This window comes from Anabaena sp. CCY 9910 (assembly GCF_963920875.1).
Taxonomy (GTDB): Bacteria; Cyanobacteriota; Cyanobacteriia; order Cyanobacteriales; family Nostocaceae; genus Trichormus; species Trichormus variabilis.
Genome location: NZ_CAWUDJ010000005.1, coordinates 1 through 115,343, shown reverse-complemented (window position 1 = coordinate 115,343; position 115,343 = coordinate 1). Strand labels below are relative to the sequence as shown.

The 115,343-nt window shown below is 40.9% G+C and carries 103 protein-coding genes, 1 tRNA gene, 1 pseudogene and 1 CRISPR repeat array (1 of these 106 running past the window's edge); of the genes and pseudogenes, 59 read left to right on the top strand and 46 right to left on the bottom strand.

The window, feature by feature from the left end:
* The 4 genes from ACM5QX_RS06470 to ACM5QX_RS06455 all read left to right on the top strand — a co-directional run.
* Nucleotides 1-412: the 3' portion of a hypothetical protein gene (locus ACM5QX_RS06470; protein ID WP_414752871.1), read on the top strand. The gene continues 245 nt to the left of window position 1, outside the view; only the last 412 of its 657 coding nucleotides appear in the window; its start codon lies off the left edge, out of view; its stop codon occupies nucleotides 410-412.
* Between the two features lie 145 nt (nucleotides 413-557).
* Complete coding sequence (locus tag ACM5QX_RS06465) at nucleotides 558-2,696, top strand: cation:proton antiporter (protein ID WP_414752870.1); 2,139 nt, start codon at nucleotides 558-560, stop codon at nucleotides 2,694-2,696.
* A 357-nt stretch (nucleotides 2,697-3,053) separates the two neighbouring features.
* Nucleotides 3,054-3,989, top strand: coding sequence for a UDP-glucuronic acid decarboxylase family protein (locus tag ACM5QX_RS06460; RefSeq protein ID WP_011321254.1), 936 nt, complete (start codon nucleotides 3,054-3,056; stop codon nucleotides 3,987-3,989).
* Between the two features lie 156 nt (nucleotides 3,990-4,145).
* Nucleotides 4,146-5,534: a UDP-glucose dehydrogenase family protein gene (locus tag ACM5QX_RS06455; RefSeq protein WP_011321255.1), complete on the top strand. Its 1,389-nt coding sequence runs from the start codon at nucleotides 4,146-4,148 to the stop codon at nucleotides 5,532-5,534.
* Between the two features lie 101 nt (nucleotides 5,535-5,635).
* Here the strand turns inward: ACM5QX_RS06455 and ybaK are convergent, their stop codons facing one another.
* A complete protein-coding gene (ybaK, locus tag ACM5QX_RS06450) occupies nucleotides 5,636-6,106 on the bottom strand; it encodes a Cys-tRNA(Pro) deacylase (protein ID WP_414752869.1) in 471 nt (156 codons plus the stop codon).
* A 249-nt stretch (nucleotides 6,107-6,355) separates the two neighbouring features.
* Here ybaK and ACM5QX_RS06445 point away from each other — a divergent pair, with 249 nt between their 5' ends.
* The 3 genes from ACM5QX_RS06445 (at nucleotide 6,356) to ACM5QX_RS06435 (ending at nucleotide 8,102) form a co-directional block, all read left to right on the top strand.
* The gene (locus tag ACM5QX_RS06445) at nucleotides 6,356-6,577 is read left to right on the top strand and encodes an addiction module protein (RefSeq protein WP_414752868.1); all 222 of its coding nucleotides are present in this window, start codon (nucleotides 6,356-6,358) and stop codon (nucleotides 6,575-6,577) included.
* The gene (locus ACM5QX_RS06440; protein ID WP_414752867.1) at nucleotides 6,577-6,873 is read left to right on the top strand and encodes a type II toxin-antitoxin system RelE/ParE family toxin; all 297 of its coding nucleotides are present in this window, start codon (nucleotides 6,577-6,579) and stop codon (nucleotides 6,871-6,873) included. Before ACM5QX_RS06445 ends, ACM5QX_RS06440 begins: the two co-directional genes overlap by 1 nt.
* A 227-nt stretch (nucleotides 6,874-7,100) precedes the next feature.
* Complete coding sequence (locus ACM5QX_RS06435) at nucleotides 7,101-8,102, top strand: hypothetical protein (protein WP_414752866.1); 1,002 nt, start codon at nucleotides 7,101-7,103, stop codon at nucleotides 8,100-8,102.
* Between the two features lie 61 nt (nucleotides 8,103-8,163).
* On the opposite strand, the gene ACM5QX_RS06430 is transcribed toward ACM5QX_RS06435, so the two are convergent.
* Both ACM5QX_RS06430 and ACM5QX_RS06425 read right to left on the bottom strand, forming a co-directional pair.
* The gene (locus ACM5QX_RS06430) at nucleotides 8,164-9,759 is read right to left on the bottom strand and encodes a nickel-dependent hydrogenase large subunit (RefSeq protein ID WP_414752865.1); all 1,596 of its coding nucleotides are present in this window, start codon (nucleotides 9,757-9,759) and stop codon (nucleotides 8,164-8,166) included.
* Nucleotides 9,760-9,848: 89 nt separating this feature from the next.
* Nucleotides 9,849-10,811, bottom strand: coding sequence for a hydrogenase (locus tag ACM5QX_RS06425; protein WP_414752864.1), 963 nt, complete (start codon nucleotides 10,809-10,811; stop codon nucleotides 9,849-9,851).
* 469 nt (nucleotides 10,812-11,280) lie between these two features.
* Between ACM5QX_RS06425 and ACM5QX_RS06420 the strand changes: the two genes are divergently transcribed.
* The 12 genes from ACM5QX_RS06420 (at nucleotide 11,281) to hypB (ending at nucleotide 21,726) form a co-directional block, all read left to right on the top strand.
* Entirely contained in the window at nucleotides 11,281-11,547 is a 267-nt protein-coding gene (locus tag ACM5QX_RS06420) for a hypothetical protein (RefSeq protein WP_414752863.1), read from the top strand.
* Between the two features lie 8 nt (nucleotides 11,548-11,555).
* Complete coding sequence (locus ACM5QX_RS06415) at nucleotides 11,556-11,780, top strand: hypothetical protein (RefSeq protein WP_414752862.1); 225 nt, start codon at nucleotides 11,556-11,558, stop codon at nucleotides 11,778-11,780.
* Between the two features lie 212 nt (nucleotides 11,781-11,992).
* Nucleotides 11,993-12,970: a hypothetical protein gene (locus tag ACM5QX_RS06410; protein WP_414752861.1), complete on the top strand. Its 978-nt coding sequence runs from the start codon at nucleotides 11,993-11,995 to the stop codon at nucleotides 12,968-12,970.
* 56 nt (nucleotides 12,971-13,026) lie between these two features.
* Entirely contained in the window at nucleotides 13,027-13,503 is a 477-nt protein-coding gene (locus ACM5QX_RS06405; protein ID WP_414752860.1) for a NifU family protein, read from the top strand.
* Between the two features lie 102 nt (nucleotides 13,504-13,605).
* Nucleotides 13,606-14,793 (top strand): hypothetical protein, encoded by a 1,188-nt coding sequence (locus ACM5QX_RS06400; RefSeq protein ID WP_414752952.1) that lies wholly within the window; start codon nucleotides 13,606-13,608, stop codon nucleotides 14,791-14,793.
* A gap of 29 nt (nucleotides 14,794-14,822) precedes the next feature.
* Nucleotides 14,823-17,183 (top strand): carbamoyltransferase HypF, encoded by a 2,361-nt coding sequence (gene hypF / locus ACM5QX_RS06395; RefSeq protein ID WP_414752859.1) that lies wholly within the window; start codon nucleotides 14,823-14,825, stop codon nucleotides 17,181-17,183.
* A gap of 87 nt (nucleotides 17,184-17,270) precedes the next feature.
* Nucleotides 17,271-17,531 carry a HypC/HybG/HupF family hydrogenase formation chaperone gene (locus ACM5QX_RS06390; protein ID WP_190569340.1) on the top strand — a complete coding sequence of 87 codons (261 nt, stop codon included), beginning with the start codon at nucleotides 17,271-17,273 and terminating at the stop codon, nucleotides 17,529-17,531.
* 189 nt (nucleotides 17,532-17,720) lie between these two features.
* Nucleotides 17,721-18,872, top strand: coding sequence for a hydrogenase formation protein HypD (gene hypD, locus ACM5QX_RS06385; protein ID WP_414752951.1), 1,152 nt, complete (start codon nucleotides 17,721-17,723; stop codon nucleotides 18,870-18,872).
* Between the two features lie 53 nt (nucleotides 18,873-18,925).
* Complete coding sequence (locus ACM5QX_RS06380) at nucleotides 18,926-19,141, top strand: tautomerase family protein (protein ID WP_011321271.1); 216 nt, start codon at nucleotides 18,926-18,928, stop codon at nucleotides 19,139-19,141.
* 285 nt (nucleotides 19,142-19,426) lie between these two features.
* The gene (hypE, locus tag ACM5QX_RS06375; RefSeq protein ID WP_414752858.1) at nucleotides 19,427-20,530 is read left to right on the top strand and encodes a hydrogenase expression/formation protein HypE; all 1,104 of its coding nucleotides are present in this window, start codon (nucleotides 19,427-19,429) and stop codon (nucleotides 20,528-20,530) included.
* 18 nt (nucleotides 20,531-20,548) lie between these two features.
* On the top strand, nucleotides 20,549-20,890 hold the full coding sequence (gene hypA / locus ACM5QX_RS06370; RefSeq protein WP_414752857.1) for a hydrogenase maturation nickel metallochaperone HypA: 342 nt from the start codon (nucleotides 20,549-20,551) through the stop codon (nucleotides 20,888-20,890).
* Nucleotides 20,881-21,726, top strand: coding sequence for a hydrogenase nickel incorporation protein HypB (gene hypB / locus ACM5QX_RS06365; RefSeq protein ID WP_414752856.1), 846 nt, complete (start codon nucleotides 20,881-20,883; stop codon nucleotides 21,724-21,726). Before hypA ends, hypB begins: the two co-directional genes overlap by 10 nt.
* A gap of 33 nt (nucleotides 21,727-21,759) precedes the next feature.
* Here hypB and ACM5QX_RS06360 read toward each other — a convergent pair whose 3' ends face one another.
* The gene (locus tag ACM5QX_RS06360) at nucleotides 21,760-21,966 is read right to left on the bottom strand and encodes a hypothetical protein (RefSeq protein ID WP_414752855.1); all 207 of its coding nucleotides are present in this window, start codon (nucleotides 21,964-21,966) and stop codon (nucleotides 21,760-21,762) included.
* Between the two features lie 21 nt (nucleotides 21,967-21,987).
* A CRISPR array of direct repeats spans nucleotides 21,988-23,251; the repeat unit is 37 nt; unit sequence ATTGCAATTAACTAAAATCCCTATTAGGGATTGAAAC.
* A gap of 264 nt (nucleotides 23,252-23,515) precedes the next feature.
* Between ACM5QX_RS06360 and ACM5QX_RS06355 the strand changes: the two genes are divergently transcribed.
* Nucleotides 23,516-24,757: an HhoA/HhoB/HtrA family serine endopeptidase gene (locus ACM5QX_RS06355; RefSeq protein WP_414752854.1), complete on the top strand. Its 1,242-nt coding sequence runs from the start codon at nucleotides 23,516-23,518 to the stop codon at nucleotides 24,755-24,757.
* Between the two features lie 89 nt (nucleotides 24,758-24,846).
* On the opposite strand, the gene ACM5QX_RS06350 is transcribed toward ACM5QX_RS06355, so the two are convergent.
* Nucleotides 24,847-25,218, bottom strand: a complete 372-nt coding sequence (locus tag ACM5QX_RS06350) for a TSUP family transporter (RefSeq protein WP_414752853.1) — start codon at nucleotides 25,216-25,218, stop codon at nucleotides 24,847-24,849.
* A gap of 301 nt (nucleotides 25,219-25,519) precedes the next feature.
* On the opposite strand from ACM5QX_RS06350, the gene ACM5QX_RS06345 reads away from it, so the two are divergent.
* The gene (locus ACM5QX_RS06345) at nucleotides 25,520-27,550 is read left to right on the top strand and encodes a pentapeptide repeat-containing protein (RefSeq protein WP_414752852.1); all 2,031 of its coding nucleotides are present in this window, start codon (nucleotides 25,520-25,522) and stop codon (nucleotides 27,548-27,550) included.
* Here ACM5QX_RS06345 and ACM5QX_RS06340 read toward each other — a convergent pair.
* From ACM5QX_RS06340 to ACM5QX_RS06315, 6 genes are all read right to left on the bottom strand, one after another.
* Entirely contained in the window at nucleotides 27,477-28,520 is a 1,044-nt protein-coding gene (locus tag ACM5QX_RS06340) for an acetamidase/formamidase family protein (protein WP_414752851.1), read from the bottom strand. The genes ACM5QX_RS06345 and ACM5QX_RS06340 overlap by 74 nt on opposite strands.
* Before the next feature lie 282 nt (nucleotides 28,521-28,802).
* Nucleotides 28,803-30,725, bottom strand: a complete 1,923-nt coding sequence (locus tag ACM5QX_RS06335; RefSeq protein WP_414752850.1) for an Hsp70 family protein — start codon at nucleotides 30,723-30,725, stop codon at nucleotides 28,803-28,805.
* Nucleotides 30,726-30,737: 12 nt separating this feature from the next.
* Nucleotides 30,738-31,637 carry a hypothetical protein gene (locus tag ACM5QX_RS06330; protein WP_414752849.1) on the bottom strand — a complete coding sequence of 300 codons (900 nt, stop codon included), beginning with the start codon at nucleotides 31,635-31,637 and terminating at the stop codon, nucleotides 30,738-30,740.
* 147 nt (nucleotides 31,638-31,784) lie between these two features.
* Nucleotides 31,785-34,073, bottom strand: a complete 2,289-nt coding sequence (gene glgB / locus ACM5QX_RS06325) for a 1,4-alpha-glucan branching enzyme (RefSeq protein ID WP_414752950.1) — start codon at nucleotides 34,071-34,073, stop codon at nucleotides 31,785-31,787.
* A gap of 361 nt (nucleotides 34,074-34,434) precedes the next feature.
* Nucleotides 34,435-34,773: a hypothetical protein gene (locus ACM5QX_RS06320; protein WP_011321282.1), complete on the bottom strand. Its 339-nt coding sequence runs from the start codon at nucleotides 34,771-34,773 to the stop codon at nucleotides 34,435-34,437.
* A gap of 632 nt (nucleotides 34,774-35,405) precedes the next feature.
* The gene (locus tag ACM5QX_RS06315; protein ID WP_011321283.1) at nucleotides 35,406-35,594 is read right to left on the bottom strand and encodes a hypothetical protein; all 189 of its coding nucleotides are present in this window, start codon (nucleotides 35,592-35,594) and stop codon (nucleotides 35,406-35,408) included.
* Between the two features lie 479 nt (nucleotides 35,595-36,073).
* Here ACM5QX_RS06315 and ACM5QX_RS06310 point away from each other — a divergent pair, with 479 nt between their 5' ends.
* The 4 genes from ACM5QX_RS06310 to ACM5QX_RS06295 all read left to right on the top strand — a co-directional run bounded on the left by ACM5QX_RS06310 (nucleotide 36,074) and on the right by ACM5QX_RS06295 (nucleotide 40,865).
* Entirely contained in the window at nucleotides 36,074-36,751 is a 678-nt protein-coding gene (locus ACM5QX_RS06310) for a hypothetical protein (protein WP_414752848.1), read from the top strand.
* A gap of 169 nt (nucleotides 36,752-36,920) precedes the next feature.
* Complete coding sequence (locus ACM5QX_RS06305; protein WP_414752847.1) at nucleotides 36,921-38,750, top strand: peptidoglycan D,D-transpeptidase FtsI family protein; 1,830 nt, start codon at nucleotides 36,921-36,923, stop codon at nucleotides 38,748-38,750.
* Nucleotides 38,751-38,944: 194 nt separating this feature from the next.
* Entirely contained in the window at nucleotides 38,945-40,051 is a 1,107-nt protein-coding gene (locus ACM5QX_RS06300) for an iron-containing redox enzyme family protein (protein ID WP_414752846.1), read from the top strand.
* A 121-nt stretch (nucleotides 40,052-40,172) separates the two neighbouring features.
* Nucleotides 40,173-40,865: an SAM-dependent methyltransferase gene (locus ACM5QX_RS06295; RefSeq protein WP_414752844.1), complete on the top strand. Its 693-nt coding sequence runs from the start codon at nucleotides 40,173-40,175 to the stop codon at nucleotides 40,863-40,865.
* Nucleotides 40,866-40,994: 129 nt separating this feature from the next.
* Here the strand turns inward: ACM5QX_RS06295 and ACM5QX_RS06290 are convergent, their stop codons facing one another.
* The gene (locus ACM5QX_RS06290) at nucleotides 40,995-42,098 is read right to left on the bottom strand and encodes a glutamate--cysteine ligase (protein WP_414752843.1); all 1,104 of its coding nucleotides are present in this window, start codon (nucleotides 42,096-42,098) and stop codon (nucleotides 40,995-40,997) included.
* Nucleotides 42,099-42,266: 168 nt separating this feature from the next.
* On the opposite strand from ACM5QX_RS06290, the gene ACM5QX_RS06285 reads away from it, so the two are divergent.
* Entirely contained in the window at nucleotides 42,267-43,187 is a 921-nt protein-coding gene (locus ACM5QX_RS06285) for a hypothetical protein (protein WP_414752842.1), read from the top strand.
* 26 nt (nucleotides 43,188-43,213) lie between these two features.
* Here ACM5QX_RS06285 and ychF read toward each other — a convergent pair whose 3' ends face one another.
* Entirely contained in the window at nucleotides 43,214-44,305 is a 1,092-nt protein-coding gene (ychF, locus tag ACM5QX_RS06280) for a redox-regulated ATPase YchF (RefSeq protein ID WP_414752841.1), read from the bottom strand.
* Nucleotides 44,306-44,326: 21 nt separating this feature from the next.
* A complete protein-coding gene (locus ACM5QX_RS06275; RefSeq protein ID WP_011321291.1) occupies nucleotides 44,327-44,536 on the bottom strand; it encodes a hypothetical protein in 210 nt (69 codons plus the stop codon).
* A 190-nt stretch (nucleotides 44,537-44,726) separates the two neighbouring features.
* Between ACM5QX_RS06275 and ACM5QX_RS06270 the strand changes: the two genes are divergently transcribed.
* Nucleotides 44,727-45,176 (top strand): hypothetical protein, encoded by a 450-nt coding sequence (locus ACM5QX_RS06270; protein ID WP_414752839.1) that lies wholly within the window; start codon nucleotides 44,727-44,729, stop codon nucleotides 45,174-45,176.
* Between the two features lie 64 nt (nucleotides 45,177-45,240).
* Here ACM5QX_RS06270 and ACM5QX_RS06265 read toward each other — a convergent pair whose 3' ends face one another.
* Both ACM5QX_RS06265 and ACM5QX_RS06260 read right to left on the bottom strand, forming a co-directional pair.
* A complete protein-coding gene (locus tag ACM5QX_RS06265; RefSeq protein ID WP_414752838.1) occupies nucleotides 45,241-46,776 on the bottom strand; it encodes a hypothetical protein in 1,536 nt (511 codons plus the stop codon).
* 382 nt (nucleotides 46,777-47,158) lie between these two features.
* Nucleotides 47,159-47,935 carry a glucosamine-6-phosphate deaminase gene (locus ACM5QX_RS06260; RefSeq protein ID WP_414752837.1) on the bottom strand — a complete coding sequence of 259 codons (777 nt, stop codon included), beginning with the start codon at nucleotides 47,933-47,935 and terminating at the stop codon, nucleotides 47,159-47,161.
* A gap of 135 nt (nucleotides 47,936-48,070) precedes the next feature.
* On the opposite strand from ACM5QX_RS06260, the gene ACM5QX_RS06255 reads away from it, so the two are divergent.
* The gene (locus ACM5QX_RS06255; protein WP_414752836.1) at nucleotides 48,071-48,748 is read left to right on the top strand and encodes an HAD family hydrolase; all 678 of its coding nucleotides are present in this window, start codon (nucleotides 48,071-48,073) and stop codon (nucleotides 48,746-48,748) included.
* A 300-nt stretch (nucleotides 48,749-49,048) separates the two neighbouring features.
* On the opposite strand, the gene ACM5QX_RS06250 is transcribed toward ACM5QX_RS06255, so the two are convergent.
* Complete coding sequence (locus tag ACM5QX_RS06250; RefSeq protein ID WP_414752835.1) at nucleotides 49,049-53,992, bottom strand: GAF domain-containing protein; 4,944 nt, start codon at nucleotides 53,990-53,992, stop codon at nucleotides 49,049-49,051.
* 321 nt (nucleotides 53,993-54,313) lie between these two features.
* Between ACM5QX_RS06250 and ACM5QX_RS06245 the strand changes: the two genes are divergently transcribed.
* The 7 genes from ACM5QX_RS06245 (at nucleotide 54,314) to ureG (ending at nucleotide 58,715) form a co-directional block, all read left to right on the top strand.
* Nucleotides 54,314-55,126, top strand: a complete 813-nt coding sequence (locus ACM5QX_RS06245) for a radical SAM protein (RefSeq protein WP_414752834.1) — start codon at nucleotides 54,314-54,316, stop codon at nucleotides 55,124-55,126.
* Nucleotides 55,127-55,231: 105 nt separating this feature from the next.
* Nucleotides 55,232-55,855: a 4Fe-4S single cluster domain-containing protein gene (locus ACM5QX_RS06240; RefSeq protein WP_414752833.1), complete on the top strand. Its 624-nt coding sequence runs from the start codon at nucleotides 55,232-55,234 to the stop codon at nucleotides 55,853-55,855.
* A gap of 380 nt (nucleotides 55,856-56,235) precedes the next feature.
* Nucleotides 56,236-56,679, top strand: coding sequence for an urease accessory protein UreE (gene ureE, locus ACM5QX_RS06235; RefSeq protein ID WP_414752832.1), 444 nt, complete (start codon nucleotides 56,236-56,238; stop codon nucleotides 56,677-56,679).
* Nucleotides 56,657-57,346, top strand: coding sequence for an urease accessory protein UreF (locus ACM5QX_RS06230; RefSeq protein ID WP_414752831.1), 690 nt, complete (start codon nucleotides 56,657-56,659; stop codon nucleotides 57,344-57,346). Before ureE ends, ACM5QX_RS06230 begins: the two co-directional genes overlap by 23 nt.
* A gap of 63 nt (nucleotides 57,347-57,409) precedes the next feature.
* Nucleotides 57,410-57,832, top strand: a complete 423-nt coding sequence (locus tag ACM5QX_RS06225) for a putative toxin-antitoxin system toxin component, PIN family (RefSeq protein WP_414752829.1) — start codon at nucleotides 57,410-57,412, stop codon at nucleotides 57,830-57,832.
* A gap of 6 nt (nucleotides 57,833-57,838) precedes the next feature.
* Nucleotides 57,839-58,057 carry a toxin-antitoxin system HicB family antitoxin gene (locus tag ACM5QX_RS06220; RefSeq protein ID WP_414752828.1) on the top strand — a complete coding sequence of 73 codons (219 nt, stop codon included), beginning with the start codon at nucleotides 57,839-57,841 and terminating at the stop codon, nucleotides 58,055-58,057.
* Nucleotides 58,058-58,112: 55 nt separating this feature from the next.
* Nucleotides 58,113-58,715, top strand: coding sequence for an urease accessory protein UreG (gene ureG, locus ACM5QX_RS06215; RefSeq protein ID WP_011321301.1), 603 nt, complete (start codon nucleotides 58,113-58,115; stop codon nucleotides 58,713-58,715).
* A 168-nt stretch (nucleotides 58,716-58,883) separates the two neighbouring features.
* On the opposite strand, the gene trxB is transcribed toward ureG, so the two are convergent.
* A complete protein-coding gene (gene trxB, locus ACM5QX_RS06210; RefSeq protein ID WP_414752827.1) occupies nucleotides 58,884-60,254 on the bottom strand; it encodes a thioredoxin-disulfide reductase in 1,371 nt (456 codons plus the stop codon).
* Between the two features lie 201 nt (nucleotides 60,255-60,455).
* On the opposite strand from trxB, the gene ACM5QX_RS06205 reads away from it, so the two are divergent.
* The 6 genes from ACM5QX_RS06205 to rpsU all read left to right on the top strand — a co-directional run bounded on the left by ACM5QX_RS06205 (nucleotide 60,456) and on the right by rpsU (nucleotide 65,050).
* Nucleotides 60,456-61,382: a carbohydrate ABC transporter permease gene (locus tag ACM5QX_RS06205; RefSeq protein WP_414752826.1), complete on the top strand. Its 927-nt coding sequence runs from the start codon at nucleotides 60,456-60,458 to the stop codon at nucleotides 61,380-61,382.
* A gap of 208 nt (nucleotides 61,383-61,590) precedes the next feature.
* A tRNA-Asn gene (locus ACM5QX_RS06200) sits at nucleotides 61,591-61,662 on the top strand.
* A gap of 397 nt (nucleotides 61,663-62,059) precedes the next feature.
* Nucleotides 62,060-62,641 carry a YdeI/OmpD-associated family protein gene (locus tag ACM5QX_RS06195; RefSeq protein ID WP_414752825.1) on the top strand — a complete coding sequence of 194 codons (582 nt, stop codon included), beginning with the start codon at nucleotides 62,060-62,062 and terminating at the stop codon, nucleotides 62,639-62,641.
* A 48-nt stretch (nucleotides 62,642-62,689) separates the two neighbouring features.
* Nucleotides 62,690-64,216: a slipin family protein gene (locus ACM5QX_RS06190; RefSeq protein ID WP_414752949.1), complete on the top strand. Its 1,527-nt coding sequence runs from the start codon at nucleotides 62,690-62,692 to the stop codon at nucleotides 64,214-64,216.
* Nucleotides 64,217-64,422: 206 nt separating this feature from the next.
* Nucleotides 64,423-64,731, top strand: coding sequence for an RNA recognition motif domain-containing protein (locus ACM5QX_RS06185; protein WP_010994915.1), 309 nt, complete (start codon nucleotides 64,423-64,425; stop codon nucleotides 64,729-64,731).
* A gap of 130 nt (nucleotides 64,732-64,861) precedes the next feature.
* Nucleotides 64,862-65,050: a 30S ribosomal protein S21 gene (rpsU, locus tag ACM5QX_RS06180; protein WP_010994916.1), complete on the top strand. Its 189-nt coding sequence runs from the start codon at nucleotides 64,862-64,864 to the stop codon at nucleotides 65,048-65,050.
* Between the two features lie 108 nt (nucleotides 65,051-65,158).
* Here rpsU and ACM5QX_RS06175 read toward each other — a convergent pair whose 3' ends face one another.
* Complete coding sequence (locus tag ACM5QX_RS06175) at nucleotides 65,159-66,799, bottom strand: adenylate/guanylate cyclase domain-containing protein (RefSeq protein WP_011321308.1); 1,641 nt, start codon at nucleotides 66,797-66,799, stop codon at nucleotides 65,159-65,161.
* 448 nt (nucleotides 66,800-67,247) lie between these two features.
* On the opposite strand from ACM5QX_RS06175, the gene ACM5QX_RS06170 reads away from it, so the two are divergent.
* Entirely contained in the window at nucleotides 67,248-68,732 is a 1,485-nt protein-coding gene (locus ACM5QX_RS06170) for a VanZ family protein (protein WP_414752824.1), read from the top strand.
* A 62-nt stretch (nucleotides 68,733-68,794) separates the two neighbouring features.
* Here ACM5QX_RS06170 and ylqF read toward each other — a convergent pair whose 3' ends face one another.
* The 5 genes from ylqF to rpsO all read right to left on the bottom strand — a co-directional run bounded on the left by ylqF (nucleotide 68,795) and on the right by rpsO (nucleotide 72,338).
* Nucleotides 68,795-69,676 carry a ribosome biogenesis GTPase YlqF gene (gene ylqF, locus ACM5QX_RS06165; RefSeq protein WP_414752823.1) on the bottom strand — a complete coding sequence of 294 codons (882 nt, stop codon included), beginning with the start codon at nucleotides 69,674-69,676 and terminating at the stop codon, nucleotides 68,795-68,797.
* Nucleotides 69,677-69,763: 87 nt separating this feature from the next.
* Nucleotides 69,764-70,147: a VOC family protein gene (locus ACM5QX_RS06160; RefSeq protein WP_414752948.1), complete on the bottom strand. Its 384-nt coding sequence runs from the start codon at nucleotides 70,145-70,147 to the stop codon at nucleotides 69,764-69,766.
* Nucleotides 70,148-70,263: 116 nt separating this feature from the next.
* On the bottom strand, nucleotides 70,264-71,322 hold the full coding sequence (gene aroF / locus ACM5QX_RS06155) for a 3-deoxy-7-phosphoheptulonate synthase (RefSeq protein WP_414752822.1): 1,059 nt from the start codon (nucleotides 71,320-71,322) through the stop codon (nucleotides 70,264-70,266).
* Between the two features lie 263 nt (nucleotides 71,323-71,585).
* Nucleotides 71,586-72,056 carry a PAM68 family protein gene (locus ACM5QX_RS06150; RefSeq protein WP_011321313.1) on the bottom strand — a complete coding sequence of 157 codons (471 nt, stop codon included), beginning with the start codon at nucleotides 72,054-72,056 and terminating at the stop codon, nucleotides 71,586-71,588.
* 12 nt (nucleotides 72,057-72,068) lie between these two features.
* On the bottom strand, nucleotides 72,069-72,338 hold the full coding sequence (gene rpsO / locus ACM5QX_RS06145) for a 30S ribosomal protein S15 (RefSeq protein ID WP_011321314.1): 270 nt from the start codon (nucleotides 72,336-72,338) through the stop codon (nucleotides 72,069-72,071).
* A gap of 299 nt (nucleotides 72,339-72,637) precedes the next feature.
* Here rpsO and ACM5QX_RS06140 point away from each other — a divergent pair, with 299 nt between their 5' ends.
* The 3 genes from ACM5QX_RS06140 (at nucleotide 72,638) to ACM5QX_RS06130 (ending at nucleotide 75,612) form a co-directional block, all read left to right on the top strand.
* Nucleotides 72,638-73,180 (top strand): universal stress protein, encoded by a 543-nt coding sequence (locus ACM5QX_RS06140; RefSeq protein ID WP_414752947.1) that lies wholly within the window; start codon nucleotides 72,638-72,640, stop codon nucleotides 73,178-73,180.
* Between the two features lie 98 nt (nucleotides 73,181-73,278).
* Nucleotides 73,279-73,773 (top strand): bidirectional hydrogenase complex protein HoxE, encoded by a 495-nt coding sequence (gene hoxE / locus ACM5QX_RS06135; protein WP_011321316.1) that lies wholly within the window; start codon nucleotides 73,279-73,281, stop codon nucleotides 73,771-73,773.
* 231 nt (nucleotides 73,774-74,004) lie between these two features.
* Complete coding sequence (locus tag ACM5QX_RS06130) at nucleotides 74,005-75,612, top strand: NuoF family protein (RefSeq protein WP_414752821.1); 1,608 nt, start codon at nucleotides 74,005-74,007, stop codon at nucleotides 75,610-75,612.
* Nucleotides 75,613-75,692: 80 nt separating this feature from the next.
* Here ACM5QX_RS06130 and ACM5QX_RS06125 read toward each other — a convergent pair whose 3' ends face one another.
* The gene (locus tag ACM5QX_RS06125; RefSeq protein WP_414752820.1) at nucleotides 75,693-75,974 is read right to left on the bottom strand and encodes a type II toxin-antitoxin system RelE family toxin; all 282 of its coding nucleotides are present in this window, start codon (nucleotides 75,972-75,974) and stop codon (nucleotides 75,693-75,695) included.
* 8 nt (nucleotides 75,975-75,982) lie between these two features.
* The gene (locus ACM5QX_RS06120; protein WP_414752819.1) at nucleotides 75,983-76,252 is read right to left on the bottom strand and encodes a type II toxin-antitoxin system prevent-host-death family antitoxin; all 270 of its coding nucleotides are present in this window, start codon (nucleotides 76,250-76,252) and stop codon (nucleotides 75,983-75,985) included.
* A 206-nt stretch (nucleotides 76,253-76,458) separates the two neighbouring features.
* On the opposite strand from ACM5QX_RS06120, the gene ACM5QX_RS06115 reads away from it, so the two are divergent.
* Nucleotides 76,459-76,656 carry a hypothetical protein gene (locus tag ACM5QX_RS06115; RefSeq protein ID WP_414752818.1) on the top strand — a complete coding sequence of 66 codons (198 nt, stop codon included), beginning with the start codon at nucleotides 76,459-76,461 and terminating at the stop codon, nucleotides 76,654-76,656.
* 130 nt (nucleotides 76,657-76,786) lie between these two features.
* On the opposite strand, the gene ACM5QX_RS06110 is transcribed toward ACM5QX_RS06115, so the two are convergent.
* The 3 genes from ACM5QX_RS06110 to ACM5QX_RS06100 all read right to left on the bottom strand — a co-directional run bounded on the left by ACM5QX_RS06110 (nucleotide 76,787) and on the right by ACM5QX_RS06100 (nucleotide 80,559).
* Nucleotides 76,787-77,038, bottom strand: coding sequence for a type II toxin-antitoxin system HicA family toxin (locus tag ACM5QX_RS06110; RefSeq protein ID WP_190674376.1), 252 nt, complete (start codon nucleotides 77,036-77,038; stop codon nucleotides 76,787-76,789).
* A 53-nt stretch (nucleotides 77,039-77,091) separates the two neighbouring features.
* Nucleotides 77,092-77,322 carry a hypothetical protein gene (locus tag ACM5QX_RS06105; protein ID WP_414752817.1) on the bottom strand — a complete coding sequence of 77 codons (231 nt, stop codon included), beginning with the start codon at nucleotides 77,320-77,322 and terminating at the stop codon, nucleotides 77,092-77,094.
* A gap of 132 nt (nucleotides 77,323-77,454) precedes the next feature.
* Complete coding sequence (locus tag ACM5QX_RS06100) at nucleotides 77,455-80,559, bottom strand: tetratricopeptide repeat protein (RefSeq protein WP_414752816.1); 3,105 nt, start codon at nucleotides 80,557-80,559, stop codon at nucleotides 77,455-77,457.
* Between the two features lie 375 nt (nucleotides 80,560-80,934).
* Here ACM5QX_RS06100 and ACM5QX_RS06095 point away from each other — a divergent pair, with 375 nt between their 5' ends.
* The 7 genes from ACM5QX_RS06095 (at nucleotide 80,935) to ACM5QX_RS06065 (ending at nucleotide 87,693) form a co-directional block, all read left to right on the top strand.
* Nucleotides 80,935-82,266 (top strand): AAA-like domain-containing protein, encoded by a 1,332-nt coding sequence (locus tag ACM5QX_RS06095; protein ID WP_414752814.1) that lies wholly within the window; start codon nucleotides 80,935-80,937, stop codon nucleotides 82,264-82,266.
* A gap of 150 nt (nucleotides 82,267-82,416) precedes the next feature.
* The gene (locus ACM5QX_RS06090) at nucleotides 82,417-82,884 is read left to right on the top strand and encodes a hypothetical protein (protein ID WP_414752813.1); all 468 of its coding nucleotides are present in this window, start codon (nucleotides 82,417-82,419) and stop codon (nucleotides 82,882-82,884) included.
* A gap of 170 nt (nucleotides 82,885-83,054) precedes the next feature.
* On the top strand, nucleotides 83,055-83,771 hold the full coding sequence (gene hoxU, locus ACM5QX_RS06085) for a bidirectional hydrogenase complex protein HoxU (protein ID WP_414752812.1): 717 nt from the start codon (nucleotides 83,055-83,057) through the stop codon (nucleotides 83,769-83,771).
* 102 nt (nucleotides 83,772-83,873) lie between these two features.
* Nucleotides 83,874-84,470 carry a DUF3122 domain-containing protein gene (locus ACM5QX_RS06080; RefSeq protein WP_414752811.1) on the top strand — a complete coding sequence of 199 codons (597 nt, stop codon included), beginning with the start codon at nucleotides 83,874-83,876 and terminating at the stop codon, nucleotides 84,468-84,470.
* 65 nt (nucleotides 84,471-84,535) lie between these two features.
* Nucleotides 84,536-85,081 (top strand): oxidoreductase, encoded by a 546-nt coding sequence (locus ACM5QX_RS06075; RefSeq protein WP_414752810.1) that lies wholly within the window; start codon nucleotides 84,536-84,538, stop codon nucleotides 85,079-85,081.
* Nucleotides 85,082-85,399: 318 nt separating this feature from the next.
* Nucleotides 85,400-85,987 carry a CBS domain-containing protein gene (locus tag ACM5QX_RS06070; protein WP_414752809.1) on the top strand — a complete coding sequence of 196 codons (588 nt, stop codon included), beginning with the start codon at nucleotides 85,400-85,402 and terminating at the stop codon, nucleotides 85,985-85,987.
* 242 nt (nucleotides 85,988-86,229) lie between these two features.
* Nucleotides 86,230-87,693 (top strand): Ni/Fe hydrogenase subunit alpha, encoded by a 1,464-nt coding sequence (locus tag ACM5QX_RS06065; RefSeq protein ID WP_414752808.1) that lies wholly within the window; start codon nucleotides 86,230-86,232, stop codon nucleotides 87,691-87,693.
* An 86-nt stretch (nucleotides 87,694-87,779) separates the two neighbouring features.
* Here the strand turns inward: ACM5QX_RS06065 and ACM5QX_RS06060 are convergent, their stop codons facing one another.
* From ACM5QX_RS06060 to ACM5QX_RS06030, 7 genes are all read right to left on the bottom strand, one after another.
* Nucleotides 87,780-88,337, bottom strand: a complete 558-nt coding sequence (locus ACM5QX_RS06060) for a RidA family protein (protein WP_011321325.1) — start codon at nucleotides 88,335-88,337, stop codon at nucleotides 87,780-87,782.
* Nucleotides 88,338-88,458: 121 nt separating this feature from the next.
* Entirely contained in the window at nucleotides 88,459-89,334 is an 876-nt protein-coding gene (locus tag ACM5QX_RS06055) for a GNAT family N-acetyltransferase (protein WP_414752807.1), read from the bottom strand.
* 112 nt (nucleotides 89,335-89,446) lie between these two features.
* On the bottom strand, nucleotides 89,447-92,203 hold the full coding sequence (locus ACM5QX_RS06050; protein WP_414752806.1) for a bifunctional acetate--CoA ligase family protein/GNAT family N-acetyltransferase: 2,757 nt from the start codon (nucleotides 92,201-92,203) through the stop codon (nucleotides 89,447-89,449).
* Nucleotides 92,204-92,776: 573 nt separating this feature from the next.
* Nucleotides 92,777-93,253, bottom strand: coding sequence for a hydrogenase maturation protease (locus ACM5QX_RS06045; protein ID WP_414752805.1), 477 nt, complete (start codon nucleotides 93,251-93,253; stop codon nucleotides 92,777-92,779).
* A 162-nt stretch (nucleotides 93,254-93,415) separates the two neighbouring features.
* Complete coding sequence (gene hppD, locus ACM5QX_RS06040) at nucleotides 93,416-94,450, bottom strand: 4-hydroxyphenylpyruvate dioxygenase (protein ID WP_414752804.1); 1,035 nt, start codon at nucleotides 94,448-94,450, stop codon at nucleotides 93,416-93,418.
* Between the two features lie 115 nt (nucleotides 94,451-94,565).
* The gene (locus ACM5QX_RS06035; RefSeq protein ID WP_414752803.1) at nucleotides 94,566-95,270 is read right to left on the bottom strand and encodes an SDR family oxidoreductase; all 705 of its coding nucleotides are present in this window, start codon (nucleotides 95,268-95,270) and stop codon (nucleotides 94,566-94,568) included.
* Nucleotides 95,271-96,052: 782 nt separating this feature from the next.
* On the bottom strand, nucleotides 96,053-96,667 hold the full coding sequence (locus ACM5QX_RS06030; protein WP_414752946.1) for a class I SAM-dependent methyltransferase: 615 nt from the start codon (nucleotides 96,665-96,667) through the stop codon (nucleotides 96,053-96,055).
* A gap of 524 nt (nucleotides 96,668-97,191) precedes the next feature.
* On the opposite strand from ACM5QX_RS06030, the gene ACM5QX_RS06025 reads away from it, so the two are divergent.
* Together ACM5QX_RS06025 and ACM5QX_RS06020 are read left to right on the top strand one after the other, a co-directional pair.
* Nucleotides 97,192-97,479 (top strand): Mo-dependent nitrogenase C-terminal domain-containing protein, encoded by a 288-nt coding sequence (locus ACM5QX_RS06025; protein WP_011321332.1) that lies wholly within the window; start codon nucleotides 97,192-97,194, stop codon nucleotides 97,477-97,479.
* Between the two features lie 297 nt (nucleotides 97,480-97,776).
* Nucleotides 97,777-98,157, top strand: a pseudogene (locus ACM5QX_RS06020) (response regulator transcription factor); the annotation flags it as partial.
* Nucleotides 98,158-98,171: 14 nt separating this feature from the next.
* Here the strand turns inward: ACM5QX_RS06020 and shc are convergent.
* A complete protein-coding gene (shc, locus tag ACM5QX_RS06015; protein ID WP_414752802.1) occupies nucleotides 98,172-100,085 on the bottom strand; it encodes a squalene--hopene cyclase in 1,914 nt (637 codons plus the stop codon).
* 115 nt (nucleotides 100,086-100,200) lie between these two features.
* Here shc and ACM5QX_RS06010 point away from each other — a divergent pair, with 115 nt between their 5' ends.
* Entirely contained in the window at nucleotides 100,201-101,400 is a 1,200-nt protein-coding gene (locus tag ACM5QX_RS06010) for a glycosyltransferase (protein WP_414752801.1), read from the top strand.
* Between the two features lie 66 nt (nucleotides 101,401-101,466).
* On the opposite strand, the gene ACM5QX_RS06005 is transcribed toward ACM5QX_RS06010, so the two are convergent.
* Nucleotides 101,467-102,795: a serpin family protein gene (locus ACM5QX_RS06005; RefSeq protein WP_414752800.1), complete on the bottom strand. Its 1,329-nt coding sequence runs from the start codon at nucleotides 102,793-102,795 to the stop codon at nucleotides 101,467-101,469.
* Nucleotides 102,796-103,297: 502 nt separating this feature from the next.
* Nucleotides 103,298-104,887 (bottom strand): S8 family serine peptidase, encoded by a 1,590-nt coding sequence (locus ACM5QX_RS06000; protein ID WP_414752799.1) that lies wholly within the window; start codon nucleotides 104,885-104,887, stop codon nucleotides 103,298-103,300.
* Between the two features lie 201 nt (nucleotides 104,888-105,088).
* On the opposite strand from ACM5QX_RS06000, the gene rpe reads away from it, so the two are divergent.
* Nucleotides 105,089-105,796 carry a ribulose-phosphate 3-epimerase gene (gene rpe, locus ACM5QX_RS05995; protein WP_011321338.1) on the top strand — a complete coding sequence of 236 codons (708 nt, stop codon included), beginning with the start codon at nucleotides 105,089-105,091 and terminating at the stop codon, nucleotides 105,794-105,796.
* Between the two features lie 82 nt (nucleotides 105,797-105,878).
* Here the strand turns inward: rpe and ACM5QX_RS05990 are convergent, their stop codons facing one another.
* The 4 genes from ACM5QX_RS05990 to ACM5QX_RS05975 all read right to left on the bottom strand — a co-directional run bounded on the left by ACM5QX_RS05990 (nucleotide 105,879) and on the right by ACM5QX_RS05975 (nucleotide 108,018).
* Entirely contained in the window at nucleotides 105,879-106,400 is a 522-nt protein-coding gene (locus ACM5QX_RS05990) for a hypothetical protein (RefSeq protein ID WP_414752798.1), read from the bottom strand.
* Between the two features lie 34 nt (nucleotides 106,401-106,434).
* Nucleotides 106,435-106,875 carry a hypothetical protein gene (locus ACM5QX_RS05985; RefSeq protein WP_414752797.1) on the bottom strand — a complete coding sequence of 147 codons (441 nt, stop codon included), beginning with the start codon at nucleotides 106,873-106,875 and terminating at the stop codon, nucleotides 106,435-106,437.
* 241 nt (nucleotides 106,876-107,116) lie between these two features.
* On the bottom strand, nucleotides 107,117-107,299 hold the full coding sequence (locus ACM5QX_RS05980; RefSeq protein WP_011321341.1) for a CsbD family protein: 183 nt from the start codon (nucleotides 107,297-107,299) through the stop codon (nucleotides 107,117-107,119).
* A 236-nt stretch (nucleotides 107,300-107,535) separates the two neighbouring features.
* The gene (locus tag ACM5QX_RS05975; protein WP_414752796.1) at nucleotides 107,536-108,018 is read right to left on the bottom strand and encodes a hypothetical protein; all 483 of its coding nucleotides are present in this window, start codon (nucleotides 108,016-108,018) and stop codon (nucleotides 107,536-107,538) included.
* Between the two features lie 316 nt (nucleotides 108,019-108,334).
* Between ACM5QX_RS05975 and uvrB the strand changes: the two genes are divergently transcribed.
* Nucleotides 108,335-110,332, top strand: a complete 1,998-nt coding sequence (gene uvrB / locus ACM5QX_RS05970; RefSeq protein WP_414752795.1) for an excinuclease ABC subunit UvrB — start codon at nucleotides 108,335-108,337, stop codon at nucleotides 110,330-110,332.
* Between the two features lie 114 nt (nucleotides 110,333-110,446).
* On the opposite strand, the gene ACM5QX_RS05965 is transcribed toward uvrB, so the two are convergent.
* Nucleotides 110,447-113,326, bottom strand: coding sequence for a pentapeptide repeat-containing protein (locus ACM5QX_RS05965; RefSeq protein WP_414752794.1), 2,880 nt, complete (start codon nucleotides 113,324-113,326; stop codon nucleotides 110,447-110,449).
* 88 nt (nucleotides 113,327-113,414) lie between these two features.
* Between ACM5QX_RS05965 and ACM5QX_RS05960 the strand changes: the two genes are divergently transcribed.
* The gene (locus tag ACM5QX_RS05960; protein WP_414752793.1) at nucleotides 113,415-113,657 is read left to right on the top strand and encodes a hypothetical protein; all 243 of its coding nucleotides are present in this window, start codon (nucleotides 113,415-113,417) and stop codon (nucleotides 113,655-113,657) included.
* A gap of 300 nt (nucleotides 113,658-113,957) precedes the next feature.
* Here ACM5QX_RS05960 and ACM5QX_RS05955 read toward each other — a convergent pair whose 3' ends face one another.
* Nucleotides 113,958-114,431, bottom strand: coding sequence for a hypothetical protein (locus ACM5QX_RS05955; RefSeq protein WP_011321348.1), 474 nt, complete (start codon nucleotides 114,429-114,431; stop codon nucleotides 113,958-113,960).
* A 379-nt stretch (nucleotides 114,432-114,810) separates the two neighbouring features.
* Nucleotides 114,811-115,044 carry an EF-hand domain-containing protein gene (locus tag ACM5QX_RS05950; protein ID WP_414752792.1) on the bottom strand — a complete coding sequence of 78 codons (234 nt, stop codon included), beginning with the start codon at nucleotides 115,042-115,044 and terminating at the stop codon, nucleotides 114,811-114,813.
* Between the last annotated feature and the right edge of the window lie 299 nt (nucleotides 115,045-115,343).

Sequence of the window (115,343 nt, the reverse complement as noted above, 5' to 3'; positions counted from 1 at the left end):
AATGGGGATGTCACTCCAAGACTTACGGGAGGAACAACCCCAGATATTTGCTATGCTGAAGACTGAATTTAAAGCGGCGATCGTGGGATTTGCCCAGTCATCGACGGCAGCCAACGGCAATAGAAGAATGTATCAGTATTTACCGCCACGTCCTCCGCAAATTCATCAGGCTGTACATCGGTGCGATCCAGAAGTTATAGTGAGATTTACCGAAGAACTAGAATTTTTGCGGACTTTGCTATCTATCAACGGCGCACCAGTGGAATCATTAACCGCCGCCGTTATTCGGGACATCTACCAATTACGCAAAGCTGATCGAGACTGGCTCATCAAAGCTGGGCGGAATTTAAGCATATTGCTAAAAGACGACTACGATCGCCTACGGTTCATTCTCAGCCAAATACACCCATAGGTAGTTAGTTTAAACATATTACCTAAGTAGTTTAGATTAAGGCTTTTTTATTTTTTACAGGGTAGCTTTCATAGTTATGTATGATTGATCGGACGATTACCTCAGGGTAATCCCCGCCTTACCGTCGCCCTTTCACATTCCACTTATGGAACCCTCATCACTAGTTCTTGCTCTAGAACAAACTTCTGAAGTTCTTGGCAAAGAACCACTTGTTCCCTTCGCAATTTTACTGGTAATCCTTTTAGTTGTACCCATCCTCTTTGAAAGGCTAAGATTACCGGGAATAGTGGGTTTAGTCCTATCTGGATTAGTATTAGGGCCATCGGGGTGGAACCTATTCCACACAAAATCACCGATGATTAGCCTGCTATCGGATATTGGTTTAGTTTATTTGATGTTTGTCGCAGGTTTAGAGGTAGACCTAGAATTGTGGCGGCGGCGGCAAAGACGTGCTTTAGGGTTTGGCTGCGTTAGTTTTACTGTACCATTGTTGATTGGCACTTTGGTAGGAAGATTTTTTCACTTTGGTTGGAATACTTCCGTATTAATCGGTTCACTTTTAACTTCTTATAGCCTGTTAGCTTATCCTATCGTCAACCGTTTAGGTGTCATCAGTAACCAAGCAGTCACAATTACAATTGGAGCTACACTTTTTACAGATATCAGCGCACTTATAGTATTAGCTATTTGCATTCCAGCTTTTCAAATGGGAATGTCAAATATTTACCAGATCCTCTCAGTCTTAGTCTGGTTAATTGTTTACTCCATAGTGATTTTAGTGGGATTTGATTGGGCTGGGAGAGAATTTTTTCGGCGATCGGGTGATGATGAAGGTAACAAATTTTTATTTGTCTTACTCACCGTATTTCTAGCGGCTGTAGTAGCTCAAATGATTGGGATAGAAAAAATTTTGGGAGCTTTTTTAGCAGGTTTAGCCGTCAATGAGGCTGTTGGTGAGGGACCTGTTAAAGAAAAAATAGTTTTTGTTGGTAGTGTCTTATTTATTCCGATCTTTTTCATCAACCTCGGTTTGCTGATTGACTTACCTGGTTTAGTTAATAGTTTGTTTACTCTCCGGTTAACCTGTTTGATTGTCATCGGCTTGGTTGCTAGCAAATTTGTCGCCGCTTGGTTAGCCAAGGTTTTCTATGGCTACAGTTGGCAAGAAATGTTGACTATGTGGTCACTATCTATGCCCCAGGTTGGTACAACATTAGCTGCTACTTTCGTAGGGTATCACACAGGTTTACTCTCATCGGCAGTTTTAACGAGTGTTGTTATCTTAATGCTAGTGACTGCAACCTTGGGGCCATTGATTACTAGTCGCACAGCCAGAGCTTTAACTACCGTATCCATTACCGAATCAGTGGATGCAAATCTGCCTGAGCCACAGGTAATAGAAACCCAAAATGGTAACTTTACTATCGTTGTACCCATTTATAATCCCCATACTCAACAATATTTGGTGGAAATGGCAGCATTGCTAGCACGTCAAGCTCAAGGGCGAATCATACCATTAACGATCGCCACAGCTGCGGCTCAGATGGATGCACCCCAACTAGAATCAACGTTGCAAAGAAGTGAGAGATTATTGGCTAAAGCCACCAGCCAAAGTCAAGCCTTAGGTGTAGAAGCATCGCCATTACTCCGCATTGACGATGCTTCTGCGCCAGGAATTAGTAGAGCAGCTCGCGAGCAAAAAGCGAACTTAATTGTCATGGGTTGGGGTAAGCGGACTGGTTTAAGAGCGCGGTTATTCGGCAATGTCATTGATAATGTCCTGTGGTCGTCCCATTGTCCAGTGGCGGTAACGCGTCTTGTAGAATCACCCAAGAAAATTCAACGCATCCTCGTACCAGTGGAAAACTTAATCACACCAACATTGCAACCGGTGCAATTTGCCCAGATGTTAGCAGAAGCCAATCAAGCCCAGGTGACAGTGTTGAATGTGTGCGATCGCCGCACAAGTTCTAGTAAAATTGCTTGGAGGCGATCGCAACTTGCTTTATTAGTATCTAAATTAGCTTTGCCCAATTCACCAGAAGTTCAAATTATTGCTCATGAAAATGCTGCTCAAGCCATTTTGCAAGCAGCACGATTATATGACCTAGTAGTCTTACCCTTTATCCGTAACCGCACAAGTCCTGGGGGATTAGCTCTCAGTGATGTCACCACCCAGCTAGCCAGTCAACTCACCTGCTCCATCGTCATGTTAGGAGAACCGCAACGGCTGCAAACAGGTAATATTACGTCTGTAGCTCCTAATACTACGACACCAGTATGAATCAATATTTATTGGGTGCAACTTCATAGACAATAGGTATTATTTGTTAGTCCATAGTTATTCCTCCTGCATCCCTTATATATACCCCTACACCCCCACACCCCTAATTCCTAATAACCTGCTCTAACAAGACTTTATTTTGTTGAAGATTTGATGAATTCTTGAGCAAAAGACACAAATACTTCATGATGTTTGTTATTTTGCTAAGTGAATTAACAAAAATCTAAAAAAAATGTAAACACCCCAAGCAAAAATCTGGAATGAGTCTTGTTCCTGCTGTATTGTCATATTTGGGCTAAATGGTTTAGAACCAATATCAAAACCTACTAACAATAATCTATAAATAACTGGGAAAATATGAGAATTTTGGTGACTGGCGGTGCAGGATTTATTGGTTCTCATCTTATTGATCGGCTGATACCTCAAGGCCATGAAGTTATTTGTTTAGATAACTTCTACACAGGGGACAAACGTAATATCCATAAATGGGCGAACCACCCCAATTTTGAACTCATCCGCCATGATATAACCGAACCAATTAGGTTAGAAGTCGATCAGATTTATCATTTAGCTTGTCCAGCTTCCCCAGTACACTATCAGTACAACCCAGTCAAAACCGTTAAAACTAACGTGATGGGTACACTAAATATGTTAGGGCTAGCCAAACGTGTCAAGGCGAGATTTTTCCTAGCTTCCACTAGCGAAGTATACGGTGATCCTGAAATCCATCCCCAAACCGAAGAGTACCGGGGTAACGTAAATCCTATTGGTATCCGTTCTTGCTACGACGAAGGTAAAAGAATTGCGGAAACCCTAGCATTTGATTATTACAGACAAAATAAAGTTGATATTCGAGTTGTCCGTATATTCAACACCTACGGTCCCAGAATGTTAGAAAACGATGGACGGGTGGTGAGTAATTTTATAGTTCAAGCTTTACGAGGCACACCTTTAACAGTGTATGGTGATGGCTCACAAACCCGTAGTTTTTGCTATGTTTCTGACTTGGTGGAAGGCTTTATCCGCTTAATGAATAGCGATTATGTCGGGCCAGTTAATTTAGGAAATCCTGGTGAATACACCATTCTAGAATTAGCGCAAGCTGTGCAAAATTTGATCAATCCAGATGCACAGATCAAGTTTGAACCATTGCCTGCTGATGATCCACGTCGTCGCCAACCAGATATTACAAAAGCCAGAACCTTACTCAATTGGGAACCAACCATTCCTCTGCAAGAAGGGTTAAAGCTGACGATAGAAGATTTCCGCGATCGCATCAAGAGTGCCGTCTAGGATACAGGCTACTTAGGAGCCTGGGGTACTGTTCTCAAGTGCTGGCTAACTTTATTTGAGCAGGTATTTCAGCAACAGTACAACATGAAAAAGTGTAAATGTCATCTTGACAAATCTTTGTTTTAAAAGTAACCCCCTAGTGAGGAGTTCAACAAAATGCGTGTTTGTGTAATTGGTACTGGTTATGTTGGCTTGGTAACAGGAGCTTGCTTGGCTCACATCGGACATGATGTGATTTGCATAGATAACAACGAAGAAAAAGTCAAGATCATGAAGGCCGGGCAATCACCAATTTTTGAGCCTGGACTTTCAGAAATTATGCAGTCGGCTATCCAATCCGGCAAGATTCAATTTTCCACTGATTTGGCAGCAGGTGTAGCCCACGGAGAAATTTTATTTATTGCGGTTGGTACACCACCACTACCCACCGGTGAAAGCGATACCCGTTATGTAGAAGCTGTAGCCCGTGGTATCGGTGCTAATCTCAACGGTGGTTATAAAGTAATTGTTAACAAATCTACAGTACCCATCGGCTCAGGTGACTGGGTAAGAATGATTGTTTTGGATGGGATTGCAGAACGGCAAAAAACCCTCGTAACCGCAGGTGGCGGTAGTGTTGAGGATAAATTACCAGAATTACCCCAGTTTGATGTAGTTAGTAACCCTGAGTTCTTGCGTGAAGGTTCAGCTGTATACGACACATTTAACCCTGACCGCATTGTTTTGGGAGGTAATAGCCCCAGAGCGATCGCTTTAATGCAGGAATTATACGCCCCCATTGTCGAGCGCAAATTTGCAGAAAACCAATCTTTACCACCAGTACCCATCCTGGCTACAGACCTCAGTTCCGCAGAAATGATCAAATATGCGGCAAACGCTTTCTTAGCCACCAAGATTAGTTTTATTAACGAAGTAGCTAATATTTGTGATCGTGTTGGTGCAGACGTTACCCAAGTCGCCAAAGGTATCGGTTTAGATTCCCGTATCGGTAACAAATTCTTACAAGCTGGTATTGGTTGGGGCGGTTCCTGCTTCCCCAAAGACGTAGCTGCACTCATTCACACCGCCGACGATTACGGTTATGAAGCCCAGCTATTAAAATCTGCTGTCAGCGTCAACGAACGTCAACGCTTAATTGCTTTAGAAAAACTACAACAAGTCCTAAAAATCCTCAAAGGTAAAACTGTTGGTTTACTCGGTCTTACCTTTAAGCCCGACACCGACGACTTACGTGATGCACCAGCATTGAACTTAATCGAGCAACTAAACCGTTTAGGTGCTAAAGTCAAAGCCTACGACCCCATCGTTTCCCAAACTGGTATGCGCCACGGTCTTTCTGGCGTATTAGTAGAAACCGATGCAGAACGTTTGGCTGATGGTTGTGATGCGTTAGTACTTGTAACCGAATGGCAGCAATTTAGCGGTCTTGACTACGCCAAAATGGCCAAACTAATGAATAACCCCGTCGTCATTGACGGTCGTAACTTCCTCGATCCTGAAACTCTAGTACGGGCTGGATTCCAGTACGTAGGTGTTGGCAGATAGGTCAGTGTCTATTTGCAAAAGAAGAGTGATTAAATAACTCTCAATACCGCTTAGTATTTCTAGGCGGTATTTCATTTTTTGACTCACAAAAATCCCCAGCATTAATCTTGTGCAATAGCCCCCATCATCCCATTAACCGCAGATAAATAATCAGATGGGTTCAGCAAAATTAGCATTCCTCGCATCCCCCCAGAAACCGTAATTTTATCAAACAAGGTTGCTGTCTCGTCAACATAAGTGGGATAGCTTTTTTTACTAGCTAAAGCTGTGACACCACCACGGATATAACCTGTTAGCGGCTGTACTTCTTTTAGTGGAACCGTTTCAATTTTGCGATTTCCAGAAATCCGAGCCAGGGCTTTTAAATCTAAATGAGCATTTCCAGGTATAACAGCAAAACAGATACCTGTTTGGTCACCTCTGACTACTAAGGTTTTAAAAACTTGTTCTGGAGGAAGTCCAACTTTGTGGGCTGTACTTTCAGCCGCCAAATCGTCAGGATCTACCTCATAGTTAAGAATTTCATAGGCAATGCCTAGTTTATCCAGTAGTCGAGCCGCATTAGTTTTCATTCTATTAATAGTCGCTATCAGCCACACAAATACCTTTACATTTAATACCGTTCGTAGCAGTGCGCTGACAATGAGGACAGAGAACTTTTTCGTCCTCTGTTTCTTGATTGGTACTTATATTAGTACTTCCCTGTAATTTATCTTTTTCCATCTGAAATTTTACACCTACGCAGAATTTTGATAGATAAAATCCTATCCGCTATATTTAAAGTATATTAATATCCCGTTTTTCCCTTTGGTTTGGTGAACATGGATTTTACAGCCACTCTCAATGAGATTAAATCTCTCAGCATTGAAGAACGCATTCGCTTTGTACAAGCCATTTGGGACAGTATCGCCGCAGAACAGACTTACCTCGATCTCACACCAGAGCAAAAACAAGAACTGGATCGGCGGATTAATGATTATGAAGCTAATCCAGACAACGTGATGACATGGGAAGAAATTAAAGCTTCTATTAAAAGACAATAATGGATTATGTATTGGTGTTTCGTCCAGAAGTTCGTGAAGAACTCGATGAGGCGTATATTTGGTACGAAAATCAGCAAGCAGGGCTTGGCGATGAATTTTTAGATTGTGTAGACGAGATTCTTAATAGAATCTGTCAAATGCCAGAATCTTATGCTGTTGTATATAAAGATGTTCACCGGGCTGTTTTACAACGCTTCCCTTATGCTGTTTACTATCGGATTATATCAAGTCGGATTATTGTCATAGGAATTTTTCACGGGCGAAGAGATCCCAAAATTTGGCAAATAAGAAACTAGCAAATTAGTTGGTTGTGGTGGGGAAGGCGATCGCCTGTTGTGGGTATTTTGTGCGATCGCTCTTAGTAAGACTATCAAATTATGCTAATAGCTGATTGTGGTGGATCAGAGAGCGCATGGAGTAAATAAATATACTGCTCAAACTTCTCAACTATTTTTGTTATATCTATGAACTTGGTAGCTATGTTATCATTCTCTTCGCCAGTATTGCTTTAGTGTCAAATCCTATGAGACTGTCTTCTAGAACCATTAGTGATTTAGCAGAATTAATCTGCGGAGGTAATGGAGCAAGTGGGGGATTTAACTGGACTAACTTTCCATATCGCTCAAGCTCACAATTAACTCAGTTTTTTTCTGCTTGTGATTTATCTTACCAACATGATGGCAGTACTAGGAAAATTTGGGTAGAAAATACACTTAAAGAAATAAATGAGGATTCGGTAATACTTCAGCATCTACCTTCCAATTCGATGATTAGAGTTATCCAAGAGTTAATGGATGCAGTTAACTATCAGAAATTAGGTCTTAACCGCAATGCTGCCTTAACTGATTTAAATTCTGTTTTAGCGAGAGAGGGTATTGAAGCATATCTAGATGCTACGGGGCTTTGTCATATAAAAAATACTCAGACCAGCACTACTTCAGCTACTTCCAAAATCCAAGCACGTCCACTTTCGCCTGCTGAGATTCAACGACGAAACGAAATTACAACTTTTTTAAATACAGCCTCAGAAGATAAATTTATTGAAGAACTCCTTGTTCCACTGTTTCGTCAGTTAGGATTCTTGCGGGTAACAGCGACTGGTCATTATGACAAGGCACTTGAGTATGGCAAAGATTTATGGATGAAATATCAACTTCCCACAGGTCATTTCATTTACTTTAGCGCACAAGTAAAAAAAGAGAAAATAGATGCGGCGGGTCGAAATTTAAATAGTAACATTAGCGGCATATTGGCTCAAGTCCGTATGTCTTTAGATCATCCAATATTCGACCCAGAAACGAATCGTAAACATTTATTAGATCATGTTTATATCATTTCTGCTAGTAATATCACTAAGCAAGCTAGAGCTTTGTTAATCGAACATTTAGATTGCGCAGCCCGTCGCCAAATCATTTTTATGGATAGAGAGGAGTTGTTGGATTTAGGCGCAATTACAGGTGTGATTTTAGCAAAGGATAATAAGCAAAACGATTTTTCACTGAATGAAGATGAAACACTATTTTAGATAATGTATAATTAGGTACCAGTTATCAGTTTCATCATTAACCTGATAACTGATAACTAATTTAAGCCGTCCGAAAACGCGCCAACTCCTCACCAGTCTTCGCATCATGGGCGTGGACAGTACACACCAGACAAGAGTCAAACGATCGCGCGACGTGTCCCACTTCCACAGGATCTCTAGAATCTTCAATAGGAGTCCCGATCAAAGCTTCCTCAATGGGGCCGCGTACCCCTTCACTATCACGGGGGCCGACGTTCCAAGTAGTCGCAGCAATCACCTGGTAATTCTTAATTTTGCCACCTTCGATATCTATCCAGTGACACAAAGAACCCCGTGATGCTTCCGTTGCACCCCAACCGCGACCGTCTTTTTCTTTGGGTTTGATATACCAAGGGTCATTTAAGACGAACTCACGCAGACATCTTTCTGCTTGGCGATATAACTTGACAATTTCGTGAACTCGTGCGATTTGACGCAAGTGAATACTAGCACCACCCATTTTTTGGAAAGCATCGAGGATAAACCCGTCGTAGTGTTGCCAAGATTCACCATGCTGACCACCTGCAACTAACTGACGGGCTAGGGGGCCGACTTCCAAGCGTCCGAAGTCTTGGTGTAATACCGCCGTTGACCAAGAGTAGGCATTTTTGAAGTCTTTAGTATTTTTCTGGGTGGGTTTGGTGGTACGGTCAAAGGGGTGAACGTCTGCGTTACCTTCGTCATACCAGGAGTGGGTGGTATTTTCACGGGTGAAGGTGTGATCCATCAAAGTATGGGTATCGCTGAAGCTATCGTACACACCACTTTTCATAATCATAGCCGCGTTGCGTCCTTCGATGGTCGGCTTTTGGTATTTATCTTCATGGGGTAGGTATCCCCAGGAGACGTATTTACCCACACCAGCGCCATATCTATCTAAACCAATATCTAGACCCATGCGCCAATAGAAACCCAAATCTGACTCACGATGTTTGATGTCTGCTTCTAACCAGTCCATGAAGTCATCATAAGTTTGAATTTCTTCGTAGCGTTCCAAAGAACAACCCAACCATACTGGTTCTAACCAGTTTGTACGGAAGAATTCGAGAATTGCCCAAGCGCGGGTGATATCGGTTAAGGTGGGGGCGCACATCACACCACCAGGCACCATATAACTGCTGTGCGGCCATTGTCCACCAAACAGGGCGTAAATTTCTACGGGTTTGCTGGAAATGGTTACGCCGAGTTCATAGGATTTCCCTGTAAAGGCGGCGAAGCGGCGGACGGCTTCATCGTAGAAGCGGCTACTACGGTATTTTTTGTTTGTTAAGTCAATGGCGAACAATCCATAGAAATAACGGGGGATGCTTTGGATGGTTTCGACGATTTGACCAAGGTTTCTGGCTAAGATGGCGTTGCGGGGAACGGTTGTACCCCAGGCTGTATCTAATGCCCAGGATGCAGATGTCAAGTGAGAAGCACCGCAGATACCGCAGATACGGGGCGTAACAATTAGTCCAGCTTGGGGGTCTTTGCCACGAAGAATGATTTCAAAACCGCGAAATAGTTCGGCGTGTGTCCAGGCGTTAACTACCTGTCCGTCTTCTATTTCCACACGGACATCTAAATCACCCTCGACTCTACCGACGGGTGATATATCTAATGTTTTGATTGTCATATTTGTTAGTTGTCAGTCGTTAGTTGTCAGTTGTCGGTTGTTAGTTGTCGGTTGTCAGTAGCAACTGACCATTGACTACTGACCACTGACTAAACTGTAAAAAAGTCTTCTTCTGCCCATTTGGGGGCTGTGTCTTTAGCAACCATTGTGAGGACAGCATAGTTTTTATTGCTTACCCCTGGTGGTAGTTCTTTGGGTACTCCCATGATGGTTTGGGTTTTAAATACGGTTCCGGGTTTGAGGTCGAAGAAGGGGAACTCTGCTTCTGTGCAACCTAAACAGGGCATTCCGGCGCGGGTTTTGGAGGAGACGCGGTTCCAGAGGATGCGGTTGCAGGAAGAATGAGTCATGGGGCCGCGACAGCCTAAGTCGTAGAATAAGCAGCCTTTGCGTTGTCCAAATTCGGCAGTGGTGGCTTTGTAGGCAAAGTGGACGTTACGGGTGCAGCCGGTTTGGGTGAAGGTGTTAAAGAAGGTTTGGGGGCGATTGAGTTCATCGAGGGCGATGTCTCCGATGCGTCCGGTAGCGATCGCCACTAATATCTGCGTAATCCAATCGGGGTGAGATGGACAACCAGGGATATTGATTACTGGTAGCCCTGATTTGGCACGGAAATCTTTACCTAAAAAGCCGCCTTCCTTGCGTTTGAGGAATTGCAAGCCTTGGGATTCGCTGGGGTTTGGTTCCATTGCGGGGATTCCTCCCCAAGTGGCGCAGTCTCCCACGGCGACGACAAAACTAGCAGCTTGGGCGAGGTCGGTTAGCCAATCTTTCATGGGGCGATCGGCAAAACGATTCCATTCGCCTGTACCGTTGGGGGCATTAACTACAGTACCTTCAAAGACCAAAATGTCTAGAGGTATTTTGCCTAAGATGCAATCCCACAATAAGGTTTGTACGTTGTCGCCTAGTTCCAGTCCTAAGGAAGGATGCCAAAGTACCTTGATACCAAAATCAGCAATTAAATCGCATACTGTCGGTTCTTCGGCATTAAGAAAAGACATGGTGTTGCCTGAACAAGCACCACCTTGCAGCCAGAGTACGTTAGTCATTGGCTATTAGTTCGTATATTGTTTATCGCACTGGGTGTGTCAGTTGTCAGTTGTCAGTTGTTAGTTGTTAGTTGTTTTGCCACTGACTATTGACAAAACTCTATCCTCTTGTGAGTGGAGTTTTATCAGGCGTGACGCAGGTGTTGACGCTTGTAGAGGTTCACCTGTTTATTAAGGTTTACTTTTCAGAATACAGTATTTTTCATCTGATTGTATATCATTAAATAAATTTATTTTTTAGCAATAGTTAAATCAAAATGATATTTGTTTTAATAGTAGTTTTTTAGACAGATTTTAATTGGTGAATTTACAATTTTTATAGCTCAATTTTTAGGCATAAATACTGGGTTGTTAGATGAGATTTTTTTGATTGATGATCACCCTCTAGAATTTATATATATGGTGTTTTATATTTAAAAGTTAATAAGGTTTTTCGATACTGCCAATCCAGAGAGGAGCGTAATAGCTAATGAATGAATTTTTTAGTAACTCTCATCTTCGTGAATTTCTGACCAATATGGTAACAAGTGATGTCACTTTGATTACGGGATTATTTTGGTTGGTTGTAGCCACCTTGATATCGATGATTGGCGGTGCTATTGGCGGAATGGTGTTGGCTGGGAAAGATATTGGCTATGGTTTTTCAGCAACAATTGGGGCATTATTTGCACCTGCGGGGGTAATTCCTGCCATTATTTTGGGTCTGGGTTTACTAAATTTCTTGAGTAATTATTAGGAGGTAATATGTTGGAATTAGGATGGTTGTCGGCGAGGTTGTTTTTGAAAGGTAAGCTACTACGAGACCCCATATATTTTATGAGGCAAACTCTGATAGGTAGTACTATCGGTTTGTTATTGCTAGTATTACTCGCTCAGGCGGAAATTCCTTTTTGTTTACCAGTAACTATCTCTAGTTTAACTACAGGTATAATCATGCCATTTCTTCTCAAAGATTTCAAAATGAAGTGATTTGTTGTTTACTTGTCAAAGTAGGGTTGATTGTCAGATTAGTATTGATTAATCACCAAACTGAAAAATAGAAACTGTTGCCTAGAGATTAGGGGCTGAAAAATATTGATTTTTCATCCCTTTTTGTCTGTAAACAAGCTGTATATTTACCTAGAAAATGGTGATGGTTCCTGAAAAACTACTAGTTTCTCCTACCTCATAATTCACTTTAAATGACACCCAGCATTACAGATTCAACAGTAAAAGCCGCATTGGCAGCCATTGCATCGGAGTCAGCGACAACTGAAGAGAAAATTCAGATGTTGATTGAATTGGCACAAGGTTTGCAGAAAAAACCTAAAACGCCTGGGGATTTATGGAATGCTGTTGAGTTATATCAGCAAGCCATTAAAATGTGCAGTGAGGATTATTCTTTATGGAAAGCCCGTTCTCAGGCGGGAATGGCTGGGGCGTTGAAGTCGATTCCTGATGTGGGGGCGGAATTGCTGCTACAAGCTAAAGCTGGTTATGAGGAGGCGTTACCAGTTCTGCGACAGTTGGCTGGGGCGGTGGAAGTTGCAGAAGCCCAGATGAATTTCGGGTTGGTGTTGCAGTCTTTAGTGCCTTTTAATTTGGCGAGGATAACCGATAGTATCGCTGCTTATCAGGAGGCGATGGGGGTATTTACGAGTCAGGATTATCCTCAAGAATACGCGATTTTGGCGAATAATATTGCGATCGCCTATCTTTCCATGTCGGGGGGTGCAGAACAGCAAAATCTCTATGCAGGTTTGGCTGTACAGACTTTTGAGTCAGCACTCAAGCAAATTAACTTGATTGACCACCCCAGGGAATATGCGATGTTGCAAAATAACTTGGGTAATGCTTTGCAATATTTACCCAGTTCCCATCCTGTGGAAAATAATTTACGGGCGATCGCCGCTTATAATGAAGCATTAAAGGTGCGTACTTGTCAAGGTACACCTGTGGAATATGCCAACACAATTGCCAATAAGGCTAATGCTTTATTCAATTTACCTGATGACCCCGAAAAGCCAGAGTTAGGTAATTCCCAAAATCTTTTACAAGCCCGTGCTTATTATCAAGAGGCTTGGGAGATATTTAGTCAATGTCAGCAAATGGAACAGGCGGAAGCGGTAGCCCAGGCGTTACATGAGGTAGGGGCAGAAATCCGGGTAAGCCACTTGTAGAGACGCGATTAATCGCGTCTTCTTCAGCCAATGATATGTTGATATGTTGCTAACAAATGACAAATTTAGAAGATTTAGTGACAGAAATTAGCCGCTATGAAGCGATTATCTCACAGTGGGATGAAACTCAACGTGGGGTGGTAGTTGGCTTGAAAAGGGCGATTGAGGATTTACATCAGGAAGCTTTGAGGCGGTTAATTAAAAGTGTCAAGCAGGAATGTTTGCCAGCTTTACAAAATGCGGTGCAGGATGAGGTGGTTTATGGGGTTCTACTTTATCATGGGTTGGTGAAACAGCCCCAACCACCGCTTTTACAACGTGTGCAAGCTGCGTTGGCAGAGGTACGTCCAGGGTTGAAAGACCATCATGGGGATGTGGAGTTAGTCGCAATTAAACCACCAGATACGGTAGAGGTGCGGTTTATCGGGACTTGTAGTAACTGTGCGGCTTCTACTTTGACCTTATCTCAAGGGGTGGAACAGGCGATTAAGGCACTGTGTCCAGAAATTATGACGGTGATTGCGGTGAAGTAATACCAATTCAAAATTCAAAAAAGAAATTGAAGCAATTCGCTTTTTCCTTATTGTGACGGGGATTTAAACCCCTAGATTTTGTCAACAAATTACTATAAGACTTTGCAACCAGAATTAGCAAAAAATCCAGCAAATCTCCCCCTTTCATCTCTAGGGGCGGTGGTGATTTTAGGTGATATTCCTAACCCAGAATTACTAGCTGTTCCCCTAGCGCCTACTCCTAGCACCATGTTCGGCCCCCGTGGTGCTTGTTTGGTGGCGGAAACAGGGGCGTTATGGGTGTCAGATACGGGACATCATCGATTGTTGGGTTGGCGACACGTACCTACAACGGATAGTCAACCGGCTGACTGGGTGATTGGACAGCCAGATTTTTATCATGAGGGACAAAATGCTAAGGGTACGCCAGGTAGGGCTACTGTGAGTGTACCGACGGGGATTTGTGTCTGTGGTGGAGGTTTGGCAATTGCTGATGCTTGGAATCACCGGGTTTTGATTTGGCACAAAATACCGGAAGATAGCAATGTGCCGGCGGATTTGGTATTGGGACAAGGGAATTTTTCTGAGAATGAACCAAATCGGGGTAAGCAATCACCAGATGCGAATACTATGCACTGGCCTTATGGGGTTGCATATCATCAGGGAAAATTATTTGTGGCTGACACTGGTAATCGTCGGTTGTTGATTTGGCAGGAGTTACCAACAGAAAATGGGCAACCGGCTGATATAGTTTTGGGACAGCCAGATATGATATCTCGCAATGAGAATGGTGGCCGTTCCCCCACGGCTGGGAGTATGCGCTGGTGTCATGATATTGCTTTTTGGGATGATAATTTAGTTGTTACCGATGCGGGTAATAATCGGGTGATGATTTGGCAGGGGATACCTACCGAAAATAATGTCCCCTGTGCGGTGGTGTTGGGGCAGAAAAGTTTTGATTTGGTGGAGATGAACCAAGGGGTTTATTTTCCTAGTGCTGGTAGTTTGAGTATGCCCTATGGGGTGGCGGCGACTGCGGATTGGTTGCTGGTGGCGGATACGGCTAATTCTCGGTTGCTAGGATGGAGAAAGCCAGAGTCAATATTATTATTGCAGGGGGCGATCGCTGATGGCATCATCGGCCAAAATTCTTTTCAAAGTAAAAGTGAAAATCGGCATTTTGGGTTGCCTACAAGGGATAGTTTGAATTGGTGTTATGGGGTGAAGGTTTGCGGTAGTACGGCGGTGATTTCTGATTCTGGGAATAATCGGGTTTTGTTGTGGCGCTTTTTTAACGCCGAGGGACGCTGAGGTAGGCGCAGAGGGGGGAGGAGAGTTTTATGGCGACTGAGGAAATTCGAGTGCGAGGAACTGTCCAGGGGGTGGGTTTTCGTCCTACGGTGTACCGTCTGGCTAAGGCTTGTGGGTTGCGGGGGGATGTTTGTAATGATGGGGAAGGGGTGTTAATTCGGGTATGTGGTGACGAAGGGGCTGTGACGGACTTTGTTGTTAGATTGCAGGAAGAATGTCCACCACTGGCGAAAATTAATGAACTCATCAGGACACCATATCAAGGTGAGTTGAACTTCCATGATTTTGTCATTTCTCATAGTGTTAGTGGCGTGGTGAGAACGGAAATTACTCCTGATGCGGCTACTTGTGTTGAATGTCAGCGAGAAATTTTTGACCCCTTTAGCCGTTTTTACCGTTATCCCTTTACTAACTGTACTCATTGCGGCCCTCGGTTGAGTATTATTCGCGCCATTCCCTATGACAGATGTAATACCAGTATGTCTGCGTTTGTCATGTGTTCTGAATGTGAAAAAGAATATCATGATATTGAAAATCGCCGCTTCCACGCCCAACCTGTAGCCTGTCACACCTGCGGCCCTAAAGCTTGGCTAGAACGGGCTGATGGTAAACCTGTGACGGCTTCTATGTTTTCTATGTTGGATGATGTGGATGCTGTTTGTACTTTGTTACAGAAGGGTGAAATTGTCGCTATTAAGGGAATTGGTGGTTTTCATTTAGCTTGTGATGCAACCCAAGAAGCGGCTGTGGAGAAATTGCGTCAGCGTAAGCGAAGATATGATAAGCCTTTTGCTTTGATGGCACGGGATATTACTGTTATTGAAAAATATTGCATTGTTAATGATGAGGAACGGGAGTTATTAGTTAGTCCTGCTGCACCGATTGTTTTGTTAGGAAAAAAGACACAAGAAACAATTTCTTTCCCTATTGCTTCCACTGTCGCACCGGGACAAAATAGTCTTGGTTTCATGCTACCTTATACGCCGTTGCATCATTTGATTCTCAAGCGGATGAATCGCCCAATTGTTTTGACAAGTGGCAATATTGCTGATGAACCGCAATGTATTGATAATGATGAAGCGAAAGCAAAATTAAGTCACATAGCTGATTATTTTCTTTTACATAATCGGGAGATTGTGAATCGAGTTGATGATTCAGTTGTGCGGGTAACTGATCATAAAATCCAAATCATGCGTCGTGCTAGGGGTTATGCGCCAGCACCAATAAAATTACCACCAGGATTTGATCATGTACCGCCGATTTTAGCGATGGGTAGTGAGTTAAAAAATACCTTTTGTTTACTGAGAGATAATGAAGCAATTCCATCTCAACATTTAGGAGATTTAGAAAATGCTTTGGCGTTTAATTGTTATCAAGATACATTGAATTTATACTTAAATTTATTGCAGCACAAACCAGAGGCGATCGCCTTTGATTCACACCCTGAATATCTCTCAACAAAACTTGGTAAAGAATTAGCGGCAGCCAACCAGATTCAACTGCAATTTATTCAACATCATCACGCCCACATTGCTGCTTGTATGGCAGAAAATCTTATTCCTTTAGATTCGTCACCAGTCTTAGGTATTGCTTGTGACGGACTAGGTTACGGTGCAGATGGTAAACTTTGGGGGGGAGAGTTTCTTTTAGCTGATTATACTCAATTTCAACGTCTGGCTACATTTAAACCAGTGGCAATGATTGGTGGTGAGCAAGCAATTTATCAGCCTTGGCGTAATACCTATGCTCATTTATTAAGTGCCAATCTTTGGGATGATTGTCAATTAAATTACTATGAATTAGAAATTATTAAATTTTTGCAAAAACAGCCGATAAATCTCATCAATCAACTTATAGAACAAAGTATTAATACTCCTTTAGCTTCTTCTGTAGGACGACTCTTTGATGCTGTAGCTGGGGCTATTGGCATTTGTCCAGAAAAATGTAGCTACGAAGGACAAGCAGCGATCGCCCTAGAAGCTATAGCTGATATCCACACCTTAAATAATCCTAAAGAAACAGCAGTTTATCCCTTTCAGTTTACCTTTTCCGATAATATTTATTGTATAGACTCATGTTCCATGTGGCAATTATTGCTTGATGACTTACAGCAGCAAACTCCTCAACAAGTTATTGCTGCCAAATTTCATTTAAGTTTGGCTAATGTCATTGTGGAAACAGTCAAACATCTTCGTCAACAAAACTTATTTAAGCAAGTCGCCCTAACAGGAGGAGTGTTTCAAAACAGTATCTTATTGCAACTAGTAACTCAGCAGCTACAAAACTTAGGAATCAACATACTTACTCATAGCTTAGTTCCTACAAACGACGGCGGGTTATCACTAGGTCAAGCAATCATCACAGCCGCCAGATTAATGAAAAAATATTAATATTAAACATCCTTAAATACTCATAAAAACTCTCTGCGCCTCTGCGTGAAAAAATCTTGCTTCACTCTCCACCAAAGAACCAAAAAAATGTGTTTAGGAATCCCCGGACAAATCACTGAAATCACCGACATCAACCACAAACTAGCCATCGTCGATGTTGGTGGAGTAAAACGCCAAGTCAATATCGCCTGTATAGTAGACGAACAACATCCACCCGAAGCTTGTTTAGGAGATTGGGTATTAGTTCATGTAGGCTTTGCTATGAATAGAATCAACGAACAAGAAGCAGCCGAAACTTTAAAGTTATTACAAGAAATCGCCACATTTCAGGCAGAAGTTAGTAATTAATTTTTTGGCGTTGTTGATTTAGTGGGATGGTTTTTGTATCACGCATACCGCTAACGCGGAATCCGCAGGGTAGGCGCAAAGATTTAAAAACCAACCCATTGTAGCTGTCTTTAAATTTTAAATTTTAAATTTTGAATTTTGAATTTTGAATTGATTCATCTCCCAGTCCCCTATCCCCAGTCCCCATATATGAAATACGTCGATGAATTTCGGGAACCAGACAAAGCTGAAGCCTTACGCCGTGAGATAGAAAAACTTAGCCAGCAATTAGATAAACATATCAAGATTATGGAAGTATGCGGCGGGCATACTCACTCTATTTTTAAATATGGTATTGAAGAAATCTTACCAGCCAACATAGAACTGATTCACGGGCCTGGCTGTCCAGTCTGTGTTATGCCTAAAGGGAGATTAGATGATGCGATCGCTATTGCTCAAAATCCTAACGTCATTTTAGCAACCTTTGGCGACACCATGCGCGTCCCCGGTTCCAAAACCAGCCTCCTGCAAGCCAAAGCCACGGGCGCAGATATCCGCATGGTTTACTCTCCCCTAGATAGCCTGCAAATTGCGAGAAATCACCCTGATAAAGAAGTTGTATTCTTCGCTTTAGGCTTTGAAACCACAGCCCCCAGCACCGCTTTTACCATCCTCCAAGCTGCTTCAGAAAATATTACTAACTTTAGTATGTTTTCTAATCACGTCCTCGTCATTCCCGCCCTGCAAGCTTTATTAAATAACCCTGATTTGCAGCTAGATGGCTTTATTGGCCCTGGTCATGTGAGTATGGTAATTGGTACTGAACCTTATGAATTTATTGCCCAGAAATATCATAAACCAATTGTTGTTTCCGGCTTTGAACCATTAGATATTCTCCAATCAATTTGGATGTTGTTACAGCAACTAAGAGAAAATCGCTGTGCAGTAGAAAATCAATATAATAGATTAGTCCAAAAAGACGGAAATCAAATAGCACTAGAAGCCATGCACAAAGTGTTTGCAGTTCGGGAAACATTTGCATGGCGTGGCTTAGACGAAATCCCGGATTCTGGGTTAAAAATTCGCCCAGAATATGCCCAATTTGATGCTGAATTAAAGTTTACTATTCCTAACCTAAAAGTTGCCGACCATAAAGCCTGTCAGTGTGGCGAAATTCTTCAAGGAGTCCTCAAACCTTGGCAGTGTAAGGTATTTGGTACAGCCTGCACACCAGAATCACCAATAGGTACCTGCATGGTGTCCTCAGAAGGAGCTTGTGCCGCATACTATAAATATGGCAGATTTTCGACAACGTTACAAAAACAAGCAGCCGAAAAGCCAAAAGTGACTATCTCGTCATAACCTCCAAAAAAGCAGCGACACACTCCACACAACAACACTGCGAGGACATTAGTATGCCATTTGTCACCGTTAAAATTGCTAGAGGACACTCCATCGAAAAAAAACGGCATTTAGTAGAAGCCATTACTAATGCTTTAGTAACTGCTTTAGATACTAAACCGGAATGGATAACCGTTCACATTGATGAATTTGAACGCGAAAATTGGGCTGTGAATGGTATCTTGCATTGTGATAGGCATCGTGGAAGACACGATGAAACAGGTAGATAAAAACTCCACCCACAAGGGGATAGAGTTTTGTCAGTGGTCAGTGGTCAGTAGTCAGTGGCAAAGATATGGGAATCCGATTTGATTATTGAAAATATCTAAGTATCTGTAGGGTGGGCAATGCCCACCCTACGTATGTTTCAAAAATCAAATACTAGTCCTATATGTAAAAACCACGCCACAAGGGGTTGGAGTATTAGACCATATCCTTTCAACAACTGACAACTGACAACTGACACAGAAATCTTAATAAATACTCTCTTAATTACAAACTACGAATGATAAAAAATGGACTTTTCAAACACTAACTCAGTATCAAATCCCCTGTTTCAAAAAATCGAACAAGTCCGCCGTCGCCCAGCTAAAGTAAAAGATACTCACATTAATTTGGCACATGGTAGCGGGGGTAAAGCCATGCGCGACCTAATTGATGATATCTTTGTTAGTAATTTTGATAATCCTCTCCTCTCACAATTAGAAGACCAAGCCAGCTTGGATTTATCTAGTCTTTTACAACAGGGAGATAGGCTAGCTTTTACCACAGATTCCTATGTTGTAGACCCCTTATTTTTTCCTGGTAGTGATATAGGAGAATTAGCCATAAACGGCACAGTTAATGACTTAGCCATGAGTGGTGCTAAACCCTTATATCTTACCTGTAGCGTAATTTTAGAAGAGGGATTACCAACAGAAACCCTCCGCCGTGTCGCTACCAGCATGAAAATAGCCGCCCAAAAAGCTGGAGTGCAAATTGTCACAGGTGACACTAAAGTTGTTCATCGTGGTTGTGCGGATAAACTCTTTATCAACACTGCTGGTATTGGTATTATTCCCAGTGGCATTAATATTTCTGCACACAACATTCAACCAGGGGATGCCATAATTGTTAATGGTGAGTTAGGCAATCATGGGGCAGCAATTTTAATCGCTCGTGGGGAATTAGCTTTAGAAACAAATATAGAAAGTGACTGTCAACCGTTGCATGATTTAGTAGCAACTATTCTCCATGTTTGTCCCCAAGTTCACGCCATGCGGGATGCTACACGAGGAGGTTTAGCGACAGTCCTAAATGAATTTGCCCTAACTTCTAATGTGGGAATACGCATTAATGAAGCATCCATACCCGTGCGTGAAGAAGTCAAAGGAATTTGTGAAATTTTGGGTTTAGACCCTTTATATTTAGCTAATGAAGGCAAATTAGTAGTAGTGGTTAGGGGTGAACAAGCGCACACAGTTTTATCTGCAATGAAGTCTCACCCGGCGGGTAAAGATGCGTGTATTATTGGTGAGGTTATTGCTTCTCCTCCAGGAGTAGTGTTTCTAAAAACTACTTTTGGTACGGAACGGATTATTGATATGCTAGTAGGCGATCAACTACCACGGATTTGTTGATAACAAGTAGAGCGTTTCATGCACGAACTAGGAATTACGCAAAATATCGTAGCCATTGTTAATGAATATGCTCATGGTGCAAAAGTGCGCCGAGTTTTGCTAGAAATTGGCAAACTTTCAGCTATTATGCCAGATGCGATAAAATTCTGTTTTGATATTTGTAGCCAAGGTACAGTCTTGGAAGGTGCAGTATTAGAGATTTTGGAGATTCCTGGTTTAGCTAAATGTCGCCAATGTGGTGCAGAAATTGCTTTAGAGAAACCATTTGGAATATGTAATTGTGGTAGTGTGCATTTAGATTTAATTACCGGCGAAGAACTGAAAATTAAAGAGATAGAAATTGAGGAAGTATGTGTGTAACCTGCGGTTGTTCTGATGATGCTGAAGGCACAATCACTAATTTACAAACAGGTGAGATGGAACATAATCACCATCACCATACCCATAATTTGCCAGATGGGACTGTGATTACTCACTCCCATCATCATGACAATGAACCATCGCAAATTCATGCAAAAATTCACGGCACAACTATATCTTTAGAACAAGAGATTTTAGGAAAAAATAACCTATTAGCCGCCCAAAATCGGGGATGGTTTAAAGGTCGAAATATTCTCGCCCTCAATCTAATGAGTTCCCCTGGTGCAGGAAAAACAACTCTTTTAACTCGCACCATTAATGATTTAAAACATAAATTACCTATAACCGTCATTGAGGGCGACCAAGAAACAATTAATGATGCCCAAAAAATCAAGGAAACAGGATGTAAAGTTGTTCAAATTAATACTGGTACAGGCTGTCATTTAGATGCTTCTATGATTGAACGAGGTTTACAACAATTAAACCCACCCATTAACTCAGTTTTAATGATTGAAAATGTCGGTAATTTAGTTTGTCCAGCATTGTTTGATTTAGGCGAACAGGCAAAAGTTGTCATTCTCTCGGTGACGGAAGGCGAAGATAAACCAATTAAATATCCCCATATGTTCCGTGCTAGTGAGATTATGATTCTCACCAAAACTGATTTGTTACCTTATGTGCAGTTTGATGTGCAGCGTTGTCTAGAATATGTACAGCAAGTAAATCCCAATATGCAGGTTTTCCAAGTTTCTGCAACTACAGGTGTAGGATTAGATATTTGGTATCAATGGCTAACGCAGAAAGTAGCCAATTCTCTACAACCAGTGGTGATGTAAGCAGTAACTTTGCGTCAACCCATAGATGTTTTTTCAAACTGATGAGATTTTCTGCTGGAAAAGCTTATCCCCTATGGGTTTGAAGTGGTTTTGACTCGCTATGAGGTTGACGCAATCACCAAATCTCTTACGGTCACTGATTTCCACATATTTTTTAGGTACTACCTCTTGACAAAGCGATCGCTCAACAGCTACCTTAGTCACAAGTTCACGCAACCGCACCTTGAAAACCAAATACATCAAGCTCTCCACGCCTGAGCCATTGCAATTAACTAAAATCCCTATTAGGGATTGAAACTAACCATATTGTGTGCTTTTTTGTGGTGAGACATGATTGCAATTAACTAAAATCCCTATTAGGGATTGAAACTTTGTTCCCAAACACCGCTCTTTTTTGACATCCCACATTGCAATTAACTAAAATCCCTATTAGGGATTGAAACTTTTTCTGGGAGCCATTATTACATTTTGCTTACTTTGATTGCAATTAACTAAAATCCCTATTAGGGATTGAAACGCCTAATGATCACCATCGATTCCCCTTATTTCCCCATTGCAATTAACTAAAATCCCTATTAGGGATTGAAACTTTACTGGCTTTATCTTCTCTGGTGTGGCTACCATATTGCAATTAACTAAAATCCCTATTAGGGATTGAAACGCCGTCAGGCTGGGCAGAGGGCAGAAGGGAAAATTATTGCAATTAACTAAAATCCCTATTAGGGATTGAAACAACTACTCTAAGGCAGACTAAATTGATTAGAATACAGATTGCAATTAACTAAAATCCCTATTAGGGATTGAAACTGCCAGTAGCCCTCGCTCGTATGGCAGAATCTAAGATTGCAATTAACTAAAATCCCTATTAGGGATTGAAACTGGGTCCATCCTCCCCACCAACTAAAGACACTACAATTGCAATTAACTAAAATCCCTATTAGGGATTGAAACAGGCTACTTCCACTGGATTACAGAAGAGTGCTGGATTGCAATTAACTAAAATCCCTATTAGGGATTGAAACTATATGGGAGCTTGTACATTCTCTCTATAGTTTCTATTGCAATTAACTAAAATCCCTATTAGGGATTGAAACTCAAAAACAACTAACTGATGAAGCTAAAAAAGAAATTGCAATTAACTAAAATCCCTATTAGGGATTGAAACAGAAGAGGAGACTTTGTATTGAAGACATGTCCAAAATTGCAATTAACTAAAATCCCTATTAGGGATTGAAACAAAATACTCTCTGAATCTGGATTGAAATCATTAAATTGCAATTAACTAAAATCCCTATTAGGGATTGAAACACCCCAAGGAAAACTCTCGTACACAACATTCATCCATTGCAATTAACTAAAATCCCTATTAGGGATTGAAACTGGCATTCCTATTTCAGATGTAAAAAAAGCGGTTACAATTGCAATTAACTAAAATCCCTATTAGGGATTGAAACTTGCTGGTTGTGGGTCGTTGTGGAATAAGTAATCATTGCAATTAACTAAAATCCCTATTAGGGATTGAAATTTAAAACTCTTAATCCTCTCTGCGCCTCTGCGTGACAGAAATCATCCCGGATTTATGCAACGCCAAAATAGGCTCGTTACACTCAACACATTGAGTTCCAATTAATACAACACGACTCCCCAACCCCTAGCCTTCCTTATGTAAGTTGAGCGTCACCAAACCGAGAAATATTGCAACTCTTCATCAAAAAGCAATAACAAAGCAACAAAACTGTCATAAATGCTATCTAAAGTAATAATAAACATAGTTTCCTCGCTCAAGGCCATGCAAAACCAAGTACACGATGAATCTCAACCGTTAAATCCTAAAAACCAGAATCACGCACCTTGGAAAAAAGCGGCTGCATCTCTATCACTAGTACTGCTGGGATCTGGTATGACTTTAGCTGGTGGATATTTAGCAGGAAACCAGCAACAATTGGCACAAAAAGCATCTGACTTGGCGGTGAGCCGAGTAGATGCAGCACCGCCATTAGGAAATAACACAGACCCCAACTTTGTGACTCAAGTGGTGCAGAAAGTAGGGCCGGCTGTGGTGCGTATTGAAGCGTCTCGGACTGTCACATCTCGATTACCAGCCGAATTTAACGACCCATTTTTCCGTCGCTTCTTCGGTTCCCAACTACCTCAACAACAAGAGAGAGTACAACGGGGTACTGGTTCCGGATTTCTTATTAGTGCTGATGGTAGTATTCTTACCAATGCTCACGTTGTTGATGGTGCAGATACGGTGCGAGTCATCCTCAAAGATGGGCGCAGTTTTCAAGGTAAAGTATTAGGTACAGATAATTTAACAGATGTAGCTGTTGTCAAAATTCAGGCAAATAACTTGCCGACCTTAGCAGTGGGTAATTCTGACCAATTACAACCTGGACAATGGGCGATCGCTATTGGTAATCCTTTAGGTTTAGATAACACCGTCACCACAGGTATAATTAGTGCAACTGGACGTACCAGCAATCAAATTGGCGCACCAGATAAGCGTGTAGAATATATTCAAACTGACGCAGCAATTAATCCAGGTAACTCTGGTGGCCCCTTGCTGAACTATCGTGGTGAAGTTATTGGGATGAATACCGCCATTATTCAAGGCGCGCAGGGTCTAGGTTTTGCCATCCCTATCAAAACAGCACAACGTATTTCTAATCAACTTATAGCCACAGGTAAAGTACAGCATCCTTACCTGGGTATTCAAATGGTAGGATTAACACCCCAAGTCAGACAAAACATTAACTCTGACCCCAATAGTGGTTTGAGTGTTGATACAGACAAGGGTGTTTTAGTGGTCAGAGTCATGCCAAATTCGCCAGCCGCAAGAGCAGGGTTACGCGCTGGCGATGTTATTCAAAAGCTGAACGGCCAAGCTGTTACGGATGCTAGCAATGTACAAAGAGCCGTGGAAAACGCTCAAGTCGGTGGACAATTGCAGCTAGAATTATGGCGCAATGGTCGAAATGTAAACTTAGCCGTACAAGCAGGCGCTTTCCCGACTCAACAGGTGGAATAGGGGGATAGGTGTTTAGGGGTTTAGGGGTTCAAAGCTGTTAAACTCCTACACCCTTACACCCTTACACCCTCACACCCCTAATCCTTCAACTAACGGACTAATAAATATCGGAAACCAATGGCTAGCAAAAAGATGCCGTATAGTTTTTTCATGGTTTCGCTGGTAATAAATGGCTGATTGGCAAACATCGCGCCAAATAAGTTGCCAACTAACAAGCCAATTGCAATAACTACAGCGTACTTAAAATTAATATTGCCACTACGATGGTAAACTGCTGCGCCTAAAAGTCCAATGGGTAAGATTTGGGCTGCAATAGACGTACCAGTGGCAAATTTTTGATCAAGTCCCATTAATAGAACCATTGCTGGTACCATAATTGCACCGCCACCAATGCCAAACATTCCTCCAGCAACACCAGCAGCCAGTCCAATTAGCAACAGTTGTACAAGTAAATTAGACATACAAACGTGTGATTTCTCTGTGAATTACAAATAATTTTAGGTGACAAGATTGGTTTAGAGGCTGTTTTCACTGTTGACAAAAAATACGCAGGTTCGTCTTAGGGTAGTCGGGATCTTAGATGTGCGATCGCTAACAATTCCTTTTATCTACAAAATTCGGACATGAATCTAAGATAAAACCCTGACAATAAGAGGCTTTCAAGTCTGTCAACAGTCAACAACATAAATATCGTGCCAAATCGGCTAAAAGCGCGTACTCTAGATGTATTCTGTATCAACTCTAACATCTATTGTTATTGCTATGCCCCAAGATTTTTCCCACCAAAATCTTAGAGGTCGCTCTTTTAAAGGTCAAAATCTTGTAGGAGTCAATTTTAGTTACGCAGATATTCAAGGCGTAGATTTTAGTGGAGCCAATCTGCGAGGGGCAAATTTTAGCTGTACCAAAACGGGACTGCAAAACAATTGGAGAACTTGTTTAGCCGTTATATGTTTATCGCTAGCACTAATATCAGGGGTGATTTGTGCATTTGCAGGCGGTTATCTGGGGTTTTTACTGGTGAATCCGAATTGGTTAAATAGAGCAACTGGTGTATTCTTGATTACCGGATTTGCTATCTTTTTTACGGTTGGTATTAGCAAAAGTTTGACAGATGCTTTTTATGTTTTAGGGCTTTTAGTAATTTTGGCGTTTATAGGCGGTGTATTAACATCCGGGTCTGGAACTGGCAGTGGTGCGGGGTATTTTGCCTTTTCCATGATTGGTATGCTCACTGGTGTCATACTCGGAGCTATAGCTATTGCGGAAGCCTGGGATTTGTTTGGGACTTTCAGCGTACTTGGTGTTTTGGTGTCTACAATCCTCGGCGCTTTTATTTATTCAACGATGGGAAGAGGTGCGGTAGTTGAGGCGCGATTTCTAGCGTTGGTATTTGCATCGGTATTTATCGGATTTTCCACTTATATTGGTCACCGGATCTTAAAAAATCATGAAATAGATAAGTGGATGCGTACTATTGTGATTTTTCTAGCAACCATAGGAGGAACGAACTTTCGCAATGCTAATTTGACTGATGCTAATTTTACGGGATCTGTACTTTTAAGTACAGATTTTAGAAAAGCAAACCTGACACGTACTAGTTTCCACAAAGTTAATCAACTTGACCGTATACTTCCTGGTTTCACTTACCTGCAAAACACGAAAATACACCAACTATTAATCACTGGGCAAGGACGAGAGCAGCAGCTTGAGCGTCAAGATTTGCGCGGAGTTAACTTACAAGGTGCAAATTTAGCAGATGCCAGTTTTATCGGTGCAGACTTGAGCCAAGCCAACCTACAAGACGCAGATTTATCTAGAGCAAAGTTGGTACAAACCCAACTGGATGGTACAGATTTCACCGGTGCAATACTCACCGGAGCCTACATTGAAGACTGGGGGATTACTACCGATACCAAATTTGATGGCGTGCGGTGTGAATATGTTTATATGCGATTGCCTACTCAAGATAATCCAGACCCCCATCGTAAACCTGATAACCGCCAAGAAGTCTTTGCAGATGGAGAGTTTGGTGATTTTATTCAACCAATTTTTGACACACTTGATTTATACCATAATCAGGGTGTTGATCCTCGTGCGATCGCCATTTCTTTTAAGGAACTAGCTGAGAATCATCCTGAGGCTGAACTAGAAATAGTCGCAATGGAGAAACGCGGACAAGACAAAATTCTGTTGCGAGCCAAAACCGCAACTCACGCTGATAAATCTGAACTCAGTGCCGAATATTTCACTACATATAATCAACTGCACACTCTAGCACAGCAAGAATTACAAGCGCTCATAGCCGAAAAAGATAGCAGAATTTCTGATTTACAAACTATGGTGATGACAGCTTTACAGCGTCCTAGCTTTTATGCCCAAACCTATCAAAACCAGGGAGATACCGTCATGTCCGAAAGCGCAAAACAAGTTTTCCATAACAACCAATTCGGTGGTGGTCTGGTAAATGCTGATACTGTAACCGGGCAGCAAATCGCCACTGGAAACATTAATAATAACAGTCCACAGCAAAGGCAGAATTTGGCAGCAGCAGCCGCAGAAATTCAACAGCTACTCAATCAACTGAGTCAAACAAACCCCACAACAACCACATCGGAAAAGATGACAGTTGTGGCTAAGGTTGTAGATGAAATTGAAAGCAATCCCACTTTAAAAGCGCGAGTAGTTGGCGCATTGAAGGCTGGAGGAATAGAAGCTTTTAAAGAGATGATAGACCATCCTCTAGTAAATATTCTCTTGGCTTCAATAGATGGGTGGCAAGAGGCGGAATAAAATGCTTTACGCTCACGGCTTCCTCAAACAATTTTTTCGGTAGTAAACCATGCACACCTTTATTGGGACTGTTCACAACTTGAGTGATACGAAAATTCACCGCTAAACTACACAAAACATAAGCATCTTCTGGAGATAAATTGACGAAACGTTCCAGAAAATCAATCATATTTTTCAGGGCTTGTTCTAATGCTGCATCTAAAGTTGGTGCAAACCCCATTGTGATGATATCAGTGGGCGTTTCTGCAATGGGTGTAGTGAAGTGCAAATCTTTGCGTAGTGTTAACTGGATACGGCCATTCATGGAAGTTTCAATCGCCGTCACATTAACTTCGCCATCCCCCTGGGCTGAATGTCCGTCACCAAGGGAAAATAAGCCGCCAGGGACAAATATCGGCAAAAATATGCGAGAGCCTGCTTGGAGTTCACGGTTGTCTATGTTACCGCCATAATAGCCAGGGGGAACGGATGAGCGAGAATCTTCTGGGGTAGCGACACCAAGGATACCAAAAAAAGGCTTGAGGGGAATTTTAATCCCGCTATTGAGAGGGAATTCAGCAGTGTTATTAGCTAAATCTAAGGGAATAAATCTTAAAGCTGGTTGAGTAAACTGATTGGGTAAGGCTCCCCAACCTGAACGAATTGCATTAAACCCAACAGGTAAACTAGGTGCGATCGCCTCTAATTGTACTTCTAAAACATCCCCTGGTTCAGCATCCTTGATATAAATTGGCCCGGTCAGTAGATGCGGCCCGGCGGCAATTTTGCGTTCCGGTGACAAATTTTGGCAGATATCCAAAAATTCCGGTGTGAGAAACTCTGGTGGTGCTTTATCGTAAATGTAATAACCTGTGTAAGTTTCTACATCAATGGTGTCGCCAGACTCAACTTTTATTGCTGGTTCTAATAAATTGGAGAAACCGCCTAAATGTACTGTTGATGTGGTGGCTTTAAAGATGTGGTGAGTCATCGCCGCTATGCTATTTATTCAGTATTATTGCTTATACCAACTCTATATGAAGTTGCGTCAAATAAATGATGTAGAGACGTTGCGTGCAACGTTTCTACAGTATGGAATAAAGTGTATCTTCATTAAGAAACGGTATTAGAATAGCGAGCTTATGATTTTTTATCCAATCATAAACAAAAAAGACTCATATTTCACAAGTATTTGTGGCTGTTAAAAGATGATTTATAAATTAAACCTTAATCTCTAAAACAGTTATACAAGCAAATTGACAATTTAGATACATTATTGAATCAAAATTATTGCCTCTTGCACCTTATTAGAAAGAGCTTTTTGTAGTCCTTGCTCAACTTTACTAATTAGTTCGTTAAAAGCATCTTGATTGGCTGTCAATTGTTCTTGAATAACCTTGTCTAACTCAGGCTTAACTTGTTTGCACATATCTTCAATTTTCCGGTCATTCAAAAAACTAGAACGAATCCAACTAGGAACATTGACATTTGTTTTAATTGCCTCTTTCACCGTCTCTCGATTTAGCTCCATACCTGCTGCTATTACCGAAGCCCCGTAAACTAATGCAATAGGCCAGGTCAAATGTCCAGTCAGTATGAGAGTGATGATACTGGCGAGAGTACCACCACCAATTAAGACATTAACGATGAATGCTACGGTTTCGCCTAAGATAGCGTCTCCAATACGCAACTCTGGGTTAACTAAAGCAGGCTCAATACTATCTTCAAATCTCAAACTGCTTCTGGGTATATGGAACTTGCGACATATCGGGTCAGTTTCTGCGGCTAAATCTGGTTGAATTTTCTGATTAAACCAACTGATACATTGGTTGTTAACTATCTTTTGAGCTATATCACTTTGCAGCCACTTTTCTGCTCGCTGCTTCATCGAGGTTTCCAAATCAGCTAAAGTACGGATTTGGTTTTTTTGCCAATCTTTTACTCCTGGTCTAACTGCGTTCTCAATTAACCCCTCGGCTAATGGCTTGGTCAAGGATTCTATTAACTCTGGAATATGTTTACCAATCAATTCTTTGAGTTGGTTGGATTCCAACAGTTTATTGACTTCTTGTTTAAAAGCATTAGCTCGTAAGTCCCAGCGTCCCACCCGCGCTAAACCCAAGGCAATACATCTTTCTGGCTCTGGGTCTGGACGCAGCAGGGTTTGTGGTTCAGGGAAAAATTCCTGACAAAGTTGATGGGTAAATTTCATTCGAGATGCACCACCAGTCATTAACACTAGTTTCGGTGTGATACCTTGCTGGTCTAACTTTTGTTTTGCTTCCTTTAATGCTGAGTGAAATGATTGCAACCAACTTTTTTCCCCTAGTTCGGGTAAAGGTTGGTTCAATATTTCTGCCATCATTAATTTGTTGACTTGGGGGATAAAATAAATCTGTTCGTTGATAGATTCAAAGCCACGTGCAAAGGATTGAGAATCGCTATAAAGCTGTTCGTTAGAAAAGTAATCTTCCTTAGCTTTGCGACAGGCTAATTCACAACGCGCTTGATGATGGGGATATTCCTGAAATACTTTTTCTAGTAATGACTTTTGTTCGTGTTTGGCGAGGGTTTTATTAAAAATAGCTTTATCAATTAAAGATGCTCCTAAAGCATTATTACCAAAATCTAAAGGTATTTCTTGTAAGCTTTTAACTAAGGTAAAGTCTGTAGTTGAAGAACCAATATCAACAATTAATACTGACGAAATAAGTTTTTCATATTCTAGTTTTCCGGCTTCCTTGGCCTGCATAAAAGCTGCCCTTGATTCGGGAACAACATTTAGCAGAGCAATGCCGGCTTGTTGTAGTAGTTGTCGATATTCTGAACGTTCTTTCACTGACCATCCTGAAGGACAACCAACGTAAAAGTAAGTATTGTCTTGAGTTTCAATTTGCCTACTTTCTTTTAGTAGGTGGTAGTAGGTGGCAATAAAAGTACTAATGGTTTTGCGATATTTGGCATCGTTATTGGGTTTTTCCTTGAAAGTAATTGCTAGTTGCGTCACACCAGCTTGAATTAAGGCTTGTTCACCGACTAGATAACCTAATTGAGGATGCCAACCCAGTGCTGTGATTTGGTTTTTTTTGTTATTAATCTCCAACATTTGGGGCGGTTCGATACTCTCCACAATTGCCTTAGCAACTGCTGTTTCACCGTGTCCCAAATCAAAACCGACTATTTCTAAAATTTCCATACTACATATTGTCTATGATTCTCTGGCTTGCGAGTATGCTGGCTCAATTACCCTACCCCGTCTTAGCAAGCGATCGCCTCTCAACAAAGCTGGCGTAATCGTGACATAATCTTGGTTATCAGGGTCGATACTTGGCTCAAAGTCAAAATAAGTGCGATCGCTATCAGGTTCTTTTGCTTGGTAAATTTGAGCGCGAATCCCTTGAGACATCAAAACTTGTGGCAAAAGTTTCGTTAGTTCCATCACCATCTGGGGTTTATTCAAAGACGATGCACCCATAAGTCTTTGCAAGAAATTCAAGAGTTCCGGCAATTCTTCCATATTCCGTTCATCTTTGGCTTTGTCAGAGTCAGCAAATCTAGCAACTACTAAATCGATAGTGTTGAGTGCATCACTCAGTTGAGCTAACAGAATTGTGCTATCTACTTTGAGGATAGGTTTAGTTAGTTCCCTGACCTCCGGTAAGCTTGAACCATTTTTATCAAGTTGCAGCACCACCTCCAATCCTAGCAGCACAGAAGCCAGTAAAATCCCCATCCATGCGCCTGGAGTGGTATTTGTTAGATAAAATAACCAACATAAAATACCTGCATAAAGTAGTACTTTTAGCACTTTCAAAATTAATCTATTGGGGGAAGACGTAAACGCCAGATTAGTAATTTGTTGATGTTCTGCTGCCTCAATCTGAGCAATTTCAACTGCCGCAAGAGTGGGGATTGACTGACGCAACACATCTAAGAAAAATGCAGCCAAACGCACTTGAGTTATATTGAGTTCGCTAATATAAATTCTTTCTAGATTGTCAAGTTCATTTTGAACGAGTTTAACTACATCTTCAATATTACTTAAGTTATTAATCTCTGTCTGAAGTTGATTACTTTCTTCGCTAAAAAGTGAAGTTATCGTTTTCATTACGATGCTTAAAAATTAGATTTTTACCGGATCATTTTATGCTTGTGTGCAGTATATCTATTTTAGAGCGATTATTGGAAATGCTTGACAAAAGTAAAGGATGAGCGCCTAGCCCATCCCTAAGATAAAAACAATGTGATGTATTGTTTAAGAACCTGATGCTTTAGCCGTTTTTTCCTTATCCATCTTCAAAATCAAAACTCCCAGAGGTGGTAAACATAAATCCAGTGAATAGGGGCGACTGTGCATCGACCAATCATCAGTCCACTTACCACCTAAGTTACCCATGTTGCTACCGCCATACTGACGAGCATCACTATTGAATAACTCGGTGTAAAAACCTTTTTCTGGGACACCAATACGGTAATGAGAATGAGGCTGGGGTGTGAAGTTACAAACCACCACAACGAAATTCTCAGTATCTTTTTCACGGCGAATAAACGAGACTACACTGTGGCGATTATCGCTACAATCAATCCAATCAAACCCTTCCCTAGCAAAATCTAAAGTGTATAAAGCAGGTTCAGAACGGTAAAGTTTATTCAGTTCCGTGAAGAATTTTTTCAACTGTTGGTGTGGTTCAAACTGTAATAAAGGCCACTCCAAGTCAGCCCAAACATTCCACTCACTCCATTGCCCAAATTCCATGCTCATAAACATGGTTTTCTTACCTGGGTGAGCAAACATATAGGCAAACAGACAACGCACATTTGCCAACTTCTGCCACTTATCACCAGGCATTTTACCGATGATATTGCTCTTTCCATGTACGACTTCATCATGGGATAGAGCCAGCATGAAGTTCTCACTGTGGTTATACCACATACTAAAGGTGACGTTGTTTTGGTGAAATTGCCTAAACCAAGGGTCCATGCTGAAATAATCCAACATATCGTGCATCCAGCCCATGTTCCACTTGAGGTTAAATCCCAAACCACCTGTGTAGGTAGGCCAAGACACCATCGGCCAATCTGTGGATTCTTCCGCAATGGAAAGCACACCAGGAAAATAGCTAAAAAGCAAGTGATTTACCTGACGCAGAAAATCTGCTGCTTCTAGATTTTCTCTACCACCGTACTGGTTAGGTAACCATTCGCCCTCTTTGCGACAGTAGTCGAGATAAAGCATGGAAGCCACCGCATCAACACGAATACCATCTATGTGGTATTTGTCAAACCAGAACAGGGCATTTGCTACCAAAAAGTTGCGGACTTCGTTCCGGCTATAATTGAAAACCAGAGTCCCCCACTCTTTATGTTCACCTTTACGGGAGTCGGCGTGTTCATATAGGTGAGTACCATCAAAGAAGGCTAAACCATGCCCATCCTTGGGGAAGTGACCAGGAACCCAATCGACAATTACACCAATGTTGTTTTGGTGACACTGATCAACAAAATACATAAAGTCTTCAGGAGTCCCAAAACGCGAAGTAGGGGCGTAGTATCCTGTTACCTGATAACCCCAAGACCCATCAAAAGGATGTTCGGCGATTGGTAATAATTCTATGTGGGTATATCCCAGTTCTTTAACATAGGGAATGAGTCTGCTGGCTAGTTCCCGATATGTTAAAAAACGTGCGCCTGGATTGAGTTCTGAAGCAATGACTACAGGCTCAGTTTCACCATTAGGTAGTTTAGCTGGTTCTGCACTAGCAGCGTGTAACCAAGAACCCAGGTGTACTTCATAAACTGAAATCGGCTGGGTTAAAGGATCTGTATGACGACGTTGTTCTAACCAGTTTTCGTCACTCCAGTTGTATGAATTTAAATTGCTAACAATTGAGGCTGTTTTGGGGCGGGCTTCTTGTTGAAAACCGAAGGGGTCTGATTTTTCGTAAATATGCCCTTCAAAATTTTTGATTTCATATTTGTAATGCTCTCCTACCCCTATTTCGGGAATGAATAATTCCCAAACGCCGGTAGCGCCTTTACGCATCTGATGTTTACGTCCGTCCCAGAGGTTGAAATCTCCCAATACAGAGACATTTCGAGCATTGGGGGCCCAAACTGCAAAGTAAACACCTGTAACGCCATCTACTTCTGTGAAATGCGCTCCCAGTTTTTCGTAAATGCGATGGTGATTACCTTCAGCAAACAAATGTAAGTCGAAGTCTGTTAAACGAGGGGAACGAAAAGCGTAAGGATCGTAGGAAACACGCTCATGTTCTCCTTCTTTAGTTTTTAACTGGTAGTTTGATAGTTCGGAAGTTTCAATAATACATTCAAAAAAATGTGGATCATGCACCGTCTGCATGGCGTATTCTTGCCGTTGTTCTGGAAGAACGACCCATGCTGCACTGGCATTTGGTAGGTAGGCTCTCACAACCCAAACGTTTTTGCCGTTTTGTTCTATGGGATGAGAACCGAGGATTTCAAAAGGATCATGATGCTGGTTCCAGACGATGCGGTTAACCTGTTCAGGAGCGATCGTGGTCATGGGCATTAAGCTACCTACGTAGAATAAACTGGTTGACTAAATTGAATTTTGTATATATATATTCTTTACATTTATTTGCAATTTTGTCGCCACCGTTATCGTATCGCACAATGTGTCATTGGGATGGAGTTTTTGCCAGTGGTCAGTGGTCAGTAGTCAGTAGCATTCGCGCAGCTTGTACCCTTGGGAAAAGATACGTAAAAACCATAGGACTTAGGCACCCAGATTTTCTGCTGAGACCGGGTGTAGGGGTGTAAGGGTTTCAAACATTTATGGGTAAGTTATGAGCCACCCAAAAGGGATAAGATATTAAACCATTCCAAAAACAACTGACAACTGACAACTGACAACTGACCAATTCTCACAAATTTAAGAAGGGGAAAAACTGAAGCAGAAATTTACGCATACGGGTCAGGAAAATAGTTTGTCGTATGTTGGTGCTAAGTTTCGGGGGAGGGCTGATTTGTAGTTGTTCTTGTAATTGTGCATACTCAGCCGCAGTGAGAGGCTGGCCATCTATGGGCGATCGCGCATCTATAATAATTTCTGTTCGTAATATTTCTTCTGGGATATCCTTGACTGGAGATAGCGCCAAGACTGAATTTCCCCAATGACCACTCAACCAAACCAAAATACTACTGCTGAGAGCGACAATAGATAGTCTTATCCACTTCATGGGATGTCTTGTGAAGTTCTGCATTAATGACCTCAGATACATCTGTGTCGTATTTATGTTGTTCTTCAATTGCCAAGGAACTAAAACACTTAACTACGACCCAAATATAGTTGACCTTATTTTATAGATATAGTCGGACTTTGGTATTCTTTCAGGAACGGAGGTGATTTTTAATTATGAATTTAAATAATGACTAATTCTTATGACATAAATAAATTACTCAAAAGCTTCGGCACCAAAATGGACAACAGTAGTATTCCTGTAATATATTTAATTTTTTTATATGTAACGTCACATTATACTGGCAGATTAATTTTTCAGTTTTGTATAATATTTAACAGTTAGCCAAGTAATAAGCTTTGATTAAGAGTGTCTTAAACTACAATATTACTTAAAACTTGTGTTTGAATAAGCTCCAAGTAAATTTGGATAGAAGAAAGACAGAGAGGAGAAGGCTTGAGAAAATAAGTTTGCTCTTTGCCAAGAGGTTTTTAACTTCCACCGCTTGTTGCTGCTTTTCTCTCCTTTTGCCTTCTGCCTTTCCAATAGACAACTTTTTGCTACTTGATGAGGCTAGTACTTTTGTTCAAACTCATGACCTCCACCAATGAAAGAAAGACTTACTAGAAATCTTTCTTGGAAAGGTTATCAATTATCTAGGGGGTAGTAGTAGGACTAGCAGCAGGGGTAGTTGCCGCAGGGGTAGTTGCCGCAGGGGTAGCCGCGCCAGTGTCAGTTGGCTCACCTGTAGCAGGGGTTGTTTGATCACCGCCACCGCCTTCGCAAGCTCCGAGAAATGCAGCCAGACTTAACATTAGAGCAAAACCAAAGATTTTAGTTCTCATATAACTCCTCTTTCACCAATTGTGGCAATAAAATTTTTCGCCTGTTGAATACGATAACCTATTTATTGCAAGTTTTTAAAACCGCACATATTACATATTTATTTGATTTAGTTATTATGTACAAGACTGATTAGTATGCCCTGGATTGACAAAGACGCTGGAGATTAGGGGCTAGGGACTGGGAAGTGCTTAGTCTAAGTATAGAAAAGCGATTCTTTTCATTTCCCTTTTCCTTGACCTTTGCCTTTTTGATAAGCTGTCAGGCATTGAACTTGCACATCTTTTCGTGCTGGCTGTTGACATTTAACTGTCAGCAGTCAGCAAACCATACAAGTGACTATGTAATTTAAAAGCGTCATAGCTTATTTTGCTCAAGTACTTATCTAACATTAAGTGTACTTATCACAAAAAAGGCGAGTTCAACCTTAGCAAAATCAGATAAACGGTCTAGAATACATTATTTTATATCTGTAAAAATTATGGCTGCTGTTCGCAAATCGGATGTTTCTGTAACTGGTGGTTGGTTTCGGCGAGGTTCTACCTCATCTTTAAGAAAGCGGCGGACTAGTCCGGGGTCAATAATGAGCAATGATTCTAAACTTGCCACCGAACCCGCATTAATTCCCCCAGCAAGACAGCGACGTTCCTCGAACAATGTATCTTTCTCTGGGAAAACAAGGGTACAGAGTCCGGCAACACAACAAACTTCTAATCTCACAGCCAAGTCCAATCGCAGACAAAGAGGTCTTCAATCACATTCACAGCACCTGCCTGTTGTACCTACTGCCAAAGCATTACCTTTATGGTTACTGCGACTACACAGCATACATCGTTACTCTTCGATCGCCGCATTTTTATTAGTAGCAGGAACTTTAACAGTTTATGGATTGACAGTATATACCCAGGAATTGTGGAGTCAAGGTTACAGCCGACTACAAAAGCTACAACGCGATGAGCGACAAATTACCACAACTAACGCGACACTAACTCACAAAATGGCTGAGGAAGCAGAAACACCATCTGCGGGATTAATATCACCAACTCCAGCTAGGACTATTTTCTTATCTCCACTACCTCAGAAACCAGAGGTAGTATCTCCTAGTTCCACAGCGAATCAACAAGCGCAACCATTAAATTCTCCACGACTGGGATATTAATAACATGGGGAGCGGGAAAAACCACTTTTATGCCTGGCGATGAACAAAGTTCATGGAGGTGGACTTTCCATGTAAACAGCTATCGAGTATGTGGTATTGTGGTTCACACCTGTGATGAGACTAATAGCTAAAAACTGAATAACTCACAACTGACTAACTGAGCAGAGTAATGCAAAAGTCACCAAGTAGATTGAAGTTTAGAAAGTTTCAAAAGCCGGAGTTCACCAGGCGCAAAAGGGTACCGCAAAAGGTGGCAATGAAGACAATCGCCCCCAATGCCCAAGAGCCATTAACAAGTGCCAAAACCAGACTTTTGATTGTCTGGGGCATATTAATGACTGCTGGACTGGGGTTGGCAATTAATGTGTATAACTTGCAAATTTTGCAGGGAGCAAAACTGACAGAAAGAGCGCGAAACCAACAAATGGTAAGCTTGCGCCCCTATATGCCTCGCCGCTTGGTGGTGGATCGCAATGATAATGTGTTGGCTGTTGACCGCCCTGTCTATACTTTATATGCCCACCCTAAGCTATTTAAAAAGACGAACGAAGAAATAAGCGATCGCCTAGCTCCTATTATTGATAGAAACCCTGCTGATTTAGTCAAGATTTTTCAAGGTCGAAAAAGTGGTATTACTTTGACCTCCTCTTTACCAGAGGAACTGGCCGAGCGCGTCAGGAAATTAAGCTTAGATGGCTTGGAAATGATTCCCAAATATTCCCGCTATTATCCCCAGGATGATTTAGTGGCGGATGTAGTGGGATATGTAGACGTTGACCGTCGTGGTCAGGCGGGTGTGGAACGTAGCCAAGAGAAATGGCTAGAACGTTCTGTGAAAACAGTACGTTTAAGTAGGGCGGGTAATGGGGCTTTGATGCCTGATTATGCTCCTGAAGGTTTTTTAAATTCTGACGATTTGCGGATGCAATTGACTATTGACAGTCGTTTGCAGAGGGCTACCAGGAATGCGCTGAAAGAACAGCTAGAAAAGTTTGGCGGGAAACGAGGAGCCGTGATTGTGATGGATGCGATGGATGGCTCTATCCTCGCTTTGGCATCTCAACCTACTTATAACCCGAATGAATACTCGAAAGCGGATATTTCGCTGTTCAAAAACTGGACGGTGGCTGATCTCTATGAGCCTGGTTCGACATTTAAACCATTGAATGTGGCGATCGCTCTGGAAAATGGTGTAATCAAAGCAGATGATGTGTTTAATGATTCCGGTGCAATTCGCGTCGGTTCTCATACGATTAGAAACGCTCAACGCAACGGTTACGGACGCATCAATATTGCTCAAATTCTCCAAAACTCCAGCAATATTGGCATGGTGCAAATGATCCAACGCCTAAAACCTTCGATTTACTACAATTGGCTGGAACGTTTAGGACTGGGACAACCAGTAGATACAGATTTACCTTTTGCGGTCAGTGGCACACTCAAAAGTCAAGAAAAATTTATTCACTCCCCCATTGAACCGGCAACAACTTCTTTTGGACAGGGCTTTTCCTTAACACCCTTACAATTAGTGCAGATGCACGGTGCCTTAGCTAACGGTGGTAAATTGGTGACACCTCATGTTGTCCGGGGACTAATTGATACTAAAGGACAAATCCACTACACACCCAATCACCCAGCACCAAGGCAAATTTTCTCAGCCGCAACGACCCAAAAAGTTGTGGAAATGATGGAAACGGTAGTTACCGAAGGTACTGGCAAGGTTGCTCAAATCCCTGGCTATCGCATCGCCGGCAAAACAGGTACAGCCCAAAAAGCCAGTCCTAACGGCGGCTACATCGTTGGCGCTCGGATTACTAGCTTTGTTGCTATTTTACCTGTTGAATCGCCCCGCTACGTAATTTTGGCCTTAGTTGATGAGCCAAAAGGAGCCAACGCCTACGGTTCAACTGTCGCAGCCCCAATTGTTAAATCTGTTATGGAAGCACTAATTCCCATTGAACGCCTTGCACCCAGCCAGCCAATTGAGGAAAAACCTTAAATGGGGAAGGTGGAATTCCTTTTGGGGAGCAGGGGAAGCAGAGGGGAAGAACTAATGACAACTGACAACTGACTAACAACCAATGACTTTTTTCTTTATTACCGGAGAAAGAGGTAGACAATGTTACTCGTGTGGAATCTTAGATATTAAGGGTGAAATTAATTTCACGCCTGTGCCAAGTCTCTGAAGATTCCATGCAAAGCAATTTAGTTATGTTCCCAATTGTCGAGGTTGTAAGGCCAGGTACGCAAGTCAAAGAAACAGATTCTACTGATTACGAAGGTGCCGAGCAGCAATTTTTATTACTTTTGGCAACTGAGGACTTAGACGATAACTTAGATAGACAAGCTGCAATTGTCAGTGATTTTGAACAGGCGGTTTCCAGGGCAATTCATGGGGCTTATAAACATGAGTGCCAAGATGAGTTAGCACATAAGTTTTTGCAACGGATTCTCTATCGGATTAATCGGCTTAATCTGTTTTGGTTTGATGATTTGCGACAGTATACTAATGAGCGATCGCTCTATTTATCTTCATGTCGTAACCAAATTGAGGCTGCTTGGCAAAAGTGGGAACTTGCACAAGTAGATGTCGCTGCAATACAAAAATTAGATGTCAGACAAGCATTAATAGACCGTGCTGATGCTGATTTAGACCCGCCACTATCAGCCGCTAGTCGCTATATTCGTGAAGAGATGAGCGAAGCTGGCTACCGTCAATTGTTGGCGATCGGTTCTTTCGATGGTTTGGTTGAAGGTAGTCGTCTTTCCCGAATTTTAGGCGGCGCAGCTAATGAGGTGCAGTGTACCCTCGTGCGGGTGCTACTGGAAGAGTATGGCAACGGGCGTTTATCTCGTAAGCATTCGACCTTTTTTGCTCAGATGTTGGCTGAGTTTGGTATGAACACCACACCAGAAGCATACTTTGATTTAGTCCCTTGGGAAGTTTTAGCTTGTGCCAATCACAATTTCTTGATGACTGAACGCAGACGTTATTACCTGCGTTACAGTGGCGGATTGACCTATTTTGAAGTAGCTGGGCCTGCGGCTTATCGCAATTATCTCGCAGCCGCACAAAGATTGGGATTATCAAATGCAGCGATGGGTTATTGGGAATTGCACATCAGGGAAGATGAACGCCACGGACGCTGGATGCTGGACGATGTGGCTTTGCCTTTAGCACAACGTTATCCCGATGATGCTTGGGAGTTAGTACTGGGATATGACCAGGAAAAATTAATGGGCGATCGCGCGGCTGAAGCTGTTGTCAGGTCTACTCGCCAAGCTGAATCAATTAATTAAGAGCTTAGGAATTTTCCGCTAATAGCATCATTTCTTTAGTGAAAAATCTATCGCTAAAGAAGTAATCTCGTGTCTAAATTTTTGTTGAATTTTGATGACATTAAAGTTAAGGCGAAATCTCATGAAAGATGTTTTCTTTTGTCCTGAAGAGTCTAATTTCTACTCAAACTGCCTAGAAAATTTTATTCTCAGGAATAGTGATCAATCTGATGCCATTATTGAATTTGGTTCTGGTGATGGTAGCCCTGTAATCAACTCATTATTAAGAAACCAGTTCAATGGTGTTATATATGGTTTTGAGTTAAATACCTCTGCATGGAAAGCCGCAAATTTAACGATTGATGAATATAATCTTACTGATAAATATGTAGTTAACAACTCCAGCTTATTTGAAGCTAGTACACCTGAAGCTAACTATCTAATCGCCAATCCGCCATATTTACCAGCACCAGATGCCGATATTTATATGCCCTTATTATTTGGTGGTGAAGATGGGGCGACAGTTACTAATGATCTTTTATGTTTAGGTTATGAAAATGCTTTACTTTTAGTCTCTAGCTTTTCTAATCCTATCAGTACAATTAAGCAGGCACAAAATAATGGATATAACGTTAGTAACTTTATAATTCTCCCATTAAAATTTGGTTACTATAGCTCAGAAACAAAAGTTAAAAATCATATAGAAAAACTACGAAAAAATAATATGGCGTTTTATTCTAAAGAATATTATTTTTTGGCTGGTGTTTTATTCCAAAAAAAAGCATCTGTGATGGATTTATCTCAAGAGTTAACCCAAGTGATGACGAGTTTGTAATTGATGGGATTTATTCCTGATATCTGAAATATCCTTAGTGTTGGTGATTAATGCCGCTTAATCATCATAGGGTAGGTAATGCCCACCCTAACAGCACTCATAGACTTTTGAGAATCAAATTGGATTCCCCTACGTCTGATAGGTACACTTTAATGTTTCTTCTATTGAACCTAAATTTTTAAATAATTCTATTAGTGTATGAGATTTTGTTCTCCTTTTTGTCAACATTACTTTTAATGGTGCTAATAGAGCAATATCTGGATCATCTCTCAGGGCAACCTCAGCAGCTTGCAAAATTTTTGCAGCATTCGTAAAAATATCTTCATCATCAAAGCCCAATTTTGCAGACAGTTTATGTAATTCCGCATCAGGTACAGTAGCCCTACCTGGCAGAGATTCATCTATAACTAAACCTTTTAATAGCGCCAGCAATGCTGCATAAATAGAGAAGTCATCACAACTATCAAAAGCTTTAAATTCTATACGACCTACTTCCGCAGGTAGGCGAGCAATTTTGGTTAATGCTGGCACACTATTAATTAGTTGCTCTTTTCCTTGAACAAATATTAAAGTTGCTGGTCTTTTGCCTGTTCTAATAAAAGTCCTGACTGATAATCCTTCCCATAAAGTGCCATTATAAAAAGGTGAACTGTAACTAAAAGGCACAATATAAGGACTGTAATATGTTAACTTTTTGCCGATATCAATTACACGTTCATGGGGTAAATCGGCAACAGAAATATTTAAATCTGGCCCGTATGTAACCATATAAATGTTAGCAGTTTGATCATCAGGATCGGTTTGTAACTGCTTAAGTTCATATTCATTTAATGGTGGATTGGGTGCAAAAGATGTTTTATAAGGATGAAAGCTAGTTAATATTGGTGAAAAGCCAAATTCAGCCGCAACTTCACATAATAAATTAAAACTATCTGATAGTTCTGTGATGGCATTTTGAATATTAGAATGAATGGTTGTTCTAATTTCTATGCCCTTTGACAGACAATCAATTACCTCATCTGAATCAGCAAATCTTTCAAACCCCTCAATATACCATCGCTTCTTTCTAATGCCTGCATCACCCACGCGTAATTGCAAATGATCATTAGGGTATATGGGTAATCTGTCTACGACTTGATTGAACTCTGCAAATGTTGTAGAGTCAAAATCTGCCAACTTTCCTTCTCTGTTGAGAAAAGCGACTTCATGTTCGATGCCGAATGAAAATACCATAGGATCTAATAGAAAAAATTCTCAATAATCTAACAAAACTATCTTACCCCAAATAGTACTGTTGCGGTTTAGCAAATGTATCTGTTTTAATTGCACAGACTAGGCAGTTATCTGCGATGGCTTAACGCAAGAGCCTAGCTGATCACTCTCCACACAAGAGTACTATTAATGAAATATATAAAATCAAAGTTAATTCTCAAAATATTGATTTTGGGATCATTGTTACTCATATCTCAACAGGTTTTAGCACAAAGTTGGCGACCTGTTCGCGGTAGTATTCTTTTTGGTATCAGTGGTATGGCACTGATTAGCCAACAAAACTCGTCTCTAGATTTTCTCGTTGTCCACGACAATAAACAAGCCCATCAAGAACGTTTAGGAATCATTACAATTAAAGGTAAAAATCAACCCGAATATTTGAGTGTAAGTTGGCAAAGTAATACTCAATTACCTATTGATTTAGAAGCTTTAACTTCTATTCCCAACACAAAAGATAGTTTTATTGCTTTAAGCAGTAGTGGCAAAGCTTACAAATTTAAATTAAATTCTGATAAAAAAACTATATCTGTATCGAAGGAGTTTGAATTACCAGCAATACCTCCGGGTAGTAATTTTGAAGGATTTGCCCTGCAAAATATAGAAGGTAAATTAGTTGCTATGTGGGCGCACAGAGGAGAAGGAGAACAAGCATCTACTGTTTATTGGGGAGTCTTAGATTTAAATAAATATCAAATTACATCGACAAATTCTGCCAACCTCAAAGTACCGTTTCCCTCTGGAAACGTGCGGCACATTTCCGATATAAAAATAGATTCAGGTGGAATTGTCTATATTTCTGCCGCCAGTGATGCAGGAGATAATGGCCCATTTAAATCAGCTATTTATGTTGCTGGTTACTTAACTTTAAGCAATAGTTCTGGGCAAATTAGCTGGCGGCAGAGTCCCCAATTAGTCCCTCTCTACCGCTTTAATCACCATAAAATTGAAGGGATAGAACTTATTCCCGGTGCGGATGGTGGCTTAATAGTAGGTACAGATGATGAAAACTTTGGTGCTTATGTTTATAGTTTGGGTGATAACGTTTTGTAGAGACGCGACGAATCGCGTCTTGATAATTAGACGTTAAATCGGAATAACATCACATCACCTTCCTGCACAATATATTCTTTACCTTCGCTACGAACTAACCCTTTTTCTTTTGCAGCGCTCAGAGAACCATTTGCAACTAAATCATTGTATGCAACGGTTTCCGCACGAATAAATCCTCGCTCAAAATCAGAGTGAATTACACCTGCGGCTTGGGGTGCTGACATTCCTGCATTGATTGTCCAAGCACGGGTTTCTTTTTGTCCACTGGTGAAATAAGTCCGTAATCCCAATAGAGCATAAGTAGCACGAATCAAAGATTTTAATCCGCCTTCTTTTACCCCTAAAGATTCTAAAAAATCCGCCTTGTCTTCTTCCGGTAATTCTACAAGTTCTGCTTCTACTTGAGCAGAAACAACCACAACTTGAGCATTTTCCTGGGCTGCAACTTGGCGCACTCTTTCCACAAATTCATTACCAGTTGCTAATTCTTCTTCAGAAACATTAGCCGCGTAAATAATCGGCTTATTTGTCAACAGTCCCAGTCCTTTAATAATTTCCGCTTCTTCTTCAGTTAAGCTTATTTGCCGCACTGATTTACCTTCATTTAAGGCAGCAGCTAACTTTTCTAAAACTGTGATCTCAAATTGTGCATCTTTGCTGGTACGCGCTTGCTTACGTGTGCGTTCAATCCGGCGTTCAATTTGAGCTAAATCTGATAAACCCAATTCGATGCTAATGATTTCAATATCTCTTGCAGGGTCAACTGAACCGGCAACGTGGATGATATCATCATTCTCAAAACAACGTACTACATGAACGATCGCATCAACTTCTCGGATATGAGATAAAAATTGATTACCTAATCCTTCACCTTGGCTTGCGCCTTTCACTAAGCCGGCAATATCCACAAACTCAACTCGTGCGGGAATAATTTGTGCCGAACCGGAAATTTGTGAAAGCACATTTAGCCGCTCATCTGGGACTGCAACTACGCCGACATTCGGTTCAATTGTGCAGAATGGAAAGTTAGCCGCTTCTGCTTTGGCATTAGCGACTACAGCATTAAATAAAGTAGATTTTCCAACGTTGGGAAGTCCGACAATTCCGGCTCTTAGCATTTTAGATGTGGGATTTTGAGTTTATACAGGCCCCGGTATGGTTTGGGGAATAGGTTCTGGTACAGTTTGGGGAATAGTCCCTGGAACTGTTTGGGGAATAGGAGCAGGTACAGGCTCCGGTATCGGTTGGGGAGTCATTGGTTCTGGTGTAGGTTCAGAACCAGGTAGCGGGTTTGGTTCAGGGTTGGGAATTTGTGGCTCAGGAATCGAAATAGCTGTGGGATAAATCATCCTAAATCTAAATCATGGGACTTTCCCAAGCTAGATGACAACTTGAATTGTTGCCATCCCCCTAAATGACTATACCTAAACCCTTTGATAATTCACAACTATGTAGGAGTCCTCATTTAATCCTGCTCAGTATACTAAGAAGTAAATCTTGTTAGAGCAAGTTTCTAGCGAAAGGAGTTAGGTAGATAATATGCCAACAAATTATCCGACGAAAATTGCCATTTTGTGGATAGTGTTCCTTTTAGGAACTTTATTTCATACTCAACTGGGTTTAATGCCGCTTTTTCACGGTTTGAGTGTAATTGAATCGCAAAAAGCCACAAATATCAATGAGATATCAGGAATTATGTGGTTAATGTTGGGCTTTTTTGTGCTACCGATGTTGGCAATCATTGGTAATATATTCATTGAAAACAAACGCTATAGATTAGTACATTTTGGATTGACCATAATTTATAGCGTTTTAAATTTCATCCATTTAGTATTAGATTTGCTACTGCCACAAATCATTTGGTATCAAATCACATTAATGGTGCTGTTATTCCTCATTGGATTACTATTGAATCTTGTGGCTTTCCAATGGATGAAATCGCCGCCCAAAAATAATCATTCTCCAGAGCGTTTAACATCTACTTATTAAATTTATCAAAGTTTATTTGTCAGTTGTCGGTTGCCAACTAACCATTTATTTGTATGTGTAAATTTTAACTATCCGATAGACGATAAACATAATATAAAGGAGTTTCGGCAATGATTTGAGATTTTTCTTGATATTTTGTCAATTCTTGGGGAAAATTTTCATTTTTTTTAAGCTTATAATTTCCTAATGATTCATATTTTGTATGAATAATGTAAAAGCCTGCTTGACATTCAGCTATAAAATTCAAACTTCGTTTAGTAATATAACGGTCAATGTACTCATCATTTCTCAGATTGCGATAATTGCCATTAGGTTGACAAAGAGTAGATTTCTCAGGCAAATTTCTCAGGCTATCTGCTATATCACGGGTACTCAGAACCCTGGGAATACCTGATCTACTGCTTATATAATTAAGATGTAAGTTTAAATTAATTATCAAGGAAATAGTAATACAGGCGATGATAAATACTGATAGAAAACTATTAAAATTTTTGGAAAAATTTAGATAAGCTAAACTACAAACCGTGAAAAAGATAGGAGCCAGATAAATTAACAATTTATAAAATGTAGGATTATAAGTCTTTTCCATATCTGTGGAAGAATAGGCTGCTAAGAATACCAGCCAGATTAAGAATAATAAATTTAACAGTATCCGATTGCCTCGAAATTTTATAATCCCCAATCCTAATATCAAAGCAAGAAAGATTAGGGAAATTAATCCACTTTTCCAAGATTCGCCAGCAAAATAGACTTCTTGACCTAATCCAAAATAACCGTTGAATATAGCTTTGAATCTTGATAACAGTGAAATGCCATATTCTTTACTGCTACTAGATTTTGTAGCCACAGCGATAATTCTAGCGGTGTTTATCCAGTTTCTGCCAATTTCACCGACCCAATACGGTGTCATTGCAATGATGGCAGATAAAATAGCTACACCAGATAACATCCATCTTCTCTTTTGTCGGAAATTTATAGAAACATAAAAAATAATCGTAATGATAAAAACTACTGGCATTACATAGAGAGTAGAAAAGTGTAAATTTGATATTATTGCTAGTACAAAACCATAAGTTATCCAAGACAATAACTCTAGCTTTGAAGATGATTTACCTTCCAGTTGATAAGTGTATAGTAATACAAAACAAAGTAGAAAGAATGTAATTGATACGGGATTTCCAGCAATACTATTACCTGTACTCATGACAATATTTTCAAATAGACAGATATACCAAAATCCTGCCAATGCTGATAGAAATAACCTTTTATCATGTTCAACATTTTCCAGCAGTTTATAAGTTGTTAAAATAAGTAAAGGAATGGAAAAGAAGGTAAGGAGAGCATTTGGCATTGCTTGAGCAGATAAATCAGCAGTCAAGGCAGTGAAAGGAAATACTAAATAGTAATATAAAGGTGGGAGATAAAATTCGCCGACCAGACCTGACCAAGCAGTAGGGCCTGAACCTAATGTGGGCCATTTTCCATCCCACGTTGCCATAATTCTGTAGGCATCATTGATTTGATCGCCACTATAATCACTGAAATTTATGACAACAAAACTTAAAATATAAATTCCCCATATCAAAGATAAAAAAATCATGATATAGCTCAATTTTTTAAGACTTATATGCTGTAGCATGGTTCTTTAATTAACCTGACTTTTCGGAAAATTATCAATGTCATAGTAATATAAAGAATGGTTGTATTAAGAACGTCAGATACAAGCTATACAGATTCTTTATAAATCAATTGCCATAATAAAGTTCTCAAAAACTTAAGACCGATTTAGTCCAGATAATTCCTGTGAAGACTTAGGCAAATACCTCACCAGAATTTTATATATTTTCTAGTGAAAAAATATACGTTTTTGTATTAAAGACGGAAATCATTGAATATTTAAATGCCCAAGGTTTTAACCACCAACTGGTGCAAAACTCTGGACATCAACACCGGAAAAATTAGATCACACGCAACGTGAAAAGTTAAGAGGATAATAAGTTAGCTGAATTAATATCCAAAAATAAAGTTGCTTGTGGTTGTTGGCGTAACACAGAAGCTGGGCAAGTTTTACTAATTGACCCTTGTAGCATTTGTTTGACAATCTGTGCTTTACGTTGTTCTGGTGCTAGACAGAATATTTTTTTAGCTGAACAGATTAATGGCAAGGTGACAGTAAAAGCGTACTGAGGAACACTCTCAATGTGAGGAAATTGTCCTGTATTAACCTGCTGTTGACGGTTTACCGGATCTAGTTTCACCAGCTTGACGCTGTAAGGGTCTTGGAAATTAGCTACAGATGGATCATTAAAAGCTAAGTGTCCGTTTTCACCAACACCAAGACAACACAAGTCTATTGGTTGTGCTTGCAGTAATTTAGTATAGCGATCGCATTCTGCCAAGGGTTCTAATGTATCACCCTCAATATAGTGAAATTGTTGGGGAAAAACTCGCTTTTCTACGCGTTCCTGCATATAGCGGCGAAAACTTGCCGGATGATCAGCCGTAATTCCTAAATATTCATCCAAATGAAATAAGGTAATTCTTGACCAATCTACACCACCCAAGGCTATCAACGCATCCAAAAATTTTAGTTGAGAATTTCCTGTTGCTAGCAACACAGCAGCAGTCTTTTTTTCTTCTAGTAAAGATTGTAGATACTTGCGTACTATCGCTGCCACATCCTGAGCCATGTCGGCTTCAGATTTGTAAATTTGGACTGACAGATGATCAACACGAAAAAAGTTTGTAGCGGCTACCATATCGAGAACTGAGGACTGGGTAATACCTTTAATCTAACCTCTAACTTCTATGGGAGTCGGAGATGACTGAGGAACACAAAACAATGTAAACTATCTAAATTAAGTTAATAATTATTTACATTACATCCAAAAATCATGCTAACTGCGATTCTCTTTGATTTGGACGGTACTATTGTCAATACTGATCCTATACATTACCAAGCTTGGCAACAAATGTTGTGGAAATACAACATAGAAATTGATGAAAAATTTTATAAATCTCGAATTAGTGGTCGTTTAAACCCGGAAATTGTTAAGGACATTCTGCCAGAATTATCATCAGCCGCAGGTAGAGAATTTGCCGATGAAAAAGAAGCCTTGTTTCGGGAACTAGCCTCCCATCTTCAACCATTAAACGGATTTGCTGAACTCATAGCTTGGACAGAAGTACATCAACTCAAACGTGCTTTAGTAACTAATGCTCCGAGATTAAATGCAGAGTTTATGTTAGAGGTATTGGGGATAACAGAAAGTTTTCATCAAATTGTCTTGGCTGATGATTGCGTAGCAGGTAAACCAGATCCCGCACCTTATCAAGTTGCTTTGAGCAAATTGGGCATTTCAGCAGAACAGGCGATCGCGTTGGAAGATTCTCCCTCTGGGATTCGCGCAGCAGTTGGTGCAGGTATTCGTACTATTGGGATTGCTTCTACTCAAGACCCTGATGTTTTGCAGGAGGTTGGCTCATTTATGGCGATTCCTGATTTTACAGATTTACATTTGTGGACATTACTCAACTCATTAATTGAGCCAGATTTAATTCGTAGTAAGTGATGGTTATAGCAATCAAATATTCCTGCATAGCCTATGGCTATACCACTTCTCTATGAAGTTGCGCCGAATAAATAATGTAGAGACGTTGCATGCAACGTCTCTACAGTACTGTTAGTTTAGAGACTTCCAGATAAAAAATATCCAAAATGTAGAGTGCGTCAGTGTGAATAATTTCTGAGTATAGTTAGGTTCTATCGCACTAACGCACCCTACCAAACCATGAATTTCGGATAATGTATTTTTTGGTGTTCCTTTAGTCCTTCGTAAAGAAGGAGAGACTAACGCCAACATAAGTTTTGATTACGAAACATCTTTGATAGTACTAACTATCTGCATAATTTTTTCAAACTGGAAATTATGGGCTAAATCTACGAAATACTCTTTCAAAGCAGTATTTTCGCAAGATATTTCTTCGGTTAACTTTAAAATGAGATCATCGCTACATTGGGCGGCAGCATTATATAAATTTATTACCCAATCTCTTGGTAATGTAGATAACAAAGGCAACAAATTATCATGTGTAAATATTGTTGTCCTAGCTTTTAGTGTTTGAGAACTGTCTTCTTGATAAAGGTATTTTATTCCTAAGTATTTATTGAGCTTTTCTAGAATTTCTTTTTCGGAGAACGGCTTGTTAATTAAATCATCACAGCCCACTTGCAGCATTGCCTGGCGTTGTTCTTCAAAAGCGTGAGCAGTCAAAGCAATGATAATCGTGTGGGGGTTGGGTATGGTGGTGTGATTCTCTGTTTCAGCAGAACGAATGAAGTGGGTGGCTTCGTAACCATCCATTATTGGCATCCGCATATCCATCAAGATTAACTGTGGATGCCACTGTTGCCATATAGCCAGAGCTTCTTGACCGTTGGCGGCTTCTTGCACCACAAAACCAACAGATGACAGGAGTTTCACCAACAATAATCGACTGTCTGCTACATCATCCACTACCAAGATGCGACATTCTTGTTGTTGTGGTGCTAAACCGATGACTGAGCGTGCAGTAGGCTGACAGGGAATTTCATGGGCAGAAACTAAACCCACTTGTATCCGAAAACTAAATGTACTCCCCACCCCCACAGTACTACTAATGCTAATATCACCCCCCATCAGTTGTACGTATTTACGGCTAATAGCTAAACCTAATCCTGTACCTTGTTGAGATTTTCTACCGGCTTCTGTTTGTCCAAATGCTTCAAACAATACACCCACTTCATCATCACAGATGCCGATGCCAGTATCTTGTATTTCAAATATCAGGAACCGGGGATTAGTGATGGGGAATTGGGTGTTAGGTATGGAGAGATGAGTTTTTGTCTTACCCTCAATTTCCACGTCCGTTCGGACTTCCCTATGAGACGATAAGCATTCCCCATCACCCATTTTCACCCGTAAGATGATACTGCCAGTTTCGGTAAACTTGATGGCATTACCTAAGATGTTGAGTAAGACTTGACGTAGTTTACTTTCGTCAGCTTGGATATGTTGGGCTATGTTAGGGGCGTATTCAAATTTGAGGTGTAAACCCTTTGCCTTGGCTCGGCCTTGCATCATTTCTTGCAAGTTATCCAAGAGGTGAATTAAATCAAAGTTATTAATGTTTAAGGTGGTTCTACCTGCTTCTATTTTTGACATTTCTAGAACGTCGTTGATCAAGTCTAGTAAATGTTCTCCTGCACGGTTAATAATCGTTAGGTTCTGTTGGTTGTCTTTTGACAGTGTTTTGTCATGGCTCATAATTTGAGTGAAGCCTAAAATTGCGTTGAGTGGTGTCCGCAATTCGTGGCTCATATTGGCGAGGAATTCGCTTTTGGCTCGGTTTGCTCCGTCTGCGGCGATCGCAGCTGCTTCTAGGGCTTGTGATTGTCTTTGGGTTTGTGTCAGCAGTTGTGCTTGCTGCAAAGCAACTTCTAACTGATTACCGATTTGAATGACAATGTTAATTTCGCCAGTTTTCCATTGACGAGGGCCGGAGTTTTGGTAAGTTGCTAATAATCCCCAAACTTGATCACCAGATAAAATGGGGACAATAATATACGCTTTTGCTTGCAAGCGCTCTAAAAATTCAATGTAGCAAGAACCAAATCCAGCTTGATAAATGTCGGAAACGCAGAGAAAATTTTTGTCTGGGGTAGATTGTGGTGTGTATTCTAACAACTTGGCCAGACAACTTTGGTCTTGCACTGTATTTTCTGTCAGATGGGGTGCATTTTTATGTGTTTCCATGAGGGAAATCCAATCTTTTCCCCAAGATTCAGCGACAAATTCACCACTCCCCTGGGAATCGAAACGATAAACTACGGCGCGATCGCAGTTGAGGACTTGTCTGAGTTCTTCGGTGGTAGCAGTAAATATGGTATCTAAATCTAGGGTTTGGCGCATTCGTTGAATGACTTGGGCGATCGCTCTTTCCCTCTCGACGCTTTCTTTGAGAGCTTCTTCTGCTCGTTGGCGATCGCTAATTTCTACTATCACTTTACCCACACCAGAAAGCTGATTACCCTCCCCAGGAATGGGAAAATAAGAAACTAAAAAGTGACGTAGGCTATCTGGTTGGTTGACTGCGGGCAGACTCAATTCTACATTCAGAATTGGTTGACCATTGAAGAGTACTTGTTGGCAGAATGGTGTGACTAGAGGGGCGATTTGGGGTGCTATCTCTTCCAGAGTCCTGCCAATATGTTCTTGAGCAGATTTACCGTGAATATCTGCTATCAACTCATTAATTTGCACAAACCGTAGTTGATCATCGAAAATGCTCATACCCACAGGAGCGCCACTGAAAAAGGCATTGAGACGAGCTTCTCGCAATTCTAGTTCTTTTTCTAAAATTTTTCGCTCTGTAATGTCTTTGGTCGTACCTGTCATCCGTAAAGGCTGACCTTGTTCGTCGCGTTCCACAATTTGGCCACGAGACTGTACCCATTTCCAACCCCCGGCGGCGCAACGCATCCGAAATTCCATTTCATAAACGGAAGTAACACCTTGCAAATGATCAGCGATGGCTGATGTGACTCCGGCTAAATCTTCAGGATGTAACAATTGCTGAATGACTCGTTCGTCATCTTCTATATCCTCTTGTGCGTAACCTAACATCTTTTGCCATTGCCAGTCCCGATAAATTTTACCTGTGGCAATATTCCAATCCCATAACCCTAAATCGCTGGCTTCTAAGGCTAGTTGTAAACGTTCTTCGCTCTTTCTGTGAGCAGATTCTATTAACTTGCGCTCAATCAAGCTACCTAATTGGGTAGCGACTGCACCTAGTAGCATCAGTAAACGCTTATCTATGGAGATAGAACTGCGCTTGAAAAATATCAAAACTGCCAATACTTCTTTTCCAGCAATAATCGGAATACCAAAACCTGCTTTTAAACCTACTTTGGCTGCTTGTGGCGATCGCAAAAATTGTCCTTGCTTGACTTGAGAAACATCTTCAATCCATTCAGATTGTTTGGTTTGCCAAACTCGTCCTGGTAGTCCGTCACCCGGTGCAATTCTTAGATTTTGACTTTGGTGACAAAATTCCTCTAAACTTGCTTCCTCGCAGTAACAAACCAAACTATGTTCTAAAACATGAGATTCACGATTGGGTGTCCATGCTTCCCCAAAATCCCAGCCAATGGTTTGGCAAATTACCCGCAATACCAAGGTTAAGGCGCTTTTCACATCAACTGCACGGGCGATCGCTTGGGTTGTTAATAGTAATAAACGGCTTTCCGCTTCGGCTTGCTTGCGTTCTGTAATATCTTTTGCTGTACCCAGGATGTACTTTTGTCCATCAATTTCAATCATTTCCGCACTAAACAGCGTCGTTTTAATTTCTCCACTGCTAGTGCGAAAATCAACTTCATGGTTGCGAATGGCTTTGGCTTTTTCAAGAATTCGGGACAGAAAATTGCACTCTTCTAGATTTACCCAAATATTTAATTCTTTATCGGTGTTACCAATGACTTGAGAACGAGAATAACCAAATAAGCGACAAAAACTGTCGTTAACTTCGATATAACGTGTTTCTGGATAAGTACAAAGAGTAATGGGGTCAGGAGATGCTCTGAAGGCTGATGCTAGTTTTTGTTCGGAAATCCGATGTGCTGCTTCTGCACGCTGGCGTTCCCGTGCTTCCAAGGCTAAGGACACTAAGTTAGTTAAAGAACGAGCAAAATTTTGGTCTTCGGGTGTCCAATGATGAGGTGATTTTACTGCTTCCAAACATAAAACCCCGACGGTTTCACCTGCTAGACGAATGGGTGTATCTAGCATGGCTGTGATATTCAAAGGGGTGAGGTAAGATTGAGCAAATTCTTTTGTTCTCGGATCTGTATAAGCATCATCTGCGGCGATCGCTTCATCTTGATGCAAGGCTTGAAAATAAGTGGGATAATCTTTTGCTGATAAAGACATTCCTGCACTGTGTTGATTGCGACTATATTCAAATAGATCGGCACATTGAATTTTAGTAAGTGTTTCGTCATATAACCAAATACTTGCTCGCTCTATGCCTAAATTATGAGCAGCAACATTTGTAATTTCTGCAAGGGCTGTTTTTAAATTCCCTTGATATAGGATTGGATTTTTTGCCAGTTTCGTTAATACTAAATTATGTTTGCACAGCTTGACAGTATTAATCTGGTATTCCTGCGTATTGTTTTTTGAGCTTGTAATCTTGCTGTTACTACTTACTAGCGAATGAGAGTTTAATGATTGATTAATACTTTCTTCGTTATTTAACTCTGATAGTTGCCAACAACATTCTTTTTTATTACTTATGACATTTTGATTCAGTGCGTTATTCAACGATATTAAACCATCCACAACTGGAAACGACTGATGAGGTTCTTCTAATTGATTTTTCTGTTTGCTTTGAATTTTTAATTGATTTCTCATCCGTAACAAAAATTCTTCTTGGCGTAATGGCTTACTAATAAAGTCAGATACACCTATTTGAAAATAACTACTATATTCAGAAAGCTGTTCAATATAAGTGAGCAAGAGAATAGATATGTCTTGGAGGGACTTCTCCGCCTTTAAATTTTGGCAAAAAGAAAGTCCGTCTATTTTATCAATAGAACTATCTATTAAAATTAGATCAGGCATTAATTCACTAACACTGCTGATTGATATTTTAGCAGTGCTAACCCTTTGTAATGAGTACTTTGTTTCTGCTAAAAAACCTGACAAACAGTGCCAATTTTCCAAAGAATTATCAATTAATAAAATTTTTGTTCGTTGATAATCTATGAGCATACTATCAAATTAGGCAGCAAATTTTAAAAGAGATAAACGAACTAAAAAATTTAAACGTGATCAAAATCATGAAAAGTCAGCAATTTGGCGAAAATATCGCCAAAAAAACTCAATTAGTAATAATTGTCACCACAATTATTCACAACTATAACGCACATTTGTTACATAAATGACAAAAGACTGGTGAGTATGGAGAGAGGAGAAAGAACGAGAACTTTTAACGGCTGCTTCGTCTGAACAGCCTCACAAGTTCCTCATGTTATGGCTATAAATTTTTGCTAATGACTCTTAGGCGATCGCCATTACGGTGATAGAACAAATATGAGTGCTATGCAATCCCCCAAAAATTTTAGTTGTTCCTCTGTGTATGGGCCTGTCAAATCTTGGCGATTTGGAAATTCTCTTGGTATCGATCCCATTGGGGTTGTATCTACCTGCTCGTTTAACTGCGTCTACTGTCAGTTAGGGCAAATTCAAGCACATACCAGTCAGCGTCAGATTTTCGTCCCTACAAGCCAATTATGGGAGGATTTGCAAGCACTTGCGCCTTACGACCAGGTAGATGTCGTTACCCTTAGTGGCAGTGGCGAACCTACTTTAGCACTAAACTTAGAGGAAATTTTGGCGATCGCAAAACAGGTAACACAAAGGCCAACAGTAGTCTTAACCAACAGTACCTTGCTGAGTGACACTAAAGTCCGTCATGCTTTGCAATCAGCAGATATTGTGGCTGTTAAACTCGATGCTATTTCGTCAAATCAATTGCAGCGCATCAATCAACCTGTAGCGACAATTAATCTACCGCACATTCTTGCAGGTATTGAGCAATTTCGAGAAGAATATCAAGGGAATCTCGCTATTCAAACGATGGTGTTGTCTCCCTGGACAACGGAAATGATAGAGATTTACATCCAACAGATAGAACGTCTAAATCCTCAGGAAATTCAACTTAACGTTCCTGCTCGCCCCCGTGTTTTAGTTCGACAATTAGATGCTAGGGGAAATGATGCAATTGAATCCTTCTCAGATAGTATACGTCAACTTAAATGTCTCAGTGCGAATATCCTCAAGCCACTGGCTGACACAATCCACTATGCCACAAAAATTCCCGTACGTTGCGCCCCGGTAAATTAGAGGTATGGGGTAAATCTGTCTCACTCATATACCACCACACCCACCGCCAACAATATTTCCTCGTCGTTCAACTAGTTAACAAGTAACGCTTCCAAGGAGAAACAGATGGAAACTCAGTCAACCAACCCACCAATTACACTTCCAGAAATTCCCCCTGACTATCTCAACATTATGGGTTACATCGATGAGTCAGAGGTAAATGGCCCCGGCTGTCGTGCAGTAGTTTGGGTACAAGGTTGTCCCCGTGAATGTCCAGGATGTTTTAATCCTGATTCGTGGACGTTTGAAATCAACCAACTAGTTTCTGTAGATTCTCTGGTTGAGCAAATTTTGAGCAAACCGCAAAATCAAGGTGTGACATTTTCCGGTGGAGAACCTTTTTATCAAGCAACAGCATTGGCGGAATTAGCTCGTAAGCTGAAAGCTGCGGGTTTAAGTGTCATGTCTTTTACAGGCTTCACCCTGAAACAACTACAATCTGAATCAGCACCCCCTGGTTCTCAAGCATTATTAGAACAACTTGATATTTTAATTGATGGGCCATTTGTGGAGTCTTTAGCAATTAATTCTCCAGATTCTCCAGTTTCCTCCAAAAATCAAAAAGTTCATGTTTTTAACCCCGCCTTTGTAGATAAAGTTACCTGGGCTAGTGATCAAATAGAAGTTCACATTCTCAAAGATGGAAACCGTATTGTTACTGGTTATCAAGGTTGGTTGGAATTGACTTGATAATGGTTGATTGTTGACTGTTGGCTGTTGAATATAGAACTGATGAACTCAAATGCTCCAATCCCTCCCGCATTTCTCACCAACAGTAGGGGCGGGTTGAGCAAAATACTCGTGAATGATTCGAGCATATTTGTGAACCCGTCCCTACTCTGGACTAAGGTTACAAGAGTTGGTGAGAAATCTAGGCAATGATCTTTTAACGGGGAATCAAAATTTCCAACTTTATTGCCTAATACCAATTCTCTATGAAGTTACACCCACTAAACGATGTAGAGACGTTGCATGCAACGTCTCTACAGTCAAGAATAAAGCACATCTTCATTAGGAAACGGTATAGGTTCTAAACTAATGACTAATAACCATTGACTAATGACTAAATAATGTTGACTTTGACGCAACTTGTAACACCCAATCCTAATTTAGCAGTCACTTTAACCTTGCCTCTCACAGCAGAAGAACGCTGTCGCTCTCGTCATCGCTTTGAAACAGAAGATGGTCAGGTTGTGTTTTTGCGTTTACCTAGAGGTACAGTTTTGCAGGATGGGGATATTCTCCAAGATGAAACCAACGGCAATTTAATCAGAATTGTGGCTAAACCAGAACCAGTATTAACGGCGGTTGCTCAAACTCAACTTTTATTAATGCGAGCAGCGTATCATTTAGGTAATCGTCACGTACCTGTAGAAATTACCCCGACTTATCTACGCTTATCGCCTGATACCGTTTTGCGGACAATGTTGGAACACATGGGGTTAGAAATTACCGCAGAAATTCTCCCCTTTCAACCAGAATTGGGAGCTTATGGACACCATCACCCTCACTGATCACCATTTTTTACACATCTTACAACTAGCTAGTTCTGCTTTACCTGTGGGAGCTTATAGCTACTCGGAAGGATTAGAAACACTCGTAGAAAGTGGGACAATTACTAGTCAATTAACTCTGCAACAATGGTTAGAGGCTGAACTAAGTTATGGGGCGATTCGTCTAGAAGCTGCGGTGATGGTGAGAGCATATCAAGCTGCCATAATTGGTGATCTGGAAACCTTATGCTATTGGAATATTTGGTTATCTGCGGCGAGGGAAACTCAAGAATTACGTAATTCTAGCTGGCAAATGGGGCGATCGCTCATGCAGTTACTTGGTAAGATACAACCAGAAATTCTATCTTTAGCCAATGCTGTAGGTAATCCTTGTAATTATGCGATCGCTTTTGGAATTGCGTCTGCACATTGGCAAATTAATATTCAAGCCGCCTTATTAGCATATCTGCATAGTTGGGCAACTAATTTAATTACGGCTGGTGTCAAACTCATCCCCCTTGGACAAACAGCAGGACAAGAATTATTACTCCAGTTGCAACCGTTAATTAGTCATGCAACAGCAGAAATTATGTCGTTAAATGATGACGAACTTAGTTGTTGTAGTTGGGGTTTATCTTTAGCCAGTATGCAGCACGAAACCCAATATACAAGGTTGTTTAGGAGTTAAAATCTATTTTCTTAAGATTTTTGTATAGTGATAATATGACAGCATATATGCTATCATAATCACATGGCTGTTAAAATTGTAGTTGATACTAGCGTTTTTATTAGTGCCATTATTGGATCTAAAGGTGCAAGTAGAGAACTTATTCGACGTTGTTTGCAAGGCGAATATCATCCTCTAATGGGGAACGCTTTATTCTTGGAGTACGAATCAGTGATTCAGAAAGAAGAAGTTACCGCCAAGTGTTCGTTAAGCAGTGAGGAAATTTCTGCTTTACTCGCATCTTTTATAAGTATAAGCCAATGGATTTCTATTTACTACTTATGGCGACCTAATTTAAAAGATGAAGCTGATAATCATTTAATTGAATTAGCTGTTGCTGGTAATGCTCAAATAATTGCTACTAACAATCTCAAAGATTTTCAAAATACTGAACTATTATTTCCTAATTTATTAATCGCAAAACCTGAAGAAATCATTAGGAGTTAAATTAACATGGGTACTTTAACTATTCGCCTACCAGAAGAAAAACATACCAGATTAAAAGAACTTGCTCAAGCTAGAGGTATAAGTGTTAATAAGCTAATTGAAGAATTGTCTACCATAGCTTTAGTAGAATTTGATACCTACACCAGATTTAAAGCAATGGCTGCTGCTGGTAGTGTAGAAGAAGGTTTAAGAATACTAGCTAAACTTGATAGTCTTACAGAATAAGGAATCTAATGGTACAAATTGCAAGCACCAGTCAGATATAATTGACCATTAACTTATGAATGCTTTTCGTGTTGGGGTAGCAGGCCCGGTGGGTTCGGGGAAGACGGCTTTAGTTGATGCTTTGTGTAAAGCATTGCGCGATCGCTATAAGCTGGCAGTGGTGACAAATGATATATATACTCAAGAAGATGCCCAGTTTTTAGTCCGTTCTCAAGCTTTAACAAGCGATCGCATTTTAGGCGTAGAGACAGGCGGTTGTCCACATACAGCGATTCGGGAAGATGCTTCCATGAATTTGGCAGCAATTGAACAGCTAGAACAGCGTTTCACCGATTTAGATTTAGTCTTTTTAGAAAGTGGTGGAGATAATTTAGCCGCTACCTTTAGTCCTGAATTAGTAGATTTAACAATTTACGTAATTGATGTAGCAGCCGGTGACAAAATCCCCCGTAAAGGCGGCCCAGGAATTACCAAATCTGACTTATTAGTAATTAATAAAACTGACCTAGCCCCCTACGTCGGCGCAGATTTAAGCGTCATGGAAAGAGACGCAAAAAAAATGCGGGGCGATAAACCCTTTATTTTTACTAATTTAAAAACTCAACAAGGACTCAACGATGTAATTGAATTTGTTTGTCATCATATCTGTCCTGTGTAGAAGAAAATGGGTCTTGGGTACTAATACCGTTTCTTAATGAAGATGTGCTTTACTCTGGACTGTAGAGACATTGCACGCAACGTCTCTACATCATTTATTTGGTGCAACTTCATAGAGAATTGGTATAAACATTAAAAATCATTGTACCCATTCCCTATTCCCCATTTCCTAAAGATTAGCTTCAATCAACTGGCGATACTCACTTTTTTGCTTGACACCTTTAACTTCTTTCACCAGTTCTTTATCCTTAAAGAACTGAACAGTTGGTGTGCCGGTTACCCCAGCATTTTCGGCAATATCCCGGTCTTGATCAATGTCGATTTCCACAAAGTGGATTTTGCCGTCAAATTCATCGACAACTTTATTTAAGATTGGCTTGAGGGTATGACAAGGGCCACAGCCAGGGGAGACGTATTTGACAATGAGTAGGCGATCGCTTTCATGGAATAATTTCCGTAAAGCATAGCCACCACTATGGCGAGTTGCGCTCAATTCAAATCCTGCTTCTTGTTCCGCTTCGGTTTTTGGCGCTACTGGCTGAGTTTCTAACTCATTATTAATTGTTGGTTCTTGATGGAACTCTTGAATCAACGCATTCGATGACAACCAACGTTCCGCTAACAGCGCCGCCGCACAACCACTACCAGCCGCCGTAATTGCTTGACGATACTCATGGTCTTGTACGTCACCTGCCGCAAAGACACCCTCTACACTCGTTTCTGGTGAACCATGTTTAGTGACAACATAACCAATTTCATCCAGTTCTAGTTGTCCCTGAAATAAAGAAGTGTTCGGCTTGTGACCAATAGCGTAGAACAAACCCTTGGCCTGTACTGTGGTTTCTTCCCCAGTCTTATTATTGCGGACTTTCACCCCTTCCATGTGACCATTACCAAACACATCCACAACTTCTGTGTTCCAATGCACTTGGATTTTGGGGTTACTCAAAACGCGGTCTTGCATCGCTTTAGAAGCCCGCATCTTTTCAGAACGCACCAACAAATTAACCTTCGAGCCGTACTTGGTGAGATATATGGACTCTTCCGCCGCCGAGTCGCCAGCACCAATCACAGCTAACTCTGCACCGTGGAAAATTGGGGTTGCACCATCACAAATTGCACAAGCCGAAATCCCCCGACTCCAGAATTGATGCTCGCTAGGTAAACCTAAACGTTTTGCCGTCGCACCAGTGGCAATAATAATACTGTGTGCTTTAAATTCTCTTTCCTCTGAGCGCACAGTAAATGGACGTTGGCTCAAATCAACTGATATAACATCTTCAGTATATAACTCAGCCCCCCAGCGTTCTGCTTGAGCCTTCATCCTATCCATTAATTCCGGCCCGGTAATTCCTTGGGGAAACCCTGGAAAGTTCTCTACTTCAGTCGTTGTCATGAGTTGCCCACCAGGCAAACCTCCAGCTTGAAAACCTTCAAATACAACGGGTTTTAGGTTAGCTCTCGCCGCATAGATAGCAGCTGTATACCCTGCTGGCCCAGAACCAATAATGACTAAGTTTTCTACAGTTGGGTTAGACATACTATTTATAACGAACTCATAACGACTACGTTTAATATAACATAACATATCTTATTAGCAAGGGGAGTGACAAGAAAACATCTACTAGCTTGAGCCACTTCAAGATAGCTACTGGCTTTTCGCCCGTCTCCTGCGGAATCAGTGGCAACTGTTCGTGTAAGATAAATTAGCTTTGGTAGATAGCAGAGATAGAACGCTTTTATGAATCAATTGACGGCTAAAGATTGGATACTCATCAAGCGGCGGATGACTCCCTATCTGTTTTTGCTACCTGCTTTGATTTTGTTGAGCTTAACTGTCTTTTGGCCAGCGTTGCAAGCCTTTTACCTGAGTTTTACTAGCTACGAAGACCTGAGTCAACCACCGCAGTGGATAGGTGTTAAAAACTTTCTCCGGTTGTGGAAAGATGCTGTTTTCTGGAAAACTTTAGAAAATACATTTCTTTATCTTGTCGCTGTAGTGCCGATTTTGGTGATTGCGCCTTTAGGGTTGGCAATCTTAGTGAATCAAAAACTACGCGGAATTAATTGGTTTAGAGCCGCGTACTACACACCAGTAGTAATTTCTATGGTGGTTGCAGGTATCGCTTGGAAGTGGCTATACGCCGAAAATGGCTTACTTAATCAGTTGCTCAAAACAATTGGTCTTTTCCCAGAAGGTATTCCCTGGCTCACTACTTCCGCTAAAATTTTCGGTATTGTGCCAATTTCCTTAGCCAGTGTTATGGCTGTGACGATATGGAAAGGACTAGGCTATTACATGGTGATTTATCTAGCTGGGTTGCAATCAATTCCCGCAGATGTGTATGAAGCCGCCGCCATTGATGGCTCAGATGGTATTAGTAAACATTGGGATATTACCATCCCTTTAATGAAACCCTATTTAGCACTAGTAGCAGTAATTTCCGCGATTTCTGCTACTAAGGTATTTGAGGAAGTTTACATCATGACTCAAGGAGGGCCGCTCAATAGCTCGAAAACCATTGTTTATTATCTCTATGAGCAAGCCTTTAGTAATTTAGAAATTAGCTACGCCTGCACCATTGGACTAGTACTATTTTTGATCATTTTGGCTTTATCAGTTTTGCGCTTGGTTATTAGTCAACCAGGGGGAGACGGTCTAGTTTAATACTGAGACTACCGCCTTGAATTTTACTATGCTACATTAAGTTACAAGATAGTAATATATTTGCCGAGCTATGGTTTGGGTTCTGTATACCCAACTGGTGCGCCAACCTCTGGATTGAGCGTATACCGCAAAGTAATAGGTTACTGTTTTGCACCGTTTGATAAGGTCAGTGGCAGAGCCGATAAAGCTTATGCTACATCAAACAAAGCGAAAGTTAGCTCACTGGTAGAGCGATCGACTGTTAATCGATTTTTTGTAGGTTCGATTCCTATACTTTCTCCCCACCCTGTCCGGGTCAAAAGACAACTACCTTCCAAGTAGCCAATTTAACTTGAGAAAAACTCTGTGATGTAGGTTTACTATTGGTCATCACCTGGTGATGTTCAGTAGTAGCAGTGAAGGAGCTAGAGCGGATGTTCTCTCCCTAACTTGAGTATGTTCCTTCGGTTTCCTATTTAGGCAAACTGAACGACATATTTGATGCTGTTGTCCATTTCTAGATGACCCTTGGGTACTCTAGACGCAAGTAGCAGCAATCTTAATCCAGTTTTGGAGACACATTCGCCCGTAACTGAACTGTAAACACCTACATTTGCAGAGTTTTAAAATATAATGTAGTATATGTAATACAGGCGAGTTTTATAGGATATCAACTTCTTTATTTATAAGTTACTGCTATGCCCAACTTTGATAATCAATTACAAACATTCCAGGCCAGCGATCGCCAAGAATGGCGGGAATGGTTGACACAAAACTACCAAACATCAATTGGGGTATGGCTAATTTACTACAAAGTCAAAAGTGGTAAACCAAGTATTAAATATAATGAGGCAGTCAAAGAAGCCTTATGTTTTGGTTGGATTGATAGTAAAGTTAAATCCTTGGACGAAGAACGTTATATGCAGATATTTACCCCTCGAAAACAGAAAAGTGTATGGTCAAAATTAAATAAACAATATATCCAAGAACTGAGCGAACAAGGTTTGATGACTGAGGCTGGTTTAGCGAAAATTAATGCTGCAAAACAAGATGGCTCATGGATTGCATTAGATGACATAGAAGCATTAATTATTCCCGATGACTTACAACAAGCCTTAGCAGCAAATGAAACAGCTAATACATATTTTTCGGGATTAAGTAACTCATCTAAGAAAAATATTCTTTTACGGCTTGCCAGTGCTAAACGTCCAGAAACAAGGCTGAAGCGAATTGAGGAAACTATCAACTTAGCATTACAAAACAAAATTACTAAGTTATAAATGTATTGAGTTTGAGTGAAATTATCTAAGTTTTTTATGCAAATTAATATGTGGAAAAATTTTTATATCAAACCTAACGAAATCGGTATTTTATATAATCGCAGTGATTTCAAAAAAATCTTACAGCCGGGAACTTACATTTATTTTGGTGGGCATTGGCAAGTTAAAACTTATGACCTCAATCAGCCTGAAGCTAAGATTGAGAACTTGGAATTATTGCTAAGAAATTATGGTGCAGAATTACAGGAGTATTTGCTAGTAGTTAGGACAGGATTTAATCAGGCTGCTTTAGTCAGGTGTGGTCAAATTTGGCTGAGTGTTTTACCTAATCAATTGCGGGTATTTTGGCGTGGTTTCATAGAGGTACAAGCTCATTTTTTCAATTTGGAAACCAATTTGGAATTACCGGCTGAGTTCGTGCAGCAATTACGGGGAATTACTTTGAGTGGAATCAAGAAATTCCAGATTTCTGAGTATGAGCTTGGTTTGCTGTATGTGCAGAATAACTTTGTGCGATCGCTCTCCACAGGAGAGTACGCTTTTTGGTCGCTTGATCGGGATGTTTCGGTGCGGACTATCAGTCGTCTTATCCCTAATCCAGACTTTCCCTTAGAAGAAATATTGATTGAGCGACACCCTGATTTTGTGGCTACTTATTGCGAAACGGTACAGTTACAGAGTCAACAAGTAGCGATCGCTCGTTATCAGGGTAAAGTCATTGCCATCCTACCACCAACCAGCCGCAAGCTATTCTGGCAAGGCGTGGAAGTAGAAGTAATTGACATCAGCAGCGATGCTAAATTGCCAACCTCCCTTATTGCTGAGTTAGTGTCTGGATTACCGGAGGTTCTAGCTTTGAGCCGCAATTACTTACACTTTTGCGAAGTACCACCACAACACATTGGCTTGCTATACATTAATCAAGAGTTCCAAGCACAACTACCCTCAGGGAAGCACGCATGGTGGTTATTTGGACGTTCTTGGCAAACGGAAGTTTTTGACCTACGTCAACAAACTTTGGAAGTATCCGGGCAAGATATCCTCTCTAAAGATAAAGTACCCTTACGCTTGAACTTAACTGCTGGCTACCGCATTCTCGACCCCTTGAGAGCCAAAAACGGCTTATCTGATATCATCAATTACTTATATAAGGAATTGCAGTTTGCTTTACGTGGTGCTGTAGGTGAGAAAAGCTTGGATGCTTTGTTGGAGGATAAAGGCGCAATTGATAGCAGCATCTTTGAATACATTCGTCAGAAAACTGCCGATTATGGAATCGAAGTAGATTCAGTCGGGGTGAAAGATATTATTCTTCCCGGTGAAATTAAGACAATCTTAAGCAAAGTTGTGGAAGCAGAGAAAGCTGCCCAAGCCAACGTAATTCGCCGTCGTGAAGAAACAGCAGCCACTCGCAGTATGTTGAATACCGCCAAGGTCATGGAAGATAACCCCGTAGCCTTGCGTTTAAAGGAATTGGAGGTGTTAGAGCGAATTGCCGAGAAGATTGAGAAAATCCAAGTAAATGGCAGTTTAGACAGCATTTTGACGGAATTAATTCGGATTAATCGCAATTAAAAGCTATATTTTCGATAATTTACAATCCTACGTAACTAATTATCTAAGATAGATGCAGAGAATTGGCTTCTATGTCATCCTAGAAAAGGAGAGTTAATTCGGTGAGTATCTTTGTTTTTAGTATTGACGGGCTTTTCCCTTTTAGTATTTACAGGCTTTTCTCCGAAATTTACATCTCTAGACAGTAACAATTTTGGAGACCATCGATGTCAATTTATGTAGGCAACCTCTCTTACGAAGTTACCCAAGACACCTTAAGTGCCGTTTTTGCAGAATACGGTACTGTAAAGCGTGTTCAACTACCTACTGACCGCGAAACAGGACAACCACGGGGTTTTGGTTTTGTGGAAATGGGAAGTGAAGCTGAAGAAGCAGCCGCTATCGAAGCTCTTGATGGTGCTGAATGGATGGGACGTGACCTAAAAGTTAACAAAGCCAAGCCCAGAGAAGACCGAGGTCCTTCTGGTGGTAATCGGGGAGGATACGGTGGAGGCGGTGGACGCAACCGCTACTAAGCTTTTAAAGCTGAAATTTTTGTAGCCGATTTTCAGATTAGACAAAGAGTACGCCTTTTTTTTAAACTTGAGTCAACTGAACGGCTTACCATTATGAGCCATTAATTAAGCTAATTTAGCAGGAGAGATAATGACCCAAATAGTAGTGGGTGAGAATGAACACATTGAGTCAGCCTTACGCCGATTCAAGCGAGAAGTTTCCAAAGCGGGAATTTTCCAAGACATGAGGAAGCACCGTCACTTTGAAACGCCCATTGAAAAAAGCAAGCGCAAAAAACTCGCCTTGCACAAGCAGAGCAAAAGACGTTTCCGCACCTAAAGGATGACATAGAGACAAAAGAAAACCCTCATAGTGCTTATGAGGGTTTTCTTTTAGCGATTTAGCTCAGGAAAGAAAAAAGGTAGAAAAATCAGGAATGACACGTAACTAATGATTAATAATGGTTGTGACGTGTTGTAGCTTTGTTTGATACACCTTGACTAATCTATCAATTCCTTTAAAACGATAATCTCCCATTTTTTGAAAATCATAACGTTGTGAAAGTAATTCATAAGTGGCTTCACTAATGACGCACTCGCTAGGTGGACACACTGCTTCCATACGCGCAGCTAAATTAATTGTTCCGCCTAAGGCTGTGTACTCTACCCGTTGAGAGCTACCAACATCCCCAACAACGGCCTTCCCACTGTTAATGGCTATACGCAACTGTAGCGGTTCTTGCCAGAAACCATTGGCGTTGAGATGTTCCATCCGAATAAGCATACCTTTAGCCGCAGCAGTGGCGCGATCAGCGTGGTCTGCTTGGGGTTCGGGCGCGCCAAAAAATGCCATGATACAATCACCGATATATTTATCTAAAGTGCCGCCACAGGCAAACACTTCTTGTAACATCTCTTCAAATAAGTTATTTAATAATTGAGCGATCGCTGTTGGTGTTAATCTTTCGGAAATAGCTGTAAATCCCACTAAATCAGCAAACAAAATACTGATTTCGCTTTCTGCGGGGGGTAAGCGACCATCGGGTAAACCACCAATAGAAATCAATTGTTGGACGACGGCCGGAGAATGATAGCGTTCTAGGCGATGGCGAATAACTTCTTCTGTTTTCAGTTTCTCTGCCAATAACCAACGTTGGACGCTAGAAGCCACAAGATTTGCCAAAGCGGAAAAAAAGCTGAGTTCTTCTTCGCCATCTCTCTCCCAGTGATAAGAAGACAAATGAGCATCAGCATAAAGCACGCCTACAACTTTATTTTCATCCCATAACGGTACAGCCATCGCGCTACGAATGCCTTTGAGTAAAATGCTGTGTTCACTAGAAAACCGCTCATCTTTGTGAGTGTCAGCAGTTTGGATGACGATTTTTTCTTCAAATACCTTTTGACAGATACTACGACTAATCCAACTAGCATCAGCTAATAAATATTGCTGTTGAGTTTTACTTCGAGTACCAGCATTGACTAGCTCTAGATGACCGCAACCATTGACATCAATTAATAATGCTAAACGGTCAATACTACCGAGGTAACGAAACACAACCTGTTGTACCTGAAAAAAGATTTCCTCGATGGATGCAGCTGCACACAGATTTTTGGCAATGTCTACTAAGTCCTTAAGCCGGGCAATTGTTTTATTCTTATTGCTGATGTCACCATCATCACTATTGGCTTCTATCCATTGTTGTTGTAGTTGCTTGGCACTGCGAAAAATGGTTCTTTGTTCGCCAACATCAGAAACTGGTACTGGCTCAATCGAGACTACTGTTACAGGTTTTTGAAACATCACGACTAAATTCACATTCCCCAACCAAATGACATCACCATGCTGCAACTGTCGTGGATGGCTAACAATGCTTTGATTAACTTGTGTTCCGTTTTTACTACCCAGATCCTCAATTATCCATTTACCATCAGCTTTTTTTACCAATTGAGCGTGCTTACGAGAAACACCAGCGAACGGTAAGTATAAATTACATTCCGGCAACCGACCAATTGTGAACACATCTCGATTCACGGTAACAGTTGTTTCCGTATCTCCTTGTTGTAGGCGTAAAGTCAGTTCAGTCATGGGTGTAATATATGTATCCTGACAGATGGGAACACAAAGTTGTCTAAGGCAAAGAATAGAAGGATAGTCTTTACCTTTTCTTTATGGCACTCTTAATGAAGATCGACAACTATATGTAGTAAATATTACGCATCTATTATATTGAAAAGTTTTTAAAGCTCTATGAGAGGCGACTCAGAGAAATTACTTAATTTCCTCTGAATATGACCTGTATATATAGGAAATAATCTCATTTTGTCTTGGGTTATACAATGTTTATCACTAACCAAAATAAAAGCCACATTTTAAGTATAAGCAAGTATCTTTATTTTTAATTTATAATATCTTCATATAAAAAATACATTTATTTGATCAGAATTTTATTTGAGCAAATAATATTATAAGAGCGTCAGAATTATCTCAATCTATATACTGAGTATTCATCAGTAATTATTAACAATTATTCCTTATGGTGAGAAGCCAACAAAATCCGCAAAAATATAATTGGATATTTTTCCTTATTAGCGTTTTTATTGTATTAATAGCTACTCTTTACCCATTTAATTTTTCAAAAATAGTAAAATTTTCAATTACTGAAATTATCGCCAGCTTTAATAATTCAAGCTCCTTCCAAGACCAGGTGAATAATATTTTATTGTTTCTACCCGTGGGTTGGACTTTCGGTAACTTATGCCAAAATTCGATCAAAAAAATTACATTACAAATTTTCTTCGTAATTTTGGTTAGCTTTGGCTTGTCATTAACAGTTGAATTTCTCCAGATATTCTTACCCTCTAGAAGTCCTACGCCTGCTGATTTATTGAATAATAGTTTAGGAGGCTTATTTGGGTTTATTGGTTTTTCTATATGGAATGCAAAAAGCTTTAGTAGTACAGTAGAAAAACTAGAGTCAAGTCGAGTGAGTAAATCATCTAAACTAATTATTTGTTTTTTCTGTGGTTATTTAGTTTTGACATTGTTTATCTCACTATTCTGGCAAGGTACAACTAATTTAAGTAATTGGGATAGTAATTATTACTTGAGTGTTGGTAATGAAATTACAGGTAATAAAGCATGGGCAGGATATGTATCGGAAATCTCTATTGTTGATAGAGCTATATCCAGAAATGAGGCATCACAAACTCTAGCTGATGCCAATTACTTGCATAAGCTCGGTAATTCTTTAGTAGCTCACTATAAACTGAATGGTGAATGTTGCTATCAAGACCAAACAGGTAATCAGCCAGAGCTATTATGGCAAGGAAGGTCTGCCAGTACATCAAAAAGCCAAGGTGCATTTTTAGATGCTCATCATTGGTTGAAAACATCGACTCCTGTCAGCCATCTTAGCCAAAGAATGAGTCAGACATCGGAGTTTACTATTAGTACAGCGATCGCCACTACCAATGTAAACCAGAAAGGCCCAGCACGAATTATCTCTGTTTCTGGTAGTTCTCAACGCCGCAATTGGACGCTAGGACAGCAGGGAAATAGCCTAGACTTCCGCTTACGTACACCGCTTACGGGAGAAAATGGGACGGAATTGAAACTAAATATACCTAATATTTTTACAGACACTTACCTTCATCATCTTGTTATCACCTATTCCAGAGGTAATATCCAAATATATGTAGATAAGCTAGAAAATTTTCATTCTTTTAGCTTGCTGGATTTAATTCCCAAAGAGCAGCGAATTTTTTATTATGCACTCACTTTCATGCCTTTAGGAATAGGTTTAGGAATAATCACTTTCCTAGCTAGAAAAAAATTAATATTTTATAGAATTTTATTTTATAGTGGAATTCTGATACCTTCTTTGATGTTAGAAGGTATTTTAGTTAGTGAAAGTGGCAAAGATTTCAGTATCAAACACCTACTGCTTGGTATCTCTTTTACAGCAGTGACCATGATATTTTTGAGAATCCGGGCAGCTAGACTAAAAACGATCAGTTAGTGGTCAACCCATTCGGGAATTCAAAATTCAAAAAAGGTCAGCAGTATTTTAATTCCTGCGATTTACATTGGTGGTAACTCTAAAGGTAAAGTTCCCAATAAGCCTTTGCGATAGTCAGTTAATAATTGCCTTGCCGTTCTTTCCACATCCCCCTTGTGGCGATATTCTGCTAAAGCGTGTAAATACCCTTCTCCTGTGTGGGGTGTAGGGTCGAGTTCGTACCGTGCGTATAGGGGTGATCTTGGTAATAACTCACCGGCTTGTTCTTGGAGTGCATTGACTAGATCAATCAAGGCCGCAGCTACTAGCTGATTGTCGTAAGACGCTTGACCAATATCGTCACAAATTGCTAGTTTCACTGCTGCTTCTTGATTACCCAATTTAACGGGGATGACTCCGGGAGCATCTAACAGTTCCAACTGGTCAGAAATTCGCACCCAGCGTAGTTGACGTGTTACACCAGGACGAGCAGCACTTTCTACAACGCGTTTTCCTAATAAACGGTTGATTAAGGCTGATTTACCAACGTTAGGAAAGCCGATAACCACTGCACGCACTGCGCGAGGTAGCATTCCTCTATCGCGTCTTCTTTGATTCAGTTCTACCCCTGCGGCTTGGGCTGCTTTTGCCACACCAGCCACACCTTGACCGTGTTGGGCATTGGTACAATAAGGGACTTCGCCGCGATTTTGGAAATAATCTATCCACAGCGATCGCACCTGTGGAGGTATCATATCTAATCGATTCAATACCAAAATTCGCGCCTTATTTCCCACCCACTCATCTATTTGTGGATGATGGGTAGCCAAAGGAATCCGCGCATCTCTAACCTCAAATACCACATCTACCCGCGATAGCTGTTCTTTAAGATTCTTTTCCGCCTTGGCAATATGCCCCGGATACCATTGAATTAAATTTAATTTGTAGTTATCAGTTAAGCCCATAATTTGAGGGAGTTGGGAGTATGAATCAATTCAAAATTCAAAATTAAAGACAGCCACGCACAAGGAACGCGGTTTTGAATCTCACTTCTAATTATTACCTGTGATGCCTTGATGTAAAATCAGACGGTTGCCATCTGGGTCGTAGGCGTAAATTTCTCTACCGTGGGAGGCGATCGCAATTTCTCCTGGTGGGGGATAACCTAAATCGCTGATATGTGCGATCGCTGCTTCTAAATTACTGACTTCTAAACACAAACTCACTTTACTTTTAGTTGAATTGTGAAATTCGGACTCGTGAGTCTGTTTAGGTTGAAAAATACCTAATCGCATTCCAGCAACAAGAAACTCGGCATACACATTGGGTATGGAAGTTATTGGTTGTTGTTCTAAGAAGTTAGTGTAAAAGGTCACCAATTGATTAATATTGAGTGTGGCGAGAGTGATTAGTGCATCTGTATAGTGGAAACCCATAATTATTGATGAATATAGCGTCTGCCATTGAGTCGCTAGATTAGAAGTCACAGGAGTATCAATTATGATCAATACCCCTGTTGATTTTCGCACTTTGATTAGCTTATTAATGCAGTTTATGCAGTTACAACTGCTGGTTGTGGCCAGCGTCCTACAGCTTTACCAATAACTGCTAATTCCTGCATTAAGCGATCGAAATGTTCTGGTGTGAGGGATTGCGGCCCGTCGGATAGGGCTTTTTTAGGATTGGGGTGTACTTCAATCATCAGAGAATCAGTACCAGCTGCGATCGCCGCCATTGCCATTGATGGTACATACTCAGCCCAACCCGTACCATGACTGGGATCAATCATAATTGGTAGGTGAGTTAATTTCCTCAATACTGGGACTACCGACAAATCTAAAGTGTTACGTGTATATTGACGGTCAAAAGTACGAATACCTCGTTCACATAAAATTACATTAGGGTTACCTGCTGCTAGAACGTACTCGGCTGCCATCAACCAATCTTCGATAGTAGCTGCCATTCCTCGCTTCAGTAATACTGGTTTTGGTTGCGCCCCTACTTTTTTCAGTAGAGAGAAATTCTGCATATTTCTTGCACCTACCTGAATAACATCAGCCACTCCTGCAATAATATCCAGTTCCGACGCGTCCATCACTTCGGTGATGATACCCAAGCCGCTAACGTCCCGCGCCTTTGCCAACAATTCTAAAGCACTTTCGCCATGACCTTGAAAAGCGTAAGGTGAAGTACGGGGCTTATATGCACCACCGCGTAAAAACTTAGCGCCGGCTGCCTTGACGCGCTGCGCCGTCTCAATAATCATTTCCTCATTTTCGACGGAACAGGGACCAGCAACCACCACTAAAGCTTGGTTTTCACCAAATACGACTGGACCATCTGGAGTATTAACAACTACTTCCGAGGCTTCACCGTGACGATATTGGCGGCTAGCGCGTTTATAGGGCAGTTCTACCCGTAATACTTGCTCAATCCAAGGGCTAACTTCTTGAATTTGTAAGGGGTCTAAATCGGCGGTTTCACCTACTAAGCCAATTACTACTTTGTGTTTGCCGATAATTTTTTCTGGTGTCAGCCCCCAACTGGTTAATTCATCATTAATCCGGTTGATTTCCACTTCTGGGGAACCGACTTTCATGACTACTATCATATAAAAATCCCTATTTATATAGTGATCAGTTCTCAGTCACCTTAGTTCTTATATATTAATTGGTGACTTCCTCAACGATTTAAATATAGGTTTAATAAATATAAAAAACACAAGCGCTCAGTGCTTTTGTGACTGCCTATTGGGTTGAGTTGATGATTATTAATTTTTCCTTAGTAATGTTGAAGTTATTCAAGTGTAAACTTCAACATCGACTCCAAAACTTACCCAACAAGACAGTTATCTGAACACTTGAGCGCCGTTTTTCACACCTTTTTTTGCCGCGTTTCGCGCCAACCTTCTACCATTCGTCCCCAGTTGGTGCCAAATTCACCTAAACCCAAGAGACTACCAGTTCTTTCTTCATCCCAAGAGGCAGATAGGACACCATAAGTGATCCCCAACACCCCCAAACCAAAAAATCCCATATTCACCAATAAAACAGCGATGGGAGCTAGTTGGATATCAGAATAAATGGTCAGCAGGTAACTAGAAACTAAAGTAGTGATACCCAAAGCTGTTGGTATACCGCAGAATGCCGCTACACGGCGGATCATCCTTTGGCTTACCACTTGGGGAATTGCCATCTCTTCTTTAGTATAAGGTAGCTGCTTTTTGTCCTGCTTGTCGGCTTCTTTTAGCTGTACTGGTGGCTTACTGGGAGCTTTTGCAGGTTTTTGGCGCTTTTTTTTTGGTTCAAAAGGCAAACGACTGCGTTCAGATTCTTCAGCAGGCATAAACGGTAGTCCCTATCCACGAATACCAAGACGACTAATCAAAGCCTGATATTTTTCCCGACTTTCTTGTTGCAAGTAAGCCAAAAGGCGCTTGCGATGACCAATCAGTTTTAACAATCCCCGGCGAGAAGAATGGTCTTTTTTATTGGCTTGTAGATGCTCGCTGAGGCGGTTAATCCGTTCAGTCAGCATAGCGATTTGGACATCGGTAGAACCGGTGTCAGTTCCGTGAACTTGGTAGTTATTAATTATTTCTTGTTTGCGCTGTTGCGTCAGAGCCATGATTGATTCAATTTATATTCATTCTAAATGTATGCAGCAGTCTCCCATCATATCACAGCCCTTAATTTGTGTGGTGTTTTGCAGAAATATAGGGGCTAGTAGTTCACCAACCTTAAATAGGGGGGTGTAGGGGAAGTGGGGAAGCAGGGGAAGAAAGATATTTTTTCGGTGCTATTAAGCTGGGATGGTTTCCCCTCACAAGTTCCTCAAATTATTCTTCTATAAACAGTAGATATAAGGTCAAAACTTTAGTTATGAGTGGGGAGTAAAAAATGACTCCCCACACCTCAGAGGTAGATATGTTAAAAAAAATTTTAGTTGCATTGGATCGCTCCGACATAGGGCAGCAAGTTTTTGAACAAGCGCTGGTTTTAGCAAAAGCAACACAAGCCAAATTATTATTGCTGCACGTCCTATCTCCGGAAGAAGAAGGCAGTCCGCATATACCGATGGTTTCTGGTTATGACTACTATCCTGGTTTAAACGGTCAAAGTTTTGAGATATACCAAAAACAATGGGACACCTTTAAAAATGAGGGTGTACGGATGTTGCAAACGCTGTGTGCCAAAGCAAATACCCAAGGAGTTTCCACTGAATTTTCCCAAACCCTTGGCAACCCTGGCCGCACCATCTGTAAATTAGCTACTAATTGGAATGCTGATTTAATTGTGATGGGACATCGGGGCTTATCCGGAGTCAAAGAATTATTCCTTGGTAGTGTCAGTAATTACGTCCTGCACCATACCCCTTGTTCAGTGCATATAGTACATGATTTAGGCAGAGTTAAAGATACAGAACCAGTGCAGGATCCAACTCAAGAACCGCAGCCATTGCCTGCATAGTTAGAAATAGGGATGTAGGGGTATAGGGGTTTAGGGATAAATCTTTCTTTTCCTCATACCCTCATACCCTCACACCTAGTAAAGACCTCAAATTACCCATGACTACCACAACGCCACCTCATCCCCATCCCAGTGGTGATAAACGCTTGAAGATGCTGGATGCAGCTATCAAGCGTCACCAGTATCAGCAAGACGCATTAATTGAAATTCTTCACAAAGCCCAAGAACTGTTTGGCTATTTAGAAAACGACTTATTACTTTATATTGCCCATAGCTTGAAGCTACCGCCTAGCCGAGTGTATGGAGTAGCAACTTTCTATCATTTGTTTTCCCTAGCGCCCCAGGGAGTCCATAGTTGTGTGGTGTGTACGGGTACGGCTTGTTATGTGAAAGGCGCACAAGCAATTTTGACTGATTTGGAAAAGTCTACTCGCATTCATGCTGGGGAAACTACTGCGGATGGTCAATTATCACTGCTAACGGCACGGTGTTTGGGTGCTTGTGGGATTGCTCCGGCTGTGGTTTTTGATGGCAAAGTATTAGGTAATCAAACCCCAGAATCAGTGAGTGAGCGCGTGCAAGGATGGCTATAAACAATTCAAAATTCAAAATTCAAAATTCAAAATTCAAAATTCAAAATTAAGAAAGTCAGATTTGATTTTGGTTTTCAGGTTGATATCTGTAGGACTTATAGTCCATAGCCAATAGTCAAAATTAAGGTTTTTGGACTGTGGACTATTGACTATTGACCACCCTCAGAAGTTTTTTTGGTTCAGTGCGTAAATCCTAATGTGTTGCCTTGTTTTGGGGAGTTGAGAGAAAACATGGAACTGAATGAATTACTAGATATTGGCAGACAGGAACGCTCTCAACAGAAACCAGTGCAGATTCGCTGCTGTACGGCGGCTGGTTGTTTGTCTGCAAATTCGCAAGCGGTTAAACAACGATTAGAAGAGGCAGTGAAAGCTGAAGGTTTGGAGGATGGGGTACAAGTCGCTGGTGTTGGTTGTATGCGCTTGTGTTGTCAGGGGCCTTTGGTGGAGGTAGAGGGGAGTGGGGAAGAAGAGACGACACAAAAGCTTTACGGGAAGGTTAGGTCTGAAGATGCGTCAGTGATTGTTGGTACTTTGAGGGGGAAAGCGGCACAATTGTCAGTTATTGACTTAAAACAGCCATTTTTTACTTATCAAGCGCCAATTGTTTTAGAGAACAGTGGCAAAATTGACCCGGAAAGGATTCAAGCTTATATTGCGGCTCAAGGTTATCAGGCGCTTTACCAAGTGTTGCGGGAAATGACACCGGCGGGAGTTGTAGACAGTGTTAACCGTAGTGGTTTGCGGGGGCGTGGTGGCGCTGGCTATCCCACGGGTTTGAAATGGGCAACGGTGGCTAAGGCGAAGGGAGAGCGCAAATTTGTCATCTGTAATGCGGATGAGGGAGACCCAGGGGCTTTCATGGATAGGAGTGTGTTGGAAAGTGACCCGCATCGGGTGTTGGAGGGAATGGCGATCGCTGCCTATGCTGTGGGTGCTAGTCAAGGTTATATTTATGTTAGGGCAGAATATCCCATTGCTATCAAACGCCTACAAACTGCTATTCATCAAGCCCAAAGGCTCGGTTTGTTAGGTAGTAATATATTTGAGTCTCCCTTTGATTTTAAAATCGATATCCGCATTGGTGCGGGGGCTTATGTCTGCGGCGAAGAAACAGCCTTGATGGCTTCCATTGAGGGTAAACGCGGTGTCCCTCATCCCCGTCCTCCTTACCCGGCTGAGTCTGGTTTATGGGGTTATCCTACTTTAATTAATAACGTCGAAACATTCGCCAATATTGCCCCCATCATTCGTAAAGGTGCGGACTGGTTTGCTAGTATCGGTACGGCTAAAAGTAAGGGGACGAAGGTTTTTGCTCTGGCTGGTAAGATTCGCAATACAGGTTTAATAGAAGTGCCGATGGGTACATCCTTACGGCAAATAGTCGAACAGATGGGTGGTGGTATTCCCGATGGTGGCGTTGCTAAAGCTGTACAAACAGGTGGCCCTTCTGGGGGATGTATTCCCGCTTCGGCTTTTGACACTCCTGTAGACTACGAATCTTTAACTAACTTGGGTTCTATGATGGGTTCTGGCGGGATGATTGTTATGGATGACACCACCAACATGGTAGATGTTGCCCGATTTTTCATGGAATTTTGTATGGATGAATCCTGTGGTAAATGTATTCCCTGCCGGGTGGGCACTGTGCAGCTACATGGATTATTGAGCAAGATTCGGGAAGGTAAGGCTTCAGTTGCTGACTTAGAACTGTTAGAAGAACTGTGTGACATGGTAAAGAATACCAGCTTGTGTGGTCTTGGTCAGTCTGCGCCTAATCCGGTATTTAGTACATTGCGTTACTTCCGTGATGAATATTTGGCGTTGATAGCCGAGTGAAAGGATGAATTTGTCGGACTAAGAGTTTTAAAATTAAAATTTTATGATTGCATCCCGCATTTATGCAATGCCGTAAATTCTTACCCCAGCAAACGTTTGAGTTGTTTGTATACTTCATCATCGTTACGTTTACCAACTAAAATCACTTCAACTAAATCTGCATCTGGATCAAAGCGGTAAACAATACGATATTCTCCCGAATCTACGCGATAGTATCCAGGATAACCAGTTAATTCTTTATAGTCTGCGGGTAGGGGGTCAATATTGAGCGACATGACTTTTTTGGCGATTTGAGCAGCTATTTTAGCCTGTAAACCTCTGAGAAATTCGAGAACTGTTTCTAAACCGTCTAATTTTGCCATACTGTAAATTAGTCATCAAGCGCTGCTAAACGTTCGAGTTCTGCGGTAAAAATTTCTGAGCCTATCATGTTAGATTTAGCCACAGCAATTTGTGCTTGTTGACCTAAAATTAAATCTTCTAATTGGGTAATTCGATTCATTAATTGCTCGTAATTTTCTACTGACATAATTACGTAACTAGATTGTGATTCACTTGTCAGGATGATGGGTTCGGTTGTAGCTTGTTGTAGGGCATCACTGTGGAGATTTTGGATTTCTTGAAGGGGAAATTGGCGCATTTTCAAGTTTTCCTTAATGCTTTTTTAGTTATTTTAACAAGTGGGTTATTGATATTTCTGTTAAGTCTGATTATCCTAATATCTTGCGAAAAAATAAACGCGAACTGAGTAGTCAGCGCTTCGAGATCGCATATCTCATCAAACCCAAAAAAAGCGATAACTTCGTTAAGCTGCACTAACGCACTTCTCAAAACTACCGAAAGAAAATGTTTGGATTAAGCGAGTTAAAGCAAACACTATTCTATCAACAAGCCTTTGAGGAAGGAGAACAGAAAGGAAGACAGGAAGGAAAGTTACTTGCTGTACCACCAATGTTAGCTGCTGGGTTGACGATCGCGCAGATAGCGGAGGCTTTGGAGTTAAGTATTGATGATGTGAAAACATCTGCACAACAGTCTGAGTAAAGAAGGGGATATAAGCGATCCCTTTCTTAAGTCCGGTAATCGCATATCTCAAAACCAAAAGGCGTAGCCGTAAGGCTTGTCGTTAGACATCGCACTTTCCTAACATCACACAGGCGATCGCATGTGGCATTTAGCTTGCTACCTTGTTCAAAAAACTGTTGAAGCGATCGCTATCCATCAAGCCATTTTCCGATAGTATGCGGCGCACTGCAACTAAATGCAATGTTCTGACATCCGCTTGTTGCTCGTAATCAGGCAGGACTATTAGTGTACCAGATGATGGATGCTGGTAAATCTTTTGAGAGCCAAAGGTCTGCATGGTTACAAACCCCGTCTCTAAAAGCAATTTCTCTAATTCTGTGAATTTAATTTCTCTAACCATGATGACGAATCACTCCTTGTAACTGGCTGAGAACATTATTTTTATATTAAACTTCACACATCGCACTTCTCCAACATCACCAAAGCGATCGCCATCCCATCAAACGCGATCGCACACTCCAAAAACCCAATCAAAGCGATCGCACTCTCTCCAACATCACAAAAGCGATCGCACTTTCCCAAAATCACCAAAGCGATCGCACACCTCAAAAACCAAAGGCGATCGCACTTTACCAGCATGAGATGAAAAATGTTATGAAGGCAGTAATTTATTGGTAGTATCATGCTTATTCAGCAATTAGATTTTTGGCATTGCTGGCTTATGGGATAATTTAGCTTAATTCTGAACGAAATACTAGTAGTTTCAGCCTTTAGTTCATCCCGCATTTATGCAACGGCAGATTTTTAATATAAATCTTACCTTAACCCATTTTGAATTTTTCTAATTGCGTTTTGAGCATTTTCGTAATCTCTAATCTTACCTTCTTGCTGATAGAGGTTTGCGGCTATTTGAAAATCTGCTATTGCCATTTTATATTCTTTAAAGTAAGTGTTAATCACACCTCTATAGTAATAAACATCAGCATTCTTGGGATTCAAACTTAGTACTTTATTTAAATCTGCCATCACAACCCTAAGAACATCCAAATCTATACTTGTTGATAGAGAGGCCTGCGTCCACGATCCCTTGAGTTCATCGAATAGGCGAACAATAGCTCGATGGTAATAAGCATCAGCATTACTAGGGTTAAACTCTAGTGCTTTATTTAAATAATTTATTGCAAATTCATAATTTCCCAATGCATAGTAAGCCACTCCTATATTGACTAGAATCCTTGATTCTAAATCTTTATAACCAATCGACCGCGCAATTACCAAGCTATTTTGATAATAATTTAGTGCCTTTTGTTTATCACCTAACTGGCTATAAACTTCACCTATTTTACTAATAATTTCTCCTTCTTCGCCACGATTGCCGACTGCTTTGCTCAGGGAAAGAGCTTGATTATAATAATTTAATGCTTGAGCATACTCATTTTTTTTCTCATATATTCTTCCGATGTTGTTGAGAGTTCTTGATTCTGCATTTCTGTCTTTAATTTCTCTGAAAATAGCTAAAGCTTGTAGTGAATATTCTAAGGATTTATCATTATTATTTGATTTACGATAAACTACTGCTATATTGCTTAATACCACTCCTTCATCTCTGCGATTTTTTACTTCTCTGCTGATAGCTAAGGATTTATTATATAATTCTAATACTTTTTTATATTCACCTAAGTTCACATAAACCGTGGCAATATTATTGAGAACAGTTGCTTCTTCGATATTATTATTTTTTGATCTTCGATAAATAGATAAAGCTTGTTCATAAAATTTTAATGATTCCAAATATTTTTTTTCTTGTAAATAGATATTTCCAAGGTTAGTTAAAATCTGTGCAGATTCATTATTATATCCACGATATTCTAAAATCAACTTTAATATTTTATTATGAGAATCATTTATTTTTCCTATTTTTGGCTTGAGATTATCTGGGATATCAGAGTCATTTAAACTAAGTATTCCTCCGAATTCTACAGCTATCACTTCAAGTTTTTGTAATAAATTATCAATCATCAATTTAATTTGATTACTTTCCTGTTCCCTCTCATTTAGTAAACTCTTAACTTGATTATACTGATATTCTTTGTCATAATTTTTTTTATTGAATTCAGCAATTTTATTCTTCATTACTCTTTCTGTTTTTTGTAATTGATTCTGGACTTGTGAAAGTTCTGTTTTTCTATCTATTAGTTCTTGAAATATTGATGCTTTCTCATTTTGCATTTTTTGTATATTTTCTTGCAATTCTTGGTTTCTCTTTCTTGCATTATTGAGTGCATCTTGAACTTTTTGTAAATTATACTTTGTAGAATTAAATTCTTTTCTGTTTTTCTCTGACTCATTCCTTAGATCATCGATGTTTTTCCTGACTCTTACTACTTCATCATTTTTTTCACGGGCATGTTGAGATGCTTTTCCAGCTACTAGCAACGCTCCTATGGCTAAAATAGCTGATGATACTAGCACAAAACTCCCAATGTAAATCTGATGTTTAATAGCTTTTCTGACTTTTATCAAGTCTTTATTGGCTTTTTCTAAATCTAATTCAGCTTTTTCTTGCGACGCTGCCAAAATTTGATTAGCTTTTCTTTCTACTTCCAATGCACTTTTTACTTTCCTGCTTTTGAATTCCACACTCGCAGACAAAAACCGATAATCAATATCGCTTAACTTTCTTCTATCCGCCCAAACGCGAGCTTTTTCTAAATCTTCCCCCGATAATAAACAACTATTATCCTGATAATTACTCTCTACCCAAGCCCGTAATTTATCAGCATAAAAACGCAATTTATCTAACTCATTTTCCACCCAATCAATATCAAAAACATTCCCGTAAATCTGGTTATAAACCCTCAATTTCCCTTGCTGCTGTACCACCAAACCCGTCAAACGCAAGCGCATCTGTTCAAAGCCACTATCAGCAGTCATTTCTTTTTGTTGTAAAATCTGCTGATATAACCCCAACAAAGCTACAGAAATTTCCTCGCTAATTAGTAACCTGTCTCGAATCGTTTTTAAATGCTCTTGTTTATCGTTAGCTTCCCAATTATCAATAATTTGATTGTTAATAATTTCTTTTACTAATTCAATAATCTGATTTTCACCAACAGACCTAAAATCTCGCGTCTCGATACTTAAAGCTTTCCCCAACAATTCACAAACTCTCTGAGTTAAAAAAGGCTGTCCCCCCGTCCAAGCTAAAACCTCTTGCATCACCGCTTGGGGATTTTCTACTTTTCCTGCTAATCCCTTTGCTAAAGGTTCTATTTCGTGAATCTTAAATCCATCTAACTCAATTGCTTCACCAATATTAAAGGGTGTTCGAGTTTTATCTTGGATTAAATCACCGGGGGTTGCTACTCCTAATAAAGCAAAAGTCAACCGTTTATAAGCTGGATTTTCAGAACGTTTGTTATAACAACTTCTAATCAGAGCAAAAAAATCTTCGCTCGCAAATCCTAAACTCAGGGTACTATCAATTTCATCGATAAAGATAATAATCTGCCCTGGGATAGATGACAAAAGTACATCTTCAATAAATTCATCTAGTCTCTGCACAGGAGAAATATCATGGCGATCGCGCCACCAAGTCCGCCGAAATTCGATTGGTTTGGCAATTTGCAAATCCTTAACAATTTTGGAAACAATACCCGTATACCATTGTTCCTGAGTGACGTTATCTTTGCTACCTTGTCCAGAAACATCAATACTAGAACAAGCCACCCCTTCGTTGACAAGTCTTTGCATCACCCGAACTTTCAAGCTCGATTTACCCATCTGGCGCGAGTTAAAGACGTAACAATATTTACCTGCTTTCAAAGCATGATAAAAATCCGAGTCGGCTTTCCTCACCACATAACTAGGAGCATCCGGGGGGAGACTGGCTCCAACTTGGTATTCGTAATTGTCAACCATTACTTTTTCAATTTCTCCAATTTTGGTTAAGGAACACCAAAAAATAAATTATTACCAAATTGACGGTTAGTAGGGTGCGTCAGTATGAATAATTTCTTGGTACAGCTAGATTTTCTTGCACTGACGCACCCTACATTTTGGATATTTTTTTATCTGGAAATCCCTTATCTAATTATTTTTTCTGCAAAATAATAAACATCAAACAACCTCAAAAGCTTGTGTTATATAAGTTTAGCCGAAGTGGGATTGTAAAAACTTTGAATTTAATTTGAATTTGATTTGAGTTTGATTTGAGTTTTGTGAGTACGATTTTTAGGGGTTTATCTATAGCGAGAAATCCTCTAATCTGTGGGTATAGTTATTATCTATTTTTTTATGACTATCAATCCAGAACCCATTGGGGGGTTAGGTTTTAGGGTGCGTCAGGACTGTATCAACAAAGTTAAAGCTGCCAGGAAAACCGCTATGATGAAAATGGGCAAGAAGAATCAGGAAACTTTTGCCTATGCAATTCAAATCGCTCCATCGACATTAAGCAGTTTTCTCAATGGTAAAAATGTCGCTCTGGGAACTTTCCAGCAAATTTGTCAAAGCTTAGATTTAAACTGGGAAGACATCGCCGATAGACCAAATAACCCAATTACTCCTCCAGTTCCCCAATCTTCAACAACATCAATATCAATCCTCTCCCCTGATATGTCCATCAAATATCCAGAAGGGCCAGTTGCATTAGATTCAAATTTTTATCTTGATCGTTCCCCCAAAGAACAGGACTGTTACCGAGAAATTAGCAAACATGGCGCATTAATTCGCATCAAAGCACCGGAACAAAGAGGGAAGACTTCATTACTAATTCGGATTTTGTACCAAGCACAAACAAATGGCGATCGCACTGTTTATATCAGTTTAAAGGAAGCAGACAATCAATGTTTTACCAATTTAGATAAATTCCTACGTTGGTTTTGTGCAACCGTTAGCCGGAAATTAAAATTAGAAAATCGCTTAGATGAATATTGGGAAGATGATATTAGTTGTAATATGCGCTGTGAAACCTATTTTGAAGAATATATCCTCCCAGAAATAGGTCAACCATTAACCCTCGGTTTAGATGAAGTTGATAGATTATTTGCATATCCCGATATTTACGGTGATTTTTTTGGCTTGCTGCGATATCTCCACGAAGAAGCCAGACGAGAGAATATTTGGCAAAAATTTCGCTTAGTCCTCGCTCATTCTACCGAAATTTATGTCCCTTTAGATATCAACCGTTCTCCCTTCAATACAGGTTTCCCCGTCGATTTACCAGAATTTAATTCACAACAAATAACCGACTTAGCCCAAAAACACCAATTAAATTGGGGTGAAAAAGAAGTTACTCAAATTATGTCTATGATAGGTGGACACCCGTTTTTAGTCCGTCTTGCTTTATATCATATTGCCCGTGAAGATGTTAGTTTAGATAACTTTCTCCAAACAGCAGCCACCGATTCCGGGATTTACTCAAAACATTTACATCGTCTCATGTCCGCCCTGGAAAAACAACCAGAGTTATTAGCAGCAATGCGAGAAGTTGCTAAACTCAATCGACCACTACAGTTAAGTGCTGAAATCAAATTCAAATTACAAGCAATGGGATTAGTCAAAATCACAAATGATGGTGTGATACCCAGTTGTGAATTATATAGACAATATTTCCAAAATTTTTAATCCCCTGTTTGTTGCGAATTCAGCATGAATTGAAGATGAAAATATTCTTTTATATTCAAAAGAAAATCAAAAGAGATTTAGATAAATTTCAGTGCGAAACACCTATAATTCCAGTGTTTGATGAAATTGTCGAGTTCAACAGACAATTTCATGTTACAAGCATTCAGCAACAAAAAAATCAAAAACCTCACAGCAACCGCAGTTTTCGCTATTCTCGCCCTCGCATCAACCGTAGTTCGCGCAGACGATGGTCCATATATTGATCAAGTCAAACACCAGTTATTCAGAGCAGCATTTGCATCTGGTTTAAATGGTTACACTTTAACTCACGAACCTACCATTGATACCCTCCGTGAAGGTCGCTCCCACTATATAACCGTAAATCTGCGTGCAGGTGTTTCCTATGGGATCGTGGGAGTGTGTGACAGCGATTGTCGAGATTTAGACATTTCTCTCCGCGATAACCGAGGAAACTTGATTGCTTCAGATTTACAAGATGATGACATTCCCATGATTAGCTTCAATCCCTCTCGAAGCGGTAGATATCAAATCCAAGTTGATATGGCTGATTGTAATGCTAATACTTGTTACTACGGCGTAGGTGTATTTGGTCAATAAACCCAAATTCAGTAGACGGAAAAGTTTGGCGATCGCTACCCCCGCCGAAGGTATCGCTAAAAATTTGATCAACCTTCACAAGTTCCTCAAACTCTTCACCTATAACTCAAGGTGTGAGGGATGAATTATGACACCAACCAAAGGCTAATTCTCAACCAGGGCTAAGAGCAATGTCAGTAAAGACTTTAACAATTAACGACCAACTCATTAGCGCTCAAGAGGAGGAAACCTTACTACAGGCGGCGCAGGAGGCGGGAATTCATATTCCGACACTGTGCCATTTAGAAGGTGTTGGTGATGTGGGTGCTTGTCGGCTGTGTTTGGTGGAAGTTGCTGGTAGTAACAAATTGTTGCCTGCTTGTGTGACGAAAGTTGCTGAAGGGATGGAAGTTTCCACAAATAGCGATCGCCTACAAAAATACCGTCGTACAATTGTCGAAATGCTTTTTGCTGAGGGTAATCATATTTGCTCGGTTTGCGTTGCTAATGGTAATTGCGAACTGCAAGACTTAGCCATTGAAATGGGTATGGATCATGTGCGATTAGAATACCATTTCCCTAACCGCAAAGTTGATATTTCTCACGCTCGCTTTGGTGTTGACCATAACCGTTGTGTACTTTGTACTCGCTGCATCCGCGTTTGTGACGAAATCGAAGGCGCACATACTTGGGATATGGCAGGTAGGGGAACAAATTCTCATGTAATTACCGACCTCAGCCAACCTTGGGGGACATCCGACACTTGTACTTCCTGCGGTAAATGCGTCAATGCTTGCCCCACAGGAGCTATATTTTACCAGGGTTCCAGCGTTGGGGAAATGAAACGCGATCGCGCCAAACTCGATTTTTTAGTCACAGCACGGGAAAAACAGCAATGGAACCTTTAGAGAGAGAAGAGGCAGGGGAGCAGGGAGCAGGGAGCGGAGGGGAGACGTTACGTAAAGTCCCTTCTCCTCCCTCGTCTCTAAGAAAACCAGGAGGTGAAACTGATGGGCAAAACTACCAGACAAGCAACAACCAGAAGCAACAAGAAGACTCGATTCCCATTGTCGATGTGCTTATCTCCCACTTCTTTCAAAACTCTGTTTTGGTGGCTGCTATTGTTGGGGATAATGACGCTATATATATTCCTGGGTTTAGGAAGCCTACCGTCACCAACGCTCTTGGCAAACGCTGCTGCCAATCCGTCAGAAGCAGCATCAAAAGAAATTCTTTATCGCTCACTCACAAAATTAGATGATCAATCAGGACACGTTTGGCAGGTTGTACTGTTTAAGCAAGTTTATCCTGGTCAAGCCGAAACCGTAAATTTGCGGCTGGTAGGCTTTCCCGGTTCTGCCGAGTTACTTCATCCCCAACCTTTAAAGATTACCACCGCCACAGGTAAAGTCTTAACTGCTGCCGATGTCTTCCTAGATGAAGCACCAGCACCGACTATCGGTCAGTATGACTTTAAGGATATACTGCCCCAACTATCTATAGAACCGTTAGTTTTAAGTATCTCTTTACCCAGCGATACCATCAATATTTCAGTCCCCCAACGCGTTGTTCAAGATTGGCAGAAAGTAATGAATGGGGAGTCATGAGTGCTGAGTAATGAGCTTTTTGAATCTCCCAGTCCCCAATCCCCAATCCCCAATCCCCAATTATTATGTCTCGCTTGAAGTTAGCAACAGTATGGTTAGGTGGATGTTCTGGCTGTCATATGTCCTTTCTTGATTTGGACGAATGGCTGATTGATTTAGCCGCACAGGCAGATGTAGTTTTTAGTCCTTTTGCAGATATTAAGGAATATCCAGAGGGAGTGGATGTAGTATTGGTGGAAGGTGCGATCGCTAATGAAGAACATCTCACCACTATTAAAATTGTCAGGGAACGTTCTCAAATATTAATTTCCTTCGGTGACTGTGCAGTAACAGGTAACGTCACAGCCTTACGTAATCCCTTGGGTAGTGCTGAACCAGTCTTACAACGCTGTTATATCCAAGCAGTCGATATTAACCCCCAAATTCCCCAAGAACCGGGAATCGTACCGCCTTTATTAGATAGAGTGACACCTGTACATTCCATAGTTCCAGTAGATATTTATTTACCAGGTTGTCCACCCTCAGCAACCCGAATTAGAGCAGCTTTAGAACCACTATTACAAGGCGAAACACCACATTTATCTGGGCGGGAATTTATTAAATTTGGCTAATGAGTCAGTTGTCAGTTGTCAGTTGTCAGTTGTTCGTTGTCAGTTGTTCGCAGGGGTGGGTTTATGAAGATCATCACCCAAGAGTGAAAATATCTGTAAACCTGCCCGTACAGTTGTCAGTTGTCATTAGTTATTTTTCTCTACCTCCCCCGCCTCCTCTGCTTCCCCTGCCCCCTCTGCTTCCTCTGCCTCCTCTGCCTCCTCTGCTCCCTCTGCTTCCTCTGCCTCCTCTGCTCCCTCCGCTTCCCCTGCCCCCTACCTTATCCCAATTAAAAATTTAAAAATATTTACGCCATTCTACTTACTCCCAGGGTAATTATGTTAAAAGCATCAGACGTTATGACTAAAGATGTGGCTACTATTCGTAGTTCCGCAACCGTAGCTGAAGCCGTGAAATTAATGCGTGCTAGAGATTGGCGAGCGTTAATTGTAGACCGTCGCCACGAACAAGATGCTTACGGGATTATTAGTGAGAGCGATATTGTCTATAAAGTTATTGCTTATGGTAAAGACCCTCATAAAATACGAGTCTATGAGGTCATGAGCAAGCCTTGTATCGCTGTTAATCCTGACCTTGGGTTAGAGTACGTAGCTCGACTATTTGCTGATTATGGTCTCCACAGAGCGCCTGTGATTCAGGGTGAATTAGTAGGTATTATCTCCCTAACTGATATTTTGGCTCAGAGTGACTTTCTGGAACAACCCTACACAATTCTTCTAGAACAACAATTACAAGACGAAATTAAAAAAGCTCGTGCTGTGTGTACTCAAAAAGGAATTAATTCTGAAGAATGCGCCGCCGCCTGGGATGTAATTGAGGAAATGCAGGCAGAAATGGCACACCAACGAGCTGAAAAAGTTAGCAAAATCGCCTTTGATGATTACCCAGAAGCCTTAGAAGCCTGATTGATGAACTGTAAAACTTAGGAGTGCTGAGTCATAAGTCATCGGTCAAAAGAAGCAGGGGAGAAGAGGGCAGGGAGCAAGGGGGAAAACTGGGACTGAAGCTCAGACTCCGACCCGCCAGGCTTGTACCCATGTTTCGCTCCGCTTCACGGCTACTGAGCAGGGATTGCTCCCCCTGCCCCCTGCTCCCTGCCCCTCCGCCTCTTCGGTCAACAGTCAACCGTCAACTGTCCACAATCCCTATGTCTAAACGAATCGTCATCGACCCAGTTACCCGCATTGAAGGTCACGCCAAGATTAGTATCTACCTGGACGATACTGGACAAGTGAGCGATGCGCGTTTTCATGTCACGGAATTTCGTGGGTTTGAAAAGTTTTGTGAGGGTCGTCCTTTGTGGGAAATGCCGGGAATTACAGCGCGGATTTGTGGTATTTGTCCGGTGAGTCACTTGTTGGCTTCTGCAAAAGCAGGCGATCGCATTTTATCTGTTACCATACCCCCAACAGCAACTAAACTCCGTCGCCTGATGAATTTGGGGCAAATCCTCCAATCCCATGCACTCAGTTTCTTTCACCTCACCGCCCCAGATTTATTGCTGGGAATGGATAGCGACCCCCAAAAGCGCAATATCTTCGGGTTAATTGCAGCTCAACCAGAACTCGCTCGTGGTGGGATTCGTCTGCGCCAATTTGGGCAAGAAATTATTGAAGTGTTGGGAGGAGCAAAGATTCACCCGGCTTGGGCTGTTCCTGGTGGTGTACGAGAACCACTTTCTGCTGAAGGGCGGACTCACATACAAGAACGCATTCCTGAAGCCCGGACTATTGCCTTGGATGCGTTGGATAGATTCAAGAAACTGCTCAAAGATTATGAAAAAGAGGTGCAGACTTTTGGTAACTTCCCCAGTTTGTTTATGGGTTTGGTAACACCTGATGGCTTGTGGGAAACTTACGACGGATATATTCGTTTTGTGGATAGTGCAGGTAATATCATTGCGGATAAACTAGACCCCGCACGTTATCAAGAATTTATTGGTGAAGCCGTTCAACCAGATTCTTATTTAAAATCGCCTTATTATCGACCTTTGGGTTATCCTGACCAACATGACCAATGTCGGATAGATAGCGGAATTTATCGAGTAGGGCCGTTAGCTCGGCTGAATATTTGTAGTCACATTGGTACAACTTTAGCAGATCGTGAATTGCGAGAATTCCGGGAACTGACCTCCGGTACGGCTAAATCATCGTTTTTCTACCACTATGCTCGTTTGATTGAAATTCTGGCTTGTATAGAACACATTGAAATGTTACTTGACGACCCAGATATTCTGTCAAATCGATTGCGTTCCGAAGCCGGTGTGAATCAATTAGAAGGTGTTGGCGTGAGTGAAGCACCAAGGGGTACATTATTTCATCATTATCAAGTCGATGAAAATGGCTTACTGCAAAAAGTGAATTTAATTATCGCTACTGGTCAAAATAACTTAGCGATGAATCGCACAGTCGCCCAAATCGCCAGACATTTCATTCAAGGAACAGAAATTCCTGAAGGAATGCTCAATCGTGTAGAAGCAGGAATCCGGGCTTTTGACCCCTGTTTAAGTTGTTCCACCCATGCAGCCGGACAAATGCCATTACACATTCAATTAGTTGCAGCAAATGGAAATATTGTTAATCAAGTTTGGCGAGAAAAATTAGGGGTATAGGGGTTTAGGGGTTTGGGGGTTTAGTATTGAGAACTCTTACACCCTTACACCTTCACACCCTTCTTACACCCCTACACCCTTGTTGATTAATCTTTCTCTGGAATCACCGCATAAGCATCAATTTCAAATAACATCCCGTCAAGTGCAAGTCTAGGAACAGGTATGAGGGTGTTGGCTGGTGGTCGAAATGGCCATAGATTTTGAATTTGTCTCCCTAAGGGAATCAATTTATCTTGAGTATGATCAACTATAAGTACAGTTGTTTTGACAACATCGCTGGGTTTTGCACCAACTGCGTCTAAGGCAAAGCGGAGGTTCTGAAAAGCCCTGATTAACTGTGGTTCAAACTCAGGAGAGACAAGATTTCCTTGCAAATCCGAACCAAATTGACCAGAAATATAGACTGTTCTCGACTTTGCTGGTGTCACAGCTATATGACTATAACCATTTCGGGTTGCATCATATAAGGTTGGTGGGTTCACCAATTGCACATCTTTTTTCTGTTGGGATGTAGCCATTACTCCCTTCTGTGTTCCGAGAACAAAACCAGTACCTAGTCCACTACCTCCAAGCCACAAAAGCGTATTTCGTCGTGATAGTTTTGTTCTTAGTGAATTTACTGCATGGGTAAGACGTTCAGTCATTAAAACTCCTTAAATATGAGTTGTCTGTTTTTCTCATCTCTAGTTATATTATCTTTCTAATTGGAGTAAAAAAGCACTAATAAATATACTGATTTAAGGACACTTACGCAATTTCTCCTTCCTAACACCTCGCAGAACGCGGTAGCATAAATTTCTCCCCTACGGCTGCAAATTGACCACGAATCATCAATACAGTGTCTTCTAATTTATACGGAAATGCTTGTACATTATCGACATCAAGCAGGTCTGGACTAAAGTAAATTTTCACTTCTTCAATTACTTCAGATGTTCTTCCCAAAATCTCTTTTAAAGAGCAGATTTTTGTGGCTACTAAATCAAAGATATGCAGTCGATTGTTTTCTATCTCTATACAAGCAATTAAGTCTAAATCTTCTGCATAATATAAGTCTCTACTGCCTTCGTTGACAAAGAATACGGGTTTTTCATTAACTACCCCAACTACATGAGAAACTGGTGCGCGTGTTTCTAGAAGTCTGTGCAGCAATGCTAAATCTTGGTTGTCTGAAAAATCAAGGATTCTCCAGCCATTTACATTACCTTTGGAACTAAATTTCAGATGAAAAATATATTCTTCCACCACCCGAAAACCAAAAGGTAAATAATATTCTGGTTCTGGTGTTGTTAATATTAAAGTTTCATAAATTTGGTCGCAATATTCCAGTACTTCCTCTATAACTTCCCGATAATAACCTTTTCTCCGAAATTCGGGACGGGTAGCTACTCCGTGGATTCCACCCACTGTTACCCTTTGTCCCATAATTACCATTGGAATTTCCAACACACCTACATGGGTAATAGCTACATCATCATGAAAGCGAATAAACGGGGTAGATGCACTTTCCCAAGATGCGCCTAATTTTCGTCCACGTTCTACTAAATCATTAAGTCCAGGGAATGTGACTTCTATCAAGTCAAAAAGGCGATCGCTCAAGTTAGGATCACTTGAGAATGAACGTTTAAATCGATATTGAAACATATTTGTAGTATTAACTGATTACAGCAACTTTATACTACAAAAACTACAGTTTTCTTCTAGCAGTAAGTAACAATAGTTTACAAGAAGAAAACTGTTGACTGTTGACCAATGACTAATGACTAATAACCAATTCCGCTTTCATAACAGTTGCTTCGGCGGTGCGTTCTAGCTTAAAACCTAGCTTTTCGCACACTCGCTGCATCCCATAATTATCAGCCAGGATGTCGGCTGTGATGCGTTCGATTTGCTCGTCGCGTCCAATTTGCACCAAGCGCCGCAATAACTCTGCACCTAAACCCTGACATTGATAGCGATCGCTTACTAACATAGCAAACTCGGCTGTCTTTGTCCCATGCAGTTTACTTAACCTCCCAACTGCCAAAATTTCCCCTTGAGATTCTATAACCAAAGCCATTTCTCGGTCATAGTCAATAAAGCAGATGCGGGTGAGTCGTTCATGGGTGATGCGATGACTCAATTTCATCAGGTGGAAGTAACGAAAGTAAACGCTTTCCTCGGAAAGTGTCTTGTGGAATTGTACTAATAACGGCTCATCTTCGGGACGAATCGGACGGATTGTTACGGGAGTCCCGTCTTTCATTGTCCACTGTTCCACATATTGGGTAGGGTAAGGTCGAATTGCTAATTTTGGTAGTTGGTCTTCCGTCACCTCTGGTTCATGTAGAACAACCCGTGCATCTAGCGCAATCAGTGAGGAGTTTTCCCCATTCTCCTGCATGGGTGAAGCCAGCAAGGGATTAATATCAATTTCTTTAATCCAACGCTGTTCGACTACCAACCGACTAAACGCAACCATTAGTTGTTCTAGTCCTTCCATATCGACACTTTGCCTTCCCCGCACACCTTTGAGGGCTTTGTAAATCTTGGTGTGTTCCATCATGCGCCGAGCTAAGGTACTATTGAGGGGAGGAAGGGCGATCGCTCGATCTTGAAATACTTCGACTAATTGTCCACCAGCACCAAACAACAATACTGGCCCAAATTGGGAGTCAAGGCTACTCCCAATAATCAATTCGTAGCCATCCATTTTTACCATTGGCTGGACAGTTACACCTAAGAAATGTTCACTACCCACTTTCTGTTCCACCGATGCAGCAATCATCCGATAAGCGCGGCGTACTGCGTCTGCATCGGGGAGGTTTAACTGCACACCACCCACATCAGTTTTATGGGTAATTGTGTGGGAATACAGTTTGACAACGACAGGATAACCTATACTCTCAGCACATTTAATCGCCTCATCCTCGGTTTTAGCCACACAAGTAGCCACAATCGGGATGCCATAGGCTGCTAAAATCTGCTTGGATTCATCTTCAGTTAAAATTGTCCGTTTTGCCTGACGAGCTGTAGAGATAATATTCTCTACTAAATGACGGTCTGGTAAACCAGATGCAGCATCCACAGGTAATACAGGGGTTTCGTAGATACCACGCAGGTTGTAGCTAGATTGCCACATATAACTAAACACCCGCGCCGCCGTATCTGGATAAGCATAAGTGGGGATACGTTGACGATTGAGAATCACTTCTCCAGTAGCCACATCTGCACCCCCCATCCAACTCGCCAAAATGGGTTTACCAGCAATTTGGGCGTAGGGTTTCAACTGTTCCGCCGTTTGGGTGGGGTCTGTCATGGCTTGGGGAGTGAGAATCACCAATAAACCATCACTATTGGGGTCTTTAGCAGCAATTTCTAAAGCTTGAGTGTAGCGTTGGGGGTCAGCATCACCGAGAATATCAATTGGGTTAGCATGACTCCAGTGTGTAGGTAGGATTTGGTCAAGGGAGGTAATTGTTTCTGAGGAAATGGGGGCAATTTCGCCGCCAGTTTCAATTAAAGCATCTGTAGCTAGGACTCCAGGCCCGCCTGCATTGGTCAAAATCGTCAGTCTTGGGCCTTTGGGGCGGGGTTGCTTGGCTAGTACTTCCGCCATATCGAACAAATCAGAAATACTATTTACCCGCAATACCCCACAACGCCGGAAAGCTGCATCTAACACAGCATCACTCCCCGCCAACGCACCAGTATGAGAGGCGGCTGCTTTGGCGGCTGCTTCTGTACGTCCGGCTTTAATCACAATTATTGGTTTGGTGAGTGCAACTTCTCGTGCTGCGGAGATAAAAGACCGCGCATCACCAATTGATTCCATGTATATGACTATACTTTTAGTCTGAGGGTCATCACCAAGATAATAAATCAGGTCGCCCCAACCCACATCTAGCATGGAACCAATGGAAACAAAGGCACTAAAACCGACATTTTCCCGCACACTCCAATCGAGGATGGCGGTACACAGTGCGCCACTTTGACTGAGAAAACCCACATTTCCAGAACGCGCCATTGAACTGGCGAAGGTAGCATTTAGGCCAGTACGGGGACTCATCACACCCAAGCAGTTGGGGCCAATGATGCGAATGTTACCGCGCCGCGCCTCTGCTAAAATCTGCCTTTCTAAAGCTATACCCTCAGCACCAGCTTCTTTAAAGCCAGCAGAAATAATAATTGCCCCTTGCACACCCGCATCCACACACTCAGAAATAATCCCCGGTACTGTGGGCGCTGGGGTAGCGATAATTGCCAAATCTACGGTTTCGGGAATAGCCGCAATTGAAGGGTAGGCTTTAATTCCCAAAACACTATGACGTTTAGGATTGACTGGGAAAACAGTACCGCCAAAGGGGTTACTAATCAAGTTCCATAAGATGGTGCGTCCTACACTACCAACTTTTTCGCTAGCACCAATAATAGCGACACTTTGGGGGGCAAAGATGGCATCAAGGGGATTTAACTTCTCTGCCTGTAAGATATCAGAGGTACGGTCACTGCTTGGCTTGAGAGATTTCTGCATCTATACCTCCAGCATGATAATTTTTAATAGCCTGCGCCTAGCGTAATACTCGCTGACGAGAAGCAAGCTACGTCATTAAGTGTGTGATTACAAATTAGTTAGGCACAACTATCTTGTAGGGTATTATCAATTACGAATTACCTTCGTTTGAATATTCTATTTTACTTAGGGACTTCCAGATAAAAAATATCCACAATGTAGTGTACGTCAGTGAGATAGAACCTAACTATACTCAACTATTATTCATACTGACGCACCCTACCAAACCATCAATTTCGGATAATTTATTGCGCTTCGCGTGTCAGTTGTCAATTGTCAGTTGTTGAAAGGATCTGGTCTAAGACCCCATCCCCTTGTGGGTGGTTTTTAGGTGTCTTTGCTACTGACTACTGACCACTGACCACTGACAAAACTCCATCCCCTTGTGGGTGGAGTTTTTTATTTTTTTGTGTTCCCTTATCTTGTGCTTGTTTCCTAAAGTTTAGCAATAGTTTCCAGCCCATAAATCTGGATAAAATTTGAATTTTTAAATTATGAATTATCAATCACGAATCGTAAATTAGAAATGATCAATTACGCTACCGCCCCAATGTCAAACCATAAGTTTTTTACTTTGTCAAGTATTTGAATGATTTTCACTAAAGCGATCGCCTTCCCGGTTTCCGCAGTGGGTGAAAAGCGATCGCCTATTTCAAAGTTAACGCCTGGAATCTTTACCCACCAAGCTGTTGGACAATTACCATAGAGGGCTTGTGTCAAGGCTAAAAGCGATCGCGGATCACCTGTATGGACGTTACTATCGATATCATCGGCCGCTAAGAGTGGCTGTACTTTGACATCAAAGCCATCTACTGGCAAACAAGCATCGATAAAAATAGCCATATTAACACTTGCTAATGAATCCGCTAAATCAGGTGTAAGTTGATGAACTGCAAGGGATTCAACAGATGGTAAATGCCAGGAATCTACCTCATTAGCGATCCATTTTCCAATACCGTCATCACTACGCAGATCATTGCCATATCCAATTACCATTACAGTTTTTTTCATGATTTTTGGCTCTTATACAAATTCATCTCAGTCATGGGTTTGTTTCATGAGAATTATTCTACAAAACTCCAGATTCGACTAGGTTTGAGAGTAAGAGAAAAATTTGAGGATGTCGTGAGGAAACGAAAATTTATGGAAAATAAGGGAGTGGGGCGGAAATTATTATTGAAGAGTTCCCCGCTTCATTTGTTCGCTTTCGATGGCTTCAAATAAGGCGCGGAAGTTACCTTCACCGAAGCCTTGTGCTTGGGAACGACGTTCAATAAATTCTAAGAAAAAAGTTGGTTCTGCAAATATGGGTTGGCTGAAAATTTGCAATAATACCCCATTTTGATTATCCTTTCGCCAGTCTACCAGAATTTCTTGTTGAGCGATCGCCTCTAATTCTGTGGATGAGAGAGGGATTTCTAGACGCTGTTTGAGTTGTGTGTAATAAGTTTGGGGAACTGAAAGCAGTGGTAAACCACGGTTACGAAATTGGGCGATGGCATCGACAATATTTTGTGTTTGTAAGGCGATATGTTGAATACCTGCCCCACGATTAAAATTTAAAAACTCTTGTATTTGGGAATTGCTGGATGCTGGCTCGTTAATTGGCAATTGTACACTACCATCACGGGAAACCATGACTTGACTGTGCAGTGCCGAGCGATCGGTTTGAATTTTAAAAGCTTGTCGGGGTTGCAAATCGAGAATTTTCTCATACCAAACTACAGCAGCTTCTAACTCACCTATGGCGACGTTTAAGACTATATGGTCTATGGAGGTAATAAAATTAGGTGATGCAATTATCTGGCTATCTGGACTTAATTTTTCGATTAACGTATGAGTTAAGCCACCCCAGGCGGCTATTTTGCCACACTTACGGGAGATATTACCAATGCGACGTTCCCCTATGGATTGTAGGATTGTAGCACCGTGAGCCTCGGCATGAGCGATCGCTGTTTCTACATCTTTTACCGCAAACGCCACATCTGCCACACCAGGAGGATGTTGACGCAGAAATTCCGCTACGGGACTAGTAGGCAATAATGGAGAAGATAGCAAAAAGCAGACATCTCCACTTTTCACTACCTCTGTACAGGTGTGTAGAGAACTGATATTACTAGTTACTGCGGTAAAGCCCAAATATTTGAGGAACCAATCCCGCCACACCTTGGCATCTTCGACATAGAAATGAACATGATCAATTTTCATAAATCTTGAAAATCCAGCACCACAGCTTATCTAACTGTAAATTTTGTCTTTTTAGCCAGATTTTCGCTTCCTGCCTAAGCAAGAATTATATAAACACATAAGAGCTACTTTAATTCTAGAAAAACAAGTGGCTATCAGGCTGAATGTTAATTTCTAGCGGTACAGCTTGTGGTTCAGCCGAGAGAGCAAAGAAAATAGCATTAGCGGCAGTCTCAGTACTCAGCATTTTTTTCCTGTCTACCTTCAGACTGACATTATCCCAGAATGGGGAATCTACGCCACCAAAATAAAATAAGGTAAATTTAATACCAAAACGCTTCAGTTCTTCCGCCAAGCATTTGCTAAAACCCACAACACCAAACTTAGAGGCAGAATAAGCAGCAGCCATCGGCATTGAATGCTTACCTAAAATTCCCACGACATTGCAAATATGTCCAGACTTGCGTTTCTGCATCTCTTCGGCTGCTGCTTGAGTTGTGTAGAAGCTACCTTTGAGGTTGACATCTAACATTTTGTCTAAATCGGCTGGTTCCACGCTGTTGTAAGGCTTGAGAATACCAACACCAGCCGCGTTTACTAGTACATCTATTTGACCAAACTCAACCACTGTTTTTTGAATTAAATTCTCCACCTGTGACGCGTCAGTAATGTCGGTAGGAATAGTTAAGACTTCCCCCGGTAAATCATTTGCCAACGCCGCCAGACGGCTGCTATCTCTGGCTGCTAGCACTAATTTCGCCCCAACAGAGGCTAGTTTATCAGCCAAGGCTGAACCAATACCGCCACTCGCACCCACAATTACGACAACTTTATTCTGCATTATTTTATTTACATTTCTTTACATATTACATAATACTCAATTACGGGCGGAAAAAGGGTGTAGAGACGAAGCAAAAGCGATCGCTCATACATGGATGAGTAGCCGGGTAGTTTGTATCTTTTTTATCTTCGGTCAATAAAATGAATGTCATTCCTAGAATGAGCAACATTACTTAAGAATTAAAGAAGCGATCGCTCAAATAACTATGACTATCTTGCCAGATATTTCCATCAATTTTATCCAGATAAATAGCAGGCTAGAGCATAAAATGAACATTGGGAAAAAGTAAAGTTTATTTGCAAGTAATTCCCAAAGTTTATAGCGGGTGCTAATCTAATAATTGAAGCTACAAATAAAGCTTCCCTGGCAGATGTAACAGCTAGTGTGTAAAACAAGATAAAGAGGTAAAAAACGCTGTTTAATTTAAGGTCTGTCTCGTTTAAAACCGACAACACCCAACACGAAAGTTGATATTTCCTCATATATCCTAAAATGGGGGCGCTGTAATCTATTACTGTTGCTTGAATGTAATGGTAAATGGTGATTATATCCCTGAATAAAATAAGCAAGGAGAGGAAATTCTAACAACTAGTAGATGTTTGGGTGTTGTTGCGTTATGAATCAATTCAAAATTCAAAATTCAAAATTCAAAATTAAAGACAGCCATCCACAGGGGATGGGGTTTCTACCTACCTTGGAAAACAAGGATTTTTTCTCCCATTAGGGGCGTTAGCGTAGCGGGACGCAAGTCCGGTTTTCAACCTAACTTTTTCCGATAACAATTAGTTTGGTTTAGCAAAAATGGTCAGCAAAACTGGCCCTAATAAATAATGATGATTCACACACAATAGCCCCGCAGATGAGCCAAGAACTTCACGTTGGTGGGGGCTATAGAATCTAATTCCCTGAGAAGATATTGGCAATATTTCTGGTAATTTTTCCCTTGTGGTGGTAAAGTCCACCAAATAAAAACGTCCACCAGGAGAAAGCACCCGCGACACTTCTTGTAGCACCTGTTCCGGTTCACGATAATGCAAGAAACTGATGGTGTTGAACACAGCATCAAATTGACCATCGCCAAAAGGAAGAGATTCCGCTTTCCCTTCCAGAAAAATTAACCGGGGATGATGGCGATTACTCAGTCTTGCTTGGCGTAACATATTAGAAGATAAATCTAAGCCTGTACCTCGCAGTTTGGGAAATTTATTCGCAAGGCGTTCTAATAAGCGCCCAGTTCCACAACCTAAATCAAGTATGTTGGCTGGCTGTGGTAAATCGACAAATTCCAGCAACCGCTTGTGAATGGCTTGGTAAAAAATTGAGGGAAATAGCCAGTCATAACTATTAGCCCAACGGTCAAAAATAAACTTTTTGTTCTTTAAGAAATCATTAGTCATCATTTTCTTGTGGAGTATTGATGCTTAATACCGTTTCTTGATGTAGCTTGCCTGGCGTAGCCATAGATCCACTTTATTCTGTACTTTAGAGACATTGTATGCAACGTCTCTACATCATTTATTAGGCGCAACTTTATTGAGAATTGGTATAAGCTGGGCTTAAAGAATTTTGCGCTACATTTAACAATATAGCAATCCAATTTAATGATTGAGGATATTAGTAATATCTGTAGGATGGGTGTTGTCAATCACATCAAGTTTTTGGTAAGCAATTTCTACTCTAAGTATAGTTATAAAATCGCATATTCATCCTATGTCTAGACTAGTATTTAGCAACACAGTTATGGGAAGTATGGTGATTAATCTTCCGTAATCCTAGTATTGGTAGGTGTAGTTAAGAATGTTCTCAGATATAGAAGTTAACTCTACTGAGAATTAAACAGCGAATAATTACTGCATAAAAACAGGTACTCCAACCGTATGTACTTATAGAGGTTAAAAATCAACAACAGAGGTGAATTATGATGACAAGCTTACTGCAAACTTACTCTCACAAAGACTTACTACATCCTATCCGCATATGGTTAGGAAGAGTTGAAATTCATAACTCTAAACTAGCTCGTCTGTTATGCAAAGTTATCCCTGCTCAATGTCCGTTTGAACGAGATGTGAACCTATTTGGCCGTATATTGTTTCATATTCCGCCAATGTGTAAGTTAAATCCTTTATATGAGGAAGTTGTGGGTTTACGTTTTAAAGCCTTGTGTTACCTAGCTGATGAGTGTGGTGAAGATATCACAGTTTATTGCTAAGGAAAAGAAGCTAAGATTGAGGGATGAAAGGCTAAAGATAAGATTTTTTACTCATCACAAAAGACACTACTCAACGCCCCACTACCCCTAATAGTATTTATTACTGTGCAAACTTACGGTTGTTACTTAAGCAAAAGTATAATAAGCTAGCCTAGAACTAATTAGATGTCCATATTATTGGCGTTATAACTGGCTATTACAGCATATCAGCAATAACAAGACTATATGCGATCGCCTAAACGCTTACAGTATTGGTATCTCACAATTGTTACCTTACCTTTTTACTTTTGCTCGATCATGACGCACATCTTACTGGTTGAAGATGAAGTCAAACTAGCACGATTTCTGGAATTGGAACTAAACTATCAAGGGTATCAGGTTAGTGTCGCCTACGATGGATTAACAGCAATGATTGCAGCAGGGCAATTGCAGCTAGATTTGATAATTTTAGATTGGAAAATTCCTGGTTTGTCGGCGTGGGAAATTTGCCACCGCTTGAGGAATAGTGCCAAAAATATACCGATAATATTGTTAACGGTTAAAGATGAAGTCACTGCTCGCATTGCTGGTTTAGATGCTAGTGCTGCCGATTATGTGGTCAAACCCTTTAATATTGAGGAATTATTAACTAAAGTCTGCTCTCATTTACGCAAAACGCAACAAGCAGATGCAGCTGATAAATAGTGAGGCAGTTAAAGAGGGTTAATTGCTTGATAACGACCAAGGGCAATTAAAGGAAAGTACTGTTGATAGTAGTGATACTTCAGATAAAAGTGACAGGGGAAACCTGTTCCGGTAAAGTATGCCTCAAACCAACTACCGTCTGGTTGTTGAGTGGATACCAGATGATGAATTCCTCGTTCAATGGCATCATGAGGAAAATTACCAGTAGCTTCGCCAGCTGCTATCAACCCAATTAACGCCCAGGCTGTTTGGGATGGTGTACTGTCACCTTGACCTTTCAGGCTGGGGTCGTTGTAGCTAAAGCAAGTTTCACCCCAGCCGCCATCGGGGTTTTGACAACCAACTAACCAATTAGCACCATGTTGAATATGGCGTTGATATTTTTGCGGATTGATTAAAGCCAAGGCGCAAAGAACGCCGCTAGTTCCATAAATGTAATTTACGCCCCAACGCCCAAACCAACAGCCTTCTGCTTCCTGTTCATTTAATAGATAAGTCAGCGCCCGTTCCAAGTCGTGGGAATCGATAGATAAATTACAAGCACCCAACATTTCGATTACCCTGGCGGTAACATCTGCTGTGTTGGGGTCAATCATGGCTTTTAAGTCGCCATAGGGTACGGCATTGAGCCAATCTTGGTCATTATCAATATCAAAAGCTGCCCAACCGCCTGGTTTGCATTGCATTGATGCTACCCATTGGAGAGCGCGATCGCACGCCTTCTGTTTTAATTGTTCATGAGGGAGTTTAGCGGCGTGGAGTGCCATAACAACAACAGCCGTATCATCCACATCTGGGTAAAAGCGATTCTCAAACTCAAACGCCCAAGCCCCTGGCTGACCTTGGCGATTTTTGACATTCCAATCACCATAGTCAAGAATTTGCTTTTGTAATAGCCATTCTCCCGCCTTGATTATAGCCGGATGGTCTGGTGCCATACCAGAGTCAATAAATGCCCGAATCACCCAAGCTGTATCCCACACAGGTGATACACAAGGCTGGACTCGATAACAATCTGCTGTTTCGATGGCAAAGTTATCAATGGCTTGCAAACCCCGTTCTACAATTGGGTCGTTTGTGGCATAACCCAGAACACGCAAAGCCAGCATGGAATTTAACATGGCGGGAATAATTCCCCCCCAATCGCCTGTGGCTTCTTGGCGTTCTATAATCCACTTTTCCGCAGCTTTGATACCTTCTTCTCGAAAGGGAATAAAATTGAAACTTTCCGCCAGCTTGAAGCCTTCATCTAAAGTGAGGAATAAATCAGTCCAGTCACCACTGCGGGGTAATTCATAGCGGACGTTCTCCACACCTTCCGCGTATAACTCATCTAGAGTAATGGCTGGGTTGACTTGATAGACAGGTTTTTGGTCAAAGACAATCAACAGTGGGACAGTGCTAGAACGGGCCCAACTGGACATCTCGTAAATATTCACAGGGAATTGATTGGGTAACAGCATCACCCAAGCTGGGAGGGAAGGAAGACCACGCCAGTTGTAACAGCCGATGAGTGCGAGGTGAAACTTGGTAAAAATGCGGGTTTTGCTGATACCACCACGCTGGAGAATAAAATCTCGCGCCCGAATCATGGCGGGGTCGGTTGCAGGTACACCAAGCAACTTCAGCGCCATGTACGCCTCAACCGATGTGCTGAGTTCGCCCCCATCCCCATAAAATAGTTCCCAACCACCATGTTGCTTTTGCTGCGATCGCAGGTAAGCTTCTATTTTATGTAGAGGTCGAGTTTTATCTGTTCCCCAAATTTTGTGCAGTAAAACAACCTCAGCCGTAATGGTGACATTCGATTCCAACTCCGCCCACCAGTAACCAGCCGGATTTTGTAGTGATAGCAGATATTTTTGACTAGCTGCGATCGCCTCTGCAATAGAATTGACTTGTACCCTGTCTTGTGTTCGCATCAAATACTACAAAAAATTTTTACCACACTCAGCAAATATTGTATTGTGTTTGAGGCTAATCAATTCAAAATTCAAAAATAATTAGTCCCCATAGTATTGAAGCGGTAACAGACAGATGGGTGCGTTCTTTTTAGGGTTAATATTGTTATCTTTGGTTATTTGGTTGGGATTATTAGTTTTTTGGGGGCAGTTTTGGCGGTTAGACCAGAGATTAGAAGGTAAGGAGATTCCCTTAGCATCTTTACCAAAAATTTGTGCAGTTATCCCCGCACGTAACGAAGCTGAGTTAATACCGATGAGCTTGCGATCGCTCCTGCTTCAAGATTATCCTGGAGACTTCCACATCTTTTTAGTTGATGACCAAAGTACGGACGGTACAGCCGCTTTTGCTGAAGGGGTAGCCCACGCTGTAGACAAAGCCCAACAATTACACATTGTTTCTGGCGAATCCTTACCCCCTGGTTGGTCTGGTAAACTCTGGGCAGTTGAACAAGGCATTCAAAAAGCCAAGACATTTGCACCAGATTATTTTTTCCTCACGGATGCAGACATTGAACATGATGTCAGCAACCTGCGGCGATTAGTCGCCAAAGCCCTACAGGAAGATTTAGACCTAGCATCTGTAATGGTAAAACTCAGGTGTGAAAGCTTTTGGGAAAAATTTTTAATTCCCGCCTTTGTCTTTTTCTTTCAACAACTCTACCCCTTTCGCTGGGTAAATAACCCCAAAAACAAAATGGCTGCGGCGGCTGGTGGGTCTATTTTAATTCGTCGAGAAGCCCTAGAAAAAATTGGTGGCATTCAAGTCATTCGCCAAGCCTTAATTGATGATTGCACCCTCGCACAAATCGTCAAATCTGGGGGACAAGGAAGAAAAGGAGATAAATTAAACAATGCTACTTCCAGAAAAATCTGGCTAGGACTGAGTTCATCAACTCGCAGTCTACGACCATATGAATCTTTGCAAACAATTTGGGATATGGTGGCGCGGACTGCATACACTCAGTTAAATTATTCCCCCTGGTTACTGTTGGGAACTGTTGTAGGGATGACGTTAATTTATTTGCTCCCACCTGTAGCTACTATTATCGGTGTATTGATAGCAGATTGGGCGATCGCATTTTTAGGTTTAGTTGTATGGTTGTTGATGTCCTTGGCTTATTTCCCCACGACTCGTTTTTATAAACTTTCTCCGTTATTAGCTTTTAGTTTACCAGCGATCGCTTTTCTCTATACCCTCATGACCATTGACTCTGCATTCCGTCATTGGCAAGGGCGTGGTGGTGCGTGGAAAGGTAGAGTATACCCAGGCTAGTATCGCAAGACGGAATCCAAAATTCAAAATGAATACAGCATAAGGGTTTTGTTGATTTGAATTGGTTTAATTTGGTTCTACAACCGCACCCATAAACAAGATATTTTTGCTTTGATTATCACGAATTGCATAGAAAAAGGGACGGTCAACAATCATTTTAAATGGCTGTTGTGGCTCTCTCAAAGATGTCGCTACCATGCCTACAGAAGTTGCTGCACTAGCTTCTGTACCTTCTTCATTCACATCAATCACAGTTTTATGTCTAACTTGGCTAATAGTTAAATTGTCGCCGATACCAGAAAAGTTGGCTTTATCACTAAAGGCTTCTGCCATACCTAAAGATTTCAGGGCATCATTCAAGGTGATATCATAGTTTGTCTGAAAACGCGGTAAACGAATAGAGCCTTCACGGTTCCTCAACTGAGGCATCCATGTTTCCCAATTCTCTGCATTTAAGTTTTGATAAAAGGCTTTGAGATTAGAGTTTTTTGTGGGCAAAAAGATATACAAACTCACCTTGCCATCTTGACCATAAGGTAAACTTACAGACTGAAATTGTGGTGTTTCATAATATCTATATTCACCCGTTTGTGACATCATTGGGTGTTGTGTCTGCTGACCCGATGCAGTGTAAAATGTCTGTGGTGTTGTTTGAGACTTATCAAAAGCACTACTCCATTTGCCATTAAAATATATGGCGTTGATGAGAAATAGCGCCTGATTTGGTTCAATATTATCGACAATTTTGTCAATTTTACCTTTAGTATTTTCCTTCACCCAGGAATTAATTGTATTTACAGCCGTGACATTTTTAAAGTCTAAATTTGTCACCTTGGCTTGATAGAAATCGCGGGTAGTTTGCACAAATTCGGGACGCAAACTCACATCTTGATTAGCCCACAGGGAGTTAGCTATAGTCAGTTGGACATTTTCACCAGGATTTTGTAGCAGCTTGTTTAATGAAGCGTAAGCAGAGTTAAGTTCTGGTAGACTGATACCCTGTAACTCTAGGGTTTTAGCCATTGCTTTTTGCGTAGAGCCGCTAGCGCCATTGTAGGTCATAGCTAGGGCGATCGCTACACTCGTCGGCGATACAGAAATATTTTTGGCGTTACCATCTTCTTTTGCAATTTCCGAAAATAGCTTAAAGCCAAACTTATTATTAGCATCGACAATTTTAGTATCAGGCACTACTGTTTTTTTTTGCAATGAAGATTCTGCTGGAGATACCCCAGTCTGGGCCAGCGCACTTGTGTCAGGATTAACTTGAGAACAACCTAGTACACTGAATAAAACCACGCTAGCTGCTGCTAGAACATAACGTCTTCCCAGACTAACAGCGTAACGTCTTTGTAAAAAACTGTCTTTCACACCACTGAACTTCTGCCGATTCATGTTACTACCTCGTGTGCCAAAGTTTTTAGCTATCTACCAAACTTGACGTTAATGCCGTATTGCTTATTTACTATTGCATTAACACAACTGAAACACTCGACGGTTACAGTTTTAGTAACAATGAATTTGGCAAGAAAGGTAAATATATCTATTGCAAAAAATCCCTCAATATGGCACCACCTATCGACTTTGCAGCATTTAATTTTGGTAGTTTATCTTAAGGCTGAATATTTGTATTTTAGACTACTAAATTAGGACTTATGTAGTGTTACTAATTTTCTCGCTTTTTTGTCAATAGTCCATAGTCAATAGTTAAAGTCAAGGTTTTTGGGCTGTGGAATATTGACTATTGACCATCCTCAGAAGGGTTTTGTGGTTCAGTGCGTAAGTCCTAGAAATAACTATTCTCAAACCTAACGACCCGGATTTTTTGTTGATAACGGGTGTAGGGGTGTAAGGGTTTCAAACATTTATTTTAAATTTTGTTGGCATAGCCTACTCTTTAATTAGACACTGTCCACCAAGCTAAGGCATAGGGTTGAGTGGCTTCATTAAGTTGTTTCTGGAACTGGACACGGATTTTGTAGTTTCCATTAGCAGGAACAGGGCAGAAAATATGTTCTACACTATCAACTTCACTAATAGAAGCACAAACAACAGCAGAATCTGTATCGTTGGTATCCGCTTTTACTAAATAAAGATCCAGATTATTTAGCTGGCGATCGCGGAAATTTTCACCTACATCAAATTGCTGATTTTTATTAGTATCATTTAATTCTACCAAACGGTTCCAACTAAGAGTAATAGCAACAAAACTATCTTTCTTGAGTGGCCTTGTTAACCCATACTCAACAGACTTCCCTACATCTACTTGTCGATAATCCCAGCCAATACTTGGAACTGGTGCTGTTGGTTGCCATTGACCAGCACTAAATTGCTGATAAGCACGAAACGCATTTAAATGACCCGTTCCCATTTGGGCATCCAAGGGAATTTTTGGGTCTTGATAGGCATCAGAAGACAACCAATCTTGGCTTTGTTTATCAATAAGTGTGCGAGTCATGCCCAAGCGTAAACCATCACCACTATCTTGAATCTTTTCGGCTGAATTGAGTAGTACTGCTTTCATCACTTGCTGACGACGGCTATCAATACTCCAATTTGGTTTTTTGGTGCGTAACTGTCTATCACCAAACTCTTGTAGCAAAGCCACCGTAGCGGTGAGATGGGGAGCAGCAAAACTTGTACCTGTAACCTTGTTCAACTTACCATCAGGATTGAGCAAGTTAATATTACTACCAGGCGCTACTATACTCACAGCGCGACGACCATCTATATTAAATTCCTTACCAGCCAAGCGACCGCTAACACCTTGATTAACACCTGCTAGGTTAGAAACGTCAACTTTATTAAAAATTCCCCCTCTCCGGGATGAAAAAGCCACGTTGATTCCGTTAAAATTATCTGTAGGGATAGGAATACCACCTTTACCCTGATTGCCTGCGATCGCATACACGACATCATGAACACGACTCGACCAGTCAACACACAAGGTAAGTAAAGCATTCCCATCTAAAACAGCCTCTGGTCGAGGGTCACGGTTAAGAGGTTCACCAAAGCTAAAGTTAATAGCGCGGACATCACCACCATTTTGTAATGCTATGTGCTGGGCCGATAAACACTCTTCCGGTTGACCCATATTTTTAGTAGAACCTACCGCCGATGAATATAATCTCGCGGCTGGTGCAACCCCAGGTAAACCTTTGTCCCTACTCACCATCACACCAGCCACATTATAAGCATGGGGGTCAACACCATTATTAGATTTAGCTGGGCCATTGCGTAAAAAAACAGCCGCCAGCGAAACGGCACGGTTTTTAGACACAGCCTTATCCCAACCAAACATCCCCGGACGACCAATTTCCACCTGACCGATAGCAATCTTTCTACCAAGCAAATTATAAGGAGGTTGGTGTAACTTCAAAGCATCAATACCGTTAGTTCCCAAAGAACTTTGTAAAGCCGCAGCCAACACAGGCACACTTAAACAAGAAGCACTTAATCCGCAAATTATCCAAGTTAGTTTTTTCATTGTTATTAGTCAGTGGTCAGTTGTCATTGGTCAATAGTCAATAGTCAATAGTCAATAGTAATTCTTCCCCTACTCCCCAGTCCCCAGTCCCCAATCCCCAGTCCCCAATCCCCAGCCCCCAATTTCTAAAAATCCTCAATATTTTGTTACAGTATTTTGTTACAATGCTTACAGACGAGGACGCTTAAAAACCCACCAGCCATGACCCAAAACCGATCTGAAAAACCCATAGTAATCTCTCCATCTATCCTATCAGCCGACTTTAGCCGTCTAGGTGATGAAATTCGTGCTGTAGATGCAGCTGGAGCTGATTGGATTCATGTTGATGTAATGGACGGTCGTTTTGTACCTAATATTACGATAGGTCCTCTGGTAGTGGAGGCAATTCGTCCAGTTACAAAAAAACCTCTGGATGTCCACTTGATGATTGTGGAACCAGAAAAGTATGTAGAAGATTTTGCTAAAGCAGGGGCTGACATCATTTCTGTTCATTGTGAACATAATGCTTCACCACATCTGCACCGCACCCTGGGACAAATCAAAGAATTAGGTAAACAAGCAGGTGTCGTACTCAACCCTGGTACACCTTTAGAACTCATCGAATATGTTCTAGAACTGTGCGACCTCATACTAATTATGAGTGTTAACCCAGGCTTCGGTGGTCAAAGCTTCATTCCTGGCGTAGTTCCCAAAATCCGCAAGTTGCGTCAAATGTGTGATGAACGCGGTTTAGACCCCTGGATTGAAGTAGATGGTGGACTCAAGGCTAATAATACTTGGCAAGTTTTAGAAGCAGGTGCGAATGCAATTGTGGCTGGTTCTGCTGTATTTAACGCTAAGGATTATGCAGAGGCGATTACCAATATTCGCAACAGCAAGCGTCCGACACCAGAATTAGCTAAGGTTTAATTTAGTTTCTCATCGTTAACAAAAAAAGGCGATCGCTTGTGCGATCGCCTTTTTTTTATCATGGGAATTTATAACTCAAAATCTATTTGCGGCTACCCAACCACTTAGCGGCGGCGATACCAATTAGCCCTGCAACTACAGGATTGCTGAGGAATTTCATAATTCCTGGTTGTTCTGCGAGGACTTCGCGGAAAATGTCGGGGTGGTTGTGATAGGCGAAGGATGCAAGTTTGCTGACATCATCAGCATTCATGCGGCTGGCGTGGTGAGTGCTAAGTCCTAGTTGTTGTTCTAGGTGTTTATCATCTAATCCCCGTTGCTTGAAGTGTTTGAAAAAGGCGCGGGCGACATCATCCCGTTCGTTGGGCTTGATTTGGGCGATCGCTTTTTGTAATTCTGGTTCCATTTGACTGGAAGGAATTTGATTAGGCTGGAAAGACCGGTCAAAAAATTGACGACGCTGATCTGTGGTTGTCCGTTGGGCGAAATCGTCAAAGGTTTCGTATTCAGTTGCAGGATCACCCGTTGGACTATCTAAAGATTCCACATTACCTTCAGCTAAATCTCTCATGATTTGCCGTCTGTATTCTTCGCTACTTGTCACTTTTCTCTTCTCCTTATTAATGCCAATTCAGCGATTAGGTATACTGAATTTGGTTAGTCTGAACGTCGTACTTAGCCGTCAAAATCAACTTTTTATCAGGCCCATACACGAGAACAGTTAAATCTTGATTGGGAAAGTTTTTGCGGAAACCTTGGGTTAAAGATTTGACTAGAGGTCGCACTTCGTTAGGACGTACTTGACGCGAAATCACAACTCCTAGCTTGTTGTTATCACGCACATACGCATCTTGAATTAATCCTTGAGAAGTCTGTACAACCCAGTTACCAAAAGTTTGTCCAGATGGCGAGTTTCCCCTCTCTAATTGGGAATAAGCTGTACCACCACTAATTGCTGATGGGGTGCTTGTCCGGTCAAGTTGAGCTACGTTTCCACCACCGCAAGCAGTCATAAGCATCAACGTGAAAACTAAGACAACAGTAGTCAAGATTTTCCTGCTCTGCTGAACCCAAGTCATTGTTTATCTCTCCCATTTACATACGATTTATAACAAGCTATTTATTAAGGTTATTGATGTGATATTTAATCAAATAATTAGCTCAGAGAAACTTTTTGAAAAATGTAGAGATATGACGAATCAAATCTCTACAACAGCCTTATAGATTAGCCTCCATCTCCCAAACTAAACCTTTCACCAATAGGTAGAAAAAAGACAATTGTCTTTTTTCAAACTACCTGAGAATATCAGCTCAATAGCTTTAGTCTATCTTTTTCTTTACGTTGTCCTTAACATCTTCAACAGCATGACGGACTTCACTTTCGGCTTGTTTAGCTTTGCCTTCAGCTTTATCTTTAGGGTCACCAGTTACATTACCTAAAGCTTCTTGAGCTTTACCTTCAATATTTTTAGCAGTGGCTTTTGCTTTATCTTCTAAGCTCATTTTTCTCTCCTTAGTTTTATAGATTTTAGTTGCAAAGTTATTAGTAAACTTTGAATTGTTTGTTATCACATTTACAAAGTAGCTTAAAACTTTTGCCATAGCCTTCTGTCACAAGACATATTGATCTACTATGCAAAAAGAGTGAAAAAACGAAAGTAAAACAAAAGATCCCCGACTTTTTAGAAAAATCGGGGATCTGATTTATCACCTATAAATTAATAGAATTATTTTCTGAACTAATCTATAAAACCCATCAGACTATCAGAATCATCAATAGTATTTGATGCAACCGGACGATCGCCCATCGACGAGTAGGTGCTAGACAGAACCAAGGAACTGGAAGCAATTGGACGAATTCCAGATAGGTTTATACTGTCTACGATATTGAATGTATGGGCTGTAATTGGACGAAGTCCCATTATATCGATTGTTTCAACTACGTCCAAAGTACTAGTACTAATTGGACGTAACCCAGCAACGGAAATTGTTTCAGCTACTTGCAAGTCACTACCGGCAATGGGGCGTATTCCTGAAACAGCGAGTGTTCCAAGAACTTCTTTTTTATCGGACTTCTCTACTGACAGTTCAGTGCTTGGCTCGACTTGCTCTTTATTCAAGCTCTGACCCTGATTATTTTCTACTTCCACTGTTGTTTCTCCTTTGAGCTTGGCGCGTTTTTGCCGAGGACTGACCGTTTTGCCGGTACTGCTAATGGTCATAATTAAACACCTCTGGGTTATTAACGTAACTTTACAATACTTAAGGAAAAATCAAATTATTTCCTATATAAGTGAGTTTACCCTTAAAGCACCTTGCATATATATAAGTATCTTCAAAAGTGACATATAAGTAAACTTAAATTCTGAAAATTTGTAAAAGAAAATTGCTAATTGAAAAGTTCTGGGAGCAGGGGCAAGAATGCTTACTATGGACTGTTGACTGTTGACTATGGACTATTGACTAGTAACTCAGTACTTAGCGCTACCCTGATTAATTTATCGCTAACATGAGATAGGGTATCTTTAGTACAAATGTATGACAGAATTTGGTCTGCAAGCTCCCTTTAGTCCGACAGGCGATCAACCAAGTGCGATCGCCCAGTTAGTTGCTAGCATTGAAGGTGGCAACCGTTACCAAACCTTATTAGGTGCTACAGGAACAGGTAAGACATTTTCCATCGCCGCAGTGATTGAGAAAATTGGGAGACCAACGCTAGTTCTGGCGCATAACAAAACCTTGGCGGCGCAGCTTTGTAATGAATTGCGCGAGTTCTTTCCCAATAACGCCGTTGAATATTTTGTCAGTTATTACGATTACTATCAACCAGAAGCCTATATTCCCGTTACCGATACGTATATTGAAAAAACGGCTTCGATTAATGATGAGATTGATATGTTACGACATTCAGCTACGCGATCGCTATTCGAGCGTCGTGATGTGATTGTTGTGGCTTCTATTAGTTGTATTTACGGTTTGGGTATCCCCGCCGAATATCTCAAAGCTGCTATCCCTCTGCAAATTGGCATGGAAGTAAATCAGCGCGAAATTTTGCGGGATTTAGCCTCTGTACAATACAGCCGCAACGATGTGGAAATGGGAAGAGGTCGTTTCCGCGTCCGGGGTGATGTATTAGAAATCGGCCCTGCTTACGAAGACAGAATCATTCGGGTAGAATTTTTTGGTGATGAAATTGACGCAATTCGCTACATCGACCCAGTAACAGGGGAAATTATCAACAGTTTACAAGCAGTAAATATCTATCCTGCACGTCACTTTGTTACCCCAGAGGAACGTTTAGAGGTAGCTTGTGAAGATATCGCCTATGAATTAAAACAGCGCAAAGCAGAATTAGAAGAAGCTGGCAAATTGGTAGAAGCGCAACGCATCGACCAACGCACCCGCTATGACTTAGAAATGCTGCGGGAAGTGGGTTATTGCAACGGTGTAGAAAACTATTCCCGACATTTAGCAGGAAGACAAGCAGGAGAACCACCAGAATCTTTAATTGATTATTTTCCTAAAGATTGGCTATTAGTAATTGACGAATCTCACGTTACAGTCCCGCAAATTCGGGGGATGTATAACGGCGACCAAGCTAGGAAGAAAGTATTAATTGAACATGGCTTTAGGCTTCCTAGTGCTGCTGATAACCGTCCTTTGAAAGCAGAGGAATTTTGGCAAAAAGTCAATCAGTGCATTTTTGTTTCTGCTACCCCAGGAAATTGGGAATTAGAAATATCAGAAAATCGCATAGTTGAGCAAGTAATCCGCCCAACTGGTGTAATTGATCCAGAAATTTCCGTGCGTCCTACAGAAGGACAAATTGATGATTTGTTAGGAGAAATAAAAGATAGAATAGACCTCCATGAAAGAGTATTGATTACCACTTTAACGAAGCGCATGGCGGAAGATTTAACAGAATATCTGCAAGAACATGGCGTGAAAGTGCGGTATTTACATTCAGAAATTAATTCCATCCAACGCATTGAAATCTTGCAGGATTTACGCCAAGGTAGCTTTGATGTTTTGGTGGGTGTGAACCTACTACGGGAAGGTTTGGATTTACCAGAAGTTTCCCTAGTAGCGATTATGGATGCTGATAAAGAAGGTTTCTTACGTGCGGAACGTTCTTTAATTCAAACCATTGGTAGAGCAGCAAGACACATCAGAGGACAAGCGATTTTATATGCTGATAATTTAACCGACAGCATGATTAAAGCCATTGAAGAAACAGACAGAAGGCGCGGGATTCAAATGGCATATAACAAGCTACATGGAATTACACCGCAACCGATTGTCAAAAAATCGAGTAATGCAATTTTGTCTTTCTTGGAAGTGTCTCGACGGTTAAATGCCACAGACTTAAAAGTTGTCGAAGAACATATCGATGAATTGCCCTTAGAGGAGATTCCTAACTTGATTGACAAATTAGAAGCACAGATGAAAGAAGCATCAAAAAAACTCGAATTTGAAGAAGCGGCAAAATTGCGCGATCGCATCAAACAATTGCGAGATAAATTAGTAGGAAGATAATTTGTAATTTAAGAATGGTTGGGTTAAGCGCAGAACAACCCAACCATTCTTAAATGTAATCGGTGAAAACAGGTAGAGAAATTTGCTGACCTGTCATTTTGAGAAGCTTGGTCTTTAAAAATTTGCTGGTAAAATTCGAGGCCATTCAACAATTGCCCCTACAAGATTCGCCCGTTGAAGATTCGCCCGTTGAAGATTCGCCCGTTGAAGATTCGCCTCTTCAAGATTCGCCTCTTCAAGATTCGCCCCTACATCCGCACATTCAAGATCCGCCAATTTAAGATTCGCCAATTTAAGATTCGCCAATTTAAGATTCGCCCATTCAAGATTCGCCCCTACAAGACTCGCCTCTTCAAGATTCGCCCCTACAAGACTCGCCTCTTCAAGATTCGCCCGTTGAAGATTCGCCCCTACAAGATTCGCCCGTTGAAGATTCGCCCCTACAAGATTCGCCTCTTCAAGATTCGCCCCTACAAGATTCGCCCCTACAAGATTCGCCCCTACAAGATTCGCCCGTTGAAGATTCGCCCGTTGAAGATTCGCCCGTTGAAGATTCGCCCCTACAAGATTCGCCCCTTGAAGATTCGCCCCTTGAAGATTTGCGCGAAAGAAGTCTTTTGTAATCAAAAGACAGTTTTGTAAATCTAAAAAACTCATGCAATTCAGGCACAATATATCAGCGTCAAAACCAACTCTTTGCCTTTGCAAGCGGGAAATCCAAGTGCCAAAAGCTTCAGGCGTAGGCCATTCAATTTTAGAAATCTTTTGCGTCACCCTAGCACAAGCATTTAAAACAACTAACAAAGCTTCTTCGGCATTACGTGCTTGTTGATTAGCTTGATGAAAGCTCTTAATCTCAGGCAAAAGTTCCATCGGCATTCCGTGATTGAGCATAAAACCAATTAAGTGACACAGGGTTTGTTGCCAATTTTCAACATTTAAGGGATTTTGTAAACGTATTTCATCACGAATGAAGTCGAACAAATACCGATCAATTGGGGATGTACCACAAAGAATTGCCCAGTTTTTTAAAGCCTCAGTTTCATCCCATCCTTTCCGATGATATTTGTCTTTTTGACGTTCTTCTAACTGTTCGTGAATCCAACTTAGTTCATGTACTATGCGCCTTGCTGTGAGATATTCACCAAAACTCTTGTGAGTGAATTCAAATGTCTTTTCTTCTTCTCTAACTCCACTCTGCCGGAAATAAAATGCTGTTAACAGACGAGTTACACCCGCTTCTGCTGCTTGCTGATATTTAATAAAAAGTTGCTTGATATGACTATTACCACTGCATTTCTTTTCAATTTCCCTAACCGTTGTAGTTCTACCATTGCCATGCCAGCAAGCTAGGGCGATTTCTTCTAGAATGAGGGCAAATTCTTCATCATCCGCTATGGTAAACTCTTGAGCGATGGGATGCTTTTGTCTATCTCCCCAACGGCGTTCATAAACAGCTTTGAGTAAGTCTGCATAGATAGTATTTAAGTTGCTATTCTCTGAAAATTCTACTTCACCCCGGTCATAACTCAAAGCCACTAAATAATTCAACAGAGGTTGAGCAGTAATTTCTATTAGCTTTCCTTGGTCTAAAGCTGGGGGTAAGCCATTATATTGCTTATCCTTGGCTACCGAATATTTTCGCCACCAAGATTGCCGTTGATCTGCCTCAAGCAAATTATTGTCGTCTTTGTAATTAGACCTCTCATATTCAGGCAGAAAATAAGGCAGGATATGTAATATTTCTTGTGGAGATTTATCAAACTGATTTGTGTTGGCTTGTACTACTAATTCACGCCCAGTAATTAAAACTTGCAAACAAGTTTTCTGTTGATTAGAGTTATTTATTTTTCTTTCTACTTTTTGAATAAATTCTTTAGCTACTTCTGCACCTAGTTTACCCTGCATAGCAAGTTCATCTAAACCATCAAAGATAATTAGTAACCGTGATGGTTGATTATCTTCTAAGGGGTTATGCTTAAAGAATTTATTCGCCTTAACAAACTCACCAACTGCATTAACTAAATTATCTTCAACCTCAAAACGATGCAAGGGAACAAATAAAACCTGAATTTCCCCTTTTGCAGCTTGTTCAGCAGCAAAGATTTTAGCAAAAGAAGATTTACCACTACCAGGGCCGCCACTAATTACCCGAATAGCATCTTGAGATGCAGCTTTGTTTAACCAAGCTTCTAGTTCAGTTTTTAAATCAACGACAACTAGCTCAAATTTTTTTTCTTCTGGACGTTGACGATCAGAATAACTATCTTTTGGAGTTTTAATTGGGATTTTATAGTAAGCCCGCAAGGGTATATAAATTTTTTCTAAGCCAAAGGTTTCATCAAATATCGGCTCTGCTACTTGTTTTTGTAGCCAAGCTGCATAACGCATCCATAAGCGCTCTTGCTCGTTAGCCTGAGTAAAGGGAGTATCAACTTCTGCTTTTAGACAAGCATATTTATCTGAATGTTCTGCCCACTCTTGATGTAAAGCAAATATAAAATAAGTAGGTAAGCGATCGCCAATTGTCTGAGCTTGAACTGCGTTTAAGCTAAAATATTGCAACCAATCACCAAAAGCACTTTTAATTGTTGTGAGAATGGGTAAATCTTTAGGATTGTTAAAGAAATCCTGATCAATACGTAACTCTTGACTTTCTAAGGATTCCTTAAGGTGACTATACAATAACTCAAGGTCACTGGAATTTGGCGTTTCCCAGAGTAAAGCTCGATTCTCTTCTACCAAACTGAGCATTGCTTGAATTAAAGAACGGTAAACAAGTAACCAGCCAATTTCCTCTGGTGTTTCTGCCAAACCAATTGCTGCTAATGCTTCTACCGCATCTTTTGCTACCTCTGTCCAATTTTGCAAAGCCCCATCTATAGCAGCTTTACTCAGAGATTTAAACAGTTCTGTAAAGTCTAACTTTGGTGGTTTTTTCCAAAATGGAATAGGCTTACTAATTAGCTTTCCAGATTCACTGCTCATGCTCATAGGAATTTGGTAAAAAATACTGCTTTAAGAAAAAATTAAGCATCACTTTATACTAATATTCTCAAAATTCACGTTAAAAATTAATAATTTGTTTGTAAAATGCTCAACTGTCAGCCTCAAAGGTTCAACTGTCAGCCTCAAAGGCTCAACTGTCAGCCTCAGAGGTTCAACTGTCAGCCTCAAAGGCTCAATTGTCAGCATCAAAAGCTCAACTTTTAGCCTCAGAGGTTCAACTGTCAGCCTCAGAAGCTCAATTGTCAGCATCAAAAGCTCAATTGTCAGCATCAGAGCCTCAATCGTCAGCCTCAGAAGCTCAATTATCAGCCTCTAAGCCTCAAAAATATCTTAAATATGGGAAATTGGAACTATAAAAACAAAATTTGCCCATGTGGGCTGAAAAAATTTGTAGGGAATATATATTAAGACAATACAGTTGAGTTAAGACTAACAATTTAGAATTGTGTAGGTTGGGTGGAGGAACGGAACCCAACATTCACGCATACTTTGTTGGGTTACGCTATCGCTACACCCAACCTACTATTCCCTTAACTAAACCGTATTGATATATAAGAGGGACACAGAAATTTTGTATCCTTATCTCAATCATTGATGCGATCGCCTATATTAAATCTTATCCAGCGACAACTTCGGCTTTCTTTTTCTTAGAACGGCGGGTAAACCTACGTCCCATCTCATCAATCACTGCATCTAAACCAGCCACATCACCACTAGCTTTGGCATAGTTATAAACGGCTAATGCTGCTGTGTATGCTTCACTACCAGATGCCATACAGGTATCATCTACAAGTTCTTGCAGTTGGGTTAAAGATAATAGCACTGGATACAACGCTTCATACAGTGTTAAATCCCGACGCATTTCTTCTATATCAAAAGAACGGGGTAAAAAGTTGGGGTTTTGTGTGGCTACTTCCAAAGCTTTGCTCACAAATGCTCGACTTTTATCCCCCATTTTGACTATTGTGCGGCGATCTTCCGTTGTCAAATCAATTAAAAACGGTAATTTTTCACGGATAGTAGCGATCGCCTGCATAACTGCATCCCTATCTGCTGCGGATAGGTTGGCACTGATACGATTTTCTGGCATATTTACTACAATCTTGGATACTGTTAATTTCAGTATTCCCCAAGTCAGTTAGGCAGCTATAGTTACTTTTAAGCAATTAAGGAAAATTCTTTATACCACCGAAAATACGGCATTTTGATTGTTACCAGCCTTAGGGGAGGTTTGAAAAGTATTATTGCTAACACCAAAGCCTCAAAAACTTGACCCCCCTATCCCCATTCACTTGTAGCTACGTTGTATACACAAGTACTAATCGCCTCCGCCGGAGAGGTACGCCATCGCACAACCTAAAGCTAGATAACGAAACCAATTACTAGGGGAATTTTAAGACTTGTGTGTACACCGTAGTTTCTGAAGGAGACGTGTCCTAGAGCAATCTAGCCATCGACTCTAATCACTGCTAGGTTAAATTACTTGCTTTCTCAACTGCTTTCTTTAACTCTTCAAAGGTAATACTACCGTCTTCGTCTGAGTCATACTGTACTAGCAACTCTTGGGGGCTATTGGTATTTGTTTCTGATGAGATGACTGCACTTAAACCAGGACTTAAAAAAAGCTCATTAATGGAGATTTTACCGTCTTGATCACGATCTAAGGTATTAAAAAGAGATTGAAGCTCTTGCTCAGTTGTCATAAATTTCTATCTGAATTAATATTTCACTTTAATATTTCAGAATTAAATAAACTTATATCCTGAGATGTAGAAATAGGTATTGCTGGGACTGAGATTAAGAATATTAATACCAATTCTCTATGAAATTGCGCCAAATAAATGATGTAGAGACGTTGCACGCAACGTCTCTACAGTACAGAATAAAGTGCATCTATGGCTACGCCAGGCAAGCTACATCAAGAAACAGTATAAAGGTGAGTATGAACCAATACGGTTCAGTTAAGAGAATGGTAGGTTGGGTGGAGCGATAGCGGAACCCA

What these genes read in the sequence shown, in the direction of transcription:
- ACM5QX_RS06330 (WP_414752849.1), bottom strand. Translation starts at nt 31,637, where the DNA reads ATGAAAACGATAACTTCACTTTTTAGCGAAGAAAGTAATCAACTTCAG.
- ACM5QX_RS06410 (WP_414752861.1), top strand. Translation starts at nt 11,993, where the DNA reads ATGACACCCAGCATTACAGATTCAACAGTAAAAGCCGCATTGGCAGCC.
- ACM5QX_RS06055 (WP_414752807.1), bottom strand. Translation starts at nt 89,334, where the DNA reads ATGTTTCAATATCGATTTAAACGTTCATTCTCAAGTGATCCTAACTTG.
- hypE (WP_414752858.1), top strand. Translation starts at nt 19,427, where the DNA reads ATGGACTTTTCAAACACTAACTCAGTATCAAATCCCCTGTTTCAAAAA.
- ACM5QX_RS06075 (WP_414752810.1), top strand. Translation starts at nt 84,536, where the DNA reads ATGTCTCGCTTGAAGTTAGCAACAGTATGGTTAGGTGGATGTTCTGGC.
- ACM5QX_RS06320 (WP_011321282.1), bottom strand. Translation starts at nt 34,773, where the DNA reads ATGCAGAACTTCACAAGACATCCCATGAAGTGGATAAGACTATCTATT.
- ACM5QX_RS06195 (WP_414752825.1), top strand. Translation starts at nt 62,060, where the DNA reads ATGCCCAACTTTGATAATCAATTACAAACATTCCAGGCCAGCGATCGC.
- rpsO (WP_011321314.1), bottom strand. Translation starts at nt 72,338, where the DNA reads ATGGCTCTGACGCAACAGCGCAAACAAGAAATAATTAATAACTACCAA.
- ACM5QX_RS06260 (WP_414752837.1), bottom strand. Translation starts at nt 47,935, where the DNA reads ATGGTAGCCGCTACAAACTTTTTTCGTGTTGATCATCTGTCAGTCCAA.
- rpe (WP_011321338.1), top strand. Translation starts at nt 105,089, where the DNA reads ATGACCCAAAACCGATCTGAAAAACCCATAGTAATCTCTCCATCTATC.
- hypD (WP_414752951.1), top strand. Translation starts at nt 17,721, where the DNA reads ATGAAATACGTCGATGAATTTCGGGAACCAGACAAAGCTGAAGCCTTA.
- ACM5QX_RS06090 (WP_414752813.1), top strand. Translation starts at nt 82,417, where the DNA reads ATGTTACAAGCATTCAGCAACAAAAAAATCAAAAACCTCACAGCAACC.
- ACM5QX_RS06255 (WP_414752836.1), top strand. Translation starts at nt 48,071, where the DNA reads ATGCTAACTGCGATTCTCTTTGATTTGGACGGTACTATTGTCAATACT.
- rpsU (WP_010994916.1), top strand. Translation starts at nt 64,862, where the DNA reads ATGACCCAAATAGTAGTGGGTGAGAATGAACACATTGAGTCAGCCTTA.
- ACM5QX_RS05975 (WP_414752796.1), bottom strand. Translation starts at nt 108,018, where the DNA reads ATGACCATTAGCAGTACCGGCAAAACGGTCAGTCCTCGGCAAAAACGC.
- ACM5QX_RS06080 (WP_414752811.1), top strand. Translation starts at nt 83,874, where the DNA reads ATGGGCAAAACTACCAGACAAGCAACAACCAGAAGCAACAAGAAGACT.
- ychF (WP_414752841.1), bottom strand. Translation starts at nt 44,305, where the DNA reads ATGCTAAGAGCCGGAATTGTCGGACTTCCCAACGTTGGAAAATCTACT.
- ACM5QX_RS06360 (WP_414752855.1), bottom strand. Translation starts at nt 21,966, where the DNA reads ATGTATTTGGTTTTCAAGGTGCGGTTGCGTGAACTTGTGACTAAGGTA.
- ACM5QX_RS05980 (WP_011321341.1), bottom strand. Translation starts at nt 107,299, where the DNA reads ATGAGCTTAGAAGATAAAGCAAAAGCCACTGCTAAAAATATTGAAGGT.
- ACM5QX_RS06465 (WP_414752870.1), top strand. Translation starts at nt 558, where the DNA reads ATGGAACCCTCATCACTAGTTCTTGCTCTAGAACAAACTTCTGAAGTT.
- ACM5QX_RS06310 (WP_414752848.1), top strand. Translation starts at nt 36,074, where the DNA reads ATGGCTGCTGTTCGCAAATCGGATGTTTCTGTAACTGGTGGTTGGTTT.
- ACM5QX_RS06290 (WP_414752843.1), bottom strand. Translation starts at nt 42,098, where the DNA reads ATGGTATTTTCATTCGGCATCGAACATGAAGTCGCTTTTCTCAACAGA.
- ACM5QX_RS06140 (WP_414752947.1), top strand. Translation starts at nt 72,638, where the DNA reads ATGTTAAAAAAAATTTTAGTTGCATTGGATCGCTCCGACATAGGGCAG.
- ACM5QX_RS06275 (WP_011321291.1), bottom strand. Translation starts at nt 44,536, where the DNA reads ATGATTTATCCCACAGCTATTTCGATTCCTGAGCCACAAATTCCCAAC.
- ACM5QX_RS06430 (WP_414752865.1), bottom strand. Translation starts at nt 9,759, where the DNA reads ATGACAATCAAAACATTAGATATATCACCCGTCGGTAGAGTCGAGGGT.
- ACM5QX_RS06060 (WP_011321325.1), bottom strand. Translation starts at nt 88,337, where the DNA reads ATGACTGAACGTCTTACCCATGCAGTAAATTCACTAAGAACAAAACTA.
- ACM5QX_RS06270 (WP_414752839.1), top strand. Translation starts at nt 44,727, where the DNA reads ATGCCAACAAATTATCCGACGAAAATTGCCATTTTGTGGATAGTGTTC.
- hypB (WP_414752856.1), top strand. Translation starts at nt 20,881, where the DNA reads ATGTGTGTAACCTGCGGTTGTTCTGATGATGCTGAAGGCACAATCACT.
- ACM5QX_RS06000 (WP_414752799.1), bottom strand. Translation starts at nt 104,887, where the DNA reads ATGAAAAAACTAACTTGGATAATTTGCGGATTAAGTGCTTCTTGTTTA.
- ACM5QX_RS06265 (WP_414752838.1), bottom strand. Translation starts at nt 46,776, where the DNA reads ATGATTTTTTTATCTTTGATATGGGGAATTTATATTTTAAGTTTTGTT.
- ACM5QX_RS06025 (WP_011321332.1), top strand. Translation starts at nt 97,192, where the DNA reads ATGACAAGCTTACTGCAAACTTACTCTCACAAAGACTTACTACATCCT.
- hypA (WP_414752857.1), top strand. Translation starts at nt 20,549, where the DNA reads ATGCACGAACTAGGAATTACGCAAAATATCGTAGCCATTGTTAATGAA.
- ACM5QX_RS06175 (WP_011321308.1), bottom strand. Translation starts at nt 66,799, where the DNA reads ATGACTGAACTGACTTTACGCCTACAACAAGGAGATACGGAAACAACT.
- ACM5QX_RS06420 (WP_414752863.1), top strand. Translation starts at nt 11,281, where the DNA reads ATGAATGAATTTTTTAGTAACTCTCATCTTCGTGAATTTCTGACCAAT.
- ACM5QX_RS06125 (WP_414752820.1), bottom strand. Translation starts at nt 75,974, where the DNA reads ATGGCAAAATTAGACGGTTTAGAAACAGTTCTCGAATTTCTCAGAGGT.
- ACM5QX_RS06335 (WP_414752850.1), bottom strand. Translation starts at nt 30,725, where the DNA reads ATGGAAATTTTAGAAATAGTCGGTTTTGATTTGGGACACGGTGAAACA.
- ACM5QX_RS06460 (WP_011321254.1), top strand. Translation starts at nt 3,054, where the DNA reads ATGAGAATTTTGGTGACTGGCGGTGCAGGATTTATTGGTTCTCATCTT.
- ACM5QX_RS06115 (WP_414752818.1), top strand. Translation starts at nt 76,459, where the DNA reads ATGTTTGGATTAAGCGAGTTAAAGCAAACACTATTCTATCAACAAGCC.
- ACM5QX_RS06205 (WP_414752826.1), top strand. Translation starts at nt 60,456, where the DNA reads ATGAATCAATTGACGGCTAAAGATTGGATACTCATCAAGCGGCGGATG.
- ACM5QX_RS06110 (WP_190674376.1), bottom strand. Translation starts at nt 77,038, where the DNA reads ATGGTTAGAGAAATTAAATTCACAGAATTAGAGAAATTGCTTTTAGAG.
- ACM5QX_RS06100 (WP_414752816.1), bottom strand. Translation starts at nt 80,559, where the DNA reads ATGGTTGACAATTACGAATACCAAGTTGGAGCCAGTCTCCCCCCGGAT.
- ACM5QX_RS05950 (WP_414752792.1), bottom strand. Translation starts at nt 115,044, where the DNA reads ATGACAACTGAGCAAGAGCTTCAATCTCTTTTTAATACCTTAGATCGT.
- ureE (WP_414752832.1), top strand. Translation starts at nt 56,236, where the DNA reads ATGTTGACTTTGACGCAACTTGTAACACCCAATCCTAATTTAGCAGTC.
- ACM5QX_RS06440 (WP_414752867.1), top strand. Translation starts at nt 6,577, where the DNA reads ATGGATTATGTATTGGTGTTTCGTCCAGAAGTTCGTGAAGAACTCGAT.
- ACM5QX_RS06035 (WP_414752803.1), bottom strand. Translation starts at nt 95,270, where the DNA reads ATGCAGAATAAAGTTGTCGTAATTGTGGGTGCGAGTGGCGGTATTGGT.
- ACM5QX_RS05985 (WP_414752797.1), bottom strand. Translation starts at nt 106,875, where the DNA reads ATGACTTGGGTTCAGCAGAGCAGGAAAATCTTGACTACTGTTGTCTTA.
- ACM5QX_RS06355 (WP_414752854.1), top strand. Translation starts at nt 23,516, where the DNA reads ATGCAAAACCAAGTACACGATGAATCTCAACCGTTAAATCCTAAAAAC.
- ACM5QX_RS06160 (WP_414752948.1), bottom strand. Translation starts at nt 70,147, where the DNA reads ATGGGTTTCCACTATACAGATGCACTAATCACTCTCGCCACACTCAAT.
- ACM5QX_RS06130 (WP_414752821.1), top strand. Translation starts at nt 74,005, where the DNA reads ATGGAACTGAATGAATTACTAGATATTGGCAGACAGGAACGCTCTCAA.
- ACM5QX_RS06105 (WP_414752817.1), bottom strand. Translation starts at nt 77,322, where the DNA reads ATGATACTACCAATAAATTACTGCCTTCATAACATTTTTCATCTCATG.
- ACM5QX_RS05955 (WP_011321348.1), bottom strand. Translation starts at nt 114,431, where the DNA reads ATGCCAGAAAATCGTATCAGTGCCAACCTATCCGCAGCAGATAGGGAT.
- glgB (WP_414752950.1), bottom strand. Translation starts at nt 34,073, where the DNA reads ATGACCACGATCGCTCCTGAACAGGTTAACCGCATCGTCTGGAACCAG.
- ACM5QX_RS06250 (WP_414752835.1), bottom strand. Translation starts at nt 53,992, where the DNA reads ATGCTCATAGATTATCAACGAACAAAAATTTTATTAATTGATAATTCT.
- ureG (WP_011321301.1), top strand. Translation starts at nt 58,113, where the DNA reads ATGAATGCTTTTCGTGTTGGGGTAGCAGGCCCGGTGGGTTCGGGGAAG.
- shc (WP_414752802.1), bottom strand. Translation starts at nt 100,085, where the DNA reads ATGCGAACACAAGACAGGGTACAAGTCAATTCTATTGCAGAGGCGATC.
- ACM5QX_RS06295 (WP_414752844.1), top strand. Translation starts at nt 40,173, where the DNA reads ATGAAAGATGTTTTCTTTTGTCCTGAAGAGTCTAATTTCTACTCAAAC.
- ACM5QX_RS05965 (WP_414752794.1), bottom strand. Translation starts at nt 113,326, where the DNA reads ATGAGCATGAGCAGTGAATCTGGAAAGCTAATTAGTAAGCCTATTCCA.
- ACM5QX_RS06030 (WP_414752946.1), bottom strand. Translation starts at nt 96,667, where the DNA reads ATGACTAATGATTTCTTAAAGAACAAAAAGTTTATTTTTGACCGTTGG.
- ACM5QX_RS06065 (WP_414752808.1), top strand. Translation starts at nt 86,230, where the DNA reads ATGTCTAAACGAATCGTCATCGACCCAGTTACCCGCATTGAAGGTCAC.
- trxB (WP_414752827.1), bottom strand. Translation starts at nt 60,254, where the DNA reads ATGTCTAACCCAACTGTAGAAAACTTAGTCATTATTGGTTCTGGGCCA.
- uvrB (WP_414752795.1), top strand. Translation starts at nt 108,335, where the DNA reads ATGACAGAATTTGGTCTGCAAGCTCCCTTTAGTCCGACAGGCGATCAA.
- ACM5QX_RS06095 (WP_414752814.1), top strand. Translation starts at nt 80,935, where the DNA reads ATGACTATCAATCCAGAACCCATTGGGGGGTTAGGTTTTAGGGTGCGT.
- ACM5QX_RS06010 (WP_414752801.1), top strand. Translation starts at nt 100,201, where the DNA reads ATGGGTGCGTTCTTTTTAGGGTTAATATTGTTATCTTTGGTTATTTGG.
- ACM5QX_RS06445 (WP_414752868.1), top strand. Translation starts at nt 6,356, where the DNA reads ATGGATTTTACAGCCACTCTCAATGAGATTAAATCTCTCAGCATTGAA.
- ACM5QX_RS06170 (WP_414752824.1), top strand. Translation starts at nt 67,248, where the DNA reads ATGGTGAGAAGCCAACAAAATCCGCAAAAATATAATTGGATATTTTTC.
- ACM5QX_RS06070 (WP_414752809.1), top strand. Translation starts at nt 85,400, where the DNA reads ATGTTAAAAGCATCAGACGTTATGACTAAAGATGTGGCTACTATTCGT.
- ACM5QX_RS06425 (WP_414752864.1), bottom strand. Translation starts at nt 10,811, where the DNA reads ATGACTAACGTACTCTGGCTGCAAGGTGGTGCTTGTTCAGGCAACACC.
- aroF (WP_414752822.1), bottom strand. Translation starts at nt 71,322, where the DNA reads ATGATAGTAGTCATGAAAGTCGGTTCCCCAGAAGTGGAAATCAACCGG.
- hypF (WP_414752859.1), top strand. Translation starts at nt 14,823, where the DNA reads ATGGCGACTGAGGAAATTCGAGTGCGAGGAACTGTCCAGGGGGTGGGT.
- hoxU (WP_414752812.1), top strand. Translation starts at nt 83,055, where the DNA reads ATGTCAGTAAAGACTTTAACAATTAACGACCAACTCATTAGCGCTCAA.
- hoxE (WP_011321316.1), top strand. Translation starts at nt 73,279, where the DNA reads ATGACTACCACAACGCCACCTCATCCCCATCCCAGTGGTGATAAACGC.
- ACM5QX_RS06005 (WP_414752800.1), bottom strand. Translation starts at nt 102,795, where the DNA reads ATGAATCGGCAGAAGTTCAGTGGTGTGAAAGACAGTTTTTTACAAAGA.
- ACM5QX_RS06300 (WP_414752846.1), top strand. Translation starts at nt 38,945, where the DNA reads ATGCAAAGCAATTTAGTTATGTTCCCAATTGTCGAGGTTGTAAGGCCA.
- ACM5QX_RS06050 (WP_414752806.1), bottom strand. Translation starts at nt 92,203, where the DNA reads ATGCAGAAATCTCTCAAGCCAAGCAGTGACCGTACCTCTGATATCTTA.
- ACM5QX_RS06225 (WP_414752829.1), top strand. Translation starts at nt 57,410, where the DNA reads ATGGCTGTTAAAATTGTAGTTGATACTAGCGTTTTTATTAGTGCCATT.
- hppD (WP_414752804.1), bottom strand. Translation starts at nt 94,450, where the DNA reads ATGAAAATTGATCATGTTCATTTCTATGTCGAAGATGCCAAGGTGTGG.
- ACM5QX_RS06390 (WP_190569340.1), top strand. Translation starts at nt 17,271, where the DNA reads ATGTGTTTAGGAATCCCCGGACAAATCACTGAAATCACCGACATCAAC.
- ybaK (WP_414752869.1), bottom strand. Translation starts at nt 6,106, where the DNA reads ATGAAAACTAATGCGGCTCGACTACTGGATAAACTAGGCATTGCCTAT.
- ACM5QX_RS06340 (WP_414752851.1), bottom strand. Translation starts at nt 28,520, where the DNA reads ATGACTCACCACATCTTTAAAGCCACCACATCAACAGTACATTTAGGC.
- ACM5QX_RS06220 (WP_414752828.1), top strand. Translation starts at nt 57,839, where the DNA reads ATGGGTACTTTAACTATTCGCCTACCAGAAGAAAAACATACCAGATTA.
- ACM5QX_RS06345 (WP_414752852.1), top strand. Translation starts at nt 25,520, where the DNA reads ATGCCCCAAGATTTTTCCCACCAAAATCTTAGAGGTCGCTCTTTTAAA.
- ACM5QX_RS06380 (WP_011321271.1), top strand. Translation starts at nt 18,926, where the DNA reads ATGCCATTTGTCACCGTTAAAATTGCTAGAGGACACTCCATCGAAAAA.
- ACM5QX_RS06305 (WP_414752847.1), top strand. Translation starts at nt 36,921, where the DNA reads ATGCAAAAGTCACCAAGTAGATTGAAGTTTAGAAAGTTTCAAAAGCCG.
- ACM5QX_RS06150 (WP_011321313.1), bottom strand. Translation starts at nt 72,056, where the DNA reads ATGCCTGCTGAAGAATCTGAACGCAGTCGTTTGCCTTTTGAACCAAAA.
- ACM5QX_RS06455 (WP_011321255.1), top strand. Translation starts at nt 4,146, where the DNA reads ATGCGTGTTTGTGTAATTGGTACTGGTTATGTTGGCTTGGTAACAGGA.
- ACM5QX_RS06245 (WP_414752834.1), top strand. Translation starts at nt 54,314, where the DNA reads ATGAGTGCTATGCAATCCCCCAAAAATTTTAGTTGTTCCTCTGTGTAT.
- ylqF (WP_414752823.1), bottom strand. Translation starts at nt 69,676, where the DNA reads ATGGGCTTAACTGATAACTACAAATTAAATTTAATTCAATGGTATCCG.
- ACM5QX_RS06240 (WP_414752833.1), top strand. Translation starts at nt 55,232, where the DNA reads ATGGAAACTCAGTCAACCAACCCACCAATTACACTTCCAGAAATTCCC.
- ACM5QX_RS06415 (WP_414752862.1), top strand. Translation starts at nt 11,556, where the DNA reads ATGTTGGAATTAGGATGGTTGTCGGCGAGGTTGTTTTTGAAAGGTAAG.
- ACM5QX_RS06190 (WP_414752949.1), top strand. Translation starts at nt 62,690, where the DNA reads ATGTGGAAAAATTTTTATATCAAACCTAACGAAATCGGTATTTTATAT.
- ACM5QX_RS06405 (WP_414752860.1), top strand. Translation starts at nt 13,027, where the DNA reads ATGACAAATTTAGAAGATTTAGTGACAGAAATTAGCCGCTATGAAGCG.
- ACM5QX_RS06350 (WP_414752853.1), bottom strand. Translation starts at nt 25,218, where the DNA reads ATGTCTAATTTACTTGTACAACTGTTGCTAATTGGACTGGCTGCTGGT.
- ACM5QX_RS06285 (WP_414752842.1), top strand. Translation starts at nt 42,267, where the DNA reads ATGAAATATATAAAATCAAAGTTAATTCTCAAAATATTGATTTTGGGA.
- ACM5QX_RS06230 (WP_414752831.1), top strand. Translation starts at nt 56,657, where the DNA reads ATGGACACCATCACCCTCACTGATCACCATTTTTTACACATCTTACAA.
- ACM5QX_RS06045 (WP_414752805.1), bottom strand. Translation starts at nt 93,253, where the DNA reads ATGAAAAAAACTGTAATGGTAATTGGATATGGCAATGATCTGCGTAGT.
- ACM5QX_RS06315 (WP_011321283.1), bottom strand. Translation starts at nt 35,594, where the DNA reads ATGAGAACTAAAATCTTTGGTTTTGCTCTAATGTTAAGTCTGGCTGCA.
- ACM5QX_RS06185 (WP_010994915.1), top strand. Translation starts at nt 64,423, where the DNA reads ATGTCAATTTATGTAGGCAACCTCTCTTACGAAGTTACCCAAGACACC.
- ACM5QX_RS06120 (WP_414752819.1), bottom strand. Translation starts at nt 76,252, where the DNA reads ATGCGCCAATTTCCCCTTCAAGAAATCCAAAATCTCCACAGTGATGCC.
- ACM5QX_RS06435 (WP_414752866.1), top strand. Translation starts at nt 7,101, where the DNA reads ATGAGACTGTCTTCTAGAACCATTAGTGATTTAGCAGAATTAATCTGC.